Source organism: Streptomyces sp. NPDC048297 (genome assembly GCF_043201585.1).
Lineage (GTDB): Bacteria > Actinomycetota > Actinomycetes > Streptomycetales > Streptomycetaceae > Streptomyces.
Map to the genome: position 1 here is coordinate 56,127 of NZ_JBICZA010000006.1, position 115,343 is coordinate 171,469.

Consider the following 115,343-nt stretch of genomic DNA (forward strand, 5'->3'; position numbering starts at 1 on the left):
CGCCGAAGCCGACCGTCGAGCCGTTCATCCGGGTCTGCACGAACTTCTCGGAGATCACCATCTGCCCGTTGTACGTGGTGTGCTGCGGGCTGCCCGCGGAGATCGGCACCGTCTTGATCGTGCTGCCGTCCCGCACCACCGTCATGGTCTGGGCGTGCGCGTCGACCGTGGAGACCTGCGAGCGCCCGACGGTGAAGGACACCGTCTTGTCCTGCACGCCGTAGACGCCGTTCGAGGCCTGGACCCCGTCCAGGTCGATCTTCATCGTGACCTTGGAACCGGCCTTCCAGTAGTCCTGCGGCCGGAAGTCCAGCCGGCGGTCGCCGAACCAGTGCCCCACCACGTGCTGACCGCTGCTGGAGCTGACCGTGATGTGCGACTGCACGGTCTTCCTGTCGGTGACGGACTTGTCGAAGGTGAACGACACCGGCATGCCTACGCCGACCGTGGTGCCGTTGTCCGGCGTGTAGGTGCCGATGAAGCTGTTGGCCGAGGTGACGGTCGTGAAGATGGCGCCCGCCGCGGCCGTGCGCCCGCCGGAGTCCTTCGCGGTCGCGTCGATCTCGTACTTGGTCCCGCGCTCCAGCTGGTCCTTGGGCCGCCATGCGCTGCCGTCGGCGGATATCGCCCCCGCCACGGCCTGACCCGACCCCGCCACGGTCATCTTGACATCGGTCAGCCTCCCGCCGGTGACCTTCACGCCGGTCGCGTTGATGGACGCCCCGGTCGAACCGTCCTTGGCCGAGATGACGATCTTCGCCGTCGACGTCTTCGGGGTCGTCGAGGAGGTACCGCCCCCCTTGCCGCCGTCGTCGGTGGCGTTGGCGTTCCCGCCGCACGCGGTCAGCGTGAGGGCGCCGACCATCAGGGCGGCACAGGCCCCCAGTACGCGCCGCGCTGCAATGTCCGGCGTTGTCACAGGCTGCTCCATGTTCACGTGATGTGGGTGATCCGTACCCAGTGCGTGAAGAAAGAGGGAACGACCCGCAGGAGGGGTTCCCTCCGTTACCCGTGAACGCCATCACGTGACAGAACCGCGACAATCGGACGCCCTGCGCACGGCAACCCGCCCTACGGCTCCCCTTACGACGTCCCCTACGGCCGCCCGTGCGGCTCCCCTTACGGCTGTCCGTGCGGCTGCCCGTACAACTCCTCGTACGACGGCCACACTCCGCCCGGCCCGGCCACCGGCTCCGCTGCCCGCACCGCCCGCACGATCGCGCGCGTCACCAGGTCCGCGCCCGCCGCGAGCACCTCGTTGAGCGCGAGGGTGTCCTCCGCGTCGAGCGGGCGCGCCCCGGTGGCCAGCGTGAACACCGTGTCGCCGTCGTGCAGCAGGTGCGCCGGCCGCACCGCGCGCGCGATGCCGTCGTGCGCCGTGCCCGCCACCTTCTGCGCCTGCGCCTTGGTGAGGTCCGCGTCGGTCGCGACCACCGCGAGCGTCGTGTTCAGCGGCGGGGGCGCCCCGGTGCCCGCCGAGCCCGCCGCCCCCGCCGGACCGGCAAGCTCGGCGAGGTCGGCCAGACGCCGGCGCGCCGCCTCGTGCACCCGCTCCCGCGGATAGTCCACGCGCCCCTGGAACAACTCCCCGTACAGCACCCCCGTCTCCGGATCCGCCACCGCCCCGACGGAGTTCACCACCACCAGCGCCGCCACCGTGATCCCCGAACCGAGGACCGCGCTCGCGGTCCCCACTCCGCCCTTGAGCCCCCCGGCCACGGCACCCGTCCCCGCGCCCACGCACCCTTCCGGCACCCGCGCCCCCGGCGCGCCCGCCGCTGCCGCCTCGACCGCCGCGCGGCCCGTCGCCGCGTCCGGGCGGGCCCTGAAGTCGCCGCCGCGCCCCAGGTCGAAGACGCACGCTGCGGGCACCACCGGCACGACATGCGCCGGATCCGCCCCGACCGACACCCCGCGCCGCCGCTCCTCCAGCCAGGCCATGACCCCGGACGCGGCGTCGAGCCCGTACGCGCTGCCTCCGGCCAGGACCACGGCGTCGACCTTCCGCACCAGGTTGCGGGGGTCGAGCGCGTCGGTCTCCTTGGTGCCGGGACCTCCTCCGCGTACGTCCACGGCGGCGGTGGCACCGCCCTCGGGGGCCAGGACGACCGTGGTGCCGGTGAGCCAGCCGTCCCCGCGGCGGGTGGCATGCCCCACCCGCAGCCCGGCGACGTCCGTCAATGCGTCAACTGTCATGACGGCCAGTGTGACCCACCGCCCCGGCGCCTCCTGGCAGTTCAGGCCGCCGGTGCCGTGGCGTCCGCCCGCCGCCCGCGAGCCGCCGTGCGCGCCGTCAGCGCCTCCCCGCTCGCCACCGCCGCCGCCGACACGATCCCCGCCGCGAGCACCCCCCAGCCGCCCAGGAAGGTGCAGCAGATCACCAGCAGCGCCGTGCCCGGAAGCACCAGCTGCTGGGCGGTTCCGACCTTGAAGTGCCGTGCGTGCAGCAGCCAGACCGTCAGCAGGAACAGGGCCGTCGGCAGGGTCACCGCCGCCGAGGCGGCCGTCGCCGAGATGTGCGCCTTGCCGACCGCCTGCTCCACCGCCACCTCCAGACCGGCGCCGATCGCGGCGGCCGAGGCGAAGATGAAGTAGTGCCCGTACCCCCACAGGAACGCCCGCTCGCTGCTGCGCAGATGGTCGTGGATGGGCACCACGAAGTAGATCCACCACGAGGAGAAGACGATCAGCAGGCCGCCCACCGCGATCGACAGCACCTCGACCAGCGCGCCGTGCTCGCCCACGGCCGACTTCACGGCGACCGTGGCCGCGGCGATCGTCTCACCGAGCACGATGATCGTGAACAGGCCGTACCGCTCGGCGATGTGGTGAGGGTGCCAGTTGGTCCGGCTGTTGCGCTCCGCGTACAGCGGTACGCACAGTTCCGCGATCACCATGACCAGGAACAGCCAGGGCCGCGCGGGCTCGGGCAGCACCACCAGCCCCACCCAGCCGATCTGGCAGAGCAGAACGCCCCCCGCGTAGCGCAGCGTCGTGGTTCTCTCCTCGCCCGAGGCGGACCTCGCCGCTCTCAGCCACTCCGCGGCCATCGCGAGCCGCATGATCACGTAGCCGATCAGGACCAGCAGGAAGTCATGGTGCTCGAACGCCCGGGGGACGCCGGCCGCCAGCACCAGGACACCCGCGATCTGGACGAGGGTGACGACCCGGTAGAGCACGTCGTCGTTGTCGTACGCCGAGGCGAACCACGTGAAGTTCATCCACGCCCACCAGATGGCGAAGAACACCATCGCGTAGTTGAGGATCCCCTGGCCCGCGTGCCCCGCGGCCACGAAGTGCACCAGCTCGATGCCGGCTTGCGCGACGGCCACGACGAAACACAGGTCGAAGAAGAGTTCGAGCGGGGAGGAGACGCGGTGCGCCTCGTCGACCGCGCGAGCGGTGAGGCGCCGCAGGGGGCCCGAGGGCCGCGGTGCGCCCGGAGAACCGGATGCCTGGGAGGAACTCGACGTCATGGTCCCCAGGAGATCAGAAAACCGGAGCGAATTCTTGTGAACGGAATCACAAGCGTTGTGGGGGCCGTACCCTGGAGACATGAGCGACGCCCCCGCACCCGAGCCGCGCGACCCCAAGGCCGCGCTCGTCTTCGACGACCCGTTGAACCAGCAGTCCTCGGACGACACCGACCGCGGGTGGGGCGACAGGCCGGACGGCGACAGCGCCGCCGACCTCAAGCGCTTCCTCGACGAGAAGCCGCCCCACCACCTCTGAGCCGCTCGAAGGGGCGCCTGGACCGCTCGAAGGGGCGCCCGGACCGCCCGAGGAGGCGCCGCCGTCAGACCCCGCGTCTGCGACAGGATCCGCCCGACAGGCTCTAGCCGCCGTGCCCCGACCCGCGCTGCGCGACCAGCGCGTCGCGGATCTCCTTGAGCACCTCCAGCTCGCTCACCTCGATGACCTCGTGCGTGCCCTCCTTGGCCTTCTTGCGGGCCTCCTGGAGCGCGAGGTACTTGGACATGGGCAGCACCATGAGGAAGTAGACGACCGCGGCGGTGATCACGAAGGTGAGCGTGGCGCCGAGGACGGAACCCCACAGGATCGGCACACCGCTCTGCACCGTGCCGTCCGCGGCCACCTTGCACGGGTCCTGGAGGCACGAGCTGTAGTGGTCCAGGTTCTGCGTGCCGATCGCCCCGACCAGCGGGTTGATGACCCCCTTCACCACCGCGCTGACGATGTTCGTGAAGGCGGCACCGATGACCACCGCGACTGCCAGGTCGATGACATTGCCGCGCATCAGGAAGGCTTTGAAGCCATCCCAGACACTCGGCGCCTTCTTCTCGCTCACCTCGGGGACTCTCCTCACATGCACAGGTCGTGGCACGATGCGCTCCGCAACCTACGGCACCACTAGGCCATTGTGTCCAATTCCCTAGCTCGATCGAGGGACTTGACGGCAGGTCTGCTGGAAAGCGTCCGACGGAGTTCACCCGAGCGTCACCGCCAGCCGTGCCGTCGCGCTCGCGCCGACCAACCGGGCCGCCGTGGCACGCGGCACCGACAGCACGACCAGCGCCCCGCCCCAGGACCCTCCGTCAGCCGCCGTGCCGGCCGCCGAGTCCAGTGATTCGGGCAGGCTCGCCACCCGCGCGCCGCGTGCGAGTACGTGGGCGCCGCCCCCGGCGGACGGGTCCTCGGCCGCGATCACGTCGACACGGTCGCCGGGGCGCAGCAGCCGGACGGCGGCGGCGTCGGCGATCCGCACCGGCGCCCGCACCACGTCCGCCGGCCCGTGCCGTCGTACGGGCTTCGCGGCCGGGTGCCCGCGGGGCCGCTCGGCGTGGTGAGGTTCGGTGTGGTCGGGGTCGGCGCGGTGGCGCTCGGCCACCGACCCCGGACCGGCCGCCACGAGCGCGGCCGCGGTGACGGCGAGGCCGGCCGCGAGGGCCCGCCGGCGATGCCGTACGAGCCGATGCAGTTGATACCGCCCGCCGCGCACCCGCAGGGGCGCGAAGTGCGGGACCTCGCAGGTCGCGGGGGCGTCGGTACCCAGCGGACGAGGGAGGCGGAGCGGGGGCGGGAAGGGGGACGAGGGCGGGGATGAGGACGGGGATGAGGACGGGCGCGAGGACGAGGGTGAGGAAGGGGACATCGACACGGGGATCACCGCCTGTGCGAGGGTTCGGCTTGCCCTGCCACGATGACGCCTCGCGCCGAAGTCCGTCGGAGCCGGTGAGTTACCGGCCGGTTGTGGACAACTCGCCCACCCTCTCCCGCCTCAGCTCACCCCTGCCTGACCTCACCCTTGCCTCAGCTCACCCCTGCCTGACCTCACCCTTGCCTCACCTCACCCCTGCCTCACCTCACGGCAGCTCGAACCCCGGATCCATCCCCCCGAGCGCGTTCGCGCACAGGCAGTCCCGTGCCCCCGTCTCCGGCAGCGCCGCGACCGCGTCGAACAGCACTCCGCGCAGCCGGTCCACGTTGGCCGCGAACACCCGCAGCACCTCGTCGTGGGAGACGCCCTCGCCGGTCTCGGCGCCGGCGTCGAGGTCGGTGACGAGGGTCAGGGAGGTGTAGCAGAGCTCCAGTTCCCGGGCGAGCGCCGCCTCGGGGTGACCGGTCATGCCGACCACGGACCAGCCCTGCGCCTGGTGCCAGAACGATTCGGCGCGGGTCGAGAAGCGCGGGCCCTCGACCACGACCAGCGTGCCGCCGTCCACCGGTTCCCAGTCCCGGCCGTGGGCGGCCTTGAGCGCGGCGGCTCGTCCGGTGGGGCAGTACGGGTCGGCCATGGACACGTGGACCACGTTGGGCACCGTGCCGTCGGGCAGCGGCAGCCCGTCGAAGTAGGTCTGCACACGGGACTTGGTGCGGTCCGCGAACTGGTCCGGCACGAGCAGGGTGCCGGGGCCGTACTCGGGGCGCAGTCCGCCCACCGCGCAGGGGCCGAGGACCTGCCGGACGCCGACCGAGCGCAGCGCCCACAGGTTGGCCCGGTAGTTGATGCGGTGCGGGGGCAGGTGGTGGCCGCGGCCGTGCCGGGGCAGGAAGGCGACCCGCCGGCCGGCGATCTCGCCGAGGAACAGGGAGTCGCTGGGCGACCCGTAGGGGGTGTCCACCTGGATCTCGGTCACGTCCTCGAGGAACGAGTAGAAGCCCGAGCCGCCGATCACACCGATGTCTGCGTTCACCATGACGAGCACACTAGCTGGCGGCGAAAACCTCCGGGAGCCGGTGTCCGCGCGCGGGAACGCCGAAGACCCTGCCGTCGTACGACGGCAGGGTCCCGGACGGGAGAAATCAGGCCGCGGAGCTGCTGGCGGAGCTCGACGAGGACGTCGACGACGAGGAGGCCGACGAAGACGAGGACGAGGCGGACGACGAGGCCGTGGACGACTTCGCGTCGGACGGCTTCGAATCGGCCGACGAGCCGCTCGCCTTCGTCGCCGGGCTGCTGCTCGACGAGGCACCGCGGGAGTCGTTGCGGTAGAAGCCGGAGCCCTTGAAGACAATGCCGACCGCGGAGAACACCTTCTTCAGGGGGCCACCGCAGCTGGGGCACTCGGTGAGGGCGTCGTCGGTGAACTTCTGCACCGCCTCAAGACCCTCGCCGCACTCCTTGCACTGGTACTGGTAGGTCGGCACTGTCTTCCTCCTGGCACTCTGACTCGATGAGTGCTAACGATGGTCCATACTGACGTATTCCCAGGGATCAGTCCACCGTCACCGGCACGCGGTGACCGACGCCACGTGCGACCGTACGGTTCTTGGACGGGGCGGTCAGCCGTGAGCGCAGTGCCACCAGGGTGACCAGCGCCAGCACGGTCCCGGCCATCGGCACCAGGAATCCGGCGCCGCCCCACAGGCGGTCCTCCAGTTGTCCGGCGGCCGTGACGGCGGCGGCCTGGCCGAGCGCGACGGCGCCGGTCAGCCAGGTGAACGCCTCGGTGCGGGCGCCGGCCGGGACCAGCGCCTCGACCAGCGTGTAGCCGGTGATCAGGGCGGGCGCGATGCACATGCCGACCAGCAGGCCGAGGGCGGCCAGCAGCAGCACCGAGTGCGCCGTCCACAGCGCGGACGCGGTCAGCGCGAGCCCCGTGTAGCCCACCAGCAGGCGCCGCCGCGGGGCGACCTTCCAGGCGATCGCGCCGCAGACGACGCCGGAGAGCATGTTGCCCGCGGCGAAGACGCCGTACAGGACGCCGTTCAGGCCGGGCTCGCCGATCGACTCGGTGAACGCGGCCAGCGAGACCTGCATGCCGCCGAAGACCGACCCGATGCCCAGGAAGGTCACCGCGAGCACGCGCACGCCCGGGACGCGCAGGGCGGAGACGTGCTCCACGCGCGCGTGCCCGCCCCGGCCGGTCACCGGCGGCTGCGTGCTCTTCTGCGCGGCGAACAGCAGACCGCCGACGAGGGTCAGCGCGGCCTCGGTGACCAGGCCGGCGGCGGGGGTGACGGTGGTGCACAGGGCGGTCGCGAGCAGGGGGCCGAAGACGAAGGTCAGCTCGTCCGTGACGGACTCGAAGGCCGCGGCGGTGGTCATCAGGGGCGAGCCCTGGAGCTTCACGCCCCAGCGGGCCCGCACCATGGGGCCGACCTGCGGCACCGAGGCGCCGGTCGGCACGGCCGCCGCGAACAGCGCCCACAAAGGGGCGTGCGCCAGCGCGAGCGCGGTCAGGGACAGGCCGGACAGGGCGTGCACGAGGAGGCCGGGGACCAGCACCGCGCGCTGGCCGTAGCGGTCGGCGAGACGGCCGCTGTAGGGCGCGAACAGCGCCATGGAGACACCGGTGACGGCGGCGGCGGCGCCCGCGGCGCCGTACGAGCCGGTCGTGTGCTGCACGAGCAGCACGATGGAGATCGTGAGCATCGCGAACGGCTGGCGCGCGGCGAATCCGGGGAGCAGGAAGGTCCAGGCGCCGCGGGTGCGCAGCAGCTGGAGGTATCCCGGGCGCGGGGCGGCCGGGGCGGTGTTCTCCGGTGCGGTGGTGGTGACCGTGGATCCCACGGCCGTGCCTTTCTGCCGCCTGGTAGCGGGGGCCGTGGCGGGCCCGGGTGCCGAGAGCTGTCCTCTTGCGCGGACTGCGGTAGATGCCGGAGATACGGCGCCCACGGTGGGCGGGGGCGTCTCGGCCGCCATACGGTCGCGCCAGCTCTGCGTCAGGCAGAGTTGGTTCGATCAGGTGCCTTCATCGTACAGGTCAGTGGTGCTCGTACGACTGTGAAAACGAGCACCACGGAGATGTTCACCTGGGATTCAGCGGCTTCCCGACTCGGGCCCGTCGAGGCCCAGCCAGCTCGCGAGCTTGCCGCCGTGGCCGACCGCGCGCAGGCGCCGTTCCGCCGCGTCGCGGACGGGGTCCGTGGCGACCACGAGCAGTTCGTCCCCGCGCCGCAGCACGGTCGTGGGCAGTGGCACAAACGATTCGTCCTCGCGCACGACGAGGGTGACGGCGGCCCCGGGCGGCAGCCGCAGCTCGGCCACCTCCACGCCGTGCATCCGCGAACCCTCGGGGATCGCGACGGACAGCAGATGCCCGCGCAGCCGCTCCAGGGGCGCCGACTCGATGCCGAGGTCGGAGGCCTCGCCGTCCTTGCCGAGTTCCAGCGCGCGCGCCAGCCAGGGCAGGGTCGGCCCCTGGACGAGGGTGTAGACGACGACCAGCACGAAGACGATGTTGAAGATGTGCCGGCTGCCCGGGACGCCGTTCACCATCGGGATGGTCGCCAGGATGATGGGCACGGCGCCGCGCAGTCCCGCCCAGGACATCAGCGCCCGCTCCCGCCACGGCACCCGGAACGGCGCGAGGCTCAGCACCACGCTCAGCGGGCGGGCGACCACGGTCAGCGCCAGTCCGATGATCAGGGCCGGCCAGAAGTCGTCGATCAGGTCGTGCGGGGCGACGAGCAGACCGAGCAGGACGAACATGCCGATCTGGGCGATCCAGCCGAGCCCCTCGGCGAAGCCGCGCGTGGCCGGCCAGTGCGGGAGCTTGGCGTTGCCGAGCACCATGGACGCCAGGTAGACGGACAGGAAGCCACTGCCGTGCCCGAGCGCGCCGGCCGCGTACGCGGTGACGGCGATCGCCATCACGGCGATCGGGTAGAGGCCGGAGGCGGGCAGGGCGACGCGCTTGAGCCCCCAGGCGCCGGCCCAGCCGACCACGAGTCCGGTGGCGGTGCCGATGGCCAGTTCCAGCGCGATCCGGCCGAGCAGCAGGTACCAGTGTTCGACGGGTCCGGCCGTGGAGAAGGCGACGACCAGGATGACCACTGGGGCGTCGTTGAATCCGGACTCCGCCTCCAGCGTGCCCGTCACGCGCGCGGGGAGGGGGATTTTGCGCAGGACCGAGAAGACGGCCGCCGCGTCCGTCGAGGAGACCACCGCGCCGACGATGAGCGCCTGCCTCCAGTCCAGCCCGACCAGGTAGTGCGCGCCCGCCGCCGTGACGCCGACACTGATCGCGACACCCGCCGTGGCCAGGACGGAGGCCTGGCCGAGAACCGGCCGGATCTCCTTCCACTTCGTGCCCAGACCACCCTCGGCGAGGATCACGACCAGGGCCGCGTACCCGATGACCTGGGTCATCGCGGCGTTGCTGTAGTGGACGTGACCGATGCCGTCCTGGCCGATGAGGACGCCGATGCCCAGGTAGATGAGCAGGCTGGGCAGGCCGCTGCGTGAGGAGATCCGCACGGCCGCGACGGCGATCAGGAGGACGAGGGCGCTGATGAGCAGGAGCTGGTTGAGGTGGTGGACAGTCAGCGGCGGTTCCCTTCCTTGGCCCGCGCGGGACGCGGGGGCGCACGTGCACAAGACCCGAGGCTGCGGCGCACCGCACCCAAGTAGTTCGTTATCTTACCTAACTGTTGACGCTTTCTTGACGCTCGGCGAGGCAGGATCGAACGCTCGCGCCCGCCGGTTCCCCGGTCCGCGTCAAGCGCCCCGGGGCCCTGCGCCTATGGTTGCTCCAGCGTTCATTCAAAGTCACAGCCCGACCTGCCGCTCGCGTTAGGACAGCAAGGACAGCGATGCCCCCCAACACCACCGCCACAACGGGTGACAAGCCTGGCAAGTCCGGCAGGAAGAAGGGGCGCAAAGCGCGACTTTTCGTGCTGGTGCTCGTCCTGGCCATCATCGGAGGCATCGCCTACGGGGGGTACTGGTCGATCAGCACCGTGCGCGCCTCCTTCCCGCAGACCAAGGGCGAGATCACCCTCGACGGCCTCTCGGGACCCGTCGACGTCAAGCGCGACGGCTACGGCATCCCGCAGATCTACGCCTCGTCCGACGAGGACCTGTTCATGGCGCAGGGCTACGTCCAGGCGCAGGACCGGTTCTACGAGATGGACGTGCGCCGCCACATGACGTCCGGGCGCCTGTCCGAGATGTTCGGCAAGGGCCAGGTCGACAACGACGCGTTCCTGCGCACCCTCGGCTGGGACCGCGTGGCCAAGGAGGAGTACGACCACAAGCTGTCGGCCTCCACCAAGAAGTACCTCGACGCCTACGCCAAGGGTGTCAACGCCTACCTGCGGGGCAAGGACGGCAAGGCCATCTCCCTGGAGTACGCGGCCCTCGGCCTCGCCAACGACTACAAGCCCGCGCAGTGGACCCCGGTCGACTCGGTCGCCTGGCTGAAGGCGATGGCCTGGGACCTGCGCGGCAACATGCAGGACGAGATCGACCGCGCGCTGATGACCAGCCGCCTCGGCCCGCAGCAGATCCAGGACCTGTACCCGCAGTACCCGGCCGGCCGCAACAAGCCGATCGTGCAGGACGGCCAGTACGACGAGCTGACCAAGAGCTTCCAGCAGAGCGGCGCCCCCAACGGCGTGCACGACGACGCCACCAACGCCGACCAGAGCGGCACCACCACCGGGACCGGCACGAGCGGCACCCAGGGCGTCGGCACCCAGGGCGGCGACGCCACGGGCGGCTCTCAGGCCTCGGCCGGCACGTCCGGCTCCTCCGCCTCGACCTCGTCCGGTTCGGGCCTCACGAGCCAGCTGGGGGGCCTCTACACGTCCCTGGACAACCTCCCCGCCGCCGTCGGAGTGAACGGGCAGGGCATCGGCTCCAACTCCTGGGTCGTCTCCGGGCAGTACACGATCACCGGCCACCCGCTGCTCGCCAACGACCCGCACCTGTCCCCGTCGCTGCCCTCCGTCTGGTACCAGATGGGCCTGCACTGCCGGACCGTCTCCAGCACGTGCCAGTTCGACGTCGCGGGTTACACGTTTGCCGGGATGCCCGGTGTGATCATCGGTCACAACGCCGACATCGCCTGGGGCATGACGAACTCCGGGGTCGACGTCACCGACCTCTACCTCGAGAAGCTCTCCGGCGACGGCTACCTGTACGACGGAAAGGTCCGGCCGTTCACGACCCGCGAGGAGACCATCAAGGTCGCCGGCGGCGGGTCCAAGAAGATCGTCGTGCGCCAGACCGCCGACGGGATGCCGCTGCTGTCCGACCGCGACGACGAACTCGTCCAGGTCGGCAAGCGGGCCACCGTCAACACCGCGGCACCCGACCGGGGCGACGGCTACGGCATCGCCCTGCGGTGGACCGCGCTCGACCCGGGCACCTCCATGGACGCCGTGTTCGCCATCGACAAGGCGTCCGACTGGAACGGGTTCCGGGCCGCGTCCACGCTGTTCGACGTGCCCTCGCAGAATCTCGTCTACGCCGACTCCGAGAACATCGGCTACACCCTGCCCGGCAGGATCCCCGCCCGCACCTCGGCGGACAGCGGCTCCATCCCGGCGCCGGGCTGGGACCCGAAGTACCGCTGGAACGGCTACATCGGGCAGAGCGAGCTGCCGTACGAGTACAACCCCAAGCGGGGCTTCATCGTCACCGCCAACCAGGCCGTGATCGGCCAGGACGCGTACCCGTACACGCTGACCACCGACTGGGGCTACGGCACCCGCAGCCAGCGCATCACCGACCTGATCGAGTCCAAGATCAAGGACGGCGGCAGGATCTCCACCGACGACATGCGGCAGATGCAGCTGGACAACAGCAGCGAGATCGCCAAGCTGCTGGTGCCCGAGCTGCTGAAGATCAACCTCCGGGACAAGAACGTCCGCGACGCCCAGAAGCTGCTGGAGGGCTGGGACTACACCCAGGACGCCGACTCGGCCGCGGCCGCCTACTTCAACGCCGTCTGGCGCAACGTCCTCAAGCTCGCCTTCGGCAACAAGCTCCCCAAGGAGCTGCGCGTCACGGGCCAGTGCCTGTGGGTCGACAAGATCGACAGCACCGGCCCGGTGGACGAGAACACCACGGTGCGCGAGTGCGGCAAGCGCGACGCCGACCAGGCGCAGCCGGACGGCGGCGACCGCTGGTTCGAGGTCGTGCGCCGGCTGATGGACAAGCCGGACAGCGACTGGTGGACGACGCCGAAGTCGGGCACCCGCCCGGCGGCGGAGAACCGGGACCAGCTGTTCGAGCGCGCCATGATCGACGCACGCTGGGAGCTGACCGCCAAGCTCGGCAAGGACATCGACACCTGGAGCTGGGGCCGGCTGCACCGCCTGTTCCTGAAGAACCAGACCCTAGGCACCGAGGGCCCCGGGTTCCTCCAGTACGCCCTCAACCGCGGCCCCTGGCAGCTCGGCGGCGGCGAGGCCACCGTCGACGCGACCGGCTGGAACGCCGCCGGCGGCTACGGCGTCGTCTGGGTGCCGTCCATGCGGATGGTGGTCAACCTGGCCGACCTCGACAAGTCCAGGTGGATCAACCTGACCGGCGCCTCGGGCCACGCCTACAGCGCCCACTACACCGACCAGACCGGGAAGTGGGTCAAGGGCGAGCTGCTGCCCTGGTCGTTCTCCGCCAAGGCGGTCGACAAGAGCACGAGCGACACCCTCGTCCTCAAGCCGTGACCCGCTGACGGCACACCGCCCGGCATGGCCCTCCACGCACGCGTGGAGGGCCTTTTCGGCTCACGGGCCGGTGTGAAGCTCCCGCCTCAGGGGCCCGTGAAGCGGCGCACGCCCGACGGGGTCACCACCGCGTGCACCGGCCGGTCGTGCGCCTCCGCCGGAACCCGTGCGACGACCTCCGTGTCGTACAGGAGCACCACGAGCGCCGGATGGGCCCCCGCGCGCTCCAGACGCGCGAGCACACGGTCGTACGACCCTCCGCCGCGCCCCAGCCGCATCCCGAGTGCGTCGACCGCGAGCCCCGGCAGCAGGACGACGTCCGCACCGGTCACCGCGGCGGGCCCGAGGCGTGCTCCCGAGGGCTCGAACAGGGCCATTTTCCCGCCGTGCCGGATGCGCGCGAGGGAGCCGGGGCCCGTGTACTCGCCCCAGTCGAGGTCGTTGTCCGGCAGGAGGGCGGGAAGCAGCACGCGCACGCCCCGCGCGCGCAGCGCCTCCAGCAGCGTGAGCGTGCCGGGCTCGGCGCCCACGGAGACGTACGCCGCCACCGTGCGCGCACGCGCCAGCTCGGGCAGCTCCAGAGCCCGTTCGGCGAGCGCGTCGCCCGTCGCGCGCACGACATCCTCCGGCAACCTGTTCCTCACCGCGAGGAACTCCCGCCGCCACATTCGCTTGTCAGGCTCGCCCGTGCGTCCGTCGTGTTCCACTGGTCGCTCCTGCATCCTTCCCAATGTGCTCATATGTGGACCAAGTAACCGGAGCCGCAGATTCATCACAAAGGCACCGGATAAGGTTGCGGGCATGACTCAGTCGCACCCCAGGATCAGCAAGGCTGTCATTCCCGCAGCAGGTCTCGGTACCCGGTTCCTGCCGGCCACCAAGGCCACTCCGAAGGAGATGCTGCCGGTTGTCGACAAGCCGGCGATCCAGTACGTGGTCGAGGAGGCCGTGTCGGCGGGGCTCGACGACGTCCTCATGATCACCGGACGCAACAAGCGTCCTCTGGAAGACCACTTCGACCGCAACTACGAGCTGGAATCGGCGCTCCAGAAGAAGGGCGACGCCCACCGGCTCGCCAAGGTGCAGGAGTCCAGCGACCTGGCCACCATGCACTACGTGCGCCAGGGCGACCCCAGGGGCCTCGGCCACGCCGTGCTGTGCGCCGCCCCGCACGTCGGCCACGAGCCCTTCGCCGTCCTCCTCGGCGACGACCTGATCGACCCCCGCGACCCCCTGCTCCAGCGCATGATCGAGATCCAGGAGCGGCACGGCGGCAGCGTGATCGCCCTCATGGAGGTCGCCCCCGAGCAGATCCACCTCTACGGCAGCGCGGCCGTGGAGACCACCGCCGACAGCGACGTCGTCAAGGTGACCGGCCTGGTCGAGAAGCCGGACGCGGCGGACGCCCCGTCGAACTACGCGATCATCGGCCGCTACGTCCTCGACCCGCACATCTTCGACATACTCCGCAAGACCGAGCCCGGCCGCGGCGGCGAGATCCAGCTCACCGACGCGCTCCAGCAGTTGGCCGACGACGAGAAGGTCGGCGGCCCGGTGCACGGGGTCGTCTTCAGGGGCCGCCGCTATGACACCGGTGACCGTGGCGACTACCTGCGTGCCATTGTCAGACTGGCATGCGAACGTGAAGACCTGGGCCCGGACTTCCGGACCTGGCTTCGCACGTACGTAGCCGAGGAGATGCAAGAGAGTTGAGCAGCGCCGCGCCCCGCCCCGCCGGACCGGACCACCTCTGGTCGGTGGACGAGCACCTGGAGGACATCCTCAGCACCGTCCGCCCGCTCGACCCCATCGAGCTGCAACTCCTCGACGCCCAGGGCTGCGTCCTGGTCGAGGACGTGATGGTGCCGGTGTCCCTGCCCCCGTTCGACAACAGCTCCATGGACGGGTACGCGGTGCGGGTCGCGGATGTCGAGGGCGCCGGCGAGGAGTTCCCGGCCGTCCTGGAGGTCGTCGGGGACGTCGCGGCGGGCGCCGTCGGCCTCGTCCACGTCGGCCCCGGGCAGGCCGCGCGCATCATGACCGGAGCCCCGCTGCCGCCCGGCGCCGAGGCCGTCGTCCCCGTCGAGTGGACCGACGGCGGACTCGGCGAGGGACCCGTGAGCGGGATGCGCGCCGGCAGCGTGGCCCCCGAGGGCGCCGAGGGACAGGTCCGCGTGCACCGCCCCGCCGAGGCACGCGCGCACGTACGCGCCAAGGGCAGCGACGTGAAGGCCGGCGACCGCGCCCTGGAGGCCGGCACGATCCTCGGCCCGCCGCAGATCGCCCTGCTCGCCGCGATCGGCCGCGGAACCGTACGCGTGCGCCCGCGCCCGCGCGTGGTCGTCATGTCCACCGGCAGCGAACTCGTCCAGCCCGGCGAGGCACTGGACCACGGCCAGATCTACGACTCCAACAGCTTCGCCCTCACCGCGGCCGCCCGCGACGCCGGCGCCATCGCCTACCGGGTCGGCGCCGTCGCCGACGACGCCGACACCCTGCGCTCCACCATCGAGGACCAACTCGTCCGCGCCGACCTGATGGTGACCACGGGCGGCGTGAGCGTCGGCGCGTACGACGTCGTCAAGGAGGCGCTGTCGCACGTCGGCGACGAGGACGAGGCGGGCAGCGGCGTCGAGTTCCGCAAGCTCGCCATGCAGCCCGGCAAGCCCCAGGGCTTCGGCTCCATCGGCCCCGACCACACCCCCCTGCTGGCCCTGCCCGGCAACCCCGTGTCGTCGTACGTCTCCTTCGAGCTGTTCGTACGCCCCGCGATCCGCACCCTCATGGGCCTGGACGACGTCCACCGGCCCCGCACCCGGGCCACCCTGCGGGCCGAGAAGGCCCTCAGCTCGCCCAAGGGGCGCCGGCAGTTCCTCCGCGGGACGTACGCCGACGGCGAGGTGACCCCCGTCGGCGGTGCCGGCTCCCACCTGGTCGCCGCGCTGGCCCACGCGGACGCGCTGATCGTCCTGCCCGAGGACAGGGACTCCGCCGAGCCCGGCACGGAGGTCGAGGTCGTCCTGCTCGGCTGACCCGCGGACCGGCTGCCCCGCAGACCGGCCGACCGGCCGACCGGCTGACCGGCTGACCGGTCGGCCCGCCGGATCGCCACACGCGCGTGCGGCCCGGGGAGCCTTCCCGATGGTCCTGCCCCGGTGCCCGCCCCTGCTTGGCGGTACCGTGTCGCGCACAACAGGCCTGTGCCCCGCATGGCGGCGGGCCGTGACCGGGAAGCGCCACACACCATGAGTTCGCAGGACCGACTGACGCATCTCGACGACGCGGGCGCGGCCCGCATGGTCGACGTCTCCGGCAAGGACGTCACCGCCCGCACCGCCCGCGCGAGCGGCCGGGTCCTGGTGTCACCGCGCGTGGTCGAGCTGCTGCGTGGCGGGGGCGTGCCCAAGGGCGACGCCCTGGCCACCGCGCGGATCGCCGGGATCATGGGTGCCAAGCGCACCCCGGACCTGATCCCGCTGTGCCACCCGTTGTCGGTGTCCGGTGTGACACTGGATCTGTCGGTCGCGGACGACGCCGTGGAGATCGCGGCGACGGTGAGGACGACGGACCGCACGGGCGTGGAGATGGAGGCGCTCACCGCCGTGACGGTCGCCGCGCTGACCGTGATCGACATGGTGAAGGCGGTCGACGAGGGAGCGGTCATCACGGACGTGCGCGTGGAGGAGAAGACGGGCGGCAAGTCGGGTCACTGGAGCCGGGCATGACCTACCGTGCTCTGGTGGTCACCGCCTCGAACAGGGCTTCCGCCGGGGTCTACGAGGACCGGGGCGGCCCCTTGGTCGCCGACGGCCTCAAGAGCTTCGGCTTCGATGTCGACGGCCCCCGGGTGGTCCCCGACGGGGCACCCGTGGAGGCGGCGCTGCGCGCCGGTGTCGACGCCGGGTACGACGCCATCGTCACGACCGGCGGCACCGGCGTCTCGCCCACGGACCGCACGCCCGAGGCGACCCGCTCGGTGATCGACTACGAGGTGCCGGGCATCGCGGAGGCGATCCGGGCCTTCGGCCGGGACAAGGTGGCGACCGCCGCCCTGTCCCGCGGCCTCGCCGGAGTGGCGGGGCGCACGCTGATCGTCAATCTGCCCGGCTCCACCGGCGGGGTGAAGGACGGTCTCGCCGTCCTGGAGCCGCTGCTGACGCACGCCGTCGAGCAGATCAGCGGCGGCGACCACCCGAGACCCACCAGTGGGGGTGCGAGCTGAACAGCCCATCCTGGCCCGTCGTGCTGGCGGACGCGGATGTCGTCCTCCGGCCGATAAAGCTGCGCGACCAGCGGGCCTGGCGCGAGGTGAACCGGCGCAACCGGGAGTGGCTGCGCCCCTGGGAGGCGACCATTCCGCCGCCCACGCCGAGCGGGCCGGTCACGCACCGGCCGACCTACCGGCAGATGGTCCGGCATCTGCGCGCCGAGGCGGGCGCGGGCCGGATGCTGCCGTTCGTCGTCGAGTACCAGGGGCGGCTCGTCGGGCAGTTGACGGTCGCCGGGATCACCTGGGGGTCGATGTGCTCGGGGCACGTCGGCTACTGGGTGGACGAGAGCGTGGCCGGGCGCGGGGTGATGCCGACGGCCGTCGCGCTCGTGGTCGACCACTGTTTCCGCACCGTCGGGCTGCACCGCATCGAGGTCTGCATTCGCCCCGAGAACCGGCCCAGCCGCCGGGTCGTGGAGAAACTCGGATTCCGCGAGGAGGGGCTGCGCCCACGATATCTTCACATCGACGGAGCCTGGCGCGACCATCTCGTCTACGCCCTCACGGCGGAAGAAGTGCCCGAGGGGTTGCTCGCCCGCTGGCGGCGGGCACGCTCCCAGCGGGCGTCGCACACCCAGGACAGCGCCGGAAATTGAATATGTGTTCGAAATTGACCGGTCGATGGCTGTCTTCGGGCATTCAATTCGTGACTTCGGCGGTCCGCTGATCGCATCGGTCGCAAAAAAAGCTCGAAATATCAGCCAGATCGTGCGACACACCGGCGCAATTGGCAGATGGCCTCACGCAAACCCCTCTACCGTGTGAGGCGTGAGCAGCAGCGGCCTCATCTACGCAGTCATTGTCGGGGCCTGGGCCGCCTACTTGGTGCCTATGTGGCTCCGTAGGCAGGACGAGCTGAACGAGGCCCGTCCGACGGAACGCTTCAGCACCGCCATCCGGCTGCTGTCCGGACGGGCGGGGATGGAGCGTCGGTACGCCAGGGACCTGCGGGCGCGCTCCACCCAGGAGGGGGAGCAGAGCGCCGGCGACCCGGACGCCGTCACCGACTCGGTGGACGTCCGGGCCTTCGCCATGCCTCCGACGCGCCATCAGGTCCGTGCGGACGCCGGACCGGAGACACCCGGGCGGCCGGAACCGACGCGCGAGCAGCAGGCGCCGCCGGCGCGCGAGCAGTCGGCGGCTTCCGCACGTGACCACGCGGCGGCACCGGCGCGCGAGCAGTCGGCGGCATCAGCGCGCGACCAAGCGGCGGCTTCGGCCCGCGACCAAGCGGCGGCACCCGCGCCCAAGTCCTCGTCCCCGCCCGCACCCCCGCCCGGCGCCGCTCCCGCACCCGCGCGAGGCCGTGTGCCGGCCGCGCGGCGGACGCCGTCGGGGCAGGCGGCGGCAGCGCGCGCCCAGCGCTCGAAGGTGCTCGCACGCCGGCGGCGCACCACCGTGCTGCTCTTCCTCGGCTTCAGTCTCGGCGCGATCGTCGCCGCCGTCGGCGGACTCGCCTTCCTCTGGGCGCCCGCCGCACCCGCCGTCATGCTCAGCACGTACATCGCCTACCTGCGCACGCAGGAGCGCCGCCGCTTCGCCTACCAGATGGACCGCCGGCGCGCCGAGGTCGCGGCCCAGCAACTGCGGGAGCGCGTACGCCAGCCGCGCCGGCGTGCGCCCCTTCCCGCGGACGCAGGCGCGGACGCACCGGAGGAGGGCCCAGGACCCGCCACCGACCCCGCCCTCTCCGCCTCCCGCGCCGCGGACCGGCGCGCCCTCGTCGAGCAGACCGACCACGCCGAGTGGGTCGACCAGCAGCGCGAGCGGCAGCGGCGGCCCGGACACGGGGACAGCTGGGACCCGGTCCCGGTGCCCCTGCCCACGTACGTCACGGCGCCCGTCGCACCCCGGGCCACCTCCGACGTCGACCTCGGCGCCCCCGACACCTGGAGCTCGGCGCGCTCCAGCTCGGTCGCGCCCGAGCAGGACGCCGGCCACGCGCCGGAGGCCGCGGCACAGGAGCCGGCGCCCGACGCCGAGGACAGGCCGGCCGAGGGCCGCAGCGACGCGCGCCGCGCCGCCTCCGCCCGCCGGGCACGCGAACGCGGACGCACGCCGCTGTTCGACCAGTACGAGGAAGGCGGCCGCCCGCGCGCGGCCAACGAGTGACCGGCGGCTGCCCGGGGTTGCCGCCTGGTGGCCGCCCGGTGGTGGTCGTCACGGGGCCGGGGGTGCGGGCGGAGACCGGGCCCCTGACCAGTCCGGGAGCGGATTTCCGAGCACCCGGACCGGGATGCTAGAGTTTCACTCGTTGCAGGGGCCTGTGGCGCAGTCCGGTAGCGCACCTCGTTCGCATCGAGGGGGCCAGGGGTTCGAATCCCCTCAGGTCCACGCATCGACTGTTCTTGAGTTCGCTCAGGAAGAGTTCACGAGATCCCGTCCGATCTGATTGATCGGGCGGGATTTCGGCGTTTCCGGGGGCTGTTCGAGGTGTGGCCGTACGAGGTCGGTGCTGGGGACGGGTGTCCGGCGGTCGTAGGCCTGAAGTTTCGTGCTGAGTGTCGGGAGGGGGCTCCGCCGGGGTACCGTGCCGTGCTCAGGCTGGTACGGGTTCGGCCTGAGATGTGTTGGTCAGCGGTGCGTAGACCACGGACCTGGTGAGCAGGTCAGCCGTCAGCGTGCCGCCCTTGTTCGCCCACATCTGGTGGATGCAGGCGATGCCGGTGTCCACGGCCAGGGCCCAATCGGCGTCGGAGCGGGCGGAGACCTCCAGGCCTGAAGCCTTCTCCTTGACGGAGGCGAGCAGAGCCGGTGTCGACGTCGCCGGTCCCTCTCCGTCGGCTGCGGCGCGGGCGTGGGTGAACACGGCCAGCGTGATCGCTTCCTCGGCCTGCACCGCCCTGTCCGTGTCCTCCTCGTACACCGCTCCCGAAGGGGACTGCCGCTGATATCCGGCGAGCATCCTCAGGACCGGCGACCAGCCCAGGCAGGCGGCGAAGGCCACATGCAGTGCGTCGTGCCAGCGCGCGCCGGTCACGTCCGGCGGGCAGTCGCTCCCGGGCAACTTGCGGATGCTCCCGTCGTCATCCACCTCGTACTTGCTCTTGAACCAGCCCAGATCGTCCATCTCGTCGCCCACGGGGCGCCCGTTGATCAGCATGCGGACCACGTCGCCCGTGGGCTCCGCCCAGGGAGCCAGCCGTACCACCAGCTGCCGGGGCAGCTGCTCAGCGGCCGGAAACGTATCGTCAAAAAAGCTCGCCATGAGTGAGAGCTTCTCCTTCCCTTACACGCGTTCCCGAAGGACCTGGCCTCTCCTGGCAGAGTCGGGCAGTTCAGGGAGTTGCGGAACGGGGACGCCTGGCAAGTGCGCGAAATTGCACGCAATTGCCCGTCCGGTCACCTTGTCGCACACGTCGCATGAGCCCGGAGCTGTCGGTCGATGACCGGCCCTACGTTCAGAGCCGCTTCGCGTAGCAGAGGCTGTCCTCGTGGTGGCGGTAGTAGCCGAACTTGGTGCACGGCTCGTACCCGCTCGACGCGTACAGGGCGATGGCCTCCGGCTGCTTGGTCCCGGTCTCCAGGACCATGCGCACGCGGCCGGCCGTGCGGGCGTCCTCCTCCAGTGCCGTGAGCATGCGGCGGGCCAGACCCCGGCCGCGCATCCCGTCCACGACGAACATGCGCTTGAGTTCGGCGTCGCCGTCCTCGTTGCCCTGCCCGTTCTCGTCCTGGCGGCGCCAGCCGCCGGTGGCGACCGGGCGGTCGTGCTCGTCGTACGCGATCAGGTACACGCCCCGGGGCGGGTCGAAGTCCAGGGCGTCGAGGACGGTCGCGTCGCCGCCGTCGCCGTAGCGCAGGTCGTACTCGGCCTGGACCTCGTCGTTGAGCTTCACGGCGTCAGGGTGGTCGAAACGGACACGGCGTATATTCATGCGGGAAATCGTACTTCTATGCGAACGGAAGAGGCATCGGACGTACCCAGTGTGCCGGTATCGTGCCCTGGTGCTGACTGTGACCTCGGTGAACGTGAACGGACTGCGGGCCGCGACCAAGAAGGGCTTCGTGGAGTGGCTCGCCCAGACCTCCGCGGACGTCGTCTGCCTTCAAGAGGTGCGCGCGGAGCCGCACCAACTGCCCGAGGAGGTCCGGCAGCCCGACGGCTGGCACGTCGTGCACGCCCCGGCCGCCGCCAAGGGCCGCGCCGGCGTCTCCCTCTACACGCGCCGCGAACCCGACCGCGTCCGGGTCGGCTTCGGCTCGGCCGAGTTCGACGGCAGCGGACGCTACGTCGAGGCCGACCTGCCCGGCGTCACCGTCGCCTCCCTCTACCTGCCCTCCGGCGAGGTAGGCACGGAGCGGCAGGACGAGAAGGTCCGCTTCATGGACGAGTTCCTCACCCACCTCAAGGACCTGCGCGTGCGCGCCGCCGCCAACGGGCGCGAGGTGGTCGTCTGTGGCGACTGGAACATCGCCCACCAGCAGGCCGACCTCAAGAACTGGCGCGGCAACACCAAGAACTCAGGCTTCCTGCCCGAGGAGCGGGACTGGCTCGGCCGCGTCCTCACCGCCGAGGACGGCGGCTACATCGACGTCATCCGCGCCCTGCACCCCGACGTGGAGGGCCCGTACACCTGGTGGTCGTACCGGGGGCGGGCCTTTGAGAACGACTCGGGTTGGAGGATCGACCATCACGTCGCCACTCCCCGGCTCGCGGAGAAGGCGGTCAAGGGCTTCGTGGAGCGCGCGGCCACGCATGCCGAGCGGTGGTCCGACCATGCGCCGGTGACCGTGGTGTACGACCTGTAGGCCAGCTAGTAGGCCAGCTAGTAGGTCAGCTTGTAGGCCACGGCGCGCTCGGTCCCGCTTGTTCGGCGTCGTCTGTTCAGTCCCGCTTGTTCAGTCGTCGGTCCAGGGCCAGAGACAGTTCGGCCTCCACCACGCTGCGGGCCAGGGGGCGCAGGCGGTGCAGGTCTTCTTCGGGGGCGTGGCGGAGGATGAGGTCGGTGAAGAGTTCGGCGAGGGCGTCGGCGTGTTCGCGGACGCGACGGCCGGCGTCGAGGACGTCGGCGAGGGGGATGCCCTCGCGGACCAGGGCCGAGGAGACGTCGAGCAGGCGGCGGCTGATGTGGACGATCTCGTCGCCGTCGGTGCCGAGGTAGCCGAGGTTCAGGGCGGCGGCGAGGTTCTCGGCGGTGACCTGGCCCTCGAAGCGGGCGGCGAGTTCCTCGGGGGTGAGGCGGACCGGCTCCTCCTCGGTGGGGGTGGCGACGCCCAGGAGGTCGGCGACGTCCCGGCCGTGGTCCAGGGCCTCGGCCAGTTCCGCGATGCCGTTGAGGGTGTGGCCGCGTTCCAGGAGTGCGGAGATGGTGCGCAGGCGGGCCAGGTGGTGGTCGTCGTACCAGGCGATGCGGCCCTCGCGGCGCGGGGGCGGGATCAGCTTGCGTTCGCGGTAGAAGCGCAGGGTGCGCACGGTGATGCCGGCCAGGCGGGCGAGTTCCTCCATGCGGTACTCGCGCGGGGCGTCGGCCTGTCCGCTGCCCTGGCCGTCGTTCCGCCCGGTTTCCTGACCGGTTTCCTGACCGTGCTCGGTTCCCTGTCCGGTTTCCTGTTCGGTCGTGTGTTCGCCGTCGTCTGCCACGCCCGAAGCCTATGTTGTACCGCCGGTAACTTTCCTTCTCCCGCCCCCTACCGCTCGGTACGACGCTGCCCTACAGTCCCATTGCGCCAGTGTTCACTGGCGGAGTCGTTGGCGAGATGCGTGGAGGCTTCGGGATGGCCGAGCACGAGCATGTACGGGTGGCGGTGATCGGGTCCGGGTTCGGCGGGCTGGGGGCCGCCGTGCGGCTGCGCCGCGAAGGGATCACCGACTTCGTCGTCCTGGAGCGGGCCGGCGGCGTCGGTGGCACCTGGCGGGACAACAGTTACCCCGGGTGCGCGTGCGACGTGCCCTCGCACCTCTACTCCTTCTCCTTCGCGCCCAACCCCGACTGGCCGCGCACCTTCTCCGGGCAGCAGCACATCCGCTCCTACCTGGAGCACGTCACCGACACCTTCGGGCTGCGGCCGCACATCCGCTTCGACTCCGAAGTGAAGCTGATGACGTGGGACGCGGAGCGGCTGCGGTGGGAGATCGAGACCGCGAGCGGTTCGCTGACCGCCGATGTCGTCGTCTCCGCCACCGGGCCGCTGTCCGACCCGAAGATCCCCGAGATCCCGGGTCTGGACTCCTTCCCGGGCAAGGTGTTCCACTCCGCGCGCTGGGACCACGACTACGACCTGAGCGGCAAGCGCGTCGCCATGATCGGCACCGGTGCCTCCGCCATCCAGATCGTGCCCGCGATCCAGCCTCAGGTGGGCCGGCTCACGCTCTTCCAGCGCACTCCCGCATGGGTCATGCCGCGCATGGACCGCGCCATCAGCGGCGCCGAGCGGACGCTGCACCGGGCGCTGCCCTTCACCACCCGGCTGCGGCGCGGCCTGCTGTGGGGCATCCGCGAACTCCAGGTGCAGGCCTTCACCAAGCACCCCGAGGAACTCGGCATGGTCGAGCAGCTCGCCCGGCGCAACATGGCCCGCGCCATCAAGGACCCGGCCCTGCGCGCCAAGCTCACCCCCGACTACCGCATCGGCTGCAAGCGGATCCTGCTGTCCAGCGCGTACTACCCGGCTCTCGCCCAGCCGAACGTGGACGTCGTGGCCGGCGGGCTCAGCGAGATCCGCGGGTCGACCCTCGTCGCCGCCGACGGCACCGAGGCCGAGGTCGACGCGATCATCTTCGGTACGGGCTTCCACGTCACGGACATGCCCATCGCCGAGCGCGTGATCGGTGCGCAGGGCCGTACGCTCGCGGAGACGTGGAAGGGCGGGATGCAGGCGCTGCGCGGCGCCTCGGCCGCCGGGTTCCCGAACTGGATGACGATCATCGGGCCCAACACCGGTCTCGGGAACTCCTCCATGATCCTCATGATCGAGTCCCAGCTGAACTACATGGCCGACTACCTGCGTCAGCTCGGCGTCCTGGGCGGCCGCACCGCCCTCGACGCCCGCCCGGCCGCCGTCGACCTCTGGAACCACCGGGTCCAGGAGCGGATGAAGCGGACCGTGTGGAACACCGGCGGCTGCACCAGCTGGTACCTCGACGCGAGCGGTCGCAACACCACCATCTGGCCCGGTACGACCACGGAGTTCCGGCGCGCCACCCAGCGGGTGGACATGGCGGAGTACGAGGTCATCCGCGGGCCCGAGCGGGTGGAGGAGAAGCCGGTGGGCGAGGAGCCGGTGGATGAGAAGTCGGTCGGTGAGGAGCCCGTGGGCGAGGACGCCGTGGCGCGGAAGGCCGGCGCGAAGAGCGGCGCGGGTGTGCGCAAGGGCGTGGGGAAGAAGAGCGAGGCCGCCGCATGAGCCGTCTCACCTCCGTCGCCGACGGCCCCTACGCCCCACCGGCCCCCGCCCGCACCCTCGCCGTGACCTCCGCCGACGGCGCCCGGCTGTACGTCGAGGTGCACGGACCCGCGGACGCGCCCCCGGTCGTCCTCTCCCACGGCTGGACCTGTTCGACCGCCTTCTGGGCGGCGCAGATAAGGGAGTTGGCGACCGACCACCGGGTGATCGCGTACGACCAGAGGGGCCACGGACGCAGTCCCGCGAGCGGCGCCTGCACGACGACCGCGCTGGCGGACGACCTCGAAGCGGTGCTCGCCGAGACGCTGGAGCGCGGGGAGAAGGCGCTGATCGTCGGCCACTCCATGGGCGGCATGACCGTCATGGCCGCAGCCGGACGCCCCCGGTTCCTGGAGCACGCCGCGGCCGTCCTGCTGTGCAGCACCGGAAGTTCGCGGCTGGTCGCCGAGGCGAGCGTGCTGCCGATGCGCGCCGGCCGGGTGCGCACCTGGCTCACCGGCCGCGTCCTCGGCTCGTCCGCTCCGCTCGGGCCGGTCTCGCCGGTGGCGAAGAGCGTCCTCAAGTACGCGACGATGGGCGCCGGTTCGGCCCCGCACATGGTGGAGGCCTGCGCGCGGATCGTGCACGCCTGCCCGCGCCGCGTGCGCCAGGCCTGGGGCGTGGTGCTCGAAGCGCTCGATCTCGACCACGGCGTACGGGAGTTGCGGGTGCCCACCGCGGTGGTGCACGGCGCCTGCGACCGGCTCACGCCCCGCGTGCATGCCCGCGCGCTGGTTGCCGCGCTGCCCCAGTGCGTCGGCCTCACCGAGCTGACGGGCGTCGGCCACATGACCCCGATCGAGGCACCGGAGAAGGTCACCGGCCGCATCCGGGAGCTGGTCACCACATACGTCACGGGGGACGGCACGGGGGACGCCACAGGGAACGCCCCCGGGTCCCACTCCACTTCAGAGCAGCTCAAGGAGGGCGCATGAGCAGGGTCAGCCTCGAAGGACAGGTCGCCGTCGTCACCGGGGCGGCGCGCGGCGTCGGTGAGCTGCTCGCGCGCAAGCTCTCCGCGCGCGGGGCCAAGGTCGCGCTGGTCGGGCTGGAGGAGCAGGCGCTCAAGGAGGTCTCCGAGCGGCTGCACAGCGACAGTGCCCACTGGTACGCCGACGTCACCGACCACGAGGCGATGGGCCGGGTCGCGCGGGAGGTGAAGGAGCGGTTCGGGAAGGTCGACATCGTGGTCGCCAACGCCGGTGTGGCGACGGGCGGTCCGTTCGCCGACTCCGACCCGGAGGCCTGGCGCCGGGTGATCGAGGTCAACCTGATCGGCTCGGCGGTGACCGCCCGCGCGTTCCTGCCGGTGCTGGTCGAGAGCCGCGGCTATCTGCTGCAGATCGCCTCGCTCGCCGCGATGACGCCGGCGCCGATGATGACGGCGTACTGCGCGTCCAAGTCGGGCGTGGAGGCGTACGCGCACAGTCTGCGCGCCGAGGTCGGCTACCAGGGTGTGCGGGTCGGGGTCGGGTACCTGTCGTGGACCGACACCGACATGGTGCGCGGGGCCGACCAGGACGATGTCATGCGGGAGCTACGGCAGCGGCTGCCGTGGCCGTCGAACAAGACGTACCCGCTGGGGCCGGCGGTGGACCGGATCGCGGACGGCATCGAGCGGCGCTCGGCGCATGTGTACGGGCAGTGGTGGCTGCGGGGCATGCAGGGCGTGCGGGGGTATCTGCCGGCGCTCATCGGTACGGTCGGGCAGCGGGAGATGAAGCGGTTCGCGCCGCGGTTGCAGGGGATGAGTTCCGGGCTCGTCGGTGCAGGTGGGGCGGCTGACGAGGAGGCGCGGACTACGCACCGTAACTGATCGACATGCGCAGTGTGTTCGCCCGTGTGACGCTGGTCGAGGCCCCACCGAGGGGCCATCCCCCACCTCACCCACATCGGGAGTGAACCCACATGGGTATGAAGGACAAGGCCGGCCAGATGCAGGGCCAGGGCAAGCAGAAGCTCGAGCAGGCTCGTGAGAAGGCCGGTCAGGCCGGACAGCACGGTCAGCACGGTGCGCCGCAGCGTGGCCAGCAGGGCGGTGGTCAGCAGGGTGGCCAGCGTCCGCAGAGTGGGCGTCAGCAGGCGCCGAATCACCGTGAGCATGAGGATGCGGAGCGGTTTGACGCCGACTACGACGCGTAGCCGCGGCGCTCGGCTTCGGCCGTGAAACGTGGGGTGCCCCAGCTTTTTGGGGTGCCCCACGTTTTTTGCTTTGGGTTCGGTGCGTTGTCTGGTTCGGGTGAGTGGGGGCTGGTCGCGCAGTTCCCCGCGCCCCTAGGCAAGTTGGTGTTGGCCCTTGTCGGATATGGCCCCCGCGTCCCTGGGGGAGTTGGTGTTGGGCCTTGTTGGATGCGGACCCCGTGTTCCTGGGGGAAGTTGGGGTTGGGGCCTGAGGGCAAAGTGGCTCGCGGTATTGCGGGGGGTCACGGCAACACCCAAGGGGCGCGGGGAACTGCGCGGTCAACCCCCACTCACCCGCACTCGACAACGCACCCGAACCCGGCTGCGCAGCGCACCCGCACTCGACAACGCACCCGAACCCGACGACGCACCCATAAGCGGCAGCGCGCCCGCACTCGGCAGCGTGCCCGAACCCGGCAGTGCGCCCCTGGGCGGCGGTTCATGTTCTTGGGGGGAGAGGGGGGCGGGAGTGGTTGGGGGTGGAGGTGTAGTCGGGGGGGAGGGCGGCGGGGGTGGTGGTGAGGAGGTCGAGGGCCAGTTGGACGGCGTGGTCCATCTCGACGTGGCGGCCCTCGGCCCAGTCGAGAGGGGTGCGCAGGATGTCGACGTCGGGGTCGACCCCGTGGTTCTCGACGGACCATCCGTACGCGTCGAACCAGGCCGCGTTCATCGGCACCGTGATCACCGTGCCGTCGCCGAGGCGGTGGCGGCCGGTGATGCCGACGACGCCTCCCCAGGTGCGCTGGCCGATGACGGGGCCGAGTCTGAGGAGCTTGATCGCGGCGGTGATCATGTCGCCGTCGGAGGAGGTCGCCTCGTCGGCGAGGGCGACGATCGGGCCGCGCGGGGCGTTGGAGGCGTACGACACCGGCTGGGCGTCGCGGGTGAGGTCCCAGCCGAGGATGGTCCGGGTCAGCTTCTCGATGACCAGTTCGCTGATGTGGCCGCCCGCGTTGCCGCGCACGTCGACGATCAGCGCGGGCCGGGACACCTCCATGCGCAGGTCGCGGTTGAACTGGGCCCAGCCTGAGCCGCCCAGGTCGGGGATGTGCAGATAGCCGCACTTGCCGCCGCTCAGTTCCCGGGTCACGGCGCGCCGCTTGGTCACCCAGTCCTGGTAGCGCAGCGGGCGTTCGTCGACGAGCGGGACCACCGCGACCCGCCTGGCCGGGCCGTTCTCGCCCTCGGGCGGGGTGAAGGTCAGCTCCACGGTCGTACCGCCCGAGCCGGCGAGGAGCGGGTAGGGGCCGGTGACCGGGTCGACGGGTCTGCCGTCCACGTGGGTCAGGACGGCGCCCTCGCGGATGCCGGTGCCGGCCAGCGGGGAGCGGGCCTTGGAGTCGGAGGAGTCGCCGGGGAGGATGCGCTTGAGCGTCCAGTGCCCGTCGCGGCGCAGCAGGTTGGCGCCGAGGTGGCCCTGCCAGCGCTGGTAGTGGGGCGGGCCCTCGTTGCGGCGGGCGGCGGAGACGTAGGCGTGGGAGGTGCCGAGTTCGCCGAGGACCTCGCGGAGCAGGTCGGCGAACTCGTCGGGTGTGGAGACGCGTTCGACCAGGGGGCGGTACTGGTCGAGGACCGCGTTCCAGTCGATGCCGCCCATGCCCGGGTCCCAGAAGTAGTCGCGGATGAGGCGGCCGGCCTCCGCGTAGGACTGGCGCCACTCGGCGGGCGGGTCGACCTCGTGCAGGATGCGGCGCAGGTCGATCCAGACCGTCGTGTCGCTGTCGCCCGGCTCGGTCGAGGGGACCGCGCGCAGTTCGCCCTCGTCGACGACGACCAGCCGGCTCCCGTCCCCGCTCATCGCGAACCAGTCGAGGTGGCCGACCAGTTCGGACTTCTTGGCCTTGGTGATGTTGAAGTGCTCCAGGGTGGGCCGGCCGCTGGTGTCGGCGGGGTTGACGAAGGTCTCGCCGAGCGCGCCGGAGATCGGCCAGCGCAGCCAGACCAGGCCGCCGCCCGAGACCGGGCGCAGCGCCGAGTACTTGGAGGCGATGACCGGGAACGGTGTCACCCGGTTCTCCAGGCCCTCGACCTCCACCGTCACGGTGCCGGACTCGCCGCTCTCCTCGTCCTCGACGGGGTCGAGCCCGCCGGCGGCCGGCCGGCCCTCGGGGTTGAGGGCGAAGGGTGAGGGGGTCGCGGAGGAGAGCGGGACGAGGTAGGGGCGGCAGCCCAGCGGGAAGGAGAGGTCGCCGGTGTGGACGTCGTAGACCGGGTCGAAGCCGCGCCAGGACAGGAAGGCGAGGTAGCGGCCGTCGCGGGTGAAGACGGGGTTCTCGTCCTCGAAGCGGCCGTTGGTCACGTCCACGACGAGCCGGTCCTTGATGCGGGCCAGCTTGATCGTGCGCAGGGAGCGGCCGATGCCCGGGTGGGACCAGGTGAGCCAGGCGCCGTCCGGGGAGAAGGCGAGGTCGCGCACGGGGCCGTTGAGGGACCGGATCAGCTCGGTGACGTGGCCGGTGGCCTCGCCCGAGCCTTCGGTGGGTTCCGCGCCCTCCTCGCCCTCGGTGACGTCGATCAGCAGCAGCCGTCCGTCGTGGGAGGCGACGGCCAGCCGTTCGCCCTGCGGGTCGGAGGCCGTCTCCAGGACGTGGCCCAGTTCGCCCTGGGCCAGCCGGCGCGGCGGGGTGTCGCCGCTGGCGCGCGGGAGCTGGGCGACCTCGACGGCCTCCTCGCCGCCGGCGTCGGTCACGTAGGCGACCTGTCCGGTCGAGCCGAGCATCTGCGGGAGCCGGACCCGTTCGCCGGGTGTGTCCGCGATGGTGCGGGCGGGGCCGTCGCGGTGCGTGAGCCAGTACAGGCTGCCGCGCACGACGACGGCGCTGGCCCGGCCGGTCTCGTCCACGGAGATGCAGTCCAGGTTCTGCGAGGCCGGCACCTGGTGGCGCCGGCGTCCGGCGCTGGGCCCGCCGAGCCTGATGTCCAGCTTGTGCGGCACGCCCCCCGGGGAGAAGTCGTCCACCATCCACAGGTCGCCCGCGCACTGGTAGACGATCCGGTTGCCGTCGGTCGCGGCGTTGCGGGCGTAGAAGGCGTCGTGGTCGGTGTGGCGGCGCAGGCCGGTGCCGTCGTGGGCGCAGGAGTAGAGGTTGCCGACGCCCTCGTGGTCGGAGAGGAAGGCGATCCGGCCGGCGACGAACATGGGGGAGGAGAACTGGCCGCCGAGGTCGGGCAGCAGCCGCTGTCCGTGCAGCCAGAGCCGGCCCGTGGCGCCGCCCCGGTACCGCTTCCAGGAGGCGGGTTCGTGCGGCGCGGTGCCGGTGAGCAGCAGGGTCTTGTGCTCGCCGGCGACGTCGGCGACCTGGATGTCGGCGACCGGGCCCCAGGGCAGGCGCCCGCCCGGGTCGCCGTCGGTGGGGACCTTGTAGGCCCAGGCGAAGTAGGAGAACGGCTGTCCGTGCGAGGCCACGGCCAGGATGTCGCTGCGGCCCTCGGCGTCGGGGGGAGTCCAGCCGCACACCTGGGTGTCGGCCGTGCCCCAGTACGTCAGCTGCCGCGAGGGCCCGCCGTCGACGGCGACGAGATGGATCTCGGGCACGAGGCTGCGCCAGGACGTGCAGGCGATGTGGCGGCCGTCGGGCGAGAAGCGCGGATGGCCGGCCTTGGTGCGGTCCACGGTGAGCCGCCAGGGGCGGCCCGGGGTGTCGAGGGGGGCCAGCCAGAGGTCGTCCTCGGCCACGAAGCACAGCAGGTCGTCGTGGAGGTGGGGAAGGCGCAGATAGCTCACCTCCCCATGCTTTTCCGGGGGCCGTGGCCCAGCAACTCGTGCGGGTCCGGCACGCGTGACTCAGGACACGTACGAAACGGTTTCGTTTCGTAGTGGGGTGCGGTATATTCATCACGTACGAAACCGTGTCGTTCGGAGCGGGAAAGGGTGAGAGAGATGACTGAAGTCGCCGCCGCGCGCCGCAGTCGGATCACTCCCGAGCGCGAGGCCGAGTTGTACGAGGCCGTGCTCGACCTGCTCCGGGAAGTCGGCTACGACGCCCTCACCATGGACGCCGTGGCCGCCCGCACCCGGTCAAGCAAGGCCACGCTCTACCGCCAGTGGGGCGGCAAGGCCGAGCTGGTCGCGAAGGCGATCCGGCACAGCAAGTCGGACACGAAGCACAGCAGGCCCGGCAGCGCCGCCGACGTCGACACCGGGTCGCTGCGCGGCGACTTCCACGCCCTCGTCTCGCGCGAGGACGACTGCGTCATGGAGCAGAACAACGCGCTGATGCGCGGTCTGGCCATGGCCACGCACACCAACCCGGATCTCCTCACGGCGTTCCGGGAGCAACTGGTCGAGCCGGAGACGGCGAACTTCCACCGGGTGCTGCGGCGCGCCATCGACCGCGGCGAGGTCGATCCGGACAACCCGGCGCTGCAGTTCGTGGTGCACATGATGATCGGCGCGTTCGCCACGCGCGCGCTCATCGACGACCAGCCACCGACGCAGGCGTTCCTGCGCTCGTACATCGACGCCGTGGTCCTCCCCGCCCTCGGTGTCTCCGCCAAGTGATCGCACGATCGTCCGATCTCCCGATCGCCTGACCTTCTTCCCCAGCAAGCCCATCTTCTGACGTCACCGCTCACGTCGTCGGGCTGATCACCCCTGCCCTGAAACTCCACGACCTGACCGGGAGTACGCCCTCGTGGCCACGTTCCTCTACAAACTCGGCCGGCTCGCCTTCCGGCGACGGCACTTCGTCGCCCTCATCTGGGTCGCCCTGCTCACCCTCGCCGGGGTGGGCGCCGCCTCCGCGCCGCCCGCCGGCAGCACGTCCTTCTCGATCCCCGGCACCGAGGCGCAGAAGGCCTTCGACCTGCTGGAACAGCGCTTCCCCGGGATGAGCGCCGACGGCGCGACCGGGCGGGTCGTCTTCAAGGCGCCGAGCGGCGAGAAGATGACGGACCACGCCAACAAGGCCGCCGTGCGGAAGACGGTGAAGGAGCTGCGCGGCGGCTCCGAGGTCGCCTCCGTCGCCGACCCCTACACCGGGCACGCCATCAGCGCGAACGGCACCGTCGCCTACGCCTCGGTGAAGTACAAGGTCTCCGGCATGGAGCTGAAGGACTCCTCCCGGGACGCGCTGAAGAAGGCCGCGCAGGACGCGCGGGACGCCGGACTGACCGTCGAGGTCGGCGGTGACGCGCTGACCGCCACGCCCGAGACCGGCTCCAGCGAGGTCATCGGCATCGCGATCGCGGCCGTCGTCCTCGTCATCACCTTCGGCTCGCTGCTCGCGGCCGGATTCCCGCTGCTGACGGCGATCATCGGCGTCGGCATCGGTATCTCCACGATCACCGCGCTCGCGAGCCCCCTCGACCTGGGCTCCACCACCTCCACCCTGGCGACGATGATCGGCCTCGCCGTCGGCATCGACTACGCCCTGTTCATCGTCTCCCGCTACCGCGCCGAGCTGGCCGAGGGCCGCGAACGCGAGCAGGCGGCCGGCCGGGCCGTCGGCACGGCGGGCTCGGCGGTGGTCTTCGCGGGCCTGACCGTCGTCATCGCCCTGGTCGGCCTGTCCGTGGTCGACATTCCGATGCTGACCAAGATGGGCGTCGCCGCCGCCGGGACCGTCGCCATCGCCGTCCTCATCGCCCTCACCCTGATCCCGGCGCTGCTCGGCTACGCGGGCCGCAAGGTCAAGCCGGCCGGTGAGAAGAGCAAGCTGCTCGGCGGAGGCCGCAAGACCAAGCAGCCGGGCCGCCCGAACATGGGCACCCGCTGGGCGAGCTTCGTCGTGCGCCGCCCGGTCGCCGTCCTCCTCCTCGGTGTCCTCGGCCTCGGCGCTGCCGCGGTCCCGGCCGCCTCCCTCCAGCTGGGCCTGCCCGACGACGGCTCCCAGCCCGTCTCCACCACCCAGCGCCGTGCCTACGACCTGCTGTCCGAGGGCTTCGGACCCGGCTTCAACGGGCCGCTGATGGTCGTCGTCGACGCCAAGGACAGCGCCCACCCGAAGAAGGCCTTCGCCGAGGTCGGCAAGGAGATCAAGGGCCTGAAGGACGTCGTCACCGTCACCCCGGCCGTGCCCAACAAGGCCGGCGACACCGCGACGATCACCGTCGTCCCGAACTCCAAGCCGTCCTCGAAGACCACCGAGGACCTGGTCCACGCCATCCGCGGCAAGGGTGCCGGCATCACCGCGGCGACCGACGCGACGGTGCTGGTCACCGGCTCGACGGCGATGAACATCGACGTCTCGCAGAAACTGAACGACGCCCTGCTGCCCTACCTCGCGCTGGTGGTCGGCCTGGCCTTCCTCCTGCTGATCGTGGTCTTCCGCTCGATCCTGGTCCCGCTGAAGGCGGCCCTCGGCTTCCTGCTCAGCGTGCTGGCGGCACTCGGCGCCGTGGTAGCGGTCTTCCAGTGGGGCTGGCTGTCCGGCCTGATGAACGTCGAGGAGACCGGCCCGGTCATGTCGATGATGCCGATCTTCATGGTCGGCGTGGTCTTCGGACTCGCCATGGACTACGAGGTGTTCCTCGTGACCCGGATGCGCGAGGCGTACGTCCACGGGGAGAAGCCGAGCCAGGCCGTCGTGACCGGCTTCCGGTACGGCGCCCGCGTCGTCACCGCCGCCGCGGTCATCATGATCGCCGTCTTCTCCGGCTTCATCGGCTCCAGCGAGCCGATGATCAAGATGATCGGCTTCGGCCTCGCCATCGCCGTCTTCTTCGACGCGTTCATCGTCCGCATGGCCATCGTCCCGGCGGTGCTCGCCCTGCTCGGCGAGCGGGCCTGGTGGCTGCCGAAGTGGCTCGACCGGGCGCTGCCCGACGTCGACGTCGAGGGCGAGGGCCTGCGCTCCGTGTCCGACTCCGCGGCCGGCTGCCACAAGGACGCCGACCCCGACGAGGAACGGGAGCTGGTACGCGTCTGACGTACCGCCCGCTGGTACGTATCTGACGTACCGCCCGTGAAAGACCGCCGGTGAGGGATCCGTGGGGACGGGGCGCCCTCACCGGCTTCTTTCCGTCCGGACAGACCGACTGTTCCGGACGGACGTGGGGAAACCCGGTCGCATGTGCCCTACAAGCACCGCTAGCGTGCCGGGCATGACGACAGCCGCCACTGACGCCGAAGAGTCCGGAGCCCACCCCCGCTTCGCCGAAGCCCTGCGCGCCCTCGGCCTCGACGACGTGCTCGCCCGCACCCGCCGTTTCCCGGAGGTCACCCGCACGGCCGCCGAGGCCGCCGCCGCGATCGGCTGCGAGCTGAGCCAGATCCGCAAGTCGCTGATCTTCGCCGCCGACGGGGTCCCCGTGCTGGTCCTGATGGACGGCGCGTCCCGCGTGGACGTGGAACGGGTACGGCAGGAGCTGGGCGCCGGCAAGGTCGGCCGGGCCGACGCCGCCGTCGTACGCGAGACCACCGGGTACGCCATCGGCGGGGTCCCGCCCTTCGGGCACCGCACCCGGGTCCTCGCCGACCGCTCGCTGCTCGCCCACGACACGGTGTGGGCGGCGGCCGGGACCCCGCACACCGTCTTCCCGATCCCGCCGAAGGACCTGGTCGCCCACGCGGGCGCCGACCTCGTGGACGTGCGCGAGCGAACCGGGTGACGCCCCTGGTCACGGCCGCCGTCCTGCTCGCCGCCGTCACCCACGCCAGCTGGAACGCGATCGCGCACCAGATCACCGACAAGCTCACCGGGTTCACGCTGATCTCCGGCGGCGGGCTGCTGATCGGGGCCGCCCTGATCCCGTTCACGGCGGTCCCGGCGGGAGCGGCCTGGCCGTACCTGCTCGCCTCCTCGGCCGTGCACATCGCCTACTACGCGCTGCTGATGACCTCGTTCCGGCTCGGCGACTTCGGGCAGGCCTACCCCATCGCCCGGGGCAGCGCGCCGCTCGTGGTCACCGTCCTCGCGGCGGTGTTCGCCGACGAGGTGCCCGGCGCCTGGGCCACGGCCGGGATCGCCGTCTCCTGCGTGGGCCTGACCGGCGTGAGCCTGTGGGGGCTGCGCGGGCACCGGCCGAACTGGGCGGCCATCGGCGCCGCCCTCGCCACCGGCCTCACCATCGCCGCGTACACGGTGATCGACGGCCTGGGCGTACGGGCCGCCCACACGCCCCTCGGCTACACCGCCTGGCTGATGGTCGTCCAGGGGGCCGTCATCCCGGCGTACATGTACGTGCGCGAGCGCGGGGACACCCTGCGGCTGCTGCGCCCCCACGCCGGCCTCGGCCTCCTCGGCGCGGCCCTCTGCCCACCGCAGCGGACGCCCCGAAGTACAGCAAGCGGGACCTGGACGTCAGCCCGGAGACGCAGGCACTCCTCGAGGCCACGGACCCGACCAGCACGGGACCCATGCGGGCCTTCAAGGACTGGTGCGCTGAGAACGGCCGCGTCACGGTCCCATGCACGACGGCCACGTACACCGAGTACAGCCGACACCTGATGGCCCGCGGCCTGAAGGTCTCCACGATCAAGAACTACATGTCGTTGATCAAGACCGCGATGCCGCCGGGGAAGAAGCCCGATAACAGCCTCTACCTGCGGCTTTTGGCGAACTACCGGCAAAACAAAAAGCGCGCCCTGCGTACCCGTCGGGCGTTCCCGATCACCCTGCCGTACCTGGTTCCGATGATGGAGAAGGCGGAGGCCGACGGCCGGCCGATCGGCCGGCGTGACTCGGCGATGCTCGCCTTCGGGTACCGCTTCCTGGGCCGGAGCGTCGAAGATGCCAACCTCGAGATCGAGGACCTGACGTTCACCAACGGCGGCATCCTCGTCTGGCTCCCAGAGGACAAGACGCACGACGAGGAGCAGAACCTCGTGCTCATGGACCGGCCGGACATCCAGCTTGTCCCCCGGCTCACCCGCTGGCTCGACTGCATGGCGGGCCAGGGCATCACGTCCGGGCCGGTCTTCCGGCACGTCCTCAAGAACGGCTTGGTGGCCACCGCGGAAACGCGGAACAAGACGGCCACCAGCCGCGGCCTGCACCTGAGAGGGCAGACCGTCAACGAGCGTGTGAAGCACTGGTTCCACGCGGCCGGGCTGGTGACCGACGGCCGACACGTCTCCTCGCAGGGCGTCCGCGCCGGCGCCGCGACCGAGCTTGCGCAGAACGACGCCACGGACGAGGAGCTTGAGCGGGCAGGCCGCTGGCGGGCGGGCTCGCGCGTCTCCCGGGAGGTGTACGTACGTCCCGCGCGAGCCGAGAGGAATGATCCGTTTGCCAGGATCCCCGTGCACAACCCCGGGGAGGGGAAAGCAACATGACGGGCTGTCAACGACGAACCCCACTCCTCGGGGGAGCGGGGTTCGTCCGTGCCCCTCGAAGCCGATAGCGGGGTACCGTTCTGGTGTCGAAGCAGAACAGGAGTCAAGTATGCACGCTCTGCCTCAGGACCACACCGGCGTGCGGATCGCGCGTCTTCGCCGGGAGCGCCACCTCACTCAAAGGGGCTTGGCCGACCTCTCCGGAGTCCCGTACGACACGCTGACCAAGATCGAACAGAACAGGCTGTCTGCCACCCCGCACGCCGTCGCTTGCCTGGCCCGCGCCATGCGGGTCGAGGTCGCCACCATCATCGGGCAGCCGTACAAGGAGGACCTGCGCGCTGACGAACTGGACGTGTTGATAGCGCCGATCCGTGAGGCGCTGGACGTCTACGACCTGGGGCCCGACCCCGACATCTCGGCCCGCCCGCTGCATGAGCTGCAGGAGGACTCCGAGAGCCTGTGCGCAGCCGTCCGCGCCGGCGAAATCAAGCGTGCAGCAGGCGAAGTCGCCGGCCTGATCGAGGAGACGACCACCGCGGCGCACACGCAGGGCGCCAGCGGCGGCTGGCTCGTCCTCGCTTCGCTCTATCGCACCTCGTACGACGTGGCGACGAAGCTGGGATACGCGGACCTGGCGCAGCTCTCGCTCGCTCGGCTGGACTGGGCTGCACAGCGCGCGAGCAGCGCGGTGTTCGGAGGCGCCTACCAGTATTTCCGCGCCCTCACCTACCTGCGCGAGGGGAAGTTCAGGACCGGGCAGCGGCTCGTTGACCTGGGCCTGCGAACCATCGGGCAGGCGGAGGCGTCGCGGGAGCGGGACGTCGTCACCGGGCAGCTCCACCTTGGCGGCTCCGTGATGGCCGGCCGGGCGCACAACGAGGAACAGGCCATGGGGCACCTCGCCGAGGCCGAGCGCATCGCGAGCCGCACCGGCGAGTCCCCCAAGGTGCTGTGGATGGCGTTCGGCGGGACCAACGTCAGCGTGCACCGGGTGTCAGTCCTCGCTGAACTCGACAAGTTCGACAAGGCCGTGGAGGAGGCGGACAGCCTTGTCATTCCGGATGACTGGCCGAAGTCCCGGACAAGCCACCACTGGGCTGAGGTCGCCCGCGCGCAGATGTGGACGGGCAAGACGGACGCCTCGTTCTCGAGCCTGCTCAAGGCGCGTAGAACGGCTCCGCAACAGGCCAAGTACCACCCGACGGTGAGGGACACGTACGCCAGTCTGGAAGCCGCACACCGACGTCTTCCCGACAGCTTTCTCTCGTACGGGAGCTGGCTGACCTCGCAAGTGTGACTCGCAGTCAACATTTGGCCCCAACTAGCCTGAAGTCAGGCTAGTTGGGGCTTAGTTGTGGGCCCACCATGTCGTCACTGGCCTTTCGACATGGAGCCGACCATGACGATGAAGCACACCACGGCTCAGCAGAGCACCTGTCGACGTGCACTTGCTGATGCCGCACAGGGACTGCCCTACGCGCCCTTACTGCACTGCGACAGTGCCTCCCGCGCGCTGGTCCGGTCGGCTCCATGTTCCCCCAAGAGGACGTGATGACGACGACAGCCGTAGAGGCGCCTCGCGCCGGCCTCCGCCGTGACGGGGACCTGATGGACGAGCGCATTCAGGTTGCTCCGCGCCGTGGTGACGCGCCGCCCCGCGAGACGGACGCTTGGCGCATCGGGGCCATACGGCGGATCGCTGCCGCGAAACTCCGGTTCGGCGGATGCGAAGCGCTGATCGACGAGGCGATGCTGATCGTCTCCGAGCTGCTGACGAACGCCCTACTCCACAGCGGCACCCAGGAGATCCGGCTCCGTCTCGCCCTCCAGGGCGAATCTCTGCGCATCACGGTCGACGACGGAATGCCCGCCATCATCAAGCCCCACGAAGCAGATGACGACGCCGAAACGGGCAGGGGTCTCACCCTCGTCGCGGCAGTGGTGGCGGAGAACGGAGGGACCTGGGGCAGCAACGACCAGGGAACCACGGTGTGGTGCGACCTCCGCAGAGAGGTTGAGGGCCAGTGACAGCGACCGTGATTCCCCAACGCACCGGCGATGCCGTGCCCCGGTGGAACCACCCGGTTGAGCCCGCGCGCCTCCCGAAGGAGGCAGCCGTGCGACAAGCGCTCGCGGCAGTTCGCGCCTGGAAGCCCTACGACGGGGACGCCTTGCTCGACGACGCCGGCGATGTGCTCGACACCGTGGCTCCCTCCGAGGAACGGGTGGAGGAGCTGGGCCGGCGACTGCGCGGCCACCTGATGCAGCTCGTCGGCATCGCCACCACACTCGAGGCCGAGAAGCGCGACCCGCGGGTCGCGCAGCTCATCGGCAGCGCCCGCCAGGCGATCCAGGCCGAGCTGCCGGGCGACTACGCGAAGGCCGTGAGCCACCTGCGGCGAATGGGATGGGCCGTCCAGGAGTTACTCGAGCTGTTGGTTGAGATCGGGTGTGTGAAGGCTCCGGACTCCCTGAGTGAGGACCTGTGACCGCCTTCGAACCCATCGCCCCCACGGGTGTACTGCTGCTGAGCAGGACAACGGAGCTCCCTGGTGCCCAGAGTGCCGTCCTGACAGCCCGCTTCTGGACCCGGACGACGGTCGCCGTGATGACCTGGGGTGTCCCGGTCGTGCGGTTCGACTCGGGGGACTTCCCCGCATCACTGTCGGTGGAGGCAGAGATCACCCCAGACGGCATCCGGGGGCGCCTCGACACCCCCTCGCGCACTGCCGACCTCGACGATGTCCGCGCGCTGTACTACCGGCGTCCGACCGGCTTCGCGTTCCCGCACCTCGACGAGCAGGACGAGCGGTTCGCCATCACCCAAGCCCGCTACGGGATCGGGGGCGTGATCGCCTCGCTTCCGAACTGCCTGTACGTGAACCACCCGCACTTCACCGGCGATGCAGAGTTCAAGCCGTCCGGTCTGGCTGCCGCGGTCGGGGCCGGCCTACAGGTGCCGCGCACCCTCATCACGTCGAACCCCGACTCGGCGAGGGCCTTCATCAAGCGGCACGGGCCGGTGATCTACAAACCCTTGTGGAACCCCGTGTACCGGGTCGACGACGTCTCCTCCGTCGTCAAGATCGCCGAGGTGAGGGCCGAGGACATCGACGACAGGGTCGCCGGCACCGCCCACCTGTTCCAAGAACGCGTACCGAAGACAGCCGACATCCGCGTGACCGTCATCGGGCCGCACACCTTCAGTGTCCGGATCGATTCCGATCTCCTGGACTGGCGGACCGACTACAGCCGCTTGAGCTACACCCCCGTGCCTACGCCCGCAGAGATCGAGCTCGCGCTCCACGAGTACATGGACCACTTCGGGCTCCATTTCGGCGCCTTCGACTTCGCGCTGGACTCCGACGGGCAATGGTGGTTCCTCGAATGCAACCCGTCCGGCCAATGGCACTGGCTGGAGCACGAGACCGGCCTGCCCATGTGCGCAGCCCTGGCCGACCTACTGGAAAGGAAGCCGTGAGCGACCACGAACAGCTCCTCCGGCACCTCATCGACAGCATGACCGCGAGCGGCTCCCTGCGCACACAACCGTGGAAGGACGCCGCCGCGGCCGTACCCAGGCACGAGTTCCTGCGCAACGGGTTCTTCCGCATGGTGCCCGGCTCAGCGCCCACCGCCTGGGCGTCGGTCATGGAGGACGAGGACGGCTGGTTCGAAGCCTGCTACGCCGACGAATCCCTCGTGACGCAGATCGCGGGCACGATCAAGCCGGCGGACATCCGCGGCGAGATCATGCGGGAGCCGACCAGTTCGAGCACGCTCCCATCGCTCGTGCTGCGCATGCTCGAGGACCTGGAGGTGGAGCCGGACATGAAGGTGCTGGAGATCGGCACCGGCACCGGCTACTCGACCGCAGTGCTCTCCGCGCGCGTGGGCGCCCGCCATGTCACATCGATCGAGTACGACGAGGAGGTGGCTTCGCGGGCCCGGGAGGCTCTCGGCCGGCTCGGCACGTACCCCAACCTCCTGATCGGTGACGGCCTCCTCGGCGGTGACGACGATGCACCGTACGACCGGATCATCGCCACGTGCGCCGTACACACGGTGCCTGCGGACTGGCTCGAGCAGACGCAGCCCGGCGGGCAGATCCTGACGACCATCGGCGGCTGGCTGAACGCATCCGAACTGGTGCGTCTGACCGTCCACGACGATGGCACAGCCTCCGGGCCGGTACTGGGCGGACACGTCAGTTTCATGCTCGCCCGCCCCCACATCGCGCCCCCGCTCGGCCTGCTCCCGGACCTCAGTGTGGGCAAGGAACGCGAGGCCATCATCGGCGCCGACGTCCTGGACGACTGGACGACCCGGTTCGTCGCACAGTTCGCCGTGCCGACCGCGCAGCGCCTGAAACTGCGGCACGGGCCGCACGACGAGGACGTACTCGTCGACGCCTCTGCCGGCGCGTTCGCCGCACTCCACGAAGAGGACGGCCGCTGGATCGTCCGGCAGGGTGGCCCTCGCAGGCATCTGGGATGCCGTCGAGGAACACCTCGGCCGCTGGCATGCCGCTGGCACGCCGGCGCTGGAAGAGGCCACCGTGCGCGTGACCCCGGAGGGCCAGAGCCTCCACTGGTAGGCACCACGCCCGGCCCCGCTCGCCCGTCCGTTCCCCCGGTGCGGGGGCGTTGCTCTGGCAGGGGCCAGCACCACAGACCGCCGCCCGCGATAAGGGCGGCCGAACATCTGGGGCGAACCCAGCTCGGCGCGGCGGCTGCCTCTTGGCAGTGGCTCAGCCGCCGCGCCGAGGACACCACCGATGTCACCTCACGAGGAGAGAACGTGACAGTAACGACGGTGCCGGACATCCAGACCCTGCGGATCGGTGTCCTGTGTGGAGGAAACTCCCCTGAACGGCCCGGGTCAATCGCATCCGGCGAGCACGCGTCCAAAGCACTGGCCGCGGCCGGGCTCAAAACGGAGCTGATCGACACGGCAGAGACGCCGCTATCCGAGCTCCCCGGGCGTATCGACGTCGCCCTCCTGGGGCTCCACGGGCTGGGCGGTGAGGACGGCAAGATTCAGGGGGCGCTCGACACGATCGGTCTGCCGTACACCGGGTCCGGCGTCATGGCGTCCGCGATCGGGATGCACAAGCCGACCTTCAAGCGGATGCTTGCGCAGGAGCGCATCGACACGCCGCTCTGGACGCCGGTGCACTACCCGGAACTGTCCCTTGCCGCCACCGCGTCCACCGTCCGCCATACCTTGGGCTACCCGGTGTTCATGAAGCCGTCTTCCGGCGGCGGCAGCTCGCCGCTGGGATTGCGCGCGATGAGGCGAAGCTGACGGAGCTGCTGGAGGCGACGAAGGCCGACCCGTACGCCGAGTACATGGTCGAGGAGTTCGTCCAGGGCATCCCGTGCACCGTGGGCCTGGTTGAGATCGATGGCCGGCTGACGGAACTGCCCGTCCACGACGTGGAGTCGAAGAACGAGTTCTACGACTACGAGGCCAAGCACAACCCTGATCTCCGCGTCGAGCACTGCCCGTCCATCCTGCCGGCTCCGACCACGGAGGCCATGCAGTACCTCGCGCGCCGCGTGTTCCGGATGATCGGCGCCCACGGTGTGCTCCGCGTGGACTTCCTGGCCGCAGCGAACGGCCGGGTCACTGTCCTGGAGTGCAACACCCTCCCCGGCCTCTCCGAACACGGGAACCTGGCCACCATGGCGAGGGCCGGGGGCATCCCGTATCCCACCCTGATGCAGCACCTCGTCAGGAGCGCGTTCACCAAACCCGCGTACCTGCCCTAGGCGAGACTGGGGCGCATGAGCGCCCCGAGCATCCTTCACCCCGTGCCCTACTACGCACAGTGGGAATCCGCTGCCCTCGTCCCGGAGTTCATCACCGGCCAACGGGACGCGGCGGATGACCCGCTCTGGCAGAAGTCCGGCGCCACCGACCCGCAGGAGTACGCGTTTTGGGCGCCTCGGATGTGCGGTGTCGCGTGCCTGCGGATGGCGCTGGACTACTGGAGGCGGCCGGTGCCACCCTCCGTGCCGCTCGTCCGGGAGCTGTGCGAGGCCGGCGCCTACGTACGCGACGGGGACCAGGTGAAGGGGCTGATCTATCAGCCGTTCGCCGAGCACGTCCGGGGCCGCTGGTCCCTCCAGGCCGAGTCCATCCCGGACCTGCCCGCCGCCCGTGTCCATGAGGAGGTCACGGGCGGGCGGCTGGTGCTGCTGCCCGTCCACAAGACGATCCGCACGACTGACGACGACCCACCGAGCAAGGGCGGGCACCTGGTGCTCGCCGTCGGTGTCTATGAGGAGGGCGTGATGCTGCACAACCCGTCCGGGCTGCCCGGCGTATCCCAGGAGGCCCACCGAGTCCCATGGGCCCGCCTGTCCCGGTTCTATGCAGGCAGGGGCGTGGTCCTCGGTGACTGACCAGACGACCGGCCAGGCCGCCGACGACGGGCCCGTATCGCGGCGGATCGCCGTGCTCGGGGAGATGCTGGAGCTGGGCGACCAAGCGGCCAAAGCGCACTGGGACGTTGGGCAGATGGCCGGCGAGTACGGCATCGACCTCGTCATCGCCGTGGGCAACGACATGGCCAAACAGCTTGCCCTGGGCGCGGCTGACGCTGGTGTCGAGGTTGCCATCGTTCGGGACAACGAAACGGCGACGGCCATACTGGACAAGCTCCTCCGACCGAACGACATCGTTCTGATCAAGGGCTCGCGGGGCGGTATGCGCTGGCAGATCGCTCAAGCGCTCACCGGCCAGGAGATCACTGGCATCCTCAGCTGACCAACATGGCAGCGGGCCCGGCCGGGGGGTGCCCCTATCTCTTTCGTCAAGGGGCGGGTCGGTTGATTGGTGATGTTTCAGGCGGCTTGGGGGACGGCTTGAGGTTCGAAGAACGTACCGTCACGGAGCATGGCGAACAGGACGTCGACGCGGCGGCGGGCGAGACACATCAGGGCCTGCTTGTGCCGCTTGCCCTCGGCCTTCCTGCGCTCGTAGTAGGCCCGGGAGGCCGGATCGGACAGGGCGGCGAACGTGGCCAGGAAGAACGCCCGTTTGAGGTGCTTGTTGCCCCGGCGGGACCGGCTCTCACCGCGAATCGAGGACCCGGATCTTCGAGTCACGGGGGCGAGCCCGGCGTATGCGGCGAGGTGCCCGGCTGTGGGGAAGGTGGTGCCGTCGCCGACGTCGATGAGGATCCTGGCTCCGGTCCTGACGCCTATCCCCGGCATCGACGTCAGGAGCCCGGAAAGAGGGTGCGACTTGAGCAACTCCTCGATGTCAGCTGCCAACTCCTTACGCTGGTCGAGCAGTGCGGCGAGGTTCCTGGCGAGCTTGGGCACGATCACCGTGGCCGCGTCGGTGCCCCTGACGACCACGGTCTGCTCGTCCAGGGCGGTGAAGATGTCCTCGACCAGGCGTTCGCCATCCTGGGTGCCTTGGGCCGCAGCAGCGTCACCAGGCGGCGCCGTCCGGCCTTGCGGATCTCCTTGGGCGAGCCGAAGCGTTCGAGCAGGGTGAGTACGGCCGGGTGCTGGATACGCGGGCCGAGCACGCGTTCCAGGTGCGGATGGATCTGGGTGAGCAGGCCACAGAGCCGGTTGGCGACCCGGGTGACCTCACCGGCGAGGTCGTCGTCAAAGCCCACGATCATGTGGAGTTCGGCGATCGTCTCGTCGTCCAGTTCGATGCCGCGGAGGGTGTGCGGCATGGTGCGGGCGGCGTCCGCGATGATCGCCGCGTCGCGGGCGTCGGTCTTGCCCTCACCGGGGTAGAGATCCGCGATCCGCCGCATCGTCGGCCCAGGCAGATAGGCGACCCCGCAGCCTGCACCGCGGGCGACGGCCAGCGGAAGGGCGCCGATCGAGGCCGGCTGATCGACCACGGCCAGGACCCGGCCGTACTTGGCCGTGAGCTTGTCGAGCATGGCCCGCATCTTGGGTTCGCTGCTGGGCAGCGGCTTGTCGACGACGCGGTTGCCGTCCGGCGTCATACCGGTGGCGTGGTGTTCGCCCTTGCCGACGTCCAGACCGAGGAACACGGCCACGTCGCGGGTGTCGATCACGAACGTCCTCCTGAGAGGGTCTTGTCTTCCCGGCCAAGGCACGGCGCCGGCATCCGGCAACCACGTGACGAAGAGCGTTGCCGGCGGACCGGCGCTCCTGCCCCTATTAGCGATCTACCGGCGCCTCCCGACCCGGTGACACCACCCCCCGGGTCATTGATGCGAGCACCGTCGACAGGGGGCAAAAGTCATGCCGGGCCGGAAGGCCGGGAGCCCCAAGGCCGGGGCCGTCTAGAAGGCAACGGGGCGGGCCCGCTGCTCGGCCGGTGACGACCAGCCCTACTAGGCCAGAATCCGCTCCACGTCGCTGCCCCGGCCGCACGCTGGCCGGGGCAGCCCCGTCTCACCACCCCTCGAGGAACAGCGCCGTGTCTATGCTCCGCCGCCACTTCCACGACCTCCCCTCCGAAGCGCGCCAGGTCATCGCCGACAAGGCGGGGCCCGTACTTGCGTCCGTCGCCGCGTACGGACTGGTCCTGTGTGCCCAGACCCGCGCCGCCCTCGCACCCGTCGCCGCCCTGCGGGAGTCCTCGATCATCGTCGGCGCGGCCATCGGCGCGCTGTTCTTCAAGGAACGCTTCGGGGCGCCCCGGGTCGCGGCGGCGGGTCTGCTGGTCGTGGGCATCGGACTGATGTTGCATGCCGGATAGGGACCGAATCGTCCGACCGGGATCCGGCAGGGATCTGCCAGGGACCCGACCGGGATTCGGCAGGGATCCGACAGGGAGCCGTTCATGACCGACAAGCCGACCGTCGCCGTCCTGGGCACCGGCATCATGGGGGCCGCGATGGCCCGCAACCTCGCCCGCGCCGGACTCGGCGTCAGGGCCTGGAACCGCACCCGGGACAAGGCCGAGCCGCTCGCGGCCGACGGGATCAAGGTCGCCGGCACGCCCGCCGAGGCCGTCGAGGGCGCCGATGTCGTACTGACGATGCTGTACGACGGGAACACCGTCCTTCACGTCCTGCGCGAGGCCGCCCCGGCGCTGCGTCCGGGCACGGTGTGGGCGCAGTGCACCACCGCCGGCACCGAGATGGTCGCCCACCTGGCCGACCTCGCCCGCGAGCACGGGCTGGTCTTCTACGACGCCCCCGTCCTCGGCACCCGCCAGCCCGCCGAGGCCGGTCAGCTGACCGTGCTCGCCGCCGGCCCCCGGGAGGGCCGGGAGATGGTCGGCCCGGTGTTCGACGCGATCGGCGCGAAGACCGTGTGGACCGGCGAGGACGCGGCCACGGGCAGCGCGAGCCGGCTCAAACTGGTCGCCAACAGCTGGGTCCTCGCGGCCACCGCGGCGGCCGGTGAGGTGCTCGCCCTCGCCAAGGGCCTCGGCGTCGACCCGCAGGGGTTCTTCGACCTCATCGACGGCGGCCCGCTGGACATGGGGTACCTGCGGGCCAAGACCGCGCTGCTGCTCGACGGGAAGCTGACCCCGGCCTCGTTCGCCGTGGCCACCGCCGAGAAGGACGCCCGGCTGATCGTGGCGGCCGGCGAGGGCAACGGCGTACGGCTCGACGTCGCCGCCGCGGCGGCCGAACGCTTCGCCCGCGCCGCCGCCCAGGGCCACGCCCAGGAGGACATGGCCGCCGCCTACTTCGCCAGCTTCGACAAGCAGACGGGCGACTGAGGGCGGCTGAGGTGGCTGAGGGCGGCTGAGGTGGCTGAAGGCGGCTGAGACCGGCGGGCCCCGGCCGACATGACGTTCCCCGTGTGCGGGAGCACCCTGGAATCAGTGGATTTCCGGAGGTGGTCGACATGATGCACACCACGGTGGGATGGCACGTCGAGATGGAGTTCATGGAGGACGACCAGCACACGCGCGCGGCCGCCCTGGTCCGTCTGCCCGACGGCACCGAGGTCAGAGCGCACGGGCACGCCAGCCGGCACACCATCGACGCGAACCAGCCCCGCGTCGGCGAGGAGATAGCGGGCGCCCGTGCCCTCAACGAACTCGCCATGCAACTGCTGGCCAAGGCCCACGGGGAGATCGACGCGGAGTCCGGACGGATCTCGCATCCGATCAACGTGTGAGTCGGCGTGCTCGACCGTGAGACGGCCTGCTCGGCGTGTGAGTCGGCCGGCCTGCTCGGCGTCTGAGTCAGCCGGCCCGCTCGACGTGTGAGCCGGTCTGCGCGAGGGCCGTGCGCACCGCCCGCACCAGTGCCTGCGCCCTCGGGTCCGCCGTCACGCTCTGGCGGAAGCCGTTGGTGACGTAGCCGAACGCGATGCCCGCCTCCGGGTCGGCGAAGCCGAGGGCGCCGCCCCGCCCCGGGTGGCCGAAGGAGGCGGGGGACAGGAGCGGCGAGGCGCTGCCGTGCAGCATGTAGCCGAGGCCGAACCGGGTGCCCACGACGAGGACCCGGTCCGGTCCGGCGGACTGCTCGGCACGCGCGAGTTCCATGGTGGCCGGGGTGAACAGGCGGGTGCCGCCGTCCACGTCGCCGATCAGCGAGGCGTAGAAGCGGGCCAGGCCGTCCGCGGTGGCGATGCCGTTGGAGGCGGGCAGCGCGGCGGCGCGGTAGGCGGGGTCGTTCTCGTCCGGGAGCGGGGTGATCGCGGCGAAGGCACGGCGGGTGAGGGAGTCCGGGTCGGCGTAGGCCTCGGCCACCGCACGCTTGGGGCGGGTCTTCAGGGCGCCGGAGGTCTCCGGTTCCACCGCGGGACCGACACGGCCCACACGCGCCTGCTCGGCGTCGGGCAGGCCCAGCCACAGGTCGGCGCCGGCGGGCGCGGCGATCTCGCTGGCTATCCACTCGCCGACGGGCCGACCGGTGATCCGGCGGATCAGTTCTCCGGTCGTCCAGCTGTAGGTCTGCGCGTGATAGCCGTGGTCCGTGCCCGGCTCCCACACCGGCGCCTGTGCCGCGACGGCTGCCGCGCCGAGGTCCGGGTCGACGGCCTCCGCGGGGGTCAGGGGGCGGTCCAGCACCGGCACACCGGCGCGGTGCGCGAGCAGGTGCCGCACGAGGGTCTGCTCCTTGCCGGCCGCCTTGTACTCGGGCCAGTACGCGCCCACGGGGGCGTCCAGGTCCAGCTCGCCGCGCTGGTGCAGCAGCAGGAGCGCGGCGGCGGCGACGCCCTTGGTCGCGGAGCGCATGATCTGCGCGGTGCCGGGCTCCCAGGGGGCCGTGCCGTCCATGTCCCGGGTGCCGCCCCACAGGTCCACGACCTTGTGGCCGTCCCGGTACACGGCGACGGCGCCGCCGCGATCCCCGAGCAGGGGGAAGTTCGCCGCGAACGCCTCCCTGACCGGTTCGAAGCCTTCGGCCACCGTGCCGTTCACGTCCACGCCCACGTCCACGCCCGCCGTCCCTTCCCGTCGTGTCCCGTCGCGTCCCGTCGTGTCCATCGCGCGACCGCGGGCGACAGCTTCTCCGGCCGACCGCCTGCGACAGCGCCTACAACAGCAGGCCTGAGCCTGCGATTCCTCGGCGGGATCAGCGCAGCAGGATCGTTACATCAACGGGGATCGGATCAGCGGAGGTCGGCCGCCGCACCATCGGCGCGCTCGGTGAGCCGCCACAGCTCCTCGCGCAGCCGTACGACCTCCTGCGCCTCCAGCCCCGAGCTGGTGAGCACGACGCCCGGCACCCGCGCCGCGCGCTCCTTCAGCCGCTCCCCGCGCCCGGTGCACGTGACGAGCACCGAGCGCTCGTCGTCCGCCGCGCGCTCCCGGCGTACGAGGCCCGCAGCCTCCAGCCGCTTCAGCAGCGGTGAGACGGTGCCGTAGTCCAGGCGCAGGGCACCTGCCAGCTCCTTCACGCTGGTCTCGCCGCGCTCCCACAGGACCAGCAGCACCAGGTACTGCGGGTAGGTGAGCCCCAGGTCGTCGAGGAGCGGACGGTAGGCGGCGGTCACGGCGCGCTGGGCGGCGTACAGCGCGAAGCACAGCTGGTCGTCCAGCCGCAGCGAACCGGCGGCGGCGCCGCTCTCTTCCCGCTCTTCCCGCTCTTCTCGCTCGTCTTGAGACGTCACGCGCCCATTGTCACGGACCGCGGGTCGAAGCCGAACGGCAGCTCCAGCCGGTGGGCGCGCATCAGGGTGTCGTCGGAGAGCAGCTCGCCGGTCGGGCCGTCCGCCGCGATCACCCCGTCGCTGAGGATCAGCGAGCGCGGGCACAGTTCGAGGGCGTACGGCAGGTCGTGCGTGACCATGAGGACCGTGACGTCCAGCGAGCGCAGGATGTCGGCCAGTTCGCGCCGGGAGGCCGGGTCGAGGTTGGAGGACGGCTCGTCCAGGACGAGGATCTCCGGCTCCATCGCGAGCACCGTCGCGACGGCGACCCGGCGGCGCTGGCCGAAGGAGAGGTGGTGCGGCGGGCGGTCGGCGAAGTCCGCCATGCCGACCCGCTCCAGCGCGGTGCGCACCCGCTCCTCCAGCGCCGCCCCCTTGATCCCGGCCGCCGCCGGGCCGAACGCGACGTCCTCGCGCACGGTCGGCATGAACAGCTGGTCGTCGGGGTCCTGGAAGACGATGCCGACCTTCTGCCGGATCTCGGCCATGTGCCGCTTGCCGACCGGCAGCCCGGCCACGGTCACCGTGCCGGTGCCGCCGCCCAGGATGCCGTTGAGGTGCAGTACGAGGGTGGTCTTGCCGGCGCCGTTCGGGCCGAGCAGGGCGACCCGTTCGCCGCGCGCGATCGAGAAGTCCACGCCGAACAGGGCCTGATGGCCGTCGGGGTAGGCGAAGGCGAGGCCGGAGACCTCAAGGGAGGCGGGCGCGGTCACATCGGCCGCATCGACCCCATCAGCCCCATCAGCCCCATTGGTCACATCATTCACATCGGTCACAGGAACCATCCCAGCAGACGGACGACGAGGGCGGCACAGGGCAGGGCGAGGGCGTACGACCACTGCGCCCGGGACGCGGTCACCTCGTCGATGACGGGCATCGAACCGGCGTAGCCGCGGCTCACCATGGCCAGGTGCACGCGCTCCCCGCGTTCGTAGGAGCGGATGAACAGGGCGCCGGCGGACTTGGCGAGCACGCCCCAGTGCCGTACGCCCCGCGCCTCGAAGCCGCGGGACTCACGGGCGATCCGCATCCGGCGCATCTCGTCGGTGATGACGTCGCCGTAGCGGATCATGAAGGAGGCGATCTGCACGAGCAGCGGCGGCAGCTTCAGCCGCTGCAGTCCGAGCAGCAGCTCGCGCAGCTCGGTGGTGGCGGCCAGCAGCACGGAGGCGGCGACACCGAGGGTGCCCTTGGCGAGCACGTTCCAGGCGCCCCACAGCCCGTTCACGCTCAGCGAGAGCCCGAGCACGTGCACCCGCTCGCCCTCCGCCACGAACGGCATGAGCACCGCGAACGCGACGAACGGCACCTCGATCAGCAGCCGCTTGAGAAGGAATCCGGCGGGCACGCGCGCACGGTGGGCGACGAGGGCGAGCAGCACGGCGTACGCCGCGAACGCCCACATCGCCTCGCGCGGGGTCGACACGACGACCACCACGAAGGCGAACACGGCGGCCAGCTTGGTGTGCGGCGGCAGTGCGTGCACGGCCGAGTGCCCGTGCCGGTAGAGCCGGTGCGCTCCCCCACGCTCGAATTCGCTCGCGCGGGAGGTACCCCCACCCGCCCCCACCTCAGAGCCCCGGATTCGCGGGCGAGACGTCCGCGCCGCGGCGCCGGCGCAGGGCCCAGAACACCGCGCTGCCCGCCACGACCGTGACACCGACGCCGATCACGCCGGCCAGGCCTCCGGAGAGCCGCGCGTCGGAGACGTCCCGTATGCCGTAGCCGGCCAGCGGGGAGTCCTCCGAGGCGTGCTTCCCGGCCTTCTTGTCGATGCCCTTGTCGTGCGCGACCTTCTCCAGGCCGTCGGGGCTGGCGGAGGCGTAGAAGCTGACGAACCCGGCGAGCACCAGGGAGGCGACCAGACCGGTGATCCACAGCGTGCGCCGGGAGGTGCGCGCCGCCACGGGCGCCGCGGCCACGGCGGGCGCGTCCACCAGCTCGCCGTTCACCCGCAGCTTCAGGCCCTGCTGGAGGCCGCGCGCCCCGTGCACCAGGTCCGGGCGTACGGCGATGACGGCGCCCACGGTGAGCGCGGTGATCACGGCCTCGCCGATGCCGATCAGGACGTGGACCCCGATCATCGCGGTCGCCACCTTGCCGATGGAGACGTCGGTGGTGCCGCCGATCGCGTAGATGAGGGTGAAGGCGACGGCGGCGGCCGGCACGGAGAGCAGCGCGGCGACGAAGGAGGCGACGGTGACCGAGCGGCGGCCGTTGGGCAGGAGGGCGAGCAGCCCGCGGAAGACGGCGTAGGAGACCACGGTCGTGACGATCGCCATGTCGGTGATGTTCACGCCGAGCGCGGTCAGCCCGCCGTCGGCGAACAGCACGCCCTGCATGAGCAGGACGACCGACACACAGAGCACACCTGTGTACGGCCCGACGAGGATCGCGGCGAGCGCCCCGCCGAGCAGGTGGCCGCTCGTTCCGGCCGCGACCGGGAAGTTCAGCATCTGCACGGCGAAGATGAACGCCGCGACCAGACCGGCGAGCGGGGCCGTTTTTTCTCCCCCACGCTCGAATTCGCTCGCGCGGGAGGTGCCCCCAAGTTCACGGCGGGCGCCGCGCAGGCTCACCGCGAGGGCGCCGGCGGCGATTACTCCGGTGACAGCGGAGGTAGGAGCGTCGATGAATCCGTCAGGTACATGCACCCGACGATTTTAGAGGCTTGTTGCGAAGGCTTTGCAAGAGAGAGGCGGTCTCATCTCTGAGTGTGTGTAAATCGGAAAATATGCGACATTAGAGAAGAAGTGAGTGCGGGGCTTCCGTAGAGGTCACTGAACGTGAGAGGGCGATCCGATGTCTGTAGTCGAACAGTACGCGCGCGCCCATATCGTCACGGACGAGGAGACCCAGGATCCCGGGGCCGTACCCGTGGTGCTGCGGTACGACCCCGACAACGATCCCCGCTCGGTCCGGTTCGGTCTGCCCGGACCGCACGAGTGGACCTTCTCGCGCGCGCTGCTGGAGAAGGGGCTGCGGGCACCGGCCGAGAGCGGCGACGTCCGGGTGTGGCCGTGCGGGCGCGTCCAGGCCGTCGTGGAGTTCCACTCGCCGGGCGGCGTGGAAGTGGTGCAGTTCGACGCGAAGGCGCTGGTCAGGTTCCTGCGGCGGACCTACACGGCCGAGCCGATCAGGAACTGATCACGAACTGATCAGGAGCTGGTCGGGAGCGGATCAGGAACGGATCAGGAGCCGGTCGGGAACTGATCAGCTCCCCGCCTTCAGCAGCGCCGCGACGATCGGTCCCGCCGTGTCGCCGCCGTGGCCGCCCGCCTGGACCACGCCCGCGGCGGCGAGATCGCCCCGGTAGGCGGTGAACCAGCCGTTCGGCTTCTTCTGCCCGTCGACCTCGGCCGAGCCGGTCTTCGCGCCGTAGTCCGGACCCAGGCCCGCCATCGCCTTGGCCGCGGTGCCGTACGCCGCCGTGAACCGCATGACGTCCTTGAGCTGGCCCTGCGTCGTCGACGACATCGCGCGCGCGGCCTTCGCCGGCGTGCGGTGGTCCACGTCCGGGGACACCAGGTACGGCTGCCGGAACGTGCCCGACTCCACCGTCGCCGCCACCGAGGCCATGTTCAGCGGGTTCATGCGCACCCCGCCCTGCCCGATCAGCGAGGCGCCCATCTGCGCGCCGCTCTGCACCGGGATCGCGCCGTCGAAGGTGGGGACCCCGATGGCCCAGTTGTTCATCCCGAGGCCGTAGACCTGCTGGGCCTCCTTCGTCAGGTCGCTGTTCGACAGCTTCGGCGCGAAGTCGATGAAGGCGTTGTTGCAGGAGGCCCCGAAGCTCTGCTTGAACGTGCCCTTCTTGATCTCGGAGTCGGCGTCGTTGTGGAACGTCCAGCCGGCGAGCTTGTACGTCTTGGGGCACGGATGCGAGGCGTCCGGCGTGATGAGCTTCTTCTCGAACAGCATCGTCGACGTCACGATCTTCATCGTGGACCCGGGCGCGAGAGAGCCCTGGAAGGCCACGTTGAAGCCGTGCTCGCTGTTGGCGACCGCGAGGATCTCGCCGGTCGAGGGCCGCATCACCACCACGGAGGCGCGCTTGCTCCTGCCGACCAGCTGCTCGGCCTGCTCCTGGAGCCGGGGGTTCAGTGTGGTGCGCACCGTGCCCGGCGTGCCCTGGCTCAGCGTCACCAGCGTCTTGTCCGACAGCCCCGCCTTCGTGGACGCCGTGCCGCGCACCACCCGCAGCTCGATGCCGGCCTTGCCGCCCGCCGTCTTGCCGAACTTCTCGCGCAGGCCGTCCAGGACCGAGCCCAGCGAGGGGTACGCCTCGGCCGTCAGCACGCCGCCGTCCCGGTCCAGCGCCTTGACCGGCGGGGTGCCGGACTCGCCGGTGACCAGTGTGTCACCGTCCTTCAGGTCCGGCTGGACCAGGGCGGGCCGCCAGCTCACCAGCGGCTTGCCGTCGCTCTTGCGGCGCACGACGGTCAGCGAACTGTCGTACGCCAGCGACTTGCTGAGGTTCTCGTCGGACACCGTCGCCGCCACCGAGAACGGCACTGCGGCGCCGGTGGCCGCCTTGGGGGTGAGGGTGAGGCCCTTGAGGTGGGCGTCCTTGGCGGCGGCGGTGAGCAGGGCGGTCGCGGCGGCCGGGTCGTCGGTGACGGCCGCCGCCTGGGCGATCCGGCCCTGCTGCCAGGCGGTCAGGAAACGCGCGGACACCGTCCGCACCTCGGCCGCGGTCGGCGGGCCCGACGGGATCTCCTTGTGGGCGGACGTCCGCTCCTCGGCCGACGCCCCGCCGTCGTACAGCGCGTAGGCGCCGACCCCGGCGCCGGCGACGACCGCGGCGATCACCCCGCCGAGTACGGCGGGGCTGGTCTTCCGTCGCTCGGCGACACGCCTTCTCTTGCCCACTTCCTCAGTTCCTCCGCGCTTTCCCCAGGGTCCCCGTAGCCCTCACACTCCTCAACGACGGGACCCACCCTAGAGTCCCGTCCTGGCCGGGTGACCTCAGCCCGCACTCCGTAGCACGCTTGCGACAATCGGTCCGGCCGCGTCGATGCCGTGCCCGGCGTCCTGGGCCATCGCGGCGGCGGCGACATCGCCCCGGTAACCGGTGAACCAGCTGTTGGACTTGGCCTGCCCGTCGACCTCCGCCGAGCCGGTCTTCGCGCCGATGTCACCGCCCAGGCCGGCCATCACGCCCGCCGCGGTGCCGCTGCGGGCGGTGCGGTTCATCATGGCGCGCAGCTGCTGGACCGTGCTCGGGGACAGCCCGCGCGCACGTGCCGGTTCCCGGTCGTCCAGGGACAGCGGCACGATCACCGGCTGCCGGAAGGCGCCGGTCATGGCGGTCGCCGTGACCGAGGCCATGTTCAGCGGGCTCAGCTGCACCTGGCCCTGGCCGATCAGGTTCGCCGCGGTGTCCGGGCCGCCGGAGGCGGGGACCCGGCCGTCGAAGGAGGGCACCCCGACCTTCCAGTTGTCCTGCCCGAGCCCGAACCGCTCCTGGGCCTCCTGGGTGAGGGAGTCCACCTTCACCTCGTCCGCGAACTTCACGAACGCCGTGTTGCAGGAACGGGCGAAGCTGTCGGAGAGGGTGGCGTGCTCGTCGGGCTGGAGTCCCTTGAGGTTCTGGAAGGTCTGGCTCTGCCAGACCGCCGACGGCGGGCAGGGCGCCGGGCCGTTCGCGGTGGTCAGGTTGTTGTCGATGAGGGTCGCGGCGCTGACGATCTTCATCGTCGATCCGGGGGCCAGCTCGCCGAGGAAGGCCGCGTTGAAGCCGTCGTCGCGGTGGTTGGCGACCGCCAGGATCTCGCCGGTGCTGGGCTTGACGGCCACCACGGAGGACTCGGGGTACCTGCGCACCGCCGCCTCGGCCGCCGCCTGCGCGCTCGCGCTGAGCGTCGTGCGCAGCTTGCCCGGCCTGCCCTTGGCGAGGGTGAGCAGGGTGGTGTCGGCCGGGCCCTCCCCGTCCGCCGTGTCCGCGTGCCGGATCACCAGCTCCACCCCGGGCCGGCCCCCGGTCGCGTCGCCGTACCGCTGGCGCAGCTCGTCCAGGACCGGGCCGAGCGAGGGGTACTTGTCCTTCGTCAGCACCGCGCCGTTACGGTCCACGGCCTCGATCTCGGGCGCCGCCGACTCGCCGGTCGCCAGCGTGTCGCCCCGCTCCAGCTCCGGATGGACCACGGAGGGCTGCCAGTCGACCAGCGGCCGGTAGGAGGTCTTGCCGCGCACGACCGTCAACTCGCCGTCGTAGTCCAGCGGCAGGGACTTCCCGTCGTACGACACCGTTGCCTTGACCGTGAAAGGCACGGTCGTGCCGGTGGCCGCACCGGGCGTGATGTGGACCTGGCCGATGTGCGCGTCACCGCTGTACGCCGTCAGCAACTCCTGGGCCGCCTCCGGGTAGTTCGTGTACGTGGCCGCCTGCGCCGCGTCCCCCTTCTCCCAGGCGGTGAAGAACTGCCGCGCGGTGTCCGTGACCTCGGCGCCGCTGGGCGGCCCGGTCTCCACCGCGCGGTGCCCCCCGCTCCCGCTCCCGGTTTCCCCGTCCCCCGTGAGCGCGTGCGCGATGTTGTACAGCCCCCACCCGGCCCCGCCCACCAGTACCACGCACGCACCGCCGACCACGGCGACCTTGACTCCCCTGGCCATGACGCTTCCCCTCCCCGTGCCCCCGTCCTGAGCCCACCCCTTTCCTGAACACGTTCAAAAGGCGGGCCGAAGGAGCAATGTAAGCGGTTACGGGTCGTTCCGGGGACGGGAGTTGCCGGGTGTTGTCAAAACTGTGATCAGACCCAGGTGTCCAACCACATCCGTGAACGCCAGGAGTCGATGGGGATGGCGGTTCCGGTGTACAGCGGCCAGAAATAGATGAAGTTCCAGGCGATCAGCAGGACCAGCACGCCCGCCGCCGAGGCGCCCACCACGCGGCGGGTGTCGCTGGAGCCCGGCGGGCCGACGATCGCGCCGATCATCATCGCCAGCGCCAGGCACAGGAACGGCAGGAAGACGACCGCGTAGAAGAGGAAGATCGTCCGCTCCTGGTACAGGAACCAGGGCAGATAGCCGGCCGCGATCCCGCAGGCGATCGCCCCGGCCCGCCAGTCGCGCCGCAGCGCCCAGCGCCACAGCACGTACAGCAGCGCGAAGCAGCCCGCCCACCACAGCAGCGGCGTACCGAGGGCCAGCACCTCGCGGGCGCACTTCTCGGTGGCGTCCGCCGGGCAGCCGTCCGTGCCGGGGGTGGGGGACTCGTAGAAGTACGACACCGGGCGGCCCAGCACGAGCCAGCTCCACGGGTTGGACTGGTAGGTGTGCGGGGACGTCAGGTGCACGTGGAAGTTGTAGACCTCGTGCTCGTAGTGCCACAGGCTGCGCAGCCAGTCCGGCAGGAACGTCCAGTGACCGCCCTTGCCGTCGGTCGCGGCCCAGTCGCGGAAGTAGCCGCCCGTGCCGTCCGCCGGGGACAGGATCCAGCCGAGCCAGGACAGCACGTACACGGCGATCACCACCGGGACCATGGCGAGGGCGACGACCGCGTCGACCAGGCTCGTGAGGTACGGGTGCCGGCCGCCCGCCACCTTGCGGGCGCCGACGTCCCAGAGCACCGTCATCACGAAGAACGCGACCAGGACGTACAGGCCGTTCCACTTGGTGCCGATCGCGAGGCCCAGCAGCACGGCGGCCGCCAGACGCCAGGGGCGCCAGTAGAGGAAGAAGTTGTCCGTGGTCTGCGCGTCCGGGCGGACCCGGCCGTCCGCGCCGACGGGCAACGCGGCCGCGAGCCGGGCGCGCGCGTAGTCCCGGTCCAGGACCAGGCAGCCGAACGCGGCGAGCACGAAGAACATCAGCACGCCGTCGAGCAGCGAGGTCCGGCTCATCACGAAGTGCAGGCCGTCCACCGCCATCAGCGTGCCCGCCAGACAGCCGAGGAACGTCGAGCGGAACATCCGGCGCCCGATCCGGCACAGCAGCAGCACGGACAGCGTCCCCAGCAGCGCCGTCATGAACCGCCAGCCGAACGGGTCGAACCCGAACATCAGCTCGCCGAGGCCGATGACGTACTTGCCGACCGGCGGGTGCACGACGTACGCCGCGTCCGTCGGGACGGCCAGATGCCCGTGCGACTGCAGCACCAGGTCGTTGGCGTTCTTGTCCCAGTTGACCTCGAAACCGCGGTGGACCAGCGCCCACGCGTCCTTCGCGTAGTACGTCTCGTCGAATATCACCGCCCGCGGGCTGCCCAGGTTCCAGAACCGCAGCACGCCCGCCAGCAGCGTCACCAGCAGCGGACCGATCCAGCCCGACCAGCGCGCGATCCGCCCGGCCAGGACCGGCGGCACACCCAGCACCTGCCACAGCCGCGGACTCGGCTCGGCGTACGGCGGCACCAGCCGGTCGCGTACGTCGCCCGCGGGGGCGTCCGCCGCGGGCGCGTAGCCGAATCGGCGCAGCCGCTGCTGCCACGGCGGTCGCCGATCGAGTGGTGCCTGGCCCTGCCGGAGGTCCGTGGAGGACGCGGTACTGGTCACCGCGCCATCGTAGGGAACCGTGCTGTGTGAGTCCCGTGCACCGCCCGTCCCGTCCGGAAGCGGTCGTTTTCCCGTGCCCCCGCGGCCCTGGGAGGATGGGGGCGTGACTGGAACCCTTGTCCTGGCAGGTACCCCCATCGGCGACATCGCGGACGCCCCGCCCCGGCTGGCCGAGGAGCTGGCCGGCGCCGACGTCGTCGCCGCCGAGGACACGCGGCGGCTGCGCCGGCTCACGCAGGCGCTCGGCGTGAGTCCGAAGGGCCGCGTCGTGTCGTACTTCGAGGGCAACGAGGCCGCCCGCACGCCCGAACTGGTCGAGGAGCTGCTCGGCGGGGCGCGCGTGCTGCTCGTCACGGACGCCGGGATGCCCTCGGTCTCCGACCCCGGTTACCGGCTGGTCGCCGCCGCCGTCGAGAAGGACGTCCGGGTCACCGCCGTCCCCGGCCCGTCCGCCGTGCTCACCGCGCTCGCCCTGTCCGGGCTGCCCGTCGACCGGTTCTGCTTCGAGGGGTTCCTGCCGCGCAAGGCGGGCGAACGGCTGTCCCGGCTGCGCGAGGTCGCCGCCGAGCGGCGCACGCTCGTCTACTTCGAGGCTCCGCACCGGCTCGACGACACACTCGCCGCGATGGCCGAGGTCTTCGGCGGCGAGCGGCGGGCCGCGGTGTGCCGGGAGCTGACCAAGACGTACGAGGAGGTACGGCGCGGGCCGCTCGCCGAGCTGGCGAGCTGGGCCGCGGAAGGGGTGCGCGGGGAGATCACCGTGGTGGTCGAGGGGGCGCCCGAGAAGGGGCCCGAGGAGCTGGACGCGCAGGAGCTGGTGCGGCGGGTTCGCGTCCGCGAGGAGGCGGGGGAGCGGCGCAAGGAGGCGATTGCCGCGGTGGCGGTGGAGGCGGGGATCGCGAAGAGGGTTGTCTTCGATGCGGTGGTTGCGGCAAAGCAGGCGGGTGCGTGAGGCGGGTGCATGAGGTGGGTGCGTGAGGCGGGTGCGCCGTTCGGGGGGCGGTCGCGTTGCGGGGTACGGGCGGGGTGTGGCTGGTCGCGCAGTTCCCCGCGCCCCTTCGGGGGCGCGTACCCCGGCGCATGCCGACATGCGCTCTGAGCAGGGGTGTTCTCGACTGAGCGCGTGACCCATGCGGGGGCAAAACGAGCGGGGGTGAAGGCAAAGGGCTGGTTCCTTCGGCGGGGTGTTCGGGCAAGGGACGTCCAAAACGGGTCCAACAGTCGACAGGACGGATGCGTTCGCGCCGGCGAAGGCGTCCACTGGTCGAAGAGACGCACCCGTTCCCCTTCCAGGGGAGGAGCTGGCATGAGTGAGACCACAGGACAGACCGGCCTGCGCGGTACGGCCACAGCCGTCGTTCACGAGTCGTACGCCTTCGCGTGCATGAGGTGCGGGCACGGCTGGGAGCAGTCGTACGAGATAGAGCACCACACCGACGGCGACGGGCACGAGTTCGTCCGGTACGTCGCCGACGGCCGGGTGGTGCCGTCCCCGCTGAGCCGGCCCGCATGCCTCAACTGTGACGGCCACGTCGTACGGATCATGCGCGCGGGACAGGTGTCCTCCGCGCGCGGCGCGGCCGAGCGGCACCACCCGACCGTGCCGCAGGCGCACCCGGTGGACGTACCGCCGCGCGCCGACGAACGGCACGACGGGCAGCACCACGAGCCGCACCACTGGCATCTGTCCGATCTCCTGCACGCCTTCCAGCGCAAGGCCGGCTGAGCGGAGCACCGGGCGTTCGACGGTATGTCCGTCCACGGGCCTTCCGTAGGATCGGAGCATGCCTTCGAACGCCGCTCACGACGACAGGAACGCCAAGCACGCGGCACCGCCGCTCCCGGCCCCCCTCGGGGTACCCGTCGCCGATTCGCACACCCACCTCGACATGCAGTCCGGCACGGTCGAGGAGGCTCTCGCGAAAGCCGCGTCGGTGGGCGTGACGACCGTCGTCCAGGTCGGCTGCGACATCAAGGGCTCGCGGTGGGCCGCCGAGACCGCGGCGGCGTTCGAGAACGTCCACGCCGCCGTCGCCCTGCACCCCAACGAGGCCCCCCGCATCGTCCACGGCGACCCCGACGGCTGGTCCCGGCAGGGAGCGCGCGAGGCGGGCGGCGACGCCGCGCTGGACGAGGCGCTCGCCGAGATCGACCGGCTGGCCGGGCTGCCGCAGGTCAAGGGCGTCGGCGAGACCGGACTCGACCACTTCCGCACCGGCCCCGAGGGCAAGGACGCCCAGGAGCGGTCCTTCCGCGCCCACATCGAGATCGCCAAGCGGCACGGCAAGGCCCTGGTCATCCACGACCGCGACGCCCACGCCGACGTGCTGCGCGTCCTGAAGGAGGAGGGCGCCCCCGAGCGCACCGTCTTCCACTGCTACTCCGGCGACGCCGCGATGGCCGAGATCTGCGCCCGCGAGGGCTACTACATGTCCTTCGCCGGCAACGTCACCTTCAAGAACGCCCAGAATCTGCGCGACGCCCTCGCGGTCGCCCCGCTGGAACTGGTCCTCGTGGAGACCGACGCGCCCTTCCTGACGCCGGCGCCGTACCGCGGCCGGCCCAACGCCCCCTACCTCGTCCCGGTCACCGTGCGCGCGATGGCCGCGGTGCGCGGCATCGACGAGGACGCGCTGGCGAGTGCCCTGGGCGCCAACACGGCACGCGCGTTCGGCTACTGAGGGGGTGCCGAGGGGGTGCTGAGCGGTCGGTGATCGTCCGTTCGAAAAGCAACTGTACGTAGTCGCGTCGCTTTGGAGAGTGACGGGCGCTCCGCTAGGTTCTGGTGGCCCGATCCGGACCCCCTCTGGCCGCCTGGAGCGTGTCGGCGTGAGCAAGCCGCAGTACGAGTACGAGTACGAGACGTACGACCCCTACGGCCGTGAACCCGACGGCCGTGGACCCGACGGCCGTGGACCCTACGGCCGGGACTTTCACGGCCACGGTGGCTTCGGCGGGTACGGGGACACCTACCGGCCCGCCTACGAGGCCGAGGCGTACCTGGTCCCCGAGCCGCCGCGGACGTGGCAGTGGCAGATGGCGAACGGCCCTGGGGCGGAGGTCCCCGAAGCGGAGATCCCAGGGGAGGAGTCGCCGGAGACGGTGGTTCTCGGGGAGGGGCGGGGGCGGGGTGCGCGGCGGCGCAGGGGGCGCTTCGGGGAGCGCCCGGAATCCGCGATGCGCCGGCTGCTGCCCCAGGCGCTCGTCGTCGCGTTCCTCGCCGGCGGCACCACCGCCTTCGTCGCCAAGGACAAAGCCGTCGAGCTCAACGTCGACGGCAAGCCCCGCACCCTGCACACCTTCGCCGACGACGTCACCGAACTGCTCGCCGAGGAGGGCGTGCACGTGGGCGCCCACGACATGGTCGCGCCCGGTCCCGGCACCGCCCTCGCCGCCGGTGACGAGGTCGCCGTGCGCTACGGCCGCCCCGTCCGGCTCACGCTGGACGGTGAGCGGCGTGAGGTGTGGACGACGGCGCACACGGTGGACGGGGCGCTCAGGGAACTGGGGGTGCGGGCCGAGGGCGCGTATCTGTCGGCGTCACGCTCGCGGAGCATCGGACGCGCCGGGCTCGCGCTCGACGTGCGCACCGAGCGGGCCGTCACGTTCATGGCGGACGGCCGCACGCGCACCGTCCGTACCAACGCGGCGACCGTCCGCGAGGCGATCGAGGAGGCCGGGCTTGCGCTGCACGGCCAGGACACCACCTCCGTACCGCTCGACAGCTTCCCGCGCGACGGGCAGACGGTGACCGTGCTGCGGGTGACCGGCACCCGGGAGGTCCGCGAGGAAGAGATCCCGTTCCAGGTCCGGCGCACCCAGGACCCCACCCTCTTCAAGGGCACCGAGGTCGTCGACCAGCAGGGGGAGCCCGGACTGCGACGGGTCACCTACTTCCTGCGCGCCGTCAACGGGGTCCAGGAGAGGCCGCGCCCGGAGGACTCCGAGGTGGTGCGCCGGCCGCGCGCGCAGGTGGTGCGGGTGGGGACGAAACCCCGGCCGAGTTCCGTGCACGGCGCGGACGACCTCAACTGGCACGCGTTGGCCGCCTGCGAGTCCGGGGGGCGCCCCGGCGCGGTCGACGCGTCCGGTACCTACGGCGGCCTCTACCAGTTCGACACCCACACCTGGCACAGCCTCGGCGGCAGCGGACGCCCCCAGGAGGCGTCCGCTGAGGAACAGACCTACCGGGCGAAGAAGCTCTACGTACGGAGGGGGTCCAGCCCTTGGCCGCACTGTGGGGAACGTTTGCATTCGTAGGTGCGGGTATGGGTGCGGGTGCGGGTGCGTGTATGGGTGCGGGTCGGTGGGGGCTTGTCGCGCCCACGCGGCGGAGCCGCATATCGATACAGCCCCGCGCCCCTAGGGAAACTGCAGTCCCGTCGGCTGCATGGCGCCGTATGCTCGCAGCTCGCAGCTCGCAGGCGCGCCGACTGCAGATCGCCCTGCGGGCAGTCGTGCCGCTGGTGCGGGCCGGTGGGGGCTTGTCGCGCCCACGCGGCGGAGCCGCATATCGATACAGCCCCGCGCCCCTGGGGAATTGCAGTTCCGTCGGCTGTATGGCGCCGTATCCCTGCAACCCGCTGCCCGCAGCTGCGCCGACCGCAGCTCGTCCTGCCGTCCTAGCTGCGGGCAGTCGTGTCGCTGGGGCGGCGCGGGTGGGCGCGGCGGTACCCCGTCCGCGCCGGTGAGCGGATTCCCCCGCTCAGCTGCCGCACAGGGTGCCTGGCAATCCGCGGAACCGCGTCCCCGTACCCTTGTCCCGTGAGTAGCCCCACCCCCGATGCCCTTCTCGGTCCGGCCGACATCCGCGAGCTCGCGGCGGCGCTCGGCGTGCGCCCCACCAAGCAGCGCGGCCAGAACTTCGTGATCGACGCCAACACGGTCCGCCGTATCGTCCGCACCGCGGAGGTCCGGCCCGACGACGTGGTCGTAGAGGTCGGCCCGGGGCTCGGCTCCCTCACGCTCGCGCTGCTGGAGGTCGCCGACCGGGTCACGGCCGTGGAGATCGACGACGTCCTCGCCGCCGCGCTGCCCGCGACCGTCGCCGCCCGGATGCCCGAGCGCGCCGACCGGTTCGCGCTGGTCCACTCCGACGCGATGCACGTCACCGAGCTGCCGGGACCGCCCCCGACGGCACTCGTGGCGAACCTGCCGTACAACGTCGCCGTCCCGGTGCTGCTGCACATGCTCGCCACCTTCCCGAGCATCGAGCGCACGCTCGTGATGGTGCAGTCCGAGGTCGCCGACCGCCTCGCCGCCACCCCCGGGAACAAGGTGTACGGCGTGCCCTCCGTAAAGGCGAACTGGTACGCCGAGGTCAAGCGGGCCGGTGCCATCGGACGCAGCGTCTTCTGGCCCGCGCCGAACGTCGACAGCGGCCTGGTCTCGCTGGTCCGGCGGACCGAGCCGGTCAGGACGACGGCCACCAAGCGCGAGGTCTTCGCGGTGGTGGACGCGGCGTTCGCGCAGCGCAGGAAGACGCTGCGGGCGGCACTGTCCGGCTGGGCCGGGTCGCCGGCCGCGGCCGAGGCGGCCCTGGTCGCCGCCGGGATCTCGCCGCAGGCCCGCGGGGAGGCCCTGACCGTCGAGGAGTTCGCACGGATCGCCGAGCACAAGCAGCAGACCGGCGAGGACAAGCAGCAGACGGCCGAGCGCGAGCAGCGGAGCGCCGAGCACGAGCAGCACGGGGAGAACGGCAAGTGAGCGTGACCGTACGTGTCCCGGCCAAGGTCAACGTCCAGCTCGCGGTGGGCGCCGCCCGCCCCGACGGCTTCCACGACCTCGCCAACGTCTTCCTCGCCGTCGGCCTGTACGACGAGGTCACCGTCACCCCGGCCCGGGAACTCCGCGTCACCTGCGAGGGCCCGGACGTCGACCAGGTCCCCCTGGACCGCACCAACCTCGCCGCCCGCGCCGCCCTCGCGCTCGCCGAGCGGCGGGGCATCGACCCGGCCGTGCACATCCACATCGCCAAGGACATCCCGGTCGCCGGCGGCATGGCGGGCGGCAGCGCGGACGGCGCGGGCGCGCTGCTCGCCTGCGACACCCTCTGGAACGCCGGCGTCTCCCGCGCCGAACTCCTCGCCATCTGCGCCGACCTGGGCAGCGACGTCCCGTTCAGCCTGGTCGGCGGGGCCGCCCTCGGCACCGGCCGGGGCGAGAAGCTGACGTCCCTCGACGTCGGCGGCACCTTCCACTGGGTGTTCGCGATGGCCGAGCGGGGGCTGTCCACCCCGGCGGTCTTCCGCGAGTTCGACCGACTGGCGCAGGGGCGGGAGATCCCGGAGCCGGTGGCTTCGGCAGAGCTGCTGGAGGCGCTGGCGAAGGGGGACGTGGAGGCGCTGGCGGCATCCGTGTCGAACGACCTTCAGCCTGCCGCGCTGTCCCTGTTCCCGGAGCTGGCGGACACGCTGGAGGCGGGGCGGGGTGCGGGCGCGCTTGCCACGCTGGTCTCCGGTTCCGGTCCTACGACGGCGTTCCTCGCGCGGGATGTCGCTGCGGTGGAGAAGGTGGCCCAAGCCCTGCGGGCGTCGGGGACGTGCAGGGCGGTGCGGACTGCGGTGGGGCCGGTGGCTGGGGCGACGGTCCTCTGAGGGGACTCAGTACTGGTCGATGGCGGTCAGGTCGATGTTGATGTCGTAGGGCACGCTGATCTTGACGTGGTCGTGGTAGATGCCGGTCAGCGCGTAGGTGCCGGTGGTCTCGCCGCGCTCGTAGACCTGCACGACGGGATGGTCGTCCTGGCCGGCCATGTCGACCAGCCAGAGATGAGGGATGCCCGCCGAGGCGTACTTGTGCGGCTTGTAGTCGTGGTCGCGGGCCTCGGAGTCCGGTGAGACCACCTCGATGGCGAGGAGGACGTCGGCCGCCTCGAAGCGGGTCTGACGTCGGCCGGTGAAGGCTTCTTTGCGGACCACGGAGATGTCCGGTTCCGGACCGTTACGCCGGTCCAGTACCACCGTCATCTCACACGCGACCTTCAGATCGGCCGGCACGGTGCTGCGCAGTCCGTTCGCCAGCAGATGGATCGCGGCGTAGTGGAAGTGGCGCTGCGGACTCACGAAAACCAGGCTCCCGTCGATCAACTCAGTGTGCGGCGGGAGATCAGGCAGCGTGAACAGGTCGTCCACGGTGTAGCCGTCCTGCGGCGGTACCGGCCACTGGACGCGGCGCTTGACGGACTCGGCGGTCATGGTTCCTCCCATGGACGGGATCCTGCTGCCTGCCCTCCACGGTAGCGGCCTGTTCCCGATCACGTCATCACAAAGGGTGACCGTCCCCTCGCGGGCAGCCCCGCACCCCCGAGGCCCTACGCTTGAAGGCTGATCCGCCCCCGCGCACAGGAGTGAAATGGCCGTCAACCTGGTCAATGTCGAGAACATCAGCAAGGTGTACGGCACCCGTGCCCTGCTGGACGGCGTCTCGCTCGGTGTGTCGGAGGGGGACCGGATCGGGGTCGTCGGTCGCAACGGCGACGGCAAGACGACCCTCATCCGGATGCTGGCCAAGCTGGAGGAGGCGGACACCGGGCGGGTCACGCACTCGGGCGGGCTGCGGCTCGGGGTGCTGACCCAGCACGACTCGCTGGACCCGGCCGCGACCGTGCGGCACGAGGTCATCGGTGACATGGCCGACCACGAGTGGGCCGGGAACGCCAAGGTCAGGGATGTGCTGACCGGGCTGTTCGGCGGCCTCGACCTCCCCGGCTTCCCCAAGGGGCTCGACACCGTCATCGGGCCGCTGTCCGGTGGCGAGCGGCGCCGGATCGCGCTGGCCAAGCTGCTCATCGAGGAACAGGACCTGATCGTCCTCGACGAGCCCACCAACCACCTCGACGTCGAGGGCATCTCCTGGCTCGCCCGGCATCTGCGCGAGCGCCGTTCGGCCCTCGTCTGCGTCACCCACGACCGGTGGTTCCTCGACCAGGTCTGCACCCGCATGTGGGACGTCCAGCGCGGCGACGTGTACGAGTACGAGGGCGGCTACTCGGACTACGTCTTCGCGCGCGCCGAGCGCGAGCGGATCGCCGCCACCGAGGAGACCAAGCGGCAGAACCTGGTCAGGAAGGAGCTGGCCTGGCTGCGCCGCGGCGCGCCCGCCCGTACCTCCAAGCCCCGCTTCCGCGTCGAGGCCGCCAACGAGCTGATCAAGGACGTACCGCCGCCCCGTGACAGCTCGGAGCTGATGAAGTTCGCCAGCTCGCGGCTCGGCAAGACCGTCTTCGACCTTGAGGACGTCACCGTGCAGGCCGGCCCCAAGGTGCTGCTCCAGCACGTCACCTGGCAGCTCGGCCCCGGCGACCGGATCGGTCTCGTCGGTGTCAACGGGGCGGGCAAGACGTCCCTGCTGCGGGCCATGGCCGAGGCCGCGCGCACCGAGGGCGAGGCGCAGCCGGCCGGCGGGCGCGTCGTCGTCGGCAAGACGGTCAAGCTCGCCTACCTCTCCCAGGAGGTCGCCGAACTCGACCCCGCCGTGCGGGTCCTGGAGGCCGTGCAGCAGGTGCGTGAGCGCGTCGACCTCGGCAAGGGGCGCGAGATGACCGCCGGGCAGCTGTGCGAGACGTTCGGCTTCAGCAAGGAGAAGCAGTGGACGCCCGTCGGTGACCTGTCCGGTGGCGAGCGGCGCCGGCTCCAGCTGCTGCGCCTGCTGATGGACGAGCCCAACGTCCTCTTCCTCGACGAGCCCACCAACGACCTCGACATCGAGACCCTCACCCAGCTGGAGGACGTCCTCGACGGCTGGCCCGGCTCGATGATCGTCATCTCCCACGACCGGTTCTTCGTGGAGCGCACCACCGACCGGGTGTTCGCCCTCCTCGGCGACGGCGCCCTGCGGATGCTGCCGCGCGGCATCGACGAGTACCTGGAGCGCCGCCTGCGCATGGAGGAGGCCGTCGCCACGCAGGTCGCCGCCGCGGCGCCCAAGGCGGACACCACGGAGAGGAGCGCGGCCGACCAGCGCGCCGCCAAGAAGGAACTCCAGAAGATCGAGCGGCAGTTGGACAAGATCTCCGAGAAGGAGTCCAAGCTGCACGCGCAGATCGCCGAGAACGCCACGGACTTCGGCAAGGTCGCCGAACTGGACGCCCAGCTGCGCGATCTGGCCGGGGAGCGCGAGGAACTGGAGCTGCGCTGGCTGGAACTGGCGGAGGACGCCTGACCGCAGGCGCCCGGCCGAAGGCGTCCGGCAGAGGGCGCCTGACCGGAAGCCGGACTGTCCCACACGGCTCGCGCAGGGGGCGCGTGCGCCGCGTGAAGGGGACGTGAAGGCGCATAACGACGGCGTCACGGGCCGGTCCTCCCTTGGGAACAGGGGAGGACGCGGCCCGCTGTGCTGTCGGCGCCGGTGATAAAAAGAGCCGAATGACAACTGTCTGATACGACCTTGGGTCCGTGATCGAACCTCAGGGGCGTGGCTAAAAATCAGTGAACGAGGGGGAAGAACGCTGATGACTCAGCCGCCCGACCAGCCGCCGCAGGGTGGTTTCGGAGCACCGCAGGACCAGCCGCCGCACGCCGGCGGATTCGGGGCCCCGCCCACGCCTCCGCAGACGCCGCCCGCGCCCCCGGCCCAGCCGCCGCAGCCGGGCTACGGCTACCCCCAGCAGCCCGGCCCCTACGCCGCCCAGCCCGGCCCGTACGCCCAGCCGGGCCCGTACGGTCAGCCGCAGCAGTCCGGTCCGTACGGTCAGCCCCAGCAGCCCGGCCCGTACGGCCCGGGGCCCGGTTACGGCTACCCGCAGCAGCAGCCCCAGTACCCGGGCGCGCCCGGCACCCCGCCCGGCGGTCCTGCGGGCAAGAGGAAGACGGCCCTGATCATCGGTGCCGCGGTGGCCGCGCTGCTCGTCATCGGCGGCACCGTCTACGCGGTCACCAGCGGTGGCGACGACGGCGGCAAGAAGCCGGTCGCCGAGAAGAGCGACGACAACAAGCCGTCCACCGACGTGCCGGTCAACCCCGGTGACGGCAGCGGCGACGGCGGTTCGGACCCGGAGAACCTCAACGAGGGCCGCAAGCCCGGCGAGGCGAAGGTGCTCTGGTACAAGACGGCACCCGACGCCCCCGGTTCCGGCGCCGACGCGCCCGGCATGTGGGTCACCGGCAAGACGGTGGTGAAGGCCGCGTACAAGCAGGTCTTCGCCTACAACACCGGTAACGGCAACCCGACCTGGGACCCGATCTCGTTCCCGCAGAAGATCTGCTCGGTCACCCCGCAGCAGTCGGACGACGGCAAGGTCGTCATCGCCTACATGAGCGGGGTCAGCGACCGCGCCAAGTGCAACCAGCTCCAGCAGATCGACCTGGACACCGGCAAGAAGGGCTGGACCGGCCAGGTCGCCGACGGCGGGCTGTTCGACAGCGCGCTCAGCGTGGAGCTGTCCGTCAGCGGCAAGACCCTGATGGTGGGCCGTTCGCAGTCGGGCACGGCGTACGACATCGGCACCGGCCGCAAGATGTACGACAAGAAGAAGTACGGCAGCGACTGCTTCCCGACGGCGTTCGCCGGCGGCAGCGGCAAGCTGATCCAGGTGGCCACCTGCGACGCGGTCGGCAGCAACGAGCACGACGAGATCGCCGAACTCGACCCGGCCACCGGCAACGTCAAGTGGAAGCAGCCGCTCAAGAAGGGCTGGACGGTCGCGCGGACCTATTCCCTCGACCCGCTCGTGGTCTACATGACCAACGAGGACAAGAAGGCCTGGAACATCTCCACCATCACCGGGAACGGCACGTTCCGTTCGCAGGTCAAGGTGGACGAGAAGTTCTCCCCCAGCTGCGGCTGGGCGATCCTCGAACGCGACCTCCAGGGCTGCCAGGGCGTCGCCGTCGGCTCCGACACGCTCTTCCTGCCGACCGACAACACGAACGGCGCGAACGAGATCGTCGCGATCAGCCTCGCCACCGGCAAGGAGAGGTGGCGCGTCAAGTCCCCGACGGACGAGTCGATGGCGCCGGTGAAGGTCGAGAACGGCAACCTCATCGCCTATGTGCACCCGTCCTACGACGCCGGCGGCCAGATCGTGTCGATCCCGGTCGCGGGCGGTTCGCACACGCCGGCCAAGCTGCTGCAGAACCCCGCGGGCACGGCGCGGATCGAGGACACCTTCTTCGACAGCGACATCGACTGGGCCGACGGGCACTTCTACATCTCCACCTCCCGGCTGACCGGCAACGACGACACGAAGGAGAAGCTGATGATGGCCTTCGGCAAGTGAGCCCCGGCCCGTCGCCGTCATTCTCCCCGTCCCCCGTCGTTCCCGGGCCGCCCGGCCCCGAGTGCTTCTTCGAGGTACCTCCGTCATGACCCAGCCGCCTCCGCCGCCGCCCAACCAGCCCCCGCAGCAGGGTGGTTTCGGCCCGCCGCAGGACCAGCCGCCCGCGCCCCAGGCCCCCGCGACCCCGCCGCAGGCCCCCACCCCGCCGCCGAACCAGCCGCCGGGCTTCCAGAAGACCCCGCAGCCCGGCTACGGCTACCCGCAGCAGGCCCCGGCACCGCAGCAGCCCCCGACCCCGCCCCAGCCGCAGCCCGGCTTCGGCCAGCCCCAGCCGCCGGCGCCCCAGCCCGGCTACGGCTACCCGGGCGCCCAGCAGAACCCGTACAACCAGCCCACCCAGCCGCCCGGCGCCCCGTACGCTCCGCAGCAGGGCTACGGACAGCCGGCCTACGGACAGCCGGCCTACGGACAGCCGGGGTACGGACAGCCGGGATACGGCTATCCGGGCGGCCCCGGCATGCCGACGCAGCCGCAGCCCGCGCAGCCGTCCGGCGGCGGGAAGAACAACACCGCGCTCGTCATCATCGTCGCCGCGGTCGTCGTGATCGCGCTGATCGTCGGCGGCGGCATCTTGTACACCAAGTCCTCCGGGGGTGACGGCAACAAGCACGACACCGCCTCCTCCGCCGGCGCCACGGGCGGCTCGGGCGACACGGGCGGCAAGAACGGCACCACGGGCGGGTCCTCGGGCGGCAAGGAGAAGGCCCCGGCGGACCCGGCGAGCCACATGCTCTTCCAGGTCCCGCTGCCCAAGACGAAGGACACCGTCTCCACCGCGGGCTCCTGGCTGACCGACAAGGTGTACGCCAAGAGCGGGATCGGCGAGATCGTCGGCTACAACCCCGCCACCGGCGCCAAGATGTGGACGATCTCGCTGCCCGGCGCGGTCTGCGCCGCCACCAGGCACGTCACCGACGACAACAAGACCGCGATCGTCTACGAGCCGTCGAAGAGCGACACCGCGCGCTGCTCCGAGGTCGCGGTCATCGACCTCGACAAGGGCACCAAGCTGTGGTCGAAGTCGGTCGGCGGCGGTGACTACCCCATCAGCTGGGAGAACGTGACGGTCGCCCAGCACACCGTGGCGGTCGGCAGCACCGACGGCGGTGCCGCGCTCGACGTCGCCTCCGGCAAGGTGCTGTGGCAGCCCAAGACGACGGACGGCTGCTCCGACTCCGGGTACGGCGGCGGCGCCAAGCTCGTCGCGGTCCGCAAGTGCGGCAGCTTCGACGACCCCACGCTGCACATCCAGACCATCGACCCCGTCAGCGGCAAGGTGATCTCCGAGTACAAGATGGCCGCGGGCATCGAGTACGCGAGCGTCGTCTCCACCGACCCGCTGGTGGTGGCCGCCGACGTCGGCGACAGCGCGGGCGACGGCAGCGGCGTCTCGGACTACTTCTCGATCGACAACAAGACCGGGAAGCTCCTCACCCGCATCTCCGCCCCCCGTGACTCCTACGAGGGCCAGTGCGACGGCATCACCCGCGTCGAGAGCTGCAAGGAGATCGTCGCCGCCGACGGCAAGCTGTACCTGCCCACCGCGGAGCACGACGGCAGCAGCGAGCAGTACAGCAAGACCAACGAGATCGTCGCCTTCGACCTGACCACCGGCAAGCTGACCGGCCGGCGGGCCGAGGCCGGCGACGGCTACACGATCACCCCGGTGCGCATGGACGGCGGCAACCTGCTGGCCTACGAGCACCCGCCGTACGACAAGGGCGGCAAGGTCGTCAGCATCGACGGCTCCTCCTTCAAGGTCACCACCCTGCTGGAGAACCCCGCCGACCGGTCCGTGCGGGACGCGGAGACCACGATGCTCCCGGACTACGCGGAGATCCTGTTCGGGCAGGGCAGGCTGTACATGTCGTCGGTGTACGCGCACGAGGTCTCCTACGGCAAGGAGTACCTGGCGCTCGCGTTCGGCACGAGCGGCTGACACGCGAACGCCCTTGTCAGGCGCCTGATCAACTCTGATCGACAGAAGTGCCCCGGATTTTCATCGATCCGGGGCACTTCTGCGCATAGGGGCAGCGCGACGTCGAACAAGCGTGTAGCTTCCGGGGGCATGAATGGGCGGAGGCGCCGGGGGGCCCTCTGTTCTCGCGGACCGGTGGGCGTCCATAGTGGGGGCATCCATGGGGGGACTGGGGGGTTGCTCTAATGGGAGTGCGGCTCATGGTCGTCGACGACCACCGCCTGCTCGCGGAGGCGTTGGCGTCGGCGCTGAAGCTGCGCGGGCACCGGGTGCTGGCGGCGGCGGCGCCGGCCGCGGGCGCGGCCGAGCTGGTCATCACCCGGGCCCCCGAGGTCTGCCTGCTGGGCACGGCGGCGCCGGCCGAGCCGGGTGCCTTCGACCCGGTGGTCCGCATCAAACGGGACCGCCCGCAGGTCGCGGTCCTCGTCCTCGGCCCCGTGCCCTCACCGCGCGGCATCGCCGCGGCCTTCGCCGCAGGCGCCTCCGGATACGTACGGCACGACGAACGCATCGAGGGCGTCGAACGCGCCATCATGAAGGCCCGCGCGGGCGAGGCCGCGGTCGCCCCGCAACTCCTCCAGGGCGCCTTCAGCGACCTCCTCAACCCCGCCGCCCAACCCGACGACGAAGGCCAGCGCCTCCTGCAGATGCTCACCCCGCGCGAGGTCGAGGTCCTGGTCCGGGTCGCCGACGGCGAGGACACCAGGCTGATCGCCGCCGGAATGGGCATCGCCCCCAGCACCGCCCGCACCCACGTCCAGCGCGTCCTGATGAAACTGGGCGTGGGCTCCCGCCTGGAGGCCGCCGCCCTGGCCGCCCGGACAGGCCTGCTGGACAGGGCGATCCCCTTGACGAATTCGGCGAACCCGGACCTGTAGCGCCCGAAGGGGCGCGGGGCTGTATCGATGTGCGGCTCCGCCGCGTGGGCGCGACAAGCCCCCACCTGCCCGCACCCGGCGAACAGCCCTACTCGGCATCCACGGGAGGCACCTGCTGAGCCGCCGCAGGCCTCAGCTTCAGCCACACCAGGAAGAAGACCCCGAGCACCAGCAAGCCGATGCCCGTCCACAGGTTGATGTTGACCCCCTCGGCCTTGTCGATCGCGGCCTGGGAGTCGGTGAGGCCGGTGATCGTGACGATGACGCCGTAGACCACGAACAGAGCGCCGATGATGCGGCGCAGGTCGAAGATGCGGGCGGCCGTCGCGGACCTGCCCTCCAGCTCGGTGACCTCCCGCTGGACGTCCCGCTCGGTGTAGTGGTCGGCGTGTCCGGGATCCTGCTCGGTCATGGTCTCCTCATCCTCCCGCGATCAGAACGAGAACGGGATGTAGCAGGCGGCGGCGAGAACGACCGCGCCCCACCCCAGCAGGGCCGGCTTGCGGTACCACGCCTCGTCACCGGGGGCGGGCGGCTCGGCCGTACCGGGGGAGGAGGTGCCGTGGACCAGCCCTTGCAGCTCCCGCGCCGGCTTCGGCTCCGTGAACAGGGACACCGCGACCATCACGACCGCACCGGCGACGAACCCGGCGATCGCGGAGACGAAGTTGGCGCCCTGGTCGGAGGGGATCGAGACGATGCCCTTCTTGTAGAGGACGAAGTAGTTGGTCATCGCCGTGACGGTGCCGGCGAGCAGACCCCAGAACCCGGATTTCGCGGACGCCCGCTTCCAGAACAGGCCGACGATGAAGACGACGAACATCGGCACGTTGAAGAAGGAGAACAGCGTCTGCAGGTAGCTCATGATGTTCGAGAACGAGGACGCGAGGAACGCGGTGCCGACGGAGGCGGCGACGCCGATGACGGTGATGAGCCGGCCGAAGCGGACGTAGTACGCGTCCTCGCGGTCCTTGACCACGTACCGCGCCCAGATGTCGTTGGTGAACACCGTGTTGAAGGACGACACGTTCGCCGCCATGCCCGCCATGAACGCGGCCAGCAGTCCGGTGACCGCGATGCCGAGGACGCCGTTGGGCAGCAGTTCCTGCATCAGGTAGGGGATGGCGTCGTTGTACTGGAGGCCGGAGCCGGGGGTGCCGATGCCCGGGACGAGGGCCGCGGCGACCAGACCCGGGATCATCACCAGGAAGACGATGAAGATCTTCGGGTAGGCGGCGATCAGCGGGGTCCGCTGCCCGGCGGAGAGGTTCTTCGCGGACAGCGCGCGCTGCACCTCGGCGAAGTTCGTCGTCCAGTAGCCGAAGGACAGCACGAAGCCGAGGCCGAGCACGATGGTCAGCCAGTTCGCGCCGAGCGGGTTGGCGTGGCCGATGCCGGTGCCGCCCCAGGCCGTGGTGAAGTCCGCGCCGTGCGTCGCGGTGAGCCTGTCGGTCAGCCCGCCCCAGCCGCCGGCCTTCTTCAGGCCGAGCACGGTGATCGGGATCAGCGCCGCGAGGATCACGAAGAACTGCAGCACCTCGTTGTAGATCGCGGAGGACAGTCCGCCCAGTGTGATGTACGCGAGCACGAACGCGCCGGCGACCACGATGGCCACCCACTGCGGCCAGCCCAGCAGGGCCTCGACGACGATCGCGAGGGCGTAGAGGTTGACGCCCGCGATCAGGATGGCGGCGAACGCGAACAGGGCCGAGCTGAGCAGATGGGCGGCCCGGTCGAAGCGCAGCAGCAGGAACTCGGGGACCGAGCGGACCTTGCTGCCGTAGTAGAACGGCATCATCACCAGGCCCAGGAAGACCATGGCGGGGATGGCGCCGATCCAGTACCAGTGCACGGTGTAGGCGCCGTACTGGGCGCTGTTCGCGGCCATGCCCAGGATCTCGGTGGCGGCGAGGTTCGCCGAGATGAAGGCGAGGCCGGTGATCCAGGCGGGCAGCGAGCGTCCGGAGAGGAAGAAGTCGAGGCTCGTCCTCACCGAGCGGCGGGCCGCGAACCCGATGCCGAGGACGACGACGAAGTAGATCGCCAGGATCGTGTAGTCCAGCCCGTTGGTGGGGAGCCGTAGCTCCGCCGCCGGCCGGACGGCGCCGATTGGGGGGGTTTGCATGAGAACTCGCTTCGTCGCGCGAACTGATCCAGGCGGAACCTGCGCCTCCGCGTTCAGTAATTGAACACTCCTGTTGGTGTTCTTTGTTTGATTGTGATCGTGCTGGGTGTTGTGGAGTTGTGGTTTGTTATGTTTGGTTGTGTTGAGAGAGGGGGGTCGTGGACCCCGGCCGCCCCCAGCGACCCTCGGCGCGGATGGAAGGCGACGTGTTGTGAAGAAGACCTCGACCCGGCTGGCCGACGGTCGTGAGCTGATCTACTACGACCTGCGGGACGACACCGTGCGGGACGCCGCCGACCGCCGCCCGCTGGAGCCCACGGTCACCACGGCCGAGATCCGCCACGACGTCCTGCTCGGCGACGCGGTCGCCGTCGCCTCCCACCGCCAGGGCCGCACCTACCACCCGCCGGCCGACGAGTGCCCGCTGTGCCCGACCCGCGGCGACAAGCTCAGCGAGATCCCCGACTCCTCCTACGACGTCGTCGTCTTCGAGAACCGCTTCCCCTCGCTCGCCGGCGACCTCGGCCGCTGCGAGGTCGTCTGCTTCACCTGCGACCACGACGCGTCCTTCGCCGACCTCACCGAGCGGCAGGCGCGGCTCGTGCTGGACGCGTGGACGGACCGGACGTCGGAGCTGTCCCATCTGCCCTCCGTCAAGCAGGTGTTCTGCTTCGAGAACCGGGGCCCGGAGATCGGCGTCACCCTCGGGCACCCGCACGGCCAGATCTACGCCTACCCCTTCGTCACCCCGCGCAGCGCGCTGATGCTCCGCTCGCTCGCCGCCCACCGGAAGGCGAGCGGCGGGGAGAACCTGTTCGACGCCGTCCTCACGCGTGAACTCGCCGGCGAGCGGGTCGTCCTTGAGGGTGAACACTGGGCGGCCTTCGTGCCGTACGCCGCGCACTGGCCGTACGAGGTCCACCTGTACCCGAAGCGCCGCGTGCCCGATCTGCTCGCGCTCGACGAGGTGGCACGCACAGAATTCCCGAAGGTCTATCTGGAACTCTTGAGGCGCTTCGACCGGATCTTCGACGGGCGGGACGGAGGGGAGAACTCCGCGGGTGAGCCTCCGACGCCGTACATCGCGGGCTGGCACCAGGCCCCGTTCGGCGGGCTGGAGGAGTTCGACGGTGTGGAGCGCGACGACTTCGCACTCCACCTCGAGCTTTTCACCATTCGCCGAACTTCCGGCAAGCTGAAGTTCCTCGCGGGTTCCGAGTCCGGCATGAGTGTGTTCATCAACGACGTGCCGCCGGAGCGCGCGGCAGAGCGACTGCGAGAGGTAGCGAGTTGATGAAGTACCTGGTGACGGGTGGCGCGGGTTACGTCGGCAGTGTCGTGGCACAGCACCTGCTGGAGGCCGGCCACGAGGTCACCGTCCTCGACAACCTCTCCACCGGCTTCAGCGAGGGCGTGCCCGCCGGTGCCGCGTTCATCGAGGGCGACATCCGCGACGCCGCCAAGTGGCTCGACTCCTCCTACGCCGGCGTGCTGCACTTCGCCGCGTCCTCGCAGGTCGGCGAGTCGGTGGTGAAGCCGGAGAAGTACTGGGAGAACAACGTCGGGGGCAGCATGGCGCTGCTCGGCGCGATGCGCGAGACGGGCGTGCGCACGCTCGTCTTCTCCTCCACGGCCGCCACCTACGGCGAGCCGGACCAGGTCCCGATCCAGGAGACCGCCCCCACCCGGCCCACCAACCCCTACGGCGCCACCAAGCTCGCCGTCGACCACATGATCACCAGCGAGGCGAACGCCCACGGCCTGGCCGCCGTCTCGCTGCGCTACTTCAACGTGGCCGGCGCCTACGGCGCCCACGGCGAGCGCCACGACCCCGAGTCGCACCTGATCCCGCTCGTCCTCCAGGTCGCCCAGGGCCGCCGCGACGCGATCTCCGTCTACGGCGACGACTACCCGACCCCGGACGGCACCTGCGTGCGCGACTACATCCACGTCGCGGACCTGGCCGAGGCCCACCTGCTGGCCCTGACGGCGGCGCGGCCCGGCGAGCACCTGATCTGCAACCTCGGAAACGGCAGCGGATTCTCCGTCCGCGAGGTCATCGAGACCGTCCGCGAGGTCACCGGCCACCCGATCCCCGAGGTCGTCGCGCCGCGCCGCGGCGGCGACCCCGCGGCCCTGGTCGCCTCGGCGGACACGGCCCGCGAGAAGCTGGGCTGGAACCCGTCCCGCGCGGACCTCGCCGGGATCGTGGCGGACGCGTGGGAGTTCACGCAGAGCATCGCGAAGGGGCACTAGTGGCACCGGTGGGGGCACAGCAGGCGCAGGTCCGGGACCGCTTCGCCGAACTGTACGGAGCCGAACCGGAGGGGGTGTGGGCGGCGCCGGGCCGGGTCAACCTGATCGGCGAACACACCGACTACAACGACGGCTTCGTCATGCCGTTCGCCCTCCCGCACCGGGTGACGGCGGCCGTCTCCCGGCGCACCGACGGCATCCTGCGCCTGCACTCGGCGGACGTCGACGGCGACGTCGTGGAACTGCGGCTCGACGCGCTCGCCCCGCAGAGCGACACGCACTGGACGGCGTACCCGGCGGGCGTCGTCTGGGCCCTGCGCGAGGCCGGCCACGAGATCACCGGCGCCGACATCCACCTCACCTCCACCGTCCCGACGGGCGCGGGCCTGTCCTCCTCGGCCGCCCTCGAAGTCGTCGTCGCGCTCGCCCTCGACGACCTCCACGGCCTCGGCCTGCCTCGCCGGCGGCTGGCCCGCCTGTGCCAGCGCGCCGAGAACGTGTACGTCGGCGCGCCCACCGGGATCATGGACCAGACGGCCTCCGCCTGCTGCGAGCCGGGGCACGCCCTCTTCCTCGACACCCGCGACCTGTCCCAGCGGCAGATCCCCTTCGACCTCGCGGCCGAGGGCCTGCGCCTGCTGGTCGTCGACACCCAGGTCAAGCACGCCCACAGCGGCGGCGAGTACGGCAGGCGCCGGGCCGGCTGCGAGAAGGGCGCCGCCCTGCTCGGCGTGGACGCCCTGCGCGACATCGCCTACGCCGACCTGGACGCCGCCCTCACCCGCCTCGGCGACGAGGAGGAAGTCGTCCGCCTGGTCCGCCACGTCGTCACGGAGAACCACCGCGTCGAACGCGTCGTCTCCCTCCTCCACGCCGGCGAGACCCGCGCCATCGGCCCCGTCCTCACCGAGGGCCACGCCTCCCTGCGCGACGACTTCCGCGTCTCCTGCCCGCAACTCGACCTCGTCGTCGACACGGCCCTGGAAACGGGAGCCCTGGGCGCCCGCATGACCGGCGGCGGCTTCGGCGGCTCCGCGATCGTCCTCACGGAAACCACCACCGTCGCCACCCTCACCAAAACCATCGAATCCGCCTTCACCACAGCCGCCTTCACACCCCCTCGCATCTTCGAGGCGGTGCCGGCGGCGGGGGCGGCGCGGGTCGGCTGACGTCCGCTGGTCAGGGGGCGGTGCCAGGTTTCAGAACGCGGTGCCGCCGCCCGCGAAGCGGACCGGCGACACGAGGGCGATGCGGATCAGTCCGGGCTCCGGTGGTGGGGCGTCGTAGACGTAGGTGACCGTGAGAGCCGGACGGCTGTCCGTGGCTTCGATGCGTGTCGTGTAGAGCTTCATGCCGCCGACGGCACCGCGTGCCTGCCGACCGAGCGTCGGGGTCTTCTCCAGTTCGGCGCGCAGAGCCTCGACGGCCTCGAAAGCTCCGTGGCCGATGGCCCGACAGCGGGCGAGGGCCTCATGGGTGATCTCGGCGATGACCGCTTGCTTGCCCTCGGTCAATGCTCGGTCCCTCGGACAGCCCGGATCTCGGCGGCGGCTGTGGCCACCGCGGCGTCGAAGCCGGGATCCTGCCGGGCGATGATCCGGCCGCGGAACTCCTCGACCAGACGGACGACGCCGCTGAGATCGGCGGGGTCGGCGTGGTTGATCTCGCGGGCCAGTTCGGCTTCGAATTCGTCGCTGTCGCCGGGGAAGCCGTAGCCCATGGTGAGCGCGGCACGGAGTTCGCCGATGGTCCGCACGGGGGGAAGGTGGGGCGTGCCGGAGTCTGCCAGTTCTGCGGTCATGGCGGACAGGGCTCCTTTCACGGGTGTGGGCTTCACGGTACCGGCAGCCGCTTCGTCAGGGTGTACTCCGTCACCCCCGGGGGATAGTCGGGGATCACGCACACCACGTCGTAGCCCTGGCGTCGGTAGAAGTCCGGGGCCTGGAAGTCCCAGGTCTCCAGGCGGGCGGAGGTGCAGGCGCGGTCCGTGTGGGCGAGGTGTTCGGCGTGGGAGAGCAGGTGGGAGCCGAGGCCCCGGCCGCGGTGGCGGGTGTCGACCCACAGGTAGGTGACGTGCAGCCAGGTCGTCCAGGTGTGGCCGACCAGGCCGCCGGCCAGATCGCCCGAGGAGTCCAGGGCCCAGACGTGCAGGGGGGCTTCGCGTTCGCCGGGCGTGCCGCGCAGTGCCGCCAGCACCGGGGAGGCCGCCGTGTTGGTGTTCCGGAGCCGGGCGCGCAGCAGATCACATCGGTCTTTGTCGACTTCCGCCTCAATACGAAACATGCGGCACACCATAAACGCCTGGGACGGCCAGTTCTGTAAATCGACTTCCGCTGCGTGCTCCCGTCCGTACTCTGAGGAGCAGCACCGGTGGGGGCCGGTGCCGATCAGGGGGCGAGACCGGCGGGTACGGCGCCCGCGGTGGGGGTAGCAGTTTCCGCGACGGCGGCGGCCGTGCGGTCGGCGTTCCCACCGCGGTTGTCGTACCTGTGCGCGTCGTCATGCTCCGACCTTTCCGGACGTCCTGCTGGGCGTCTTCCAGGCCTTTGGCCATCCCCTGCTCCGTGCGGAGCCCGGGGAAGGGGGTTTCGTTGGTTCGCATCCGAGTCCTGGTCGTCGACGACCACCGCATCTTCGCCGAGTCGCTCGCCGCCGCCCTGGCCGCCGAGCCCGACGTCGACGTCTCCGCCGCGGGCAGCGGCCCGGCCGCGCTGCGCTGCATGGACCGCGCGGTCGCCGAGGGCCGCCGCTACGACGTGCTCCTCGTCGACGCCGATCTCGGCGGCACCCTGCCCGGCATACGCCCGGCCGTGCCCGTCCGGGGTGGCGACGAGGACGGTCTGGTCGACGGGATCTCGCTGGTCGCGGGCGTCCGCGCGGCCCAGTCCGGGGTGCGGATCGTGGTGCTCGCCGAGAAGGACGACCCCCGGCGTGCGGCGCTCGCCCTGGGCGCCGGCGCCTCCGGCTGGGTCGCCAAGGACTGCTCCCTGTCCCGGCTGCTGACGGTGGTCCGGGGCGTGCTGCGCGACGAGACGCATCTGCCGCCCGCGCTGCTCACCGGTGTCCTCAAGGAACTGACCGTCGCGCGCAAGCACCGCACCGAGAGCGAGCGGCTGGTGGAGGCGCTGACCCCGCGCGAGCTGGAGGTGCTGCGCTGCATGGTCGCGGGCCTGGGCCGCAAGGCCGTGGCGGAACGGCTGTTCCTGTCCCCGCACACCGTGCGCACCCATATGCAGAACGTCCTCGGCAAGCTGGGCGTGCACTCCACCCTGGCGGCTGTGGCGCTCGCCCGGCGGGCCGGGGTGGGCCCGGCGGAGCTTCGGTCAGCCGGGGACGTTGTCGAACGGGGCGGTCAACTGGCGTAGCAGCCCGGCCAGTTCGCCCCGCTGGGAGCGGGACAGCTCACCGAGGATCGCCCGCTCCTGGTCCAGCAGACCGGACAGTGCCTGGTCGGCGCGGTCCCGGCCGGTGTCGGTGAGCCGGACCAGCACGCCACGCCGGTCGCTCGGGTCGGGCAGCCGCTCCACCAGGCCCTTCTTCGCGAGCCGGTCGATCCGGTTGGTCATCGTGCCCGAGGTGACCAGGGTCTGGGTGAGCAGCTGTCCGGGGGAGAGCTGGTACGGCGTTCCCGCGCGCCGCAGCGCGGTCAGCACGTCGAACTCCCACGGCTCCAGGTGGTGCTCGGAGAAGGCCAGCCGGCGTGCGCGGTCCAGGTGCCGGGCCAGTCTGCTCACCCGGCTGAGCACTTCGAGCGGCTCCACGTCGAGGTCCGGGCGCTCCCGGCGCCATGCTGCGACCAGCCGATCGACCTCGTCCTCCATGGAGATCAGTGTAGTGGTTGTGTCGACATGGAGTCTCTTGATTTCAAGTCTCTTGACATCAAGAGAAGTCCGCCGGGACAGTGGAGCCATGACGACACCCACCTGGGACCCCGCCCAGTACCTCCGTCACGCCGGCCACCGCGCCCGACCCTTCCTCGACCTCCTCGCCCGCGTCCCCGCCCTCCCGGCGAAGCCGCCCGCGGGACGCCCCCGCATCGCCGACCTCGGCTGCGGCCCCGGCAACGCCACCGCCCTGCTCGCACAGCGCTGGCCCACCGCCCGCATCACCGGCTACGACAACTCGCCCGAGATGCTCGACAAGGCCCACGCCGACCACGCGGGCCCCACGGCGGACGGCGCGATCCTCGACTTCGCCCACGCCGACGCCCGGACCTGGACACCCGAGGAGCCCTTCGACCTGATCGTCTCCAACGCCACCCTGCAGTGGGTGCCGCGCCACGCCGAGCGCTTCGCCGACTGGATCGCCGGCCTCACCCCCGGCGGCACCTTCGCCTTCCAGGTCCCCGACAACATCGACGCCCCGCTGCACGCCCTGATGCGCGAACTCGCGGCCACCCCGCGCTGGAAGTCCCGCCTCGCCGACGTCCTGCGCCACACGGACTCCGTCCACACCCCCGGCGCCTACCTGGACCGCCTCGCCCGCCTCCGCTGCGCGACCGACGTCTGGCAGACCACGTACTTCCACGTCCTTCAGGGCGAGGACCCCGTCCTGGACTGGGTCAAGGGCACCGGACTGCGCCCCGCCCTGACCGCCCTCGCCGACGACCCGGAAGCCCGGGACGCCTTCCTCACCGAATACCGCTCCCTGCTCCGCACGGCCTACCCGACCGAGCCCTACGGCACGGTCATGCCCTTCCGCCGCCTGTTCGCGGTCGCCGTGAAGCAGGCGTGAGCGTGATCGTCGCCGTGAAGCAGGCGTGAGCGTGATCGTCGCCGTGAAGCAGGCGTGAGCATGATCGTCGCCGTGACGGGGGCACCCCGTCGGCAACCGTCTGGAGTTCCTCGAACCCCTCGGCCAGAAGCTGGACGCTAGGCCTTGCGGTGCCCTATCAGGCGTGGCTTCTGCTCCAGGCCGTCCAGGCCGTGCCAGGCCAGGTTCACCAGGTGCGCGGCGACCTCCGCCTTCTTCGGGCGGCGCACGTCCAGCCACCACTGGCCGGTCAGGGCGACCATGCCGACCAGCGCCTGGGCGTAGAGCGGGGCGAGCTTCGGTTCGAAGCCGCGGGACTTGAACTCGCGGCCCAGGATGTCCTCCACCTGGGTGGCGATGTCGGAGATCAGCGACGCGAACGAACCCGTCGACTGCGGGATGGGGGAGTCACGGACCAGGATGCGGAAACCGTCCGTGTACTCCTCGATGTAGTCGAGCAGCGCGAAGGCCGCCTGCTCGCACAGCTCACGCGGATGACCGGCGGTCAGCGAGCCGGTCACCATGTCCAGCAGCCGCCGCATCTCACGGTCCACGACCACCGCGTACAGCCCCTCCTTGCCGCCGAAGTGCTCGTACACCACCGGCTTGGACACCCCGGCCTTCGCCGCGATCTCCTCCACCGAGGTGCCCTCGAAACCCTTCGCCGCGAAAAGGGTGCGACCGATCTCCAGCAACTGCTGGCGGCGCTCGGCACCGGTCATACGGGTCCGGCGGGTACGCCGCTGCTTGTCGTTGCTGGGAGTGCTGCTGGAGTCGGTCGCCACGGCTTCCATCATGCCGCCTCGGCGGTCGCCTTCCCGCTCCGGGCGCCGCCCTCACCGCTGTTGCGCCGCGAATCGATACGTGAGCGTGACGGCCAGCGCACGTCGTACGCCCAGCCCAGCTTCTCGAACCAGCGGATGAACCGCGCCGAGGAGTCGATCTGCCCGCGCATCACACCGTGCCGCGCCGACGTCGGGTCGGCGTGGTGCAGGTTGTGCCAGGACTCCCCGCACGACAGCACCGCCAGCCACCACACGTTGCCCGAACGGTCCCGCGACTTGAACGGCCGCTTGCCCACCGCGTGACAGATCGAGTTGATCGACCACGTCACGTGATGCAGCAGGGCCACCCGTACGAGTGATCCCCAGAAGAACGCGGTGAACGCGCCCCACCAGGACATCGTCACCAGACCGCCGATCAGCGGGGGCAGGAACAGGGAGAGGGCCGTCCAGTAGACGAACTGGCGGGAGATCGCCCGGATCGCCGGGTCCTTGACCAGGTCCGGCGCGTACTTCTCCTGCGGAGTCCGCTCCTCGTCGAACATCCAGCCGATATGGGCCCACCACAGGCCCTTCATCAGCGCCGGGACCGTCTCCCCGTACCGCCAGGGCGAGTGGGGGTCGCCGTCCGCGTCGGAGAACTTGTGGTGCCTTCGGTGATCGGCCACCCACCGCACCAGCGGGCCCTCGACCGCCAGCGACCCCATGATCGCCAGCGCGATCCTGAGCGGCCGCTTCGCCTTGAACGAGCCGTGCGTGAAATACCGGTGGAAACCGATCGTGATGCCGTGGCAGCCGAGGTAGTAGAAGAACACCAGCAGGCCCACATCGAGCCAGCTCACCCCCCAGCCCCAGGCCAGCGGCACGGCCGCCACCAGTGCCAGGAACGGCACGACGATGAACAGGAGCAGGGTGATCTGCTCGATCGAACCCTTCTGCTCGCCGCCCAGCGTGGCGGAGGAGACAGGTGTGTCGGGGGCCTTATGGGCTTCGTCGATCACATCGGAACTGGAGGTCATGCGCGTCCCCTGTGGGGTCGAGGGTCGGGGCAGGTGCCGGGAAGCCGGGACCGGGCGGGAGTCGAACGGTACTGCCCTACGGCTCCGTAACCTACGGCGTCGTAAGTATGGCAGCGTGTCGTGCGGCGGCAAGGGCCCCTAGAACCAGCGCGTCCGCGGCGGCACCTATCCTTTGAGTCGGTCGGACAGCGCGGTCCGCTCTGAACCCTTCCCGGACGTTCCGGCCCGTACGCGGCACCCGCCGCATGGTGCACGGTGCCCCGGGTTCCCTCCCGGACGAGCTTCAACACTGCAAGGAGCCGCACCTGTGAGCAGTGCCGACGACCAGACCACCACGACCAGCAGCGAGCTGCGCGCCGACATCCGGCGCCTCGGCGACCTCCTGGGCGAGACCCTCGTACGACAGGAGGGCCCCGAACTCCTCGAACTGGTCGAGAAGGTCCGCCGCCTGACCCGAGAGGACGGCGAGGCAGCCGCCGAACTGCTGCGCGGCACCGAACTCGACACCGCCGCCAAGCTGGTCCGCGCGTTCTCCACCTACTTCCACCTGGCCAACGTCACCGAACAGGTGCACCGGGGCCGCGAGCTGCGCGCCCGCCGCGCCGCCGAGGGCGGCCTGCTGGCCCGCACCGCCGACCGCCTCAAGGACGCCGACCCCGAGCACCTGCGCCAGGCCGTCGAGCACCTCAATGTTCGCCCCGTGTTCACGGCACACCCCACCGAGGCCGCGCGCCGTTCGGTCCTCAACAAGCTCCGGCGCATCGCCGCGCTCCTCGAAGCACCCGTGCTCCCCTCCGACCGCCGCCGCCACGACGTCCGCCTCGCCGAGAACATCGACCTCGTCTGGCAGACCGACGAACTGCGCGTCGTACGTCCCGAGCCCGCCGACGAGGCCCGCAACGCCATCTACTACCTCGACGAACTGCACGCCGAAGCCGTCGGCGACGTCCTGGAGGACCTCACCGCCGAACTGCGGCGCGCCGGCGTCGACCTCCCCGACGACACCCGCCCCCTCACCTTCGGCACCTGGATCGGCGGCGACCGCGACGGCAACCCCAACGTCACCCCCCAGGTCACCTGGGACGTCCTCATCCTCCAGCACGAACACGGCATCAACGACGCCCTGGAGATGATCGACGAACTGCGCGGACTGCTCTCCAACTCCATCCGCTACACCGGCGCCACCGACGAACTCCTGACCTCCCTCGACGCCGACCTGGACCGGCTGCCCGAGATCAGCCCCCGCTACAAGCGCCTCAACGCGGAGGAGCCCTACCGGCTCAAGGCCACCTGCATCCGGCAGAAGCTGGTCAACACCAAGCAGCGCCTCGCCACCGGCACCCCCCACGAAGACGGCCACGACTACCTCGGCACCAGCGAACTCCTCGCCGACCTGCGGATCATCCAGACCTCCCTGCGCGCACACCGCGGCGCCCTCCTCGCCGACGGCCGCGTCGCCCGCACCATCCGCACCCTCGCCGCCTTCGGCCTCCAGCTCGCCACCATGGACGTCCGCGAACACGCCGACGCCCACCACCACGCCCTCGGCCAGCTCTTCGACCGCCTCGGCGAGGAATCCTGGCGCTACGCCGACATGCCCCGCGACTACCGCGGCAGGCTCCTCGCCAAGGAACTGCGCTCCCGCAGGCCGCTCGCCCCCACCCCGGCACCCGTCGACGCGGCCGGCGCCAAGACCCTCGGCGTCTTCCAGACCGTCAAGAAGGCCCTGGAGGTCTTCGGCCCCGAGGTCATCGAGTCCTACATCATCTCCATGTGCCAGGGCGCCGACGACGTCTTCGCCGCCACCGTCCTCGCCCGCGAAGCAGGCCTCCTCGACCTCCACGCCGGCTGGGCGAAGATCGGCATCGTCCCCCTCCTGGAGACCACCGACGAGCTCAGGGCCGCCGACACCATCCTGGAGGACATGCTCTCCGACCCGTCCTACCGGCGCCTGGTCGCGCTGCGCGGCGACGTCCAGGAGGTCATGCTCGGCTACAGCGACTCCTCCAAGTTCGGCGGCATCACCACCAGCCAGTGGGAGATCCACCGCGCCCAGCGCCGGCTGCGCGACGTCGCTCACCGCTACGGCGTCCGCCTGCGCCTCTTCCACGGCCGCGGCGGCACCGTCGGCCGCGGCGGCGGCCCCTCCCACGACGCCATCCTCGCCCAGCCCTGGGGCACCCTCGAAGGCGAGATCAAGGTCACCGAGCAGGGCGAGGTCATCTCCGACAAGTACCTCATCCCCTCCCTCGCCCGGGAGAACCTCGAACTGACCGTCGCGGCCACCCTCCAGGCCTCCGCCCTGCACACCGCGCCCCGCCAGTCCTCCGAGGCCCTCGCCCGCTGGGACGCCGCCATGGACGTCGTCTCCGAGGCCGCCCACGGCGCCTACCGGCGGCTCGTCGAGGACCCCGACCTGCCCGCCTACTTCTTCGCCTCCACCCCCGTCGACCAGCTCGCCGACCTCCACCTCGGCTCCCGGCCCTCCCGCCGGCCCGACTCCGGCGCCGGACTCGACGGCCTGCGCGCCATCCCCTGGGTGTTCGGCTGGACCCAGTCCCGGCAGATCGTCCCCGGCTGGTTCGGCGTCGGCTCCGGCCTCAAGGCCCTGCGCGAGGCGGGCCTGCGGCAGGAAGGGGACACCGTCCTCGCCGAGATGCACGAACAGTGGCACTTCTTCCGCAACTTCGTCTCCAACGTCGAGATGACCCTCGCCAAGACCGACCTGCGCATCGCCCAGCACTACGTCGACACCCTCGTCCCCGACGACCTCAAGCACGTCTTCGACACCATCAGGGCCGAACACGAGCTGACCGTCCAGGAGATCCTTCGCGTCACCGGCGCCGGCGGACTCCTCGACGCCCAGCCCGACCTCAAGCAGACCTTCGGCATCCGCGACGCCTACCTGGACCCCATCTCCTACCTCCAGGTCGCCCTCCTCAAGCGCCAGCGCGACGAGGCCGCCGCCGGCACAGCCCCCGACCCGCTGCTCGGCCGCGCCCTGCTCCTCACCGTCAACGGCGTGGCGGCCGGCCTGCGCAACACCGGCTGACCCACCCACCGCACACGACAGTGCCCCCGGGCTCGTACGAACCCGGGGGCACCCCCATGTCCTGCATGTCCTTCGTCCTTGCGCGCGGTACGACCGCTACGGCACGCGCACACGGACCCGCACCCGCCTCACTGCAACGCCACGAACGCCGACGTCAGCAACAGCACACCCGCACCGCCCAGCACCCACGCCGCCCGCATCAGCCGCATCCCGCCCGCGACCACCACCGACGCCAGCAGCAGCGCACCACCCAGCGGCAACCAGGCGTACAGGATCCCCGCCGGCCCCGACCGCACCGCGTCCGTCGAACCGGGCTTCAGGACGACGTCGTACGTCTGCCCCTTGCGCACCGCGACCGACTCCGCCAGCTTCACCCGCCCCCGCACCCCGGCACCCCCCGACGCCGGCGTGAACGGCCCGCCGCACACCCCGTGCGCGCAACCCGTCACCCGCACCGTGCCGCGCTCGCGCCCCTTCGTCAGCAGCACGTGCTGCGCGGTCCCCCAGGAACCCCACACCCCGGCGATCAGAATCAGCACGGCGACGGCACCCATCACCGCGACCCTCCCGAACCGCAGAGCGGTCCCCGAGGCCTGGCGGGCAGTGGTGGCTGAGGCAGGCATGGCCGGGATCATTGGCCATACCCGCGCGACCGGTCAACTCCGGTGCGCGACAAGCACGGACAAGTCAGGAGTTGTACGCGCTCTGCGCCCGCTCCAGACCCTCCGTCACCAGACACTCCACCGCGTCCGCCGCACGGTCCACGAAGTAGTCCAGCTCCTTGCGCTCCGCGGACGCGAAGTCCTTCAGCACGAAATCCGCCACCTGCATACGACCCGGAGGACGCCCGATCCCGAACCGCACCCGGTGATAGTCCGCGCCCATCGCCTTCGTCATCGACTTCAGGCCGTTGTGCCCGTTGTCCCCGCCGCCCAGCTTCAGCCGCAACGTGCCGTAGTCGATGTCCAGCTCGTCATGGACCGCCACGATGTTCGCCACCGGCACCTTGTAGAAGTCCCGCAACGCGTTCACCGGACCCCCCGACAGGTTCATGTACGACATCGGCTTCGCCAGGATCACCCGCCGGTTTGCCGGCCCCACCGGACCGATCCGGCCCTCCAGCACCTGCGCCTGCGCCTTCCCGGCCCGCTTGAACTTCCCCCCGATCCGCTCCGCGAGCAGATCCGCCACCATGAACCCGACGTTGTGCCGGTTCATCGCGTACTCCGGCCCAGGGTTCCCGAGCCCGACGATCAGCCAGGGGCCACTTGCGGGGGTACTCACGTCCATCTCTCCTTGATACGCCCTCACCGGCGTCCTCGATACGCGCCAGCCGCCGCCCCCACGAAGGAGAGCGGCGGCTGACCCAGCGATGACTACGAGGCTCAGGCCTCGGCGACCTCTTCGCCGCCCGCGGCACCCTCGCCCTCGGCGGACTCCTCGGCCTGCGCCTGCAGGACCTGCAGGACCACGGCGTCGTCCTCGACGGCCAGCGAGACGCCCGACGGCAGCTTGATGTCCTTGGCGTGGACGGAGGCACCGGCCTCCAGGCCCTCGATGGACACGGTGACGGCCTCGGGGATGTGCGTGGCCTCGGCCTCGACCGGCAGCGCGTTCAGCACGTGCTCGAGCAGGTTGCCACCCGGGGCCAGCTCGCCCTCGGTGTGGACCGGGATCTCGACCTGGACCTTCTCGCCACGCTTGACCAGCAGCAGGTCGACGTGCTCCAGGAAGCCCTTCAGCGCGTCACGCTGCACGGCCTTCGGGATCGCCAGCTCGTTGGTCTTGCCGTCGATGTCCAGGGAGATCAGGACGTTCGGCGTACGCAGGGCGAGCTGAAGCTCGTGGCCCGGCAGGGTCAGGTGCAGCGGGTCGGAACCGTGGCCGTACAGCACACCGGGAACCTTGCCCTCACGACGGATACGGCGGGCGGCACCCTTGCCGAACTCGCTGCGGGTCTCGCTGGCGATCTTCACCTCGGACATGCGGATCACTCCTCGTAAAAACAGAACGGACGTGGTCACCCGGCCACGAACGGCCTGCTACGAAGAGCGCGTCGATAACGGACCACCGCGAACCGCCGAAACGGCCACGGCCTCCCTCGCCGAGCAACTGCAGCAGTCTACTCGGCAAGGGAGGCCGCACCCAAAAGGATCTTCAAGCGGCGTCAGTGGCTCACTGCTCGTCGAACAGGCTCGTCACCGAACCGTCCTCGAACACCTCACGCACGGCACTCGCGATCGTCGGAGCGATCGACAGCACCTTGATCTTGTCCAGATCCGCGCTCAGCTCACCCGGCGTCGGCAGCGTGTTCGTGAACACGAACTCACTCACCCGCGAGTTCTTCAGCCGGTCCGCCGCCGGACCCGACAGCACACCGTGCGTCGCCGTCACGATGACGTCCTCCGCACCGTGCGCGAACAGCGCGTCCGCGGCCGCACAGATCGTGCCACCCGTGTCGATCATGTCGTCGACCAGGACACACACCCGGCCCTCGACCTCACCCACGACCTCGTGGACCGTCACCTGGTTCGCCACGTCCTTGTCACGACGCTTGTGCACGATCGCCAGCGGCGCACCCAGACGGTCGCACCAGCGGTCCGCCACCCGCACCCGGCCGGCGTCCGGGGACACCACCGTCAGCTTGCCCCGGTCCACCTTCTCGGCCACGTAGTCCGCCAGCAGCGGCAGCGCGAACAGATGGTCCACCGGACCGTCGAAGAAGCCCTGGATCTGGTCCGTGTGCAGATCCATCGTCAGAATCCGGTCCGCACCCGCGGTCTTCATCAGATCCGCGATCAGACGCGCCGAGATCGGCTCACGCCCACGGTGCTTCTTGTCCTGCCGCGCATAACCGTAGAACGGCACGATCACCGTGATCGAACGCGCCGACGCACGCTTCAGCGCGTCGATCATGATCAACTGCTCCATGATCCACTTGTTGATCGGAGCCGTGTGGCTCTGGATCAGGAAGCAGTCCGCACCACGCGCCGACTCCTGGTAGCGGACATAGATCTCGCCGTTCGCGAAGTCGAAGGCCTTCGTCGGGACGACCCCGACACCCAGCTGGTGGGCGACCTCCTCGGCAAGCTCGGGGTGGGCGCGGCCGGAGAAGAACATCATCTTCTTCTCGCCGGTCGTCTTGATCCCGGTCACAGCACTGTCTCCTCAGAGGTGTCTCAGCCAAGCCGGCTGCTCGGCGACCTCTCGGCTGGGCAAGAGAGGGCGCTTCAGCTGGTAAGGGTGCGGGTGTGCACTTATCACGGTACGCCGTGTTTGACGCACCGGTTTCCGGTCAGTCCTCGCTCACGCCCCGCCCGGACGCCGCCTCGGCCGCCTTCGCGGCCGCACTCCCCGGACGCTTACGAGCCACCCAACCCTCGATATTCCGCTGCTGACCGCGGGCCACGGCCAGCGAACCGGGCGGCACGTCCTTCGTGATCACAGACCCGGCGGCGGTGTACGCACCGTCCCCGACCGTGACAGGAGCCACAAACATGTTGTCCGAACCGGTCCGACAATGCGACCCCACCGTCGTGTGGTGCTTCTCCTGACCGTCATAGTTCACGAACACACTGGCAGCGCCGATGTTCGTGAAATCACCGATCGTCGCGTCCCCCACATACGACAGATGCGGAATCTTCGTCCCCGCACCGATCGCCGCGTTCTTCGTCTCCACGTACGTACCGATCTTCGCCTTCTCGCCCAGCCGCGTCCCCGGACGCAGATACGCGAACGGCCCCACGGACGCACCCTCCCCGATCCGCGCCCCGTCCGACACCGTGTTGTCCACCCGAGCCCCCGCACCCACCCGCGTGTCCCTGAGCCGCGAGTTCGGCCCGACCTCCGCACCCTCACCCAGATGCGTCGACCCCGTCAGCTGCGTCCCCGGATACACCACCGCGTCCCGCTCGAACGTCACGGTCACATCCACCCAGGTCGTCGCCGGATCCACCACCGTCACCCCGTCGAGCATCGCCCGCGCCAGCAACCGCTCGTTCAGGGACCGCCGAGCCTGCGCCAGCTGCACCCGGTTGTTGATCCCCGCGATCTCCTCATGATCACCGGCAACCGACGCACCCACCCGGTGCCCCGCCTCCCGCAGGATCCCGAGCACATCCGTCAGGTACTCCTCGCCCTGACTGTTGTCCGTACGCACCTTCTTCAACGCGTCCGCCAGCAACTCCCCGTCGAACGCGAACACCCCGCTGTTGATCTCCCGGATCGCACGCTGCGCCGCCGAGGCGTCCTTGTGCTCCACGATCCCGGTCACCGCGCCCGACGCCTCGTCCCGCACGATCCGCCCGTACCCGGTCGCGTCCGGGACCTCCGCCGTCAGCACCGTCACGGCGTTGCCGTCCGCCTGATGCGTCGCGGCCAGCCGCTTCAGCGTCTCGCCGGTCAGCAGCGGAGTGTCCCCGCAGACGACGACCACCGTCCCGTCGACCGTCCCCCCCAGCTCCTCCAGCCCCATCCGTACGGCGTGCCCCGTCCCGTTCTGCTCCGCCTGCACGGCCGTGCGCACACCGCGGTCGATCTCCGTCAGATGCGCGGTGACCTGCTCACGGGCGTGACCCACGACGACGACCAGGTTCGCGGGGTCCAACTCACGGGCCGAGGCCAGCACATGACCGACCAGGGAACGGCCACAGATCTCGTGCAGGACCTTCGGTGTGGCCGACTTCATACGGGTGCCCTCACCCGCTGCGAGAACGACGACGGCTGCCGGGCGAATGGCGCTCACGGAGTTGCCCTTCGGCTGAGGGTGGGTGGGGGTGACAGCCGCAGGATACCGGGGTGGGGTTGGGCGGATATGAGTGCGGGCCCTGACGGTGGTGTCACCGGTCAGGACCCGAACCGAGTATGTGCTCCCGGGGGAGGACTCGAACCCCCATGATCAGAACCAAAATCTGACGTCTTGCCCTTAGACGACCCGGGATTACCGCTATGTCCGATTTGGAAGATCGGCCGCGGTGACAGCCCCTACTATGCCGTACCACCAGCCTTCGATGCGACGGTACAACTCGGCTCCGTCCCTCACGTCCACGCGGAGGCAACCGTAGTAGCTCTCGGCGGTGTTCTTCCGGTTGGTACTGGGGTTGTGCTTCTTGAGCGTGGTCTTCAGGAGCTCGGTCGTTTCGATGCCGACATGGTCGGCCCAGAATTTCTCGGCGCCCGTCACGTTCGCCGTCTCATGGATCTGTACGGCGAACCTGAGGGTGCCCGGATCGGTGCGCAGCAGCTTCAGCCAGGCCAGGAAAACCGTGATCATGTCCGGATCGCTGTTCACGAAGGTCACGCGTTCCCGTCGGCTGTACGGCTTGCTCTTGGAGCCCTCGGCCCAGTACAGGCCCACGCCGATCAGGAACAGTTCGCGGTCGGTCAGCCGATCCACCTCTGCCGCCGCTGTCTGCTTGGTGCGCCGGCGCTCCTCGTCGCGTAGCCGAAGCCGGGCTTCCCAGCCCCGCTTCGCGGTCGCCGAGGCCTCCTCGCGGGTTCGTTTCCGGCGCTCCGGTTTTGGCAGGTCCCGCACCCACAGCGAGATCGAACTCTTCGAGCGGCCCAGCTCGACCTGGATCTGGTCGTACGTCCGCCCCTGGAGTCGCAGCTCTCGCGCCCTGTCCCGGAGGTCGTCCTTCGCGTGCGGGCGCTTCGCCCGCCGCAAGGCGATCGCCCGCTCGCGCAGCCCCTCGAAGTCGGCGTACTTGCCAGGTGTCTGTGTCATAGGCATACCGTCCGGCCGGAATGTGATGTTCCGGGGTCGAACGGCAGGAGTTCACCAGTTCGAGGGATATCGGAAGGTTTCGAGGTCGCTCGGTTACGGAGTGTGGACCCGGGCGGGAGGTGAAACTCACCGGAAAACCTGTGGTCTACGCCCGTAGGCTGGAGGCATGACCGCGACGGGGGAAGAGCACACCCGGGCCCTGGCCGGCCCGTGGTGGTGGGGGAGGTGGCGCAGTGCGGTGCTCGACGGGTGTCTCGCGCTGGTGTCCGCCGTGGAATGCGGTGCGGAGGGGATCCCGTTCGCGCGGGACGCGGGGATCCCGGCGTCCCTGGGGATCGTCTTCGGGCTGATCGCCGGTTCGGTGCTGCTGGTGCGCAGGAAGTGGCCGATCGCCGTCGTGCTGGTGGCGATCGCGGTCACGCCGGCCCAGATGGGTTTCCTGATGGGCATCGTCGGCCTGTACACGCTGGCCGCGGCGGAGCTGCCGCGGCGGATCATCGTGGCGCTGGCGGGCATGTCGTTGCTGGGCACGATGATCGTGACGTTCGTGCGGGTCCGGCAGGACATGGCGCAGGGCGATCTGACCCTGGGTGACTGGTTCGTTCCGTTCGCTTCGATCACGACGTCGCTGGGGCTGACGGCCCCGCCGTTGCTGCTCGGGTTGTACGTGGGTGCGCGGCGCCGGCTGATGGAGTCTCTGCGGGAGCGGGCGGACAGTCTGGAGCGGGAGCTGCAGTTGCTGGCGGAGCGCGCGGAGGAGCGGGCCGAGTGGGCGCGGGGCGAGGAGCGGACGCGGATCGCGCGGGAGATGCATGACGTGGTCGCGCACCGGGTGAGTCTGATGGTGGTGCACGCGGCGGCGTTGCAGGCGGTGGCCCGCAAGGATCCGGAGAAGGCCGTGCGGAACGCGGCGCTGGTGGGGGACATGGGCCGGCAGGCGCTCACCGAGTTGCGGGAGATGCTCGGTGTGCTGCGTGCGGGGGAGGCGGCGGGTGGTGGGGAGCGGCGTTCGGCGTCGGTGCCGCTCGCCGCGGTGCGGGTGGCGGCGGCCGAGGCGGCGTCGCGGGCGGGGGCCGAGCAGGCGGTCGAGGCGGGTGCCGAGGGGCCGTGTCTGTCGGAGCTGGAGGAGCTGATCGGGCAGTCGGCGGCCACGGGGATGGTGGTGCGTCTGACGGTGGAGGGGGAGGTGCGCGTGTATGCGGCGCAGGTCGAGCAGACGGCGTACCGGGTGGTGCAGGAGGCGCTGACGAACGTCCACAAGCACGCGGCGGGTGCGCGGACCCATGTGCGGCTGGCGCATCGCCGGGCGGAGATCGCGATGCAGGTGGAGAACGAGTGTCCGCCGGAGCTGGGGCCGGCGTCGGCCGCGGGGCTGCCGTCGGGCGGTAACGGTCTGCTGGGGATGCGGGAGCGGGTCGTGGCGCTGGGCGGTGTGTTCGTGTCGGGGCCGACGGACGCGGGGGGCTTCCGCGTGTCGGCGGTGATTCCGGCCGCGTAGGCGGTGCGGCGGTGCGGGGGTCAGCCGGTGGTGAGGCGGGTGGGTTCCGTGCCGGCGATGAGGCTGGTCAGGGCGTGGTCGATGTCGGGGCCGACGTACCAGTCGCCGGTGTGGTCGATGGTGTAGACGCGGCCCTGTGTGTCGATGGCGAGGAGGGCGGCGGTGTCGGTCTCCTCGCCGAGTGGGCTGATCTCGGTGCCGAGGGCGCGGCCGAGGTCGCCGAGGGTGCGGGCGTGGTGGAGGCCGTGGAGCGGGTCGAGGTGGAAGGTGGCGGGGGCGACCTGGCGGCCGGGCCCGCCGGGGGTGACGCGCAGGCCGCCGAATTCGGCCCAGGCCTCGACGGCGGCGGGGAAGACGGTATGCCGGTGTCCGGCCGGTGAGGTGTGTTCGCGCAGGGTGTCGGCCCAGATTTCGGCCTGCCTCATGTCCCAGCGTCCTGGCTGCCAGCCGGCCGCGCGCAGGGCGACGTCGACGGTGACGGGGAAGCGGGTGGTCGAGGTGCGGTCGGTGTGCATCGGCCCTTCGATCGTCGTGATGGGTGGGTGGTTCTGGCGTGCGTGTGCGTGTGTGCGTGTGCGTGTGCGTGTGCGTCAGTACGTGCGTGTGGGTGGGGCGGGCCGGGGGTGAGTGGGGTGGAGCGGAGTGGATCGGGGTGGGGGGATCAGGCGTCGGCGGTGGCGGGGTCGACGATGCGGACGCCGAAGTGGGCGCTGAGGGCCGTGCAGGCGCGGCAGGGGGTGGCGAAGCCGCCGTGCAGCGGGTCGCCGTCCTCGCGTATGCGGCGGGCGGTCAGTTTGGCCTGCTTGAGGGCCTTGCGTGCCTCGCCGTTGGTCATCGGCTTGCGGGCGGCGCGTTTGCTGCGGGTGGCGTCGGCGGCGGTGATGTGCCGGGAGATGAGGATGGTCTCGGCGCAGCGGCCGGTGAAGCGGTCGCGCTGGGCGCTGGTGAGGGTGTCGAGGAAGTCCTGGACCAGCGGGTGCAGGGGTGGGGCGTGGTCTCCGCGGGCGGCGGTGCCGGTGAGGGTGGCGCCGCGCACGGAGAGGGCGGCGGCGACGGTGGGGAGGATGCCGTCGCGCCGGTGCAGCAGGGTGGGGGCGGGGGCCGTGTCGGTGCCGCTCCAGCCGATGCGTGGGTCGCCGGACCGCACGTCGCCACCTCCGGTCTGCATCGTATTCATGATCGTCTTTCCCTCCCGGGCATCCCCCCTGAAGGACACAGAGTGCCAAATGCCGTGGCTGGTGCGGAAGCTGGGGCCGTGCGACACGCCAGGGTTCGTGCCGGCCGTCACGGTGGGGTGACGGCTGGTCACGGAAGGGGGCGGGGTGGAGAGGGGCGGAGGAGAGGGACGGAGAGGGGTGGAGGTGGGGCGGACGTGGGGAGGGGGCCGGTGGGCCGGTGACCGGGGTGCGCGTACCGCATAGGCTGTCGGCACCGCGATGGGCGCGGTCGATGCGTCCGTGACGTTGGAGAGACAAGTCGGATACGGGTCGGGGCGCACCAAAGAGGGTGCGGTGCCGGCCCGTACAGATGCCGCAGGGGGCAACCGCCATGACGACAGGTCGGCTCGGGCAGCAAGCCGCGCCGCCGAACGCGGCCTATGCCGGGCAGGTCGTGCATTTCCCGGATCCGGTGCGGGCGGCGCGTCACCCCAGAGGAGTACGGGTCGACGAGCACGGTTACCCCGATTTCGGGCCCTACGCGCGCGCGGCGGCGGAGATCGCCGAGCCGCCGGAGGGTTTCGGTGTCGACGAGCTGCGGCTGACGGACTTCGTGTCGGCGAACGCGGCGCTCGCGACCTCGGGCCATGAGCTGTGGGACACGGTGCCCGCCGTGGCGACGCCGCACGGCTGGACGTGGCACCACGTCGCGGGTACGCGGCGCCTGGAGCTCGTCCCGGTCGAGGTGAAGGCGCTGCTGCGGCATCACGGCGGGCTGGCGACGACCGCGGTGGACCACGCCAAGCGGGGCACGCGGCCGCTCAACGAGACGCGTCCGGCGCACTTCGGGCTGCCGAAGTCGGGCGTGGCGGTGACGGAGTCGCAGGTGCAGGGGGTCGAGGAGGATCTCGGCTACCGGTTGCCCGGCGCGTACCGCTCGTTCCTGAAGGCGGCGGGCGGGTGCGCCCCGGTGGGCGCGGCGCTCGACGCCCAGTTGGGGCTGCTGCTGGACCAGCCGTTCTTCACGGTGCGCGACGAGGCCGCGGTGAACGACCTCGTGTATGTGAACAAGTGCCTGCGGGACCATCTGACCAAGGACTACCTGGGTGTCGGGTTCGTCCAGGGCGGTCTGCTCGCGGTGAAGGCGAAGGGCGAGCGGATCGGTTCGGTCTGGTTCTGCGCGTACGACGACGTGCGGGACGTGGATCCGTCGTGGCCGCCGGCCGAGCGGGTGGAGCGGCTGCTGCTGCCGTGCGGTGACGACTTCGACGCGTTCCTGTCGCGGCTGGCCGGCAATCCGCCGGAGCTGGAGACAGTGGCGAACCTGATGGTGGACGGCGGTTTCGCGCGTGCCGTCCCGGTGTCCTCGGCGTCGGTGGGGGAGTGAGGTCCGGACGATGGTGACGTTTGCGCAGGCGCAGGAGCGCGCCGAGGAGTGGATCAACGGGGACGTTCCCGCGTACCAGCATCGTGAGGTGCGGGTGCGGGAGTTCGAGCTGGGCTTCGTCGTGTGGGGCGAGGACCGCGCGGAGGGCCCGCGTTCGGACGCGGGCGGCCAGCGGCTGGTGATCGCCCAGGACGGGACGGCCACGCTGTGGCCGTCGCTGCCGGTGGGCGAGGTGATCCGCCGGTACGAGGAGGAGTACGGCCGTCCCGACGAGGCCGAGGCCGCGACGCCGGCACCGGCGCCGGCGCGGGTGGACCTGAACCAGACGTCGTTCCTGATCAGTCCGCCGGAGTGGTTGCAGGAGGCGGCGGACAAGCTGGGGATTCCGGACCGGCGGGGCGAGAGTTCGGGCTCGGGTGCGAGCGTGGGCGTGGCGGGTGCGGGTGCGTCCGGTGCCGGTGCCGGTGCTGGTGCTGGTGCCAGTTCCGGTGCTGGTGCTGGTGCTGGTTCCGGTTCGGGTTCCGTGGGTGTCGCCGATGGTCTTGCCGAGACGCAGGCCGTGGCTCCGGTGACCGCGGGAACCGGCGGCGCGGGTACGGGCGGTGGCGCCGGGAGCGGTACGGCGTGGCCGGCGCCGGGTGCCGGTGCGCCGGAGGCGCCTGCCGGTGCCACCCCGTGGGCCGGTACGGACACCAACGGGGATTCGGGCGAGGACCGTTCGGTTCCGCTGCCCGCGACGGTGTTCGCGCCGCCGCTGAGCGGGACGGACGATGCGCCGCGGCGCCCGCCGGCGGCCGCTCCGGACGCGAAGACGGCGCTGATGTCGGGCGGCAGCCAACTGCCGCGCACGACGGTCGCGCCCGCGCTCGACGGCTCGAACGTCCCGGGCATGTCCGGGACGCCCGCCGCACCTGCCGCCCCCGGAACACCTCCCCCCGGAACGCCCGCTCCGGGCACGCCGGTTCCCGGCATCCCTGCCCCGGGTACCCCCGCCCCGGGTACCCCCGTGCCGCAGGGCGGCACGCCTCCGCCTCCGCCGGCGCCCGGTGGGCCGACGTACGGCTACCCGCAGGGCCCCGGTTCTCAGCCGGGTGTCCCCGGTGGTCCGCAGGGTGCTTCCGGGTACGGCTATCCGTCCGGGCCGGGCGGTGCGCCGGACGCGTCGCAGACTCCGGCCGGGCCGGGTGCCGGGCGGCCGCTCGCGCCGAACGCCGGTGACATCGCCGACGCCGCGACGAGCAAGGCCGCGCCGCCGCCCCGCAAGGGGCGCGGTGGGACGGGTACGCCGCCGCCTCCGCCGGGCGCCCCGGGTGCACCGGGCGCGCGTCCGGGGAGCACGCCGCCTCCGCCCGGCGCGCCGGGTACTCCGGGCGCGCCCGCGGGCGGCTATGTGCCGACCCAGCTGATGCAGCCCGTCGGCCCTGGCGGGCCCGGCGCTCCGGCCGCGCCCGGCGCGCCTGGTGCTCCCGGCGCTCCGGGTGCCCCGGGTGCTCCTGGCGCTCCGGGTGCCCCCAACTCGCCCGGTGCCCCGGGTGGTTCCGGTGGTACGCCGCCGGGCAACGTGCACCACGCGGCGACGATGCTGGCCGACCCGAGTCAGCTGGGAGGCGGCGTGCCGCAGCCTCCCGCGCCCCCGGGGATGGCGAACCCGCCCGGCGCCCCCGGCATGCCCCCCGTGCCCGGCGCTCCGCAGCCTCCGGGCGCCCCTGGTATGCCGCCAGGTGCTCCAGGTGCTCCAGGCATGTCTGCCGCCCCCGGTGCCGTGCATCAGGCGGAGACCATGCTGGCCGCGCCTCCCGTGGGCGGTCCGGGCGCGCCGCCGCCCCCACCGCCGCCCGCCCCGGGCGCTCTCGGCGCTCCGGGCGCCCCCGGCATGCCGCCCGGTGTCCCGGGTGCCCCGCAGCCGATGCCGCCGGGTGCGATGCCGCCGCCGGGCGGCCCGATGCAGGGTCCGCCGCCGGCGTACGGCTACCCGCCGCAGGGGCGGCCGACGGTGGGACCGGGCTATCAGGCCGTCCTGCGCTACCGCGCGCAGGACGGCTCGGAGCAGCAGCTGATCCGGCGTTCGGCGCCGGGCACGCCGCACCCGGAGTGGCAGATCTTCCACGAGCTGCGCTCGATGAACGTGCCGCCGGACCAGGTGCTGGAGCTGCACACGGAGCTGGAGTCCTGCGAGCTGCCGGGCGCGTACTGCGCGCGGATGATCCGCGAGCAGTGGCCGCAGGCGCGCATCACGTCCATCGCGCCGTACGGCACGGACCACACGAGCCGGCAGCAGGGCATGCAGCAACTGCTGGCGCACCAGGGTGAGTTGCACCAGGTGGCGGACGGCCCCGCGCGGCCCGCGCCGGTGCGGGCTCCGCTGCCGCCGGTGCAGGTGGCGCCGCCGATCCCGCCGGAGGGCATCGGGCAGGAGCTGGCCGCGGCGTTCGGGCCGGGGGTCTTCCGGTTCGACCAGCAGGCGGTGTCGCGTCAGGGCGTGCCGCCGGTCGTGGCGCACACGCTGCTGGTGGCGGGTCTTCCGATGGACATGAGCCCGTTCTTCTGGGCGCAGGCACAGCCGGGCCGCCCGGTGCCGACGCTGGCCGAGCTGGCGGCGGAGCGCGGTGTGCAGCCGGCCTCGGACGCGGGTTCGTACCTCGTCATGGGTACGGACTTCGGCCGGGCGATCTGTGTGCAGTACGGCACCGCGAACATCGTGGCCGTACCGGTGGAGGCGGGTCCGGGCGGTGCTCCGGTGCCGCCGCAGTTCGTGAACACCGGACTGCCGGAGTTCGCGCGCTCGCTCGCGCTGCTGGGCCGGATGTGGCGGCTGCGGTACGGGCTGAACCAGGAGCAGGCGGGCCGCTGGACCGTCGACTTCCAGGCGCAGCTGTCCGCACTGGACCCGGCGGCGCTCGGTTCGCCGGAGAGCTGGTGGTCGGTGCTGCTGGAGCAGATGTGGGACGGCCTCCTGTGACGGCCTGACGGCCTGACGGCCTGACGCTGACGGCCTGACGGCCTGACGGCCTGACGGCCTGACGGCCTGACGGCCTGACGGCCTGACGGCCTGACGGCCTGACGCTGACGGCCTGACGGCCTGACGGCCTGACGGCTGACGGCCTGACGGGCTGACTGAGGTCCGGGACGGGGGCTCCTCCACTCGCAGTAGGCCCTTCACGCGTACGCGTGAAGGGCCTACTGCTTTGTCCGGCCGCTTCGTTCGGCGCCTTTCCCGGTGCCTGTGCCGGGCTCGGACCCATTTCTGAACGTGTCGTGGCCGCGGAGTGTCGCGTTATGAGCGCTTATGTCTGATCCCTCAAGATGTGCGCGACATCGTCCTGTCGTGTAAATCCGCGGAGAGGGTTCCCAGGGTGAGCAGCGCATCGAAGACGCCGCACGGCTACGTGACCGTACGGGGGCGCGGCTACCGCCCCGACCAGGTCGACGCGTACACGGAGGTCCTGGCGTACGACCGGGACGCGGCGTGGGAGCGCGCCGCGCGGCTGACCGTGCTCGCCAAGGACATGGAGGCGCGGGCCGCGCGGTTGCGCGAGGTCGTCGCGCACCTCGCCCCGCAGACGTACGAGTCGCTCGGGGAGGGTGCGCGGCAGCTGTTCCGCAGCGCGCTCCAGGAGGCGGAACGGGTGCGGGAGAGCGCGCGGCGCGCGGCGCGGGAGCAGGTGGCGCAGGCACAGGCGGATGCTCACAGCGTGCGCGGAGCGGCGCGGGAAGCGGCGGACGCGCTGCGCGCGGAGGCCGAGGAGCACGCCCGCGGGCGGCTGCTCGCCGCTCGCGCCGAGGCCGACGCCCTGCGCATCGGCGCCCGGCGCGAGGTGAAGGAGGGGCGCGGGAAGACGCTCGCCGCCCTGCGCGAGACGCGGCAGCGCACCACCGGCCTCCTCGACGAGCGGGCCAGGGACGAGGCCGGTGGCCGGGCCGCGCTGGAGCGGGAGGAGGCCGACCGGCAGGCCGCGTTCGAGGCCGGGTACGCCGAGCGCCTCTCCCGCGCGCAGGCCGCCCTGGCGGAGGCGGAACGGGCCTACGGCGAGGCCGGGGAGGCGGCGCGCCGCTCGCGGGAGGAGGCACGCGCGCGTGCCGCCGAGATCGTCGCCGAGGCCCGCGTGCACGCGGACCGCATCGCCCGCCGGACGGAACGCGTGCTGCGCGCGCACGGCGCGGCCTGGGACGACGTACAGGCGCAGACGGACCGGGTACGCGACCGGCTCGGCATGCTGACCGGCGGGGCGGCGGCACCGGAGTGAGCGCCGGGCACCGCTCTCAACGCCCTCTGCGTACCGCCCTCAACGCCCTCTGCGTACCGCCCTCAACACCCCCCACGTACCGCCCTCAACGCTCCCTGCGTACCGCCCCCGCCAGGATCCAGCCCTCCACCGCCTCGTACTGGCGCCGCTGTTCCTCCGCCTCGCGGCGGTCGGAGAGGACCGTGCCGAGCCAGCCGAAGAAGAAGCCGGCCGGGATGGAGACGATGCCGGTGGTGGTGAACGGGAACCAGTTGAAGTCGGCCAGCGGGAAGGCCGAAGCCGGCGAGCCGGAGACGAGATCGGTGCCCGGCATGAGCAGCAGCACGGTCAGCGAGCCCCCGAGCAGCGTGCCCATCAGCCCGCCGCGCGTGTAGCGGCGCCAGAAGAGGCCGTACACCAGGGCGGGCGCCAGCGCGGAGGCGCCCAGGCAGAAGGAGAGGGTCACCAGCGGCTGCAGGCTGTGCCGCTGCACCAGGATGGCCAGCAGGATCGTCGGCACGCCGACGGCGAGCGCCGACGCGCGCGCCAGGGCCATCTCCCGGCGGGCCGGCATCGTGGGCGACCGTGCGGCGAACACGTCGTGGGCAAGGGAGTTGGCGCAGGCGAGGATCATCCCGGCCACCGAGGCGAGCATGGTCAGGAAGACCGCGGTGGTGACCAGGGTGAACAGGAACGTCTCCGCGGTCGACACCTCGGCGCCGAACACCGCCCGCGAGCCCAGCAGATAGGCCGTGTTGCCCTGCGGGTCGGCCGCCGCGATCGCCGTACGGCCGAGCAGCGCCGTGGCACCGAACCCCACCACGGTGACGACCAGCACGAACAGGGCGACGACCGACACCGCCCACGACATCGAGCGGCGCACCTGGCGGGCGCTGGAGGCGGTGTACATGCGCATGGTGACGTGCGGCAGACAGGCGCCGCCGAGTACGACGGTCAGCTCCGAGGCGATCATGTCCACGCGGGAGCGGGTTCCGGTGCCGAACTGCAGCCCGGAGTGCAGGAAGGCCGTACCGGCACCGCTGCGCCGGGCCGCCGCGGTGAACAGGGCGCCCGGGTCCCAGTCGAAGCGGCTCAGCATCAGGGCGGCGACCAGCGCGCCCGAACCGAGCAGCATCACGATCTTCAGGATCTGGATGAGCGCGGTGCCCTTCATGCCGCCGATCGCCGCGTAACTGATCATCAGCACGCCGAGTGAGACGACGCAGCCGGCCTTCAGGGACGCGCTGGAGAAGCCGAGGACGAACGCCATCAGCTGCCCGGTGGCGGCCAGTTGGACCAGCATCAACGGCAGCAGCGCGGCGATCGTCACCACGCACGCGGCGATGCGCACCCCGCGGCCCGGCAGCCGGCGCGCGAGCGCGTCGCCCATGGTGAACCGGCCCGCGTTGCGCAGCGGTTCGGCCAGCAGGAACATCAGCAGCATCAGCGACAGGGTCGTACTGAGGGCGAGTACGACACCGTCGTAGCCGCACAGGGCGATCACCCCGCCCGTGCCGAGGACGCTCGCCGCGGAGATGTAGTCGCCGGCGATGGCGAGGCCGTTGCGCAGCGGGGACAGGGTGCCGTAGCCGGTGTAGAACTCGTCGAGGTCGTCGCGGTCCGGGCCCGTCATCACGCACAGCAGCAGGGTGAGGGTGGCGACGGTGGAGAAGGCGACCAGGGACATCGTCTGGGCCGAGCCGGTGAAGCCGCTCATCGGGCCGCTCCTCGTCGTGCGTCCAGTTCGGCTTCCTTGCGGATGCGGTCCGCGAGCGGGTCGACACGGCGGCGCGCGGTGTGCTCGTACAGGGCGATCGCCAGCCAGGTGACCGGGAGTTGGAGCAGGGCCAGCAGCAGGCCGGCGGGGATGCCGTCGGTGACCGTGCGGGTCATGACCTGCGGGGCGAACGCGGACAGCACCAGGAACAGCGTGAAGTAGCCGAGCGCGGTGAGTGACGCGGTGCGCCGCTGCCGGCCGTAGGCGCGGCGCAGCAGGCGCAGGTCGCGGTGGCGGCCGAGGGGTTCGCGCGGCGGCGCGGGGCGCGGTCGCGGCGGCTGCGGGGGAGGCGGCTGCCAGGGGTAGGTGGGGTACGACGGTGGCCGTGCGGACTGTGGCTGTGCGGACTGTGGGTACGGGGGCTGCGGGTACGGGGGCTGTGGGTGTGGGGACTGTTGTGGGGGTTGCCGCGGCGGGTCGTCATGGGAGTCGTAGGGCGCGTCGAAGGCCATCCCGGGGCTCCTTGCGTGGCTCGGGTCCGTGGCGGCGGACCGCAGGGAGGTGGGTGGGGGCGAGCGGAGTCACGCACGTTACTCGCGAGTTAAGGTTCCGCGCGGCGTTTTCGTCCAACTGGACAGTCGGTATGCGCGTGCCGCCCGTGACCGGGGCTGACCGGGGTCCGTCCCGCTACTCCTCGCGCACCGGGAACCTCCGCGGTGCCACCAGCAGCAGCACCAGGAAGGCCACCGCCGCCGCGCACGCCGCGCCGAAGTACACCGCGTGCACCGCCGCGGCGATCGCCCGTCGCGTCGCCTCCGGGGCCGTACCGGCGTCCAGCGCGCGCGTGACGGACTCCAGGTCGCCCGCGCCGCCCAGCCGTGCGGCGAGCACCCCGTTGGCGACGGCGCCGAACAGGGAGGCGCCCACGGTCTGTCCGGTCTGCCGGCAGAACAGCACCGACGCGGTCGCCGTACCGCGCTCGGCCCAGCCCACCGACGACTGCACCCCGATGATCAGCGGCAGCTGGAACAGCCCCAGTGCCCCGCCCAGCACCAGCATCAGCAGCGTCGGCTGCCACCAGGACCCGGGATACGGCAGGAACGGGAACGCGAGCAGGATCAGCGTGCCCAGGCCGATGCCGATCAGCGCGGTGTCGCGGAAGCCGATGCGCCGGTACACGTGCTGGCTGAGCGCCGCCGAACCCGACCAGGTCAACGTCCAGACGCACAGCACCAGGCCGGCGGCCACGGGCGCGAGCCCGAGCACCGACTGCGCGTACGTCGGCAGGAACACCGTGGGCGCCACCATCAGCAGCCCCAGCGAGCCGCACGCCAGGTTGACGGCCGCGATCGTACGCCGCCGCCACACCCACCCCGGCATGATCGGCTGCTCCGCCCGCCGCTCCACCCACACCACCGCGCCGGCCAGGGCGAGCCCCGTGCCGAACAGGGCGAGCGAGGGCGCCGACAGCCACGGCCAGACGACCCCGCCCTGCACCAGGGCGGTCAGCAGCACCCCGCCGCACGCGAACACCGCGAGCGCGCCCGCCCAGTCCACGCGCGCACGGGCGGCCTTCTCCCGCTCCGGCTCGTGCAGATGACGGACGACCAGCCACAGTGCCGCCGCGCCGATCGGCAGGTTGACGAGGAAGATCCAGCGCCAGTCGGCGTACGCGACGAGCAGTCCGCCGAGCCCCGGGCCGGCCACCGACGACAGCGCCCACACCGAGGACAGCCTGGCCTGGATCCTGGGGCGTTCCGCCAGCGGGTACAGGTCGGCGGCCAGGGTCTGCACGGTGCCCTGCAACGCCCCGCCGCCCAGGCCCTGCACGATCCGGAACGCGATCAGCGCCCCCATGTTCCAGGCGGACGCGCACAGCAGCGAGCCCAGCAGGAACACGCTCGCGCCCACGACCAGGACCGGCTTGCGGCCGAAGGTGTCGGACAGGCGGCCGTAGACGGGGAGGGTGACGGTGACGGCGAGGAGATAGCCGGAGAACAGCCAGGAGAAGTACGAGAACCCGCCGAGGTCCCCGACGATCTGGGGTACGGCGGTGGAGACGGCGGTCGCGTCGAGCGCGGCCAGCGCCATCGAGAGCATCAGCGCGGCGACCACCGCGCCTCTCCTGCGGTCGTCCCGACGTGCCGTGGCGCCGCCGCGTATCGCGGGTGTCGTGCTCCCCACCGCAAACCCCTCCCCTGCTTCCTGTGCTTCCCGCACCCGTCCGGCCCGTGCTCCCCGCACCCGTCCAGGCACGTGCCCTGTGCACCCGTACGTCCCGTGCCCGTGCACCCGTCCAGCCCGTGCCCTATGCACCTATCCCGGTACGACAGCTTGCCACGTGAGGGGTGAGTCGGCCCCGGCGCGGCCGGAGGGTGGACGCCGACTGGGCCGGTGGGTGGAGCCGACCCCGAGAAGGAGTCCACCCGGCGGTGGACCACCCCTAGGGGTATCTCCGTACCAGAGGTCGGGGAGGGTTCGTACCCGCGGAGGACGAGAAGGCCAAGGGGTCGTCCTTAACCTGGCTTTACGCCGCTGGGGGGCGGCTTGCGGCACCGGCGGGGGTGGGGTTTACCCCCCTGCGAGAGGGGGCTTCGCACCAGCGCGCGGCACCCTCCGCCCCCGCCAGACTCATCGACGCACCCAACGCACCCAACGCACCCGAAGCATCCGAACGAACGCACCCGCAGAACTGTCAACCGATATAGGAGACATACCGTGACATCGGCTGTGACCATTCCCAGGCACGGGGGTACTGGAGGGCCTACGGCCGTTGCCGCGCGAGCGCGGCAGGTCGTGAAGGCGTACGGGTCCGGGGAGACCCGTGTCGTCGCCCTCGACCACGTCGACGTGGACATCGCACGCGGCCAGTTCACCGCGATCATGGGCCCCTCGGGGTCCGGCAAGTCCACCCTGATGCACTGCCTCGCCGGGCTCGACACCGTGACCAGCGGCCAGATCTACCTGGACGAGACCGAGATCACCGGCCTGAAGGACAAGAAGCTCACGCAGCTGCGCCGGGACCGGATCGGCTTCATCTTCCAGGCGTTCAACCTGCTCCCGACGCTGAACGCGCTCGAGAACATCACGCTGCCCATGGATATCGCCGGGCGCAGGCCCGACAAGGCGTGGCTGGACCGGGTCGTGGAGACCGTAGGGCTCGCCGGCCGGCTCAAGCACCGCCCCACCCAGCTCTCCGGCGGCCAGCAGCAGCGCGTCGCCGTGGCCCGCGCGCTCGCAGCCCGCCCGGAGATCATCTTCGGTGACGAGCCGACCGGAAACCTCGACTCCCGCGCGGGAGCCGAGGTGCTGAGCTTCCTGCGCCGCTCGGTGGACGAACTGGGCCAGACCATCGTGATGGTCACCCACGACCCGGTCGCCGCCTCCTACGCGGACCGCGTCCTCTACCTCGCCGACGGCCGGATTGTCGACGAGATGTACAAGCCGACCGCGGACACCGTCCTCGACCGCATGCTGCGCTTTTCTGGGGGACACCCCCAGACCCCCGACTTCGACGCGCGGGGGCGTACGTCATGACCGTCCTGAAGACCTCGATGCGCAACTTCTTCGCGCACAAGGGACGCATGGCGCTGTCGGCGATCGCCGTGCTGCTGTCGGTGGCGTTCGTGTGCGGCACGCTCGTGTTCACCGACACGATGAACACGACGTTCGACCGGCTGTTCTCCGTGACCGCGTCGGACGTCACCGTCTCGCCGAAGAGCGCCAAGACCGACGAGACCCCGCAGAACGGCGTCCCGCTGTCACTGCCCGCCGCCGCCCTGAAGCGCGTCGAGGCCGCGGACGGCGTCAAGTCGGCCGAGGGCGCCGTCAGTTCGATGAACGTCACCGTCGTCGACAGCCACAACGACAACATGGGCTCCAGCACCGGCGCGCCGACCATCGCCGGCAACTGGACCGGCAACGACCTGCGGTCCATGGAGATCACCTCCGGGCACGCCCCGCGGGGGCCGACCGAGGTGATGGTCGACGCCGACACCGCCGGCAAGCACCATCTGAAGATGGGCGACGAACTGCGCACCATCGCCCAGACCGGTGACTTCACGGCCCGCATCGTCGGCATCGCCACGTTCAAGGTCACCAACCCCGGTGCCGCGATCGTCTGGTTCGACACCCCCACCGCCCAGCGCGAACTGCTCGGCGCCACCGGCCGGTTCACCCAGATCAACGTCACCGCGACCGCCGGCGTCTCCGACGAGCACCTCAAGCGGAACGTCGCTAAGACGCTCGGCGCGGGGACGTACAAGCTGCAGACCGCCAAGGAGAACGCCGACGAGAACCGCAAGGGCGTCGGCGAGTTCATGAACGTCATCAAGTACGCCATGCTCGGCTTCGCCGGGATCGCGTTCCTGGTGGGCATCTTCCTGATCATCAACACGTTCTCGATGCTGGTCGCCCAGCGCACCCGCGAGATCGGCCTGATGCGGGCGATCGGCTCCTCGCGCGGCCAGGTCAACCGGTCGGTGCTGCTGGAGGCCCTGCTGCTCGGCGTCGTCGGTTCGGCCCTCGGCGTCGGCGCCGGTGTCGGCATCGCGATCGGCCTGATGAAGCTCATGGGCGCGGCGGGCATGGACCTGTCGACCCGCGACCTGACCATCAAGGCGACCACCCCGGTCGTGGGCGTGCTGCTCGGTGTCATCGTCACCGTCCTCGCCGCCTACCTCCCGGCCCGCCGCGCCGGCAAGGTCTCCCCGATGGCCGCGCTGCGCGACGCCGGCACCCCGGCCGACGGCAGGGCGGGCCTGGTCCGGGCGCTGATCGGCCTGGTCCTCACCGGCGCCGGCGCCGCCGCCCTGTACGCCGCGGCCACGGCCACGAAGGCGAGCGAGGGCTCGCTCGTCCTCGGCGCGGGCATCGTGCTCACCCTGATCGGCTTCGTCGTCATCGGCCCGCTGCTGGCCGGCGGCGTGGTCCGGGTGATCAGCGCGGTGCTGCTGCGTGCCTTCGGACCCGTCGGCCGCATGGCCGAGCGCAACGCCCTGCGCAACCCGCGCCGCACGGGCGCCACCGGCGCGGCCCTCATGATCGGCCTCGCGCTGGTCGCCTGCCTGTCCGTGGTCGGCTCCTCCATGGTCGCCTCCGCCACCAGCGAGCTGGACAAGTCGGTCGGCGCGGACTTCATCGTCGAGGGCAACCAGCGCATCGTCCCGAAGGCCGAACAGGCCATGGAGCACTCGCCCGGCCTGGCCCACGTCACCCGCTACAAGATGCTCGACGCCACCCTGACCTCGCCCGACGGCAGGGCCAAGGACTGGCCGGTCACGGCGGCCGACCCGTCGTACGCCCAGGACCTGCGCCGTACGACCACGCAGGGCACGCTCTCGGCCGCCTACGGCGACGACGCCATGTCGGTCGGCACCGACTACGCCAAGAAGTACGGCGTCCACGTCGGCGACACCCTCACCGTGGCCTTCAAGGGCGGCCGGACGGCGAAGCTCAAGGTGGCGGCCGTCACGGACGACTCCACCGCGATCGACCAGGGCGCGCACTACATGAGCATCACGACCATGGAGAAGTACGTTCCCGCGGACCGGATCCCGCCGAACGTGATCATGTTCGCCAAGGCCAGGGACGGCCAGGAGAAGCAGGCGTACGCGGCACTGAAGAAGGCCATGGCGCCCTACCCGCAGTACCAGGTCCGCGACCAGACCGACTACAAGCAGGAACTGAAGGACCAGATCGGACAGCTCCTGAACATGGTCTACGGCCTGCTCGCCCTGGCGATCATCGTCGCGGTCCTCGGTGTCGTGAACACCCTCGCCCTGTCGGTCGTCGAGCGCACCCGCGAGATCGGCCTCATGCGGGCGATCGGCCTCTCCCGCCGCCAGCTGCGCCGCATGATCCGCCTGGAGTCCGTGGTCATCGCCCTCTTCGGCGCCCTCCTCGGCCTCGGCCTGGGCATGGGCTGGGGCGCCACCGCACAGAAACTCCTCGCACTGGAGGGCCTGGGAGTCCTGGACATCCCCTGGCCGACGATCATCGGCGTGTTCATCGGCTCGGCCTTCGTGGGCCTGTTCGCCGCCCTGATCCCGGCGTTCCGCGCGGGCCGGATGAACGTCCTGACCGCCATCGCGACCGACTGACCGGGCCGAGGGAGAACGCCCCCGCACACGGGGGTTGCGGGGAAAAGAGCCGGGCCCGACGGAACCGCCGTCGGGCCCGGCCACGCTCATCAGCGGGATCGCGGGGATCGCGGGATCGCGGGACTGCGGCACCACGGGACTGCCGGACTGCGGCACCGCGGCACCGCGGGAGAGCGGAACTGCGGGATGCGCTCCAGCGACCTCGCTGCGCGTACGGCCCGGCGCGCAAGGTCACCCACCCCCCGGACCAGGCATCCGCCGGACCTCTTCCTGCGGAACCCCGACGAACGTGCCGTTCGCCATGTACGGAACCGCACGGTCCGTGCCGCGACGGAGTCGATCGCTCTCACGGGTGAACGCCTCCCGTCCGTCGTACGCTGGACACCCCGGCTGCTCGACGCGTCGGGCTCTTCGCGTTGCCCACTTCGGACGGAAAGTCTTTCCATGAGCCTGCACGGTCTGCTCGACGCCGTCGTCAAGGACCCCGCCCTCGCGGAAGCGATCACCGCCGCCGCGGACGGCAACCGCATGCACGTCGACCTCGTCGGCCCCCCGGCCGTCCGTCCCCTCGCCGTCGCCGCCCTGGCCCGCGAGGCCGGCCGCACGGTGCTCGCGGTCACGGCGACGGGCCGCGAGGCCGAGGACCTGGCGGCGGCCCTGCGCTCGCTGCTGCCCCCGGAGGGCATCGTGGAGTACCCCTCCTGGGAGACCCTCCCGCACGAGCGCCTCAGCCCGCGCAGCGACACCGTCGGCCGGCGCCTCGCCGTCCTGCGCCGCCTCGCCCACCCCCGCCCCGACGACCCCGAGACCGGCCCGGTCTCCGTCGTCGTCGCCCCCATCCGCTCCGTCCTCCAGCCGCAGGTCAAGGGCCTCGGCGACCTGGAACCGGTGTCCCTGAGGACCGGCCAGACCGCCGACCTGAACGAGATCGTGACGGCTCTCGCGGCGGCCGCCTACGCGCGCGTGGAGCTGGTGGAGAAGCGCGGCGAGTTCGCCGTGCGCGGCGGCATCCTCGACGTGTTCCCGCCTACCGAGGAACACCCCCTGCGCATCGAGTTCTGGGGCGACGACGTCGAGGAGGTCCGCTACTTCAAGGTCGCCGACCAGCGCTCCCTCGAAGTCGCCGAACACGGCCTGTGGGCCCCGCCCTGCCGCGAACTCCTCCTCACCGACGACGTCCGCACCCGCGCGCGCACCCTCGCCGAACAGCACCCCGAGCTGGGCGAACTGCTCGGCAAGATCGCCGAGGGCATCGCCGTCGAGGGCATGGAATCCCTCGCCCCGGTCCTCGTGGACGACATGGAACTGCTGCTCGACGTGCTGCCCAAGGGCGCCATGGCCGTCGTGTGCGACCCGGAGCGCGTCCGCACGCGTGCCGCCGACCTGGTGGCCACCTCCCAGGAGTTCCTCCAGGCGTCCTGGGCGGCCACCGCGGGCGGCGGCGAGGCCCCCATCGACGTCGGCGCCGCCTCCCTGCGGTCCATCGCCGACGTCCGCGACCACGCGCGCGAGCTGGACATGATGTGGTGGTCCGTCTCGCCGTTCGCCGCCGACGAAGAGCTGGACTCAGACACCCTCAAGCTCGGCATGCACGCCCCCGAGACGTACCGCGGCGACACCGCGCGGGCCCTCGCCGACACCAAGGGCTGGCTCGCCGACGGCTGGCGCACCGTCTACGTCACCGAGGCCCACGGCCCCGCCAGCCGCACCGTCGAGGTCCTCGGCGGCGAGGGCATCGCCGCCCGCCTGGACGCCGACCTCACCGAGCTGAGCCCCTCCGTCGTACACGTCTCCTGCGGCTCGATCGACTACGGCTTCGTCGACCCGGCACTCAGGCTCGCCGTCCTCACCGAGACCGACCTGACCGGCCAGAAGGCCGCCGGCAAGGACGGCGCCCGGATGCCGGCCCGCCGCCGCAAGACCATCGACCCGCTCACCCTGGAGCAGGGCGACTACATCGTCCACGAACAGCACGGCGTCGGCCGCTACATCGAGATGGTGCAGCGCACCGTCCAGGGCGCCACCCGCGAGTACCTCGTCGTCGAGTACGCCCCCGCCAAGCGCGGCCAGCCCGGCGACCGCCTCTACATCCCCACCGACCAGCTGGAGCAGATCACCAAGTACGTCGGCGGCGAGGCCCCCACCCTGCACCGGCTCGGCGGCGCCGACTGGACGAAGACCAAGGCGCGCGCGAAGAAGGCCGTCAAGGAGATCGCCGCCGACCTGATCAAGCTCTACAGCGCCCGCATGGCCGCCCCCGGCCACTCCTTCGGCGCCGACACCCCCTGGCAGCGCGAGCTGGAGGACGCCTTCCCGTACGTGGAGACCCCCGACCAGCTCACCACCATCGCCGAGGTCAAGGAGGACATGGAGAAGTCGATCCCCATGGACCGCCTGATCTGCGGCGACGTCGGCTACGGCAAGACCGAGATCGCCGTCCGCGCCGCCTTCAAGGCCGTACAGGACGGCAAGCAGGTCGCCGTCCTCGTCCCCACGACCCTGCTGGTGCAGCAGCACTTCGGCACGTTCTCCGAGCGGTACGGCCAGTTCCCCGTCAACGTGAAGGCCCTGTCCCGCTTCCAGACCGACACCGAGGCGAAGGCCGTCCTGGAGGGCCTGAAGGAAGGCGCGGTGGACGTCGTCATCGGCACCCACCGCCTGTTCTCCTCCGAGACGAAGTTCAAGGACCTCGGCCTCGTCATCGTCGACGAGGAGCAGCGCTTCGGCGTCGAGCACAAGGAGCAGCTGAAGAAGCTCCGCGCCAACGTCGACGTGCTCACCATGTCGGCCACCCCGATCCCGCGCACCCTGGAGATGGCGGTCACCGGCATCCGCGAGATGTCCACCATCACCACCCCGCCGGAGGAACGGCACCCCGTGCTGACCTTCGTCGGCCCGTACGAGGAGAAGCAGATCGGCGCCGCCATCCGCCGCGAACTGCTGCGCGAGGGCCAGGTCTTCTACATCCACAACCGCGTCGAGTCCATCGACCGCGCCGCCGCCCGGCTGCGCGAGATCGTCCCCGAGGCACGCATCGCCACCGCGCACGGCCAGATGTCCGAACAGGCCCTGGAACAGGTCGTCGTGGACTTCTGGGAGAAGAAGTTCGACGTCCTCGTCTCCACGACGATCGTCGAGTCCGGCATCGACATCTCCAACGCCAACACCCTGATCGTGGAGCGCGGCGACAACTTCGGCCTCTCCCAGCTGCACCAGCTGCGCGGCCGCGTGGGCCGTGGCCGCGAGCGCGGGTACGCGTACTTCCTGTACCCGCCGGAGAAGCCGCTGACCGAGACCGCCCACGAGCGCCTCGCCACCATCGCCCAGCACACCGAGATGGGCGCGGGCATGTACGTCGCCATGAAGGACCTGGAGATCCGCGGCGCCGGAAACCTCCTGGGCGGCGAGCAGTCCGGCCACATCGCGGGCGTCGGCTTCGACCTGTACGTCCGCATGGTCGGCGAGGCCGTCGCCGACTACCGGCGCCAGCTGGAGACCGGCGGGATCGAGGAGGAGCCGCCGCTCGAGGTCAAGATCGAGCTGCCCGTCGACGCGCACGTCCCGCACGACTACGCGCCCGGCGAGCGCCTGCGCCTCCAGGCCTACCGGTCCATCGCCTCCGCCAACTCGGAACAGGACATCAAGGCCGTCCGCGAGGAACTCACCGACCGCTACGGCAAGTTGCCCGAGCCTGTGGAGAACCTGCTGCTGGTGGCCGGCCTGCGCATGCTCGCGCGCGCGTGCGGCGTCGGCGAGATCGTCCTGCAGGGCACCAACATCCGCTTCGCCCCGGTGGAGTTGCGCGAGTCGCAGGAGCTGCGGGTCAAGCGGCTCTACCCGGGCACGGTCATCAAGGCGACCGCCCACCAGATCCTGGTCCCGCGCCCGAAGACCGCGAAGGTGGGCGGCAAGCCGCTCGTCGGCCGCGAACTGCTGGGCTGGGTCGGGGAGTTCCTGGCGTCGATCCTGGGGTCGTAGGCGGGGTCTGGGGCCTGGGGGCGTAGGTGGGGGGCGTGGGCGTGGGCGGAGGGCGTGGGCTGGGCCCGGGGTCGTAGGCAGGCCCTGGGGTCGTAGGCGGCCGGGGTCGTAGGTGTTCCTGGGGGCGCGGTGGCTTCGGCGCGTGCCCCCGCACAACCGCCCACTGCACGGAATCTCCCCCGCAGCCCCCATCGGAGTGACGCCGTACGACCGTTACGGTGGTAGGCGGAACGATCCGCCCCGCATGTGAGGGCGGACGGACGAGAACGAACCAGGGGGGACGCGCGTGAGGCGTCTGAGGGGTGGGGCGGTCACCGCCGCGGTCGTGGCGGTCGCCGTGGCCGGCTGCATGCCCGAGCAGGACAAGGGGGCCTCCGGGCCCGAGCCGACGGGCGGCAAGGGCACCGCCCTGGCCGCCGCCGACTCACTGCCCGTCAAGGGGCGTGCGCCGAAGACCGGTTACTCCCGGGCCCGCTTCGGCACCGCCTGGGCCGACACGGACTCCAACTCCTGCGACACTCGGATTATCTCTATGCTTCGCGCCGTGATGGATCTGTTCTCGCAGCGTATGCAGGGTGTGGTCGGCTGTGCGTAATGAGAGGCACGTGAGCCACGGGCTGCTGCGGACTGGCGGGAAGAAGGCCATGATTACGGCCGCCATTGCCGCTGTGCTTGTCACCGGCTGTGACGACCTGGAGTCGGGCGGTACCGCCGCAGGATCCGGACCGGACGCCGCTGCTGGCCGCGCGGTGAGCCCATTGGCGAATCCCGACGGGACGAAGCCGGGGCTCGCCGCGCTCACGTCAGAGGCGGACAAGGCCAACGCACGCAAGCTCATCCAAGGACTCACCACAAAAGGGCGGGGGCCGAAGACGGGCTACGCACGGGATGAGTTCGGTTATGCGTGGATGGATACGGCGGACGGTGTGCCGCTGGCGAGGAACGGTTGTGACACCCGGAACGACTTGCTGAAACTCCATGGACGAGACGTCGAGTTCCGTGCGGGGTCTGACTGCGTGGTTGTGTCGATGAGCCTGTACGACCCGTATACCGGCAAGGACATCGCCTGGAAGAAGGCGAAGGCCACCGAGGTACAGATAGACCACGTGGTGCCGCTGTCGTACGCCTGGCAGATGGGCGCGGCCCACTGGGACAAAAAGAAGCGGCAGAGGCTGGCCAACGACGTGCTCAACCTTCTGCCGGTCTCAGGCTCCCTCAACGCGTCCAAGGGCGACTCCGGGCCGGCGTCCTGGCTGCCGCCGAACAAGGCGATCCGTTGCTCGTACGTGGTCCGCTTCGCACAGGTGGCCCTCAAGTACGACCTTGCGGTGACGACGGCGGACAAGGCAACGATGGTGAAGCAGTGTCAGGACTGACAGCATCCCGATGACCGTCCCGACCAGGGGCTGCAGAGTCCATGTCGAACGTGGTGGCTAAGGTGCGCAGTCATGGACGCTGCCGATCTCGACCGCCAGTCCCGGACATTGTCCGGCTGCATTCCCCCTCTCCTGGTCTCCCGGCTTCTTGAGCTCGGCCACAATGACGAGGTGGAGGTCCAGGCCCGTTGTGGGGAATGGTTCTGCGCGCGGGCATGGGCGCGGCTGATCGGTGACCAGGGTTGGCAAACCAAGGCGTTGGAGGTGCTTGCTCCGTACGTCGCCACGGGCTGGTGGCAGGCAGCCCGGACCCAGGCGGAACTGCTGGAGAGCTGGGGGCGGGCAGAGGAGGCGATCGCGCTGTCCCGCCCGTATTCGGGCACGGGAGGGCTCCCGCTGGAGTTCTTCGCGCGCCTGCTGGCCCGGCACGGGCATACGGACGAGGCGGCCACTCGGCTGAGCGCCGGAATCGAGGATCCGCTTCTCGCCGCTGCTTTGGTCGACATCGCCGAAGGAACAGGCCGGGACGAAGACATCGCCGCGCTGCTGGCTGCCCGGATCCCGGCACAGCACCGGTGTGACAGCCCATGGTGCTGCCGCGGCCTCGACCCCGACAACGCGATCGGGCTGCTTGCCACCATCCGTGAACGCCAGGGCCGTATCGACGAAGCGATCGCCCTGCTGCACACCCGGCACATCACCTCCGTCAGCAACCGAGATCAGCTGGCCGACCTGCTGGCAAGACACGATCGGATCGAGGAACTGCGCGCGTACGCGGTGACCGAGCGCCTCGGTCACGCTGCGCAGCGCCTGGCCGAGGCGCTGGAGGAGCGGCACGACGTGGAAGGCGCGATCGCCGTGTACCGGCAGTCGGGCGACTCGCAGGACTTCCGGGGCCACGGCACGGTGCGACTGGCGGAGATCCTGGCACGGCACGGCCGAGGGGGCGAAGCCGTCGATGTGATGCGTGACCTGGCCGACGCCCATAACGGCGACGACTGGATCCTGCATACGTGGTGCAACCTGTGCCTCGACCAAGGCTGCCCCGAGGACGGCCTGGCGCACCTTGACGCCCTCGCCGCCGCCCGCGGGGGCGAGGAGGACTGGGACCTGTACTGGATACGGCTGCCGCTGATCGCCGCACGCGATGGCGTCGACGAAGCGATCGCACGGGCCCGCTCCCACCCCGAGGGCGGCACCTCGTACGCGGCGCCGCACATCGCTGAGCTGCTCGCCGGCGCCGGACGCATCGAGGAGGCTGTTGCCGTTCTCGAACAGCACGCCCCCGCGAACAGCAACGACCTTGCTGGCCACCTCATCGAACTGGGGCGCGTCAACGACGCCGTCGTACTCCTTCAGCAGCGCGATTCCGCGCCGGTCTCACCTGTCTGGACCGGCTCGCTCTTCAACGATCCCCCATTCTGACTGGGCCTCTCACGGCTGTCCGGCGGACACTCGGGCCGGACAGCCGCGGGCGGCAGGAGAACGCGACTTTACGGGGACGGAACGGAACGCATGGCACGGCGGAGACTGGCTCGTGCGGCGGTGAGGTCGTCCTCCGCCTCACGCAGCTGGCCCTCCAGGGCGGCGATCTGATCCCTGGCCTCTGACAACGCTTGCTCCAGCGCGGTATTCCGCTGCTCGATCTGCTGTACCCGCTCGATCAGCTCATTTCGGTTCACACCCTCCAGCTCGGCGCCGAGAGACAGCCTGACCCGGCTACGGAGCCGATCGCGCTCCTTTTTGAGGTCCTTGATCTCTTCGCGGGCCAGTGCAAGATCTGTCCGCAACCCGGCGGGAGACACCTGAGATGCCTCCGGTGCAAGGGAGTTCTGGCGCCCCCGCGCTCGCTGGGCGGTGATGCCGTCCTGAACGGCTTGGTGCACCTGAGGCTGGTTGTAGACGAACCACGTGGACACCGAGGCGTCCCGTGCCACTTGGGCGACGGTGATCTGTCGTCCCGAGCGGAGAAGGCCGTCCACGGCCTGGAGTGCACGCCTGGTCTTGTCTTCGCTGTCCCTGGCGCGGCTGACGCGCAGGCGCTCGACCCGGGCGTTCCGGTCGTTGCCGCCGGAAGCAGCAGGGATTTTCATTCGGAGCTCCGTGTTGTCAGCGCCTGCAGAGGGATGAAGGCCGCTGCCGAACGTGCCTTGCGCAGCTCGCGTGAGGCGGATTCGACGGCGGCCCGCTCCTCGGCGGGCAGCGCGTCGAGTTTGCGCCGCATCTCGTCGGCCGACTTCGAGTAGGCGCGGATCTGGTCGTCGAGATTGCGCACGACCCAGTCGGCGGCCTCCATCGCCACGGCGGCTTCCTTGTCGGCCCGCAGGTCCGCGATCTGCTGTTCCAGGGCGGGGAGGTAGGAGGGATCGGGCCGGTAGAAGTCGCATCCGGCGCACTGGAAACGGATGCGACAGTGCCCGCCGCCGGCCTTGACGTTGCTCGGCTCGGTGCAGCCTCCGTAGGGAACCCCGACGCTTTCCACCTCGTAGGCGAGGGGGTTGCTGAAGCCGCGGGCTGAACCGTGCCGGTCGACAGCGAGCGTCGCGACCGTGCGCACGGCCTCCTGCTTTCGGCTGAGGGAGACCTTGTAGTAGCCCATGGTCACGTCCAGCGAACGGCGGTCCATGAGTTCTCGCAGAACGTCGGGGCGAGTCCCCGCGTCCGCATGACGCTGGGCGTACGCGTGGCGGAAGCCGTACGGGACGACCTGGGTGCGGTCGTAGGCGAGCGGGGCGCCGTCCTCGTCGAGCCGGTCGTCCACAAGGTCTGGGATCAGTTCGTCGACCCAGTTCCGGAAGATCCGGTTGCAGTAATGCGAAGTGTTCAGATGCCCGCGGCGCGGACGGTTGCGCTGTCCCGGCGAGGGAAAAAGCCACTGGGTGCAGGCCGGTACGGCCGGTAGCGCGTCGAGCTCTTTCTGCCAGGTTTCGACCAGCTGGGCGGTGCTCTCCGAGATGGGCAGCCGACGGCCGTGGCGCCGCCGCTTGTGGTTGTCGTAGATCAGCGTCGGCTTGCTGTCGACCCGCTCCAGGCAGTCGCGGTGCAGGCCGGTAACCTCGCCCGGACGTCGGCCGGTGTCCCGGAGGACCGCGTAGACCACCTGGTACATCCGCGCGAAGTCGGCGGCCGTCCAGCCGCCGCTCGCATACCCCGTCGAGGTGCCCAGCAGACCGAGGTGCACGTCGAGCTGGGCGATGACGTGCTCGGGGATCGCGCGGCCGAGATCGTCCTCGGTCACTTCCACGGCGGCGATGCTGTGGAAGCGGGGGTTGAGCGCGAACCCGCCGGGCACATGGTCCAGCATCCCGGCCTGACGGGCGTATTCCAGGAACGTGCGCCAGTGGCGGAGCAGGGCTCTGCGGTGGCTGGTGGAGTAGTCGTGACCGTCCTCGGGACGCTTGGTGATCCGGAACAGGTCCACTACGGCATTCATGTCGGCCATGGCTAGGAGCCCCGGCTCATCCCCGTGGGGGCGGCCTACCAGCGCGGAGGACGCGATGGTCGCCGCGTAGACGGTCTGTCGTAGGTCCTGGACGTTGGGACGTGCCGTGCGGCCGTACTCCTTGACCAGCTCCCGCAG

Annotated in this window: 99 protein-coding genes, 2 tRNA genes and 2 pseudogenes (2 of these 103 cut by a window edge); 57 read left to right on the forward strand and 46 right to left on the reverse strand. The window is 71.1% G+C overall.

What is annotated here, in order from left to right; genetic code table 11:
• From ACGFYV_RS08575 to ACGFYV_RS08585, 3 genes are all read right to left on the reverse strand, one after another.
• Positions 1-919, reverse strand: the 5' portion of a protein-coding gene (locus ACGFYV_RS08575) for an Ig-like domain-containing protein (protein ID WP_393877602.1). 311 nt of this gene lie to the left of the window's left edge; the window shows 919 of its 1,230 coding nt (coding positions 1-919); it begins with the start codon at positions 917-919; the stop codon falls past the left edge of the window.
• 200 nt (positions 920-1,119) lie between these two features.
• Positions 1,120-2,196 (reverse strand): P1 family peptidase, encoded by a 1,077-nt coding sequence (locus ACGFYV_RS08580; protein ID WP_393877603.1) that lies wholly within the window; start codon positions 2,194-2,196, stop codon positions 1,120-1,122.
• Positions 2,197-2,237: 41 nt separating this feature from the next.
• Positions 2,238-3,476, reverse strand: coding sequence for a low temperature requirement protein A (locus ACGFYV_RS08585; protein WP_393877604.1), 1,239 nt, complete (start codon positions 3,474-3,476; stop codon positions 2,238-2,240).
• A gap of 79 nt (positions 3,477-3,555) precedes the next feature.
• On the opposite strand from ACGFYV_RS08585, the gene ACGFYV_RS08590 reads away from it, so the two are divergent.
• A complete protein-coding gene (locus ACGFYV_RS08590; RefSeq protein ID WP_393877605.1) occupies positions 3,556-3,732 on the forward strand; it encodes a hypothetical protein in 177 nt (58 codons plus the stop codon).
• A 103-nt stretch (positions 3,733-3,835) separates the two neighbouring features.
• Here ACGFYV_RS08590 and mscL read toward each other — a convergent pair whose 3' ends face one another.
• From mscL to ACGFYV_RS08620, 6 genes are all read right to left on the reverse strand, one after another.
• Positions 3,836-4,309, reverse strand: coding sequence for a large conductance mechanosensitive channel protein MscL (mscL, locus tag ACGFYV_RS08595; protein ID WP_393877606.1), 474 nt, complete (start codon positions 4,307-4,309; stop codon positions 3,836-3,838).
• Positions 4,310-4,447: 138 nt separating this feature from the next.
• Positions 4,448-5,113 carry a hypothetical protein gene (locus ACGFYV_RS08600; RefSeq protein WP_393877607.1) on the reverse strand — a complete coding sequence of 222 codons (666 nt, stop codon included), beginning with the start codon at positions 5,111-5,113 and terminating at the stop codon, positions 4,448-4,450.
• Between the two features lie 211 nt (positions 5,114-5,324).
• On the reverse strand, positions 5,325-6,158 hold the full coding sequence (locus ACGFYV_RS08605; protein ID WP_393877608.1) for an S-methyl-5'-thioadenosine phosphorylase: 834 nt from the start codon (positions 6,156-6,158) through the stop codon (positions 5,325-5,327).
• A gap of 106 nt (positions 6,159-6,264) precedes the next feature.
• Complete coding sequence (locus ACGFYV_RS08610) at positions 6,265-6,609, reverse strand: FmdB family zinc ribbon protein (protein WP_393877609.1); 345 nt, start codon at positions 6,607-6,609, stop codon at positions 6,265-6,267.
• A gap of 67 nt (positions 6,610-6,676) precedes the next feature.
• Entirely contained in the window at positions 6,677-7,975 is a 1,299-nt protein-coding gene (locus tag ACGFYV_RS08615) for an MFS transporter (RefSeq protein WP_393877610.1), read from the reverse strand.
• A 249-nt stretch (positions 7,976-8,224) separates the two neighbouring features.
• On the reverse strand, positions 8,225-9,784 hold the full coding sequence (locus ACGFYV_RS08620) for a potassium/proton antiporter (RefSeq protein WP_393877611.1): 1,560 nt from the start codon (positions 9,782-9,784) through the stop codon (positions 8,225-8,227).
• 215 nt (positions 9,785-9,999) lie between these two features.
• Between ACGFYV_RS08620 and ACGFYV_RS08625 the strand changes: the two genes are divergently transcribed.
• Complete coding sequence (locus tag ACGFYV_RS08625; protein ID WP_393877612.1) at positions 10,000-12,861, forward strand: penicillin acylase family protein; 2,862 nt, start codon at positions 10,000-10,002, stop codon at positions 12,859-12,861.
• Between the two features lie 86 nt (positions 12,862-12,947).
• Here ACGFYV_RS08625 and ACGFYV_RS08630 read toward each other — a convergent pair whose 3' ends face one another.
• Positions 12,948-13,583 carry a 5-formyltetrahydrofolate cyclo-ligase gene (locus ACGFYV_RS08630; RefSeq protein WP_393877613.1) on the reverse strand — a complete coding sequence of 212 codons (636 nt, stop codon included), beginning with the start codon at positions 13,581-13,583 and terminating at the stop codon, positions 12,948-12,950.
• 79 nt (positions 13,584-13,662) lie between these two features.
• On the opposite strand from ACGFYV_RS08630, the gene galU reads away from it, so the two are divergent.
• The 7 genes from galU to ACGFYV_RS08665 all read left to right on the forward strand — a co-directional run bounded on the left by galU (position 13,663) and on the right by ACGFYV_RS08665 (position 19,465).
• Positions 13,663-14,574, forward strand: a complete 912-nt coding sequence (galU, locus tag ACGFYV_RS08635; protein ID WP_393877614.1) for a UTP--glucose-1-phosphate uridylyltransferase GalU — start codon at positions 13,663-13,665, stop codon at positions 14,572-14,574.
• The gene (glp, locus tag ACGFYV_RS08640) at positions 14,571-15,893 is read left to right on the forward strand and encodes a gephyrin-like molybdotransferase Glp (RefSeq protein ID WP_393877615.1); all 1,323 of its coding nucleotides are present in this window, start codon (positions 14,571-14,573) and stop codon (positions 15,891-15,893) included. Before galU ends, glp begins: the two co-directional genes overlap by 4 nt.
• A 213-nt stretch (positions 15,894-16,106) precedes the next feature.
• A complete protein-coding gene (gene moaC, locus ACGFYV_RS08645) occupies positions 16,107-16,586 on the forward strand; it encodes a cyclic pyranopterin monophosphate synthase MoaC (RefSeq protein ID WP_393877616.1) in 480 nt (159 codons plus the stop codon).
• Positions 16,583-17,083, forward strand: coding sequence for a molybdenum cofactor biosynthesis protein B (locus ACGFYV_RS08650; RefSeq protein ID WP_393877617.1), 501 nt, complete (start codon positions 16,583-16,585; stop codon positions 17,081-17,083). The genes moaC and ACGFYV_RS08650 overlap by 4 nt, the downstream gene beginning before the upstream one ends.
• 20 nt (positions 17,084-17,103) lie before the next feature.
• Positions 17,104-17,727 carry a GNAT family N-acetyltransferase gene (locus ACGFYV_RS08655; RefSeq protein ID WP_393877618.1) on the forward strand — a complete coding sequence of 208 codons (624 nt, stop codon included), beginning with the start codon at positions 17,104-17,106 and terminating at the stop codon, positions 17,725-17,727.
• 172 nt (positions 17,728-17,899) lie between these two features.
• Positions 17,900-19,243, forward strand: a complete 1,344-nt coding sequence (gene glpR / locus ACGFYV_RS08660; protein WP_393877619.1) for a gephyrin-like molybdotransferase receptor GlpR — start codon at positions 17,900-17,902, stop codon at positions 19,241-19,243.
• 148 nt (positions 19,244-19,391) lie between these two features.
• Positions 19,392-19,465 (forward strand) — tRNA-Ala (locus tag ACGFYV_RS08665).
• A 205-nt stretch (positions 19,466-19,670) separates the two neighbouring features.
• Here the strand turns inward: ACGFYV_RS08665 and ACGFYV_RS08670 are convergent.
• Together ACGFYV_RS08670 and ACGFYV_RS08675 are read right to left on the reverse strand one after the other, a co-directional pair.
• Positions 19,671-20,339, reverse strand: coding sequence for a hypothetical protein (locus ACGFYV_RS08670; RefSeq protein ID WP_393877620.1), 669 nt, complete (start codon positions 20,337-20,339; stop codon positions 19,671-19,673).
• Between the two features lie 193 nt (positions 20,340-20,532).
• Positions 20,533-21,009 carry a GNAT family N-acetyltransferase gene (locus ACGFYV_RS08675; RefSeq protein ID WP_393877621.1) on the reverse strand — a complete coding sequence of 159 codons (477 nt, stop codon included), beginning with the start codon at positions 21,007-21,009 and terminating at the stop codon, positions 20,533-20,535.
• Between the two features lie 70 nt (positions 21,010-21,079).
• Here ACGFYV_RS08675 and ACGFYV_RS08680 point away from each other — a divergent pair, with 70 nt between their 5' ends.
• Positions 21,080-21,883, forward strand: coding sequence for an exodeoxyribonuclease III (locus ACGFYV_RS08680; RefSeq protein ID WP_393877622.1), 804 nt, complete (start codon positions 21,080-21,082; stop codon positions 21,881-21,883).
• 76 nt (positions 21,884-21,959) lie between these two features.
• Here ACGFYV_RS08680 and ACGFYV_RS08685 read toward each other — a convergent pair whose 3' ends face one another.
• On the reverse strand, positions 21,960-22,580 hold the full coding sequence (locus ACGFYV_RS08685; protein WP_393877781.1) for a MerR family transcriptional regulator: 621 nt from the start codon (positions 22,578-22,580) through the stop codon (positions 21,960-21,962).
• 269 nt (positions 22,581-22,849) lie between these two features.
• On the opposite strand from ACGFYV_RS08685, the gene ACGFYV_RS08690 reads away from it, so the two are divergent.
• From ACGFYV_RS08690 to ACGFYV_RS08705, 4 genes are all read left to right on the forward strand, one after another.
• Entirely contained in the window at positions 22,850-24,478 is a 1,629-nt protein-coding gene (locus ACGFYV_RS08690; protein WP_393877623.1) for a flavin-containing monooxygenase, read from the forward strand.
• Positions 24,475-25,452 carry an alpha/beta fold hydrolase gene (locus tag ACGFYV_RS08695; protein ID WP_393877624.1) on the forward strand — a complete coding sequence of 326 codons (978 nt, stop codon included), beginning with the start codon at positions 24,475-24,477 and terminating at the stop codon, positions 25,450-25,452. The genes ACGFYV_RS08690 and ACGFYV_RS08695 overlap by 4 nt, the downstream gene beginning before the upstream one ends.
• Positions 25,449-26,333, forward strand: a complete 885-nt coding sequence (locus ACGFYV_RS08700) for an SDR family oxidoreductase (RefSeq protein WP_393877625.1) — start codon at positions 25,449-25,451, stop codon at positions 26,331-26,333. The genes ACGFYV_RS08695 and ACGFYV_RS08700 overlap by 4 nt, the downstream gene beginning before the upstream one ends.
• Positions 26,334-26,431: 98 nt before the next feature.
• Entirely contained in the window at positions 26,432-26,659 is a 228-nt protein-coding gene (locus tag ACGFYV_RS08705; protein ID WP_393877626.1) for a hypothetical protein, read from the forward strand.
• A gap of 478 nt (positions 26,660-27,137) precedes the next feature.
• Here the strand turns inward: ACGFYV_RS08705 and ACGFYV_RS08710 are convergent, their stop codons facing one another.
• Positions 27,138-30,422: a S41 family peptidase gene (locus ACGFYV_RS08710; RefSeq protein WP_393877627.1), complete on the reverse strand. Its 3,285-nt coding sequence runs from the start codon at positions 30,420-30,422 to the stop codon at positions 27,138-27,140.
• Positions 30,423-30,578: 156 nt separating this feature from the next.
• On the opposite strand from ACGFYV_RS08710, the gene ACGFYV_RS08715 reads away from it, so the two are divergent.
• The 13 genes from ACGFYV_RS08715 to ACGFYV_RS08775 all read left to right on the forward strand — a co-directional run bounded on the left by ACGFYV_RS08715 (position 30,579) and on the right by ACGFYV_RS08775 (position 42,692).
• A complete protein-coding gene (locus tag ACGFYV_RS08715; RefSeq protein ID WP_393877628.1) occupies positions 30,579-31,199 on the forward strand; it encodes a TetR/AcrR family transcriptional regulator in 621 nt (206 codons plus the stop codon).
• 133 nt (positions 31,200-31,332) lie between these two features.
• Entirely contained in the window at positions 31,333-33,567 is a 2,235-nt protein-coding gene (locus ACGFYV_RS08720; RefSeq protein ID WP_393877629.1) for an MMPL family transporter, read from the forward strand.
• 175 nt (positions 33,568-33,742) lie between these two features.
• The gene (locus tag ACGFYV_RS08725) at positions 33,743-34,249 is read left to right on the forward strand and encodes a YbaK/EbsC family protein (protein WP_393877630.1); all 507 of its coding nucleotides are present in this window, start codon (positions 33,743-33,745) and stop codon (positions 34,247-34,249) included.
• Positions 34,246-35,088 (forward strand): EamA family transporter, encoded by an 843-nt coding sequence (locus tag ACGFYV_RS08730; RefSeq protein WP_393877631.1) that lies wholly within the window; start codon positions 34,246-34,248, stop codon positions 35,086-35,088. Before ACGFYV_RS08725 ends, ACGFYV_RS08730 begins: the two co-directional genes overlap by 4 nt.
• Before the next feature lie 44 nt (positions 35,089-35,132).
• Entirely contained in the window at positions 35,133-35,915 is a 783-nt protein-coding gene (locus ACGFYV_RS08735; RefSeq protein WP_393877632.1) for a tyrosine-type recombinase/integrase, read from the forward strand.
• Between the two features lie 109 nt (positions 35,916-36,024).
• Positions 36,025-37,215, forward strand: coding sequence for a helix-turn-helix domain-containing protein (locus ACGFYV_RS08740; RefSeq protein ID WP_393877633.1), 1,191 nt, complete (start codon positions 36,025-36,027; stop codon positions 37,213-37,215).
• Positions 37,216-37,448: 233 nt separating this feature from the next.
• Positions 37,449-37,946: an ATP-binding protein gene (locus tag ACGFYV_RS08745; protein WP_393877634.1), complete on the forward strand. Its 498-nt coding sequence runs from the start codon at positions 37,449-37,451 to the stop codon at positions 37,944-37,946.
• Between the two features lie 89 nt (positions 37,947-38,035).
• On the forward strand, positions 38,036-38,407 hold the full coding sequence (locus ACGFYV_RS08750) for a DUF6415 family natural product biosynthesis protein (protein WP_393877635.1): 372 nt from the start codon (positions 38,036-38,038) through the stop codon (positions 38,405-38,407).
• Positions 38,404-39,399, forward strand: a complete 996-nt coding sequence (tgmB, locus tag ACGFYV_RS08755; protein ID WP_393877636.1) for an ATP-grasp ribosomal peptide maturase — start codon at positions 38,404-38,406, stop codon at positions 39,397-39,399. Before ACGFYV_RS08750 ends, tgmB begins: the two co-directional genes overlap by 4 nt.
• 170 nt (positions 39,400-39,569) lie before the next feature.
• Positions 39,570-41,225, forward strand: coding sequence for a methyltransferase domain-containing protein (locus ACGFYV_RS08760; RefSeq protein ID WP_393877637.1), 1,656 nt, complete (start codon positions 39,570-39,572; stop codon positions 41,223-41,225).
• A gap of 44 nt (positions 41,226-41,269) precedes the next feature.
• Entirely contained in the window at positions 41,270-41,692 is a 423-nt protein-coding gene (locus tag ACGFYV_RS08765; RefSeq protein ID WP_393877638.1) for a hypothetical protein, read from the forward strand.
• A gap of 15 nt (positions 41,693-41,707) precedes the next feature.
• Entirely contained in the window at positions 41,708-42,328 is a 621-nt protein-coding gene (locus tag ACGFYV_RS08770; RefSeq protein WP_393877639.1) for a C39 family peptidase, read from the forward strand.
• Complete coding sequence (locus ACGFYV_RS08775) at positions 42,321-42,692, forward strand: glutamate ligase domain-containing protein (protein WP_393877640.1); 372 nt, start codon at positions 42,321-42,323, stop codon at positions 42,690-42,692. The genes ACGFYV_RS08770 and ACGFYV_RS08775 overlap by 8 nt, the downstream gene beginning before the upstream one ends.
• Positions 42,693-42,769: 77 nt before the next feature.
• On the opposite strand, the pseudogene ACGFYV_RS08780 reads toward ACGFYV_RS08775, so the two are convergent.
• A pseudogene (locus ACGFYV_RS08780) lies at positions 42,770-43,974 on the reverse strand (IS110 family transposase).
• Positions 43,975-44,426: 452 nt separating this feature from the next.
• On the opposite strand from ACGFYV_RS08780, the pseudogene ACGFYV_RS08785 reads away from it, so the two are divergent.
• From ACGFYV_RS08785 to ACGFYV_RS08795, 3 genes and pseudogenes are all read left to right on the forward strand, one after another.
• Positions 44,427-44,624, forward strand: a pseudogene (locus tag ACGFYV_RS08785) (EamA family transporter); the annotation flags it as partial.
• A gap of 84 nt (positions 44,625-44,708) precedes the next feature.
• A complete protein-coding gene (locus ACGFYV_RS08790; protein WP_393877641.1) occupies positions 44,709-45,599 on the forward strand; it encodes an NAD(P)-dependent oxidoreductase in 891 nt (296 codons plus the stop codon).
• A 128-nt stretch (positions 45,600-45,727) separates the two neighbouring features.
• On the forward strand, positions 45,728-46,003 hold the full coding sequence (locus ACGFYV_RS08795; protein ID WP_393877642.1) for a DUF1876 domain-containing protein: 276 nt from the start codon (positions 45,728-45,730) through the stop codon (positions 46,001-46,003).
• A gap of 67 nt (positions 46,004-46,070) precedes the next feature.
• On the opposite strand, the gene ACGFYV_RS08800 is transcribed toward ACGFYV_RS08795, so the two are convergent.
• From ACGFYV_RS08800 to ACGFYV_RS08820, 5 genes are all read right to left on the reverse strand, one after another.
• Positions 46,071-47,321: a serine hydrolase domain-containing protein gene (locus tag ACGFYV_RS08800; protein WP_393877643.1), complete on the reverse strand. Its 1,251-nt coding sequence runs from the start codon at positions 47,319-47,321 to the stop codon at positions 46,071-46,073.
• 125 nt (positions 47,322-47,446) lie between these two features.
• Entirely contained in the window at positions 47,447-47,947 is a 501-nt protein-coding gene (locus ACGFYV_RS08805; protein WP_393877644.1) for a MarR family winged helix-turn-helix transcriptional regulator, read from the reverse strand.
• Positions 47,944-48,699, reverse strand: a complete 756-nt coding sequence (locus tag ACGFYV_RS08810; RefSeq protein WP_393877645.1) for an energy-coupling factor ABC transporter ATP-binding protein — start codon at positions 48,697-48,699, stop codon at positions 47,944-47,946. Before ACGFYV_RS08810 ends, ACGFYV_RS08805 begins: the two co-directional genes overlap by 4 nt.
• 59 nt (positions 48,700-48,758) lie before the next feature.
• A complete protein-coding gene (gene cbiQ, locus ACGFYV_RS08815) occupies positions 48,759-49,556 on the reverse strand; it encodes a cobalt ECF transporter T component CbiQ (RefSeq protein ID WP_393877646.1) in 798 nt (265 codons plus the stop codon).
• 1 nt (position 49,557) lies between these two features.
• Positions 49,558-50,640 carry an energy-coupling factor ABC transporter permease gene (locus ACGFYV_RS08820; RefSeq protein WP_393877647.1) on the reverse strand — a complete coding sequence of 361 codons (1,083 nt, stop codon included), beginning with the start codon at positions 50,638-50,640 and terminating at the stop codon, positions 49,558-49,560.
• 148 nt (positions 50,641-50,788) lie between these two features.
• On the opposite strand from ACGFYV_RS08820, the gene ACGFYV_RS08825 reads away from it, so the two are divergent.
• Positions 50,789-51,133 carry an SsgA family sporulation/cell division regulator gene (locus ACGFYV_RS08825; protein WP_393877648.1) on the forward strand — a complete coding sequence of 115 codons (345 nt, stop codon included), beginning with the start codon at positions 50,789-50,791 and terminating at the stop codon, positions 51,131-51,133.
• A gap of 66 nt (positions 51,134-51,199) precedes the next feature.
• Here the strand turns inward: ACGFYV_RS08825 and ACGFYV_RS08830 are convergent, their stop codons facing one another.
• The 3 genes from ACGFYV_RS08830 to ACGFYV_RS08840 all read right to left on the reverse strand — a co-directional run bounded on the left by ACGFYV_RS08830 (position 51,200) and on the right by ACGFYV_RS08840 (position 56,481).
• On the reverse strand, positions 51,200-52,858 hold the full coding sequence (locus ACGFYV_RS08830; RefSeq protein WP_393877649.1) for a penicillin-binding transpeptidase domain-containing protein: 1,659 nt from the start codon (positions 52,856-52,858) through the stop codon (positions 51,200-51,202).
• Positions 52,859-52,954: 96 nt separating this feature from the next.
• Complete coding sequence (locus ACGFYV_RS08835) at positions 52,955-54,601, reverse strand: penicillin-binding transpeptidase domain-containing protein (RefSeq protein WP_393877650.1); 1,647 nt, start codon at positions 54,599-54,601, stop codon at positions 52,955-52,957.
• A gap of 137 nt (positions 54,602-54,738) precedes the next feature.
• Positions 54,739-56,481 carry a dolichyl-phosphate-mannose--protein mannosyltransferase gene (locus ACGFYV_RS08840; RefSeq protein WP_393877651.1) on the reverse strand — a complete coding sequence of 581 codons (1,743 nt, stop codon included), beginning with the start codon at positions 56,479-56,481 and terminating at the stop codon, positions 54,739-54,741.
• 103 nt (positions 56,482-56,584) lie between these two features.
• On the opposite strand from ACGFYV_RS08840, the gene rsmI reads away from it, so the two are divergent.
• The 6 genes from rsmI (at position 56,585) to ACGFYV_RS08870 (ending at position 63,077) form a co-directional block, all read left to right on the forward strand.
• Positions 56,585-57,433, forward strand: coding sequence for a 16S rRNA (cytidine(1402)-2'-O)-methyltransferase (gene rsmI / locus ACGFYV_RS08845; RefSeq protein WP_393877652.1), 849 nt, complete (start codon positions 56,585-56,587; stop codon positions 57,431-57,433).
• Positions 57,434-57,787: 354 nt separating this feature from the next.
• Positions 57,788-58,207, forward strand: a complete 420-nt coding sequence (locus ACGFYV_RS08850; RefSeq protein ID WP_393877653.1) for a hypothetical protein — start codon at positions 57,788-57,790, stop codon at positions 58,205-58,207.
• A 58-nt stretch (positions 58,208-58,265) separates the two neighbouring features.
• The gene (locus tag ACGFYV_RS08855; protein WP_393877654.1) at positions 58,266-59,162 is read left to right on the forward strand and encodes a TatD family hydrolase; all 897 of its coding nucleotides are present in this window, start codon (positions 58,266-58,268) and stop codon (positions 59,160-59,162) included.
• 148 nt (positions 59,163-59,310) lie between these two features.
• Complete coding sequence (locus tag ACGFYV_RS08860; protein ID WP_393877655.1) at positions 59,311-60,741, forward strand: ubiquitin-like domain-containing protein; 1,431 nt, start codon at positions 59,311-59,313, stop codon at positions 60,739-60,741.
• Positions 60,742-61,245: 504 nt separating this feature from the next.
• Entirely contained in the window at positions 61,246-62,187 is a 942-nt protein-coding gene (gene rsmA, locus ACGFYV_RS08865) for a 16S rRNA (adenine(1518)-N(6)/adenine(1519)-N(6))-dimethyltransferase RsmA (RefSeq protein ID WP_393877656.1), read from the forward strand.
• Positions 62,184-63,077, forward strand: a complete 894-nt coding sequence (locus ACGFYV_RS08870; RefSeq protein ID WP_393877657.1) for a 4-(cytidine 5'-diphospho)-2-C-methyl-D-erythritol kinase — start codon at positions 62,184-62,186, stop codon at positions 63,075-63,077. The genes rsmA and ACGFYV_RS08870 overlap by 4 nt, the downstream gene beginning before the upstream one ends.
• 6 nt (positions 63,078-63,083) lie before the next feature.
• Here the strand turns inward: ACGFYV_RS08870 and ACGFYV_RS08875 are convergent, their stop codons facing one another.
• A complete protein-coding gene (locus ACGFYV_RS08875) occupies positions 63,084-63,677 on the reverse strand; it encodes a Uma2 family endonuclease (RefSeq protein WP_393877658.1) in 594 nt (197 codons plus the stop codon).
• Between the two features lie 157 nt (positions 63,678-63,834).
• On the opposite strand from ACGFYV_RS08875, the gene ACGFYV_RS08880 reads away from it, so the two are divergent.
• From ACGFYV_RS08880 to ACGFYV_RS08895, 4 genes are all read left to right on the forward strand, one after another.
• On the forward strand, positions 63,835-65,643 hold the full coding sequence (locus ACGFYV_RS08880; RefSeq protein WP_393877659.1) for an ABC-F family ATP-binding cassette domain-containing protein: 1,809 nt from the start codon (positions 63,835-63,837) through the stop codon (positions 65,641-65,643).
• Between the two features lie 289 nt (positions 65,644-65,932).
• Positions 65,933-67,699: a PQQ-binding-like beta-propeller repeat protein gene (locus ACGFYV_RS08885; protein WP_393877660.1), complete on the forward strand. Its 1,767-nt coding sequence runs from the start codon at positions 65,933-65,935 to the stop codon at positions 67,697-67,699.
• 85 nt (positions 67,700-67,784) lie between these two features.
• Complete coding sequence (locus tag ACGFYV_RS08890) at positions 67,785-69,698, forward strand: PQQ-binding-like beta-propeller repeat protein (RefSeq protein WP_393877661.1); 1,914 nt, start codon at positions 67,785-67,787, stop codon at positions 69,696-69,698.
• 224 nt (positions 69,699-69,922) lie between these two features.
• Complete coding sequence (locus ACGFYV_RS08895) at positions 69,923-70,615, forward strand: LuxR C-terminal-related transcriptional regulator (protein WP_393877662.1); 693 nt, start codon at positions 69,923-69,925, stop codon at positions 70,613-70,615.
• A gap of 88 nt (positions 70,616-70,703) precedes the next feature.
• Here ACGFYV_RS08895 and ACGFYV_RS08900 read toward each other — a convergent pair whose 3' ends face one another.
• The gene (locus ACGFYV_RS08900; protein WP_393877663.1) at positions 70,704-71,027 is read right to left on the reverse strand and encodes a hypothetical protein; all 324 of its coding nucleotides are present in this window, start codon (positions 71,025-71,027) and stop codon (positions 70,704-70,706) included.
• A gap of 21 nt (positions 71,028-71,048) precedes the next feature.
• Positions 71,049-72,740 carry a sodium:solute symporter family protein gene (locus ACGFYV_RS08905; RefSeq protein ID WP_393877664.1) on the reverse strand — a complete coding sequence of 564 codons (1,692 nt, stop codon included), beginning with the start codon at positions 72,738-72,740 and terminating at the stop codon, positions 71,049-71,051.
• A gap of 211 nt (positions 72,741-72,951) precedes the next feature.
• Here ACGFYV_RS08905 and galT point away from each other — a divergent pair, with 211 nt between their 5' ends.
• The 3 genes from galT to galK are packed head-to-tail and all read left to right on the forward strand — an operon-like array spanning position 72,952 to position 76,165.
• The gene (gene galT, locus ACGFYV_RS08910) at positions 72,952-74,034 is read left to right on the forward strand and encodes a galactose-1-phosphate uridylyltransferase (protein ID WP_393877665.1); all 1,083 of its coding nucleotides are present in this window, start codon (positions 72,952-72,954) and stop codon (positions 74,032-74,034) included.
• On the forward strand, positions 74,034-74,996 hold the full coding sequence (gene galE, locus ACGFYV_RS08915; protein WP_393877666.1) for a UDP-glucose 4-epimerase GalE: 963 nt from the start codon (positions 74,034-74,036) through the stop codon (positions 74,994-74,996). The genes galT and galE overlap by 1 nt, the downstream gene beginning before the upstream one ends.
• 8 nt (positions 74,997-75,004) lie before the next feature.
• On the forward strand, positions 75,005-76,165 hold the full coding sequence (gene galK, locus ACGFYV_RS08920; RefSeq protein ID WP_393877667.1) for a galactokinase: 1,161 nt from the start codon (positions 75,005-75,007) through the stop codon (positions 76,163-76,165).
• Positions 76,166-76,195: 30 nt separating this feature from the next.
• Here galK and ACGFYV_RS08925 read toward each other — a convergent pair whose 3' ends face one another.
• From ACGFYV_RS08925 to ACGFYV_RS08935, 3 genes are read right to left on the reverse strand one after another with little or no spacing between them, the layout of a single operon-like run.
• On the reverse strand, positions 76,196-76,510 hold the full coding sequence (locus ACGFYV_RS08925) for a hypothetical protein (RefSeq protein ID WP_393877668.1): 315 nt from the start codon (positions 76,508-76,510) through the stop codon (positions 76,196-76,198).
• Positions 76,507-76,797, reverse strand: coding sequence for a hypothetical protein (locus ACGFYV_RS08930; RefSeq protein ID WP_393877669.1), 291 nt, complete (start codon positions 76,795-76,797; stop codon positions 76,507-76,509). Before ACGFYV_RS08930 ends, ACGFYV_RS08925 begins: the two co-directional genes overlap by 4 nt.
• A gap of 32 nt (positions 76,798-76,829) precedes the next feature.
• Positions 76,830-77,291, reverse strand: coding sequence for a GNAT family N-acetyltransferase (locus tag ACGFYV_RS08935; protein ID WP_393877670.1), 462 nt, complete (start codon positions 77,289-77,291; stop codon positions 76,830-76,832).
• A gap of 296 nt (positions 77,292-77,587) precedes the next feature.
• On the opposite strand from ACGFYV_RS08935, the gene ACGFYV_RS08940 reads away from it, so the two are divergent.
• Positions 77,588-78,361 (forward strand): DNA-binding response regulator, encoded by a 774-nt coding sequence (locus ACGFYV_RS08940; RefSeq protein ID WP_393877671.1) that lies wholly within the window; start codon positions 77,588-77,590, stop codon positions 78,359-78,361.
• Here the strand turns inward: ACGFYV_RS08940 and tamR are convergent.
• Entirely contained in the window at positions 78,320-78,817 is a 498-nt protein-coding gene (gene tamR, locus ACGFYV_RS08945; RefSeq protein WP_393877672.1) for a MarR family transcriptional regulator TamR, read from the reverse strand. The genes ACGFYV_RS08940 and tamR overlap by 42 nt on opposite strands.
• A gap of 88 nt (positions 78,818-78,905) precedes the next feature.
• On the opposite strand from tamR, the gene ACGFYV_RS08950 reads away from it, so the two are divergent.
• Positions 78,906-79,730, forward strand: coding sequence for a trans-aconitate 2-methyltransferase (locus ACGFYV_RS08950; protein WP_393877673.1), 825 nt, complete (start codon positions 78,906-78,908; stop codon positions 79,728-79,730).
• 137 nt (positions 79,731-79,867) lie between these two features.
• Here ACGFYV_RS08950 and ACGFYV_RS08955 read toward each other — a convergent pair whose 3' ends face one another.
• Positions 79,868-80,545 carry a TetR family transcriptional regulator gene (locus tag ACGFYV_RS08955; RefSeq protein ID WP_393877674.1) on the reverse strand — a complete coding sequence of 226 codons (678 nt, stop codon included), beginning with the start codon at positions 80,543-80,545 and terminating at the stop codon, positions 79,868-79,870.
• Positions 80,542-81,549, reverse strand: coding sequence for an acyl-CoA desaturase (locus ACGFYV_RS08960; RefSeq protein WP_393877675.1), 1,008 nt, complete (start codon positions 81,547-81,549; stop codon positions 80,542-80,544). Before ACGFYV_RS08960 ends, ACGFYV_RS08955 begins: the two co-directional genes overlap by 4 nt.
• A gap of 307 nt (positions 81,550-81,856) precedes the next feature.
• Between ACGFYV_RS08960 and ppc the strand changes: the two genes are divergently transcribed.
• A complete protein-coding gene (gene ppc, locus ACGFYV_RS08965; protein ID WP_393877676.1) occupies positions 81,857-84,601 on the forward strand; it encodes a phosphoenolpyruvate carboxylase in 2,745 nt (914 codons plus the stop codon).
• 128 nt (positions 84,602-84,729) lie between these two features.
• Here ppc and ACGFYV_RS08970 read toward each other — a convergent pair whose 3' ends face one another.
• From ACGFYV_RS08970 to ACGFYV_RS09000, 7 genes are all read right to left on the reverse strand, one after another.
• Positions 84,730-85,236 (reverse strand): hypothetical protein, encoded by a 507-nt coding sequence (locus ACGFYV_RS08970; RefSeq protein WP_393877677.1) that lies wholly within the window; start codon positions 85,234-85,236, stop codon positions 84,730-84,732.
• 52 nt (positions 85,237-85,288) lie between these two features.
• Positions 85,289-85,891, reverse strand: a complete 603-nt coding sequence (gene pth, locus ACGFYV_RS08975) for an aminoacyl-tRNA hydrolase (RefSeq protein WP_393877678.1) — start codon at positions 85,889-85,891, stop codon at positions 85,289-85,291.
• 95 nt (positions 85,892-85,986) lie between these two features.
• A complete protein-coding gene (locus ACGFYV_RS08980) occupies positions 85,987-86,586 on the reverse strand; it encodes a 50S ribosomal protein L25/general stress protein Ctc (protein ID WP_393877679.1) in 600 nt (199 codons plus the stop codon).
• Positions 86,587-86,776: 190 nt separating this feature from the next.
• The gene (locus ACGFYV_RS08985; RefSeq protein WP_393877680.1) at positions 86,777-87,757 is read right to left on the reverse strand and encodes a ribose-phosphate diphosphokinase; all 981 of its coding nucleotides are present in this window, start codon (positions 87,755-87,757) and stop codon (positions 86,777-86,779) included.
• A gap of 139 nt (positions 87,758-87,896) precedes the next feature.
• Positions 87,897-89,345 (reverse strand): bifunctional UDP-N-acetylglucosamine diphosphorylase/glucosamine-1-phosphate N-acetyltransferase GlmU, encoded by a 1,449-nt coding sequence (gene glmU / locus ACGFYV_RS08990; RefSeq protein ID WP_393877681.1) that lies wholly within the window; start codon positions 89,343-89,345, stop codon positions 87,897-87,899.
• 124 nt (positions 89,346-89,469) lie between these two features.
• Positions 89,470-89,540 (reverse strand) — tRNA-Gln (locus ACGFYV_RS08995).
• 6 nt (positions 89,541-89,546) lie between these two features.
• Complete coding sequence (locus ACGFYV_RS09000) at positions 89,547-90,326, reverse strand: hypothetical protein (protein WP_393877682.1); 780 nt, start codon at positions 90,324-90,326, stop codon at positions 89,547-89,549.
• 166 nt (positions 90,327-90,492) lie between these two features.
• Between ACGFYV_RS09000 and ACGFYV_RS09005 the strand changes: the two genes are divergently transcribed.
• Positions 90,493-91,824: a sensor histidine kinase gene (locus tag ACGFYV_RS09005; protein ID WP_393877683.1), complete on the forward strand. Its 1,332-nt coding sequence runs from the start codon at positions 90,493-90,495 to the stop codon at positions 91,822-91,824.
• A 20-nt stretch (positions 91,825-91,844) separates the two neighbouring features.
• Here the strand turns inward: ACGFYV_RS09005 and ACGFYV_RS09010 are convergent, their stop codons facing one another.
• A complete protein-coding gene (locus ACGFYV_RS09010) occupies positions 91,845-92,339 on the reverse strand; it encodes an SUKH-3 domain-containing protein (protein ID WP_393877684.1) in 495 nt (164 codons plus the stop codon).
• A gap of 146 nt (positions 92,340-92,485) precedes the next feature.
• Positions 92,486-93,001 (reverse strand): YwqJ-related putative deaminase, encoded by a 516-nt coding sequence (locus ACGFYV_RS09015; RefSeq protein WP_393877685.1) that lies wholly within the window; start codon positions 92,999-93,001, stop codon positions 92,486-92,488.
• Positions 93,002-93,372: 371 nt separating this feature from the next.
• Between ACGFYV_RS09015 and ACGFYV_RS09020 the strand changes: the two genes are divergently transcribed.
• The 3 genes from ACGFYV_RS09020 (at position 93,373) to ACGFYV_RS09030 (ending at position 98,612) form a co-directional block, all read left to right on the forward strand.
• Positions 93,373-94,368: an SMI1/KNR4 family protein gene (locus ACGFYV_RS09020; protein ID WP_393877686.1), complete on the forward strand. Its 996-nt coding sequence runs from the start codon at positions 93,373-93,375 to the stop codon at positions 94,366-94,368.
• A 10-nt stretch (positions 94,369-94,378) separates the two neighbouring features.
• Positions 94,379-97,327 carry an SUKH-4 family immunity protein gene (locus ACGFYV_RS09025; protein ID WP_393877687.1) on the forward strand — a complete coding sequence of 983 codons (2,949 nt, stop codon included), beginning with the start codon at positions 94,379-94,381 and terminating at the stop codon, positions 97,325-97,327.
• 394 nt (positions 97,328-97,721) lie between these two features.
• Positions 97,722-98,612: a cellulose-binding protein gene (locus tag ACGFYV_RS09030; RefSeq protein ID WP_393877688.1), complete on the forward strand. Its 891-nt coding sequence runs from the start codon at positions 97,722-97,724 to the stop codon at positions 98,610-98,612.
• 85 nt (positions 98,613-98,697) lie between these two features.
• On the opposite strand, the gene ACGFYV_RS09035 is transcribed toward ACGFYV_RS09030, so the two are convergent.
• From ACGFYV_RS09035 to ACGFYV_RS09045, 3 genes are all read right to left on the reverse strand, one after another.
• Positions 98,698-100,308, reverse strand: a complete 1,611-nt coding sequence (locus tag ACGFYV_RS09035) for a cation acetate symporter (RefSeq protein WP_393877689.1) — start codon at positions 100,306-100,308, stop codon at positions 98,698-98,700.
• Positions 100,305-100,820, reverse strand: a complete 516-nt coding sequence (locus ACGFYV_RS09040) for a DUF485 domain-containing protein (RefSeq protein WP_393877690.1) — start codon at positions 100,818-100,820, stop codon at positions 100,305-100,307. Before ACGFYV_RS09040 ends, ACGFYV_RS09035 begins: the two co-directional genes overlap by 4 nt.
• 175 nt (positions 100,821-100,995) lie before the next feature.
• Positions 100,996-102,492, reverse strand: a complete 1,497-nt coding sequence (locus ACGFYV_RS09045) for an MFS transporter (protein ID WP_393877691.1) — start codon at positions 102,490-102,492, stop codon at positions 100,996-100,998.
• Positions 102,493-103,026: 534 nt separating this feature from the next.
• On the opposite strand from ACGFYV_RS09045, the gene ACGFYV_RS09050 reads away from it, so the two are divergent.
• From ACGFYV_RS09050 to ACGFYV_RS09075, 6 genes are all read left to right on the forward strand, one after another.
• Entirely contained in the window at positions 103,027-103,845 is an 819-nt protein-coding gene (locus tag ACGFYV_RS09050; RefSeq protein ID WP_393877692.1) for an ABC transporter ATP-binding protein, read from the forward strand.
• Entirely contained in the window at positions 103,842-106,409 is a 2,568-nt protein-coding gene (locus tag ACGFYV_RS09055; protein ID WP_393877693.1) for an ABC transporter permease, read from the forward strand. Before ACGFYV_RS09050 ends, ACGFYV_RS09055 begins: the two co-directional genes overlap by 4 nt.
• Positions 106,410-106,853: 444 nt before the next feature.
• Complete coding sequence (mfd, locus tag ACGFYV_RS09060; RefSeq protein ID WP_393877694.1) at positions 106,854-110,387, forward strand: transcription-repair coupling factor; 3,534 nt, start codon at positions 106,854-106,856, stop codon at positions 110,385-110,387.
• A 286-nt stretch (positions 110,388-110,673) separates the two neighbouring features.
• The gene (locus ACGFYV_RS09065) at positions 110,674-110,982 is read left to right on the forward strand and encodes a hypothetical protein (RefSeq protein WP_393877695.1); all 309 of its coding nucleotides are present in this window, start codon (positions 110,674-110,676) and stop codon (positions 110,980-110,982) included.
• Between the two features lie 49 nt (positions 110,983-111,031).
• Complete coding sequence (locus ACGFYV_RS09070; protein ID WP_393877782.1) at positions 111,032-111,763, forward strand: HNH endonuclease family protein; 732 nt, start codon at positions 111,032-111,034, stop codon at positions 111,761-111,763.
• A gap of 72 nt (positions 111,764-111,835) precedes the next feature.
• On the forward strand, positions 111,836-113,188 hold the full coding sequence (locus ACGFYV_RS09075) for a hypothetical protein (protein ID WP_393877696.1): 1,353 nt from the start codon (positions 111,836-111,838) through the stop codon (positions 113,186-113,188).
• A 68-nt stretch (positions 113,189-113,256) separates the two neighbouring features.
• On the opposite strand, the gene ACGFYV_RS09080 is transcribed toward ACGFYV_RS09075, so the two are convergent.
• The gene (locus tag ACGFYV_RS09080; protein WP_393877697.1) at positions 113,257-113,856 is read right to left on the reverse strand and encodes a DUF6262 family protein; all 600 of its coding nucleotides are present in this window, start codon (positions 113,854-113,856) and stop codon (positions 113,257-113,259) included.
• Positions 113,853-115,343 carry the 3' portion of a tyrosine-type recombinase/integrase gene (locus tag ACGFYV_RS09085; protein WP_393877698.1) on the reverse strand. 351 nt of this gene lie beyond the right edge of the window, so 1,491 of the gene's 1,842 nt are visible here — the last part of the coding sequence; the start codon falls outside the window, past its right edge; its stop codon occupies positions 113,853-113,855. Before ACGFYV_RS09085 ends, ACGFYV_RS09080 begins: the two co-directional genes overlap by 4 nt.

Bases quoted from the DNA above. Each gene is read 5' to 3' on its own strand.
- ACGFYV_RS08960 (WP_393877675.1), bottom strand. From the start codon at position 81,549: ATGACCTCCAGTTCCGATGTGATCGACGAAGCCCATAAGGCCCCCGAC.
- mfd (WP_393877694.1), top strand. From the start codon at position 106,854: ATGAGCCTGCACGGTCTGCTCGACGCCGTCGTCAAGGACCCCGCCCTC.
- ACGFYV_RS08740 (WP_393877633.1), top strand. From the start codon at position 36,025: ATGCACGCTCTGCCTCAGGACCACACCGGCGTGCGGATCGCGCGTCTT.
- ACGFYV_RS08795 (WP_393877642.1), top strand. From the start codon at position 45,728: ATGATGCACACCACGGTGGGATGGCACGTCGAGATGGAGTTCATGGAG.
- ACGFYV_RS08890 (WP_393877661.1), top strand. From the start codon at position 67,785: ATGACCCAGCCGCCTCCGCCGCCGCCCAACCAGCCCCCGCAGCAGGGT.
- ACGFYV_RS08835 (WP_393877650.1), bottom strand. From the start codon at position 54,601: ATGGCCAGGGGAGTCAAGGTCGCCGTGGTCGGCGGTGCGTGCGTGGTA.
- ACGFYV_RS08625 (WP_393877612.1), top strand. From the start codon at position 10,000: ATGCCCCCCAACACCACCGCCACAACGGGTGACAAGCCTGGCAAGTCC.
- ACGFYV_RS08955 (WP_393877674.1), bottom strand. From the start codon at position 80,545: ATGATGGAAGCCGTGGCGACCGACTCCAGCAGCACTCCCAGCAACGAC.
- ACGFYV_RS09015 (WP_393877685.1), bottom strand. From the start codon at position 93,001: ATGAATACGATGCAGACCGGAGGTGGCGACGTGCGGTCCGGCGACCCA.
- ACGFYV_RS08930 (WP_393877669.1), bottom strand. From the start codon at position 76,797: ATGACCGCAGAACTGGCAGACTCCGGCACGCCCCACCTTCCCCCCGTG.
- ACGFYV_RS09080 (WP_393877697.1), bottom strand. From the start codon at position 113,856: ATGAAAATCCCTGCTGCTTCCGGCGGCAACGACCGGAACGCCCGGGTC.
- ACGFYV_RS08970 (WP_393877677.1), bottom strand. From the start codon at position 85,236: ATGATCCCGGCCATGCCTGCCTCAGCCACCACTGCCCGCCAGGCCTCG.
- ACGFYV_RS08590 (WP_393877605.1), top strand. From the start codon at position 3,556: ATGAGCGACGCCCCCGCACCCGAGCCGCGCGACCCCAAGGCCGCGCTC.
- ACGFYV_RS08800 (WP_393877643.1), bottom strand. From the start codon at position 47,321: ATGGACACGACGGGACGCGACGGGACACGACGGGAAGGGACGGCGGGC.
- ACGFYV_RS08725 (WP_393877630.1), top strand. From the start codon at position 33,743: ATGACGACAGCCGCCACTGACGCCGAAGAGTCCGGAGCCCACCCCCGC.
- ACGFYV_RS08585 (WP_393877604.1), bottom strand. From the start codon at position 3,476: ATGACGTCGAGTTCCTCCCAGGCATCCGGTTCTCCGGGCGCACCGCGG.
- tamR (WP_393877672.1), bottom strand. From the start codon at position 78,817: ATGGAGGACGAGGTCGATCGGCTGGTCGCAGCATGGCGCCGGGAGCGC.
- pth (WP_393877678.1), bottom strand. From the start codon at position 85,891: ATGGACGTGAGTACCCCCGCAAGTGGCCCCTGGCTGATCGTCGGGCTC.
- ACGFYV_RS08690 (WP_393877623.1), top strand. From the start codon at position 22,850: ATGGCCGAGCACGAGCATGTACGGGTGGCGGTGATCGGGTCCGGGTTC.
- ACGFYV_RS08825 (WP_393877648.1), top strand. From the start codon at position 50,789: ATGTCTGTAGTCGAACAGTACGCGCGCGCCCATATCGTCACGGACGAG.
- ACGFYV_RS08905 (WP_393877664.1), bottom strand. From the start codon at position 72,740: ATGCAAACCCCCCCAATCGGCGCCGTCCGGCCGGCGGCGGAGCTACGG.
- ACGFYV_RS09000 (WP_393877682.1), bottom strand. From the start codon at position 90,326: ATGACACAGACACCTGGCAAGTACGCCGACTTCGAGGGGCTGCGCGAG.
- ACGFYV_RS09025 (WP_393877687.1), top strand. From the start codon at position 94,379: ATGGTGACGTTTGCGCAGGCGCAGGAGCGCGCCGAGGAGTGGATCAAC.
- ACGFYV_RS08765 (WP_393877638.1), top strand. From the start codon at position 41,270: ATGGTCGAGGAGTTCGTCCAGGGCATCCCGTGCACCGTGGGCCTGGTT.
- ACGFYV_RS08670 (WP_393877620.1), bottom strand. From the start codon at position 20,339: ATGGCGAGCTTTTTTGACGATACGTTTCCGGCCGCTGAGCAGCTGCCC.
- galE (WP_393877666.1), top strand. From the start codon at position 74,034: ATGAAGTACCTGGTGACGGGTGGCGCGGGTTACGTCGGCAGTGTCGTG.
- ACGFYV_RS09040 (WP_393877690.1), bottom strand. From the start codon at position 100,820: ATGGCCTTCGACGCGCCCTACGACTCCCATGACGACCCGCCGCGGCAA.
- ACGFYV_RS09055 (WP_393877693.1), top strand. From the start codon at position 103,842: ATGACCGTCCTGAAGACCTCGATGCGCAACTTCTTCGCGCACAAGGGA.
- ACGFYV_RS09075 (WP_393877696.1), top strand. From the start codon at position 111,836: ATGGACGCTGCCGATCTCGACCGCCAGTCCCGGACATTGTCCGGCTGC.
- ACGFYV_RS08880 (WP_393877659.1), top strand. From the start codon at position 63,835: ATGGCCGTCAACCTGGTCAATGTCGAGAACATCAGCAAGGTGTACGGC.
- ACGFYV_RS08900 (WP_393877663.1), bottom strand. From the start codon at position 71,027: ATGACCGAGCAGGATCCCGGACACGCCGACCACTACACCGAGCGGGAC.
- ACGFYV_RS08950 (WP_393877673.1), top strand. From the start codon at position 78,906: ATGACGACACCCACCTGGGACCCCGCCCAGTACCTCCGTCACGCCGGC.
- ACGFYV_RS08885 (WP_393877660.1), top strand. From the start codon at position 65,933: ATGACTCAGCCGCCCGACCAGCCGCCGCAGGGTGGTTTCGGAGCACCG.
- ACGFYV_RS08875 (WP_393877658.1), bottom strand. From the start codon at position 63,677: ATGACCGCCGAGTCCGTCAAGCGCCGCGTCCAGTGGCCGGTACCGCCG.
- ACGFYV_RS08705 (WP_393877626.1), top strand. From the start codon at position 26,432: ATGAAGGACAAGGCCGGCCAGATGCAGGGCCAGGGCAAGCAGAAGCTC.
- ACGFYV_RS08685 (WP_393877781.1), bottom strand. From the start codon at position 22,580: ATGGAGGAACTCGCCCGCCTGGCCGGCATCACCGTGCGCACCCTGCGC.
- ACGFYV_RS09010 (WP_393877684.1), bottom strand. From the start codon at position 92,339: ATGCACACCGACCGCACCTCGACCACCCGCTTCCCCGTCACCGTCGAC.
- ACGFYV_RS08895 (WP_393877662.1), top strand. From the start codon at position 69,923: ATGGGAGTGCGGCTCATGGTCGTCGACGACCACCGCCTGCTCGCGGAG.
- ACGFYV_RS08675 (WP_393877621.1), bottom strand. From the start codon at position 21,009: ATGAATATACGCCGTGTCCGTTTCGACCACCCTGACGCCGTGAAGCTC.
- ACGFYV_RS08715 (WP_393877628.1), top strand. From the start codon at position 30,579: ATGACTGAAGTCGCCGCCGCGCGCCGCAGTCGGATCACTCCCGAGCGC.
- ACGFYV_RS08600 (WP_393877607.1), bottom strand. From the start codon at position 5,113: ATGTCCCCTTCCTCACCCTCGTCCTCGCGCCCGTCCTCATCCCCGTCC.
- moaC (WP_393877616.1), top strand. From the start codon at position 16,107: ATGAGTTCGCAGGACCGACTGACGCATCTCGACGACGCGGGCGCGGCC.
- ACGFYV_RS08935 (WP_393877670.1), bottom strand. From the start codon at position 77,291: ATGGTGTGCCGCATGTTTCGTATTGAGGCGGAAGTCGACAAAGACCGA.
- ACGFYV_RS08580 (WP_393877603.1), bottom strand. From the start codon at position 2,196: ATGACAGTTGACGCATTGACGGACGTCGCCGGGCTGCGGGTGGGGCAT.
- ACGFYV_RS08790 (WP_393877641.1), top strand. From the start codon at position 44,709: ATGACCGACAAGCCGACCGTCGCCGTCCTGGGCACCGGCATCATGGGG.
- ACGFYV_RS08770 (WP_393877639.1), top strand. From the start codon at position 41,708: ATGAGCGCCCCGAGCATCCTTCACCCCGTGCCCTACTACGCACAGTGG.
- ACGFYV_RS08855 (WP_393877654.1), top strand. From the start codon at position 58,266: ATGCCTTCGAACGCCGCTCACGACGACAGGAACGCCAAGCACGCGGCA.
- ACGFYV_RS08650 (WP_393877617.1), top strand. From the start codon at position 16,583: ATGACCTACCGTGCTCTGGTGGTCACCGCCTCGAACAGGGCTTCCGCC.
- ACGFYV_RS08760 (WP_393877637.1), top strand. From the start codon at position 39,570: ATGGAGGACGAGGACGGCTGGTTCGAAGCCTGCTACGCCGACGAATCC.
- ACGFYV_RS08695 (WP_393877624.1), top strand. From the start codon at position 24,475: ATGAGCCGTCTCACCTCCGTCGCCGACGGCCCCTACGCCCCACCGGCC.
- ACGFYV_RS08700 (WP_393877625.1), top strand. From the start codon at position 25,449: ATGAGCAGGGTCAGCCTCGAAGGACAGGTCGCCGTCGTCACCGGGGCG.
- ACGFYV_RS09070 (WP_393877782.1), top strand. From the start codon at position 111,032: ATGATTACGGCCGCCATTGCCGCTGTGCTTGTCACCGGCTGTGACGAC.
- ACGFYV_RS08630 (WP_393877613.1), bottom strand. From the start codon at position 13,583: ATGCAGGAGCGACCAGTGGAACACGACGGACGCACGGGCGAGCCTGAC.
- ACGFYV_RS08745 (WP_393877634.1), top strand. From the start codon at position 37,449: ATGTTCCCCCAAGAGGACGTGATGACGACGACAGCCGTAGAGGCGCCT.
- ACGFYV_RS09020 (WP_393877686.1), top strand. From the start codon at position 93,373: ATGACGACAGGTCGGCTCGGGCAGCAAGCCGCGCCGCCGAACGCGGCC.
- ACGFYV_RS08850 (WP_393877653.1), top strand. From the start codon at position 57,788: ATGAGTGAGACCACAGGACAGACCGGCCTGCGCGGTACGGCCACAGCC.
- galU (WP_393877614.1), top strand. From the start codon at position 13,663: ATGACTCAGTCGCACCCCAGGATCAGCAAGGCTGTCATTCCCGCAGCA.
- ACGFYV_RS09005 (WP_393877683.1), top strand. From the start codon at position 90,493: ATGACCGCGACGGGGGAAGAGCACACCCGGGCCCTGGCCGGCCCGTGG.
- ACGFYV_RS08605 (WP_393877608.1), bottom strand. From the start codon at position 6,158: ATGGTGAACGCAGACATCGGTGTGATCGGCGGCTCGGGCTTCTACTCG.
- ACGFYV_RS08980 (WP_393877679.1), bottom strand. From the start codon at position 86,586: ATGTCCGAGGTGAAGATCGCCAGCGAGACCCGCAGCGAGTTCGGCAAG.
- ACGFYV_RS09035 (WP_393877689.1), bottom strand. From the start codon at position 100,308: ATGAGCGGCTTCACCGGCTCGGCCCAGACGATGTCCCTGGTCGCCTTC.